Here is a 112,093-nt window from a genome sequence, read left to right on the forward strand (position 1 = left end):
CCGCAGCACCCGTACACGCGCATGCTGCTCGACGCGATCCCGCAGATGAAGCACACGGGGCGCGCGCGCACGCCGGTGCAGGGCGAGGTGCCGAATCCGCTCAATCCGCCCGCGGGCTGCGCCTTCCATCCGCGCTGCCCGCACGCGAATGCGCGTTGCTCGGCCGAGCGGCCGAAGCTACAAAGCATCCGCGGCGTGCAGGTGGCCTGCCATGCAGTGGAAGAGGGCCGTGCCTGAACGGCCCTCGCTCTCAGGGCATGTCGGCGAGCCGCCGGATCGCCTCGACCGCGCCGGGGTTCTCGAGCGCCGAAAGGTCGCCCGGTGGCTGTCCCGCGAGCACGCGGCGGATCACCCGCCGCATCGCCTTGCCGTTGCGCGTGCGCGGCAGATCGTCGACGCAATGCACGACCGCGGGCCGGAAGGGCTTGCCGAGGGCGGCTTCGATCGCGGCGGCCGCGCGCGCCGCCAGGTCGCCGCCGTCGGGCAGCCGATCCCCCGTCGCGTGCGGTACCAGCACCAGCACCAGCTTCTGTCCCTTCACCGGATCGGGCAGGCCGACCGCGGCGGCGTCCTTCAGCGGGAGCGCGGCCAGCAGCACGGCCTCGACCTCGGCCGGCCCGAGGCGCTTGCCCGCGATCTTGAGCGTGTCGTCCGAGCGGCCGAGCACGAAGAAATGGCCCTCGCCATCCTCGTAGACCAGGTCGCCATGCACCCAGCGGCCAGGCACCGCCTGCCAGTAGGCCTCGAGGTAGCGTGCATCGTCGCGCCAGAAGCCCTGCGTCATGCCCACGAAGGGCTGCGCGATGGTCAGTTCGCCGGGCACGCCGACCACCCGCGCGCCCGTGTCGTCGGCGGCGAAGGCCTGCACGCCCGGCGAGGCGCTGTTGAAGCCCGAGGCCTTGATCGGCCGCACCGGCACATTGGCGAGGATGGCGCCCGACGCCTCGGTCCCGCCCGTGTAGTTGATGAGCGGCAGCGCGCCGCGACCGAAGCGGCGGAAGAACCATTCGAAATGCTCGGGATCGAGCACCTCGCCGGCCGCCATCAGCATGCGCAGGCTGCGCAGGTCGCCCCGCGTGGCCGCGTCCGCATACGCCGCCAGGCTGCGGATCAAGGTGGGCGAGGCGCCGAAATGCGTCACGCCATGCCGCTCGATCATCGACGCGAAGCGCGACCAGTCGGGGAAGTCGGGCGCCCCGTCGTAGCACAGCAGCGTGGCGCCGGCGATCAGCGCGCCGATGACCGTGATCGGCCCGACGATCCAGCCCATGTCCGAAGGCCAGCACCAGGTGTCGCCGGCCCGCAGCTCGAAATGGAAGGCGCTGTCGTGCGCGATCTTGAGCGGGAAGCCGCCATGCACATGCACCGTGCCCTTGGGCGCGCCCGTGGTGCCCGAGGTGAACACGATCATGAAGGGATCGTTGGGATCCATCGAGACGAAGTCCGCGATCGGCTCGGCGCCGGCGACCTCATCCCATGGGCGGCGCTCGCAGGCGCCTTCGATGGCATCGCGGTCGCCGAGCACCACCACCTGCGCGAGCAGGGGCAGGCGCCCCAGCGCCTCGTTGACGGCCGCGGCCGCCGACACCCGGCGGCCGCGCCGCATGAAAGCCTCGGCCGCGATCAGCATGCGCGCCTGCGCGAGCTCGAGCCGCGAGACGATGGCCTCGGTGCCGAAGCCGGTGAACAGCGGCACGCACACGGCCCCGAGCGCGGCGATGGCGAGAAAGGCGATGGCTGCTTCCGCACCCATCGGCAGCATCAGCCCGATGCGGTCGCCGGGCGCGATACCCATCGCGCGCAAGCCGCCGGCGAAGCGGCGCACGCGCAGCGCGAGTTCCGCGTGGCTGATCCTTTCGACACGACCGTCCTCGGCCTCCGCGATCAGCGCGGGCTGCGTCGCGCGCTCGGGATCGCAGGACCAGCGCAATGCGCTGCGCACCCAGTTCAGGCGGCCGCCGTCGAACCAGCGCGGATGCGCGGCATCGGGTGCGTCGGTGCGAAAGCGTTGCCAGGGCGCATCCCAGACGATGTCGAGCTGCGCCAGCACGTTGCGCCAGTAGCCCGCCGGATCGTCGACCGAGGCCCGGTGCAGTTCGTCATAACCCGCCAGGCCCATGCGATGGGCGAGCGCGGTCAGTGGCGCCGAGGCGATGCGTTCGGCATCGGGCCGCCAGAGCGTGAGATCGGGGAATTCCATGCGCCGTCCTCCGTTCCTTCCGGCTCAGCCGCCGCGCCGGCGCGCGGCACGGAAATCCGGCGCGCGTTTCGCGAGAAAGGCGTCCACGCCTTCGCGCGATTCCGCGGTGCCGTAGTAGAGCGCCAGCGCCTCGAAGCCCAGCGCACCGATGGCGCGGATGTTCTCGGAGTCCGCATTGAACGAGCGCTTCGCGATCGCGATGGCGGTCGGGCTCTTCGCGAGGATCTCGGCACACCAGCGCGCCACCTCCGCATCGAGTTCGTCGGGCGGAACGACGCGGTTGACCAGGCCCATCGCCAGCGCCTCGTCGGCGCCGTAGCGGCGGCACAGAAACCACATCTCGCGCGCCCGCTTCTCGCCGGCCACGCGCGCGAGCAGCGCGGTGCCGAAGCCCGGATCGACCGAGCCCACCTTCGGTCCGACTTGGCCGAAGACCGCGTCGGTGCTCGCGATGGCGAGGTCGCACACCGTGACCAGCACGTTTCCGCCGCCGATCGCATAGCCCTGCACGCGCGCGATCACCGGCTTGGGGATGTCGCGGATCAGGCTCTGCAGCTCGTCCATCGGCAGGCCGATGGTGCCGCGCCCGCCGTAGCCGCCTTGCCCCTCGCCATGATCGGACTGGTCGCCGCCCGTGCAGAAGGCCTTGTCGCCGGCACCGGCGAGCACGACCGCGCCGATGTCGCGGTTCCAGCCGGCGCGGCCGATCGCGTGCAGCAGCTCTTCCACCGTGCGGCCGCGCAGCGCGTTGTAGCGCGCGGGGCGATCGATGGTGACGCGCGCGACGCCGTCCTTCTCTTCATAGCGGATGTCCTCGTAGTCGAAGGCGTCGTTCACAGCGCGGCCTCCACCACCGACAGCGCGGCATCGAAGGCATCCAGGCCCTGCGACAGTTCGTCGCGCGTGATCACGAACGGCGGCGACATCATCGCCACGTTGTACCGTCCATAGGCATGGACACCGCGCTTCATCAGCTCGCCGTAGAACAGCTTCATCGGCGCCGAGCCCTCGGGATGGTGCCATTCCACAAGCGGCTCGCGCGTCTCGCGGTCCTTCACCAGCTCGAGGCCGAAATGCGCGCCGAGCCCGCGCACGTCGCCCACCACCGGGTGCCTGCGCTGCAGTTCGCCGAGCCCCTCGCGCAGCCAGCCCTCGATCTCGAGGGCACGCTCGAACAATCCCTCCTCGAGATAGACCCGCAGCGCGGCGACGCCGCCCGCGACGGCAAGCACATGGCCCGCATGCGTGTGGCCCACGTCGAACAGCTCGGTGTCGAAGTGGCTCGCCACGCCTTCGCGCACCAGCACCCCGCCCAGCGGCGTGTACGAGGAGCTGGCGCCCTTGGCGAAGGACATAAGGTCGGGCAGCACGCCGAGCCGCGTCGCGGCGAAGGCGGCGCCGGTGCGGCCGAAGCCGGTCATCACCTCGTCGTACACCAGCAGGATGCCGTGGCGGTCGCACAGCGCGCGCACGCCCCGCAGATAGCCCTCGGGATAGATCACCATGCCGCTCGATCCCGTCATCGGCTCGAGCACGATGGCCGCGACGTTGTGCGCGCCCTCGTGCGACAGCACCTGCTCCAGATGCTGCAGCGCGCGCCGCGATTCCTCGGCCGGCTCGCGCGTGTGGAACGGACTGCGGTAGGGATAGGGAGTGAAGAACTTCACCATGCCCGGCAGGTTCGGCAGCGGGTCGCGCCATCGGTCCACGCCCGTCAGCGCGCTGCCGCCGATGGTGCTGCCGTGGTAGGAGCGGTAGGCGGTCAGCACCTTGGGCCGCCGCGTGACGAGGCGCGCGATCTTCACCGCATCGTCGTTGGCCTCGCCGCCGCCGCTCGCGAAGTGCACGCGCAGCCCCTCGCTCCAGGGCGAGATGCGGTTCAGCAACTCGGCGTATTCGGCGCGCACGTCGTTGAAGTAGCTCGAGGCCACCCAGCACAGCCGTTCGGCCTGCTGCTGTATCGCGCGCACCACCTTCGGATGCCCGTGGCCCAGCGGCACCGCCACGTAGCCGCTGGTCATGTCGAGATAGGCCTTGCCGTTCGTGTCGTGGAAATGGCAGCCCTTGGCATGCGTGATCACGGGCGGGTTGAGCCCGCCCTGTACCGACCACGACACCAGCACCTGCCGGTAGGCGGCGGGCAGGCTCGCGTTGGCCTGGCCATGGATCTGAAGGTCCATCGTCTGTCCTCTGTGTTGTTGCGTGAAGAAAAGTTGAAGCGGATCGCTGCGATGAAGCATAGGAATGCGGGTCCACGCGGACAAACCAAAGCTTTGGGGCCTCAGCCGCAAAGCAATTCGCGCTCGCCATGTCCCACCGAGCGCCCTTCCCCTCCCCTGAACCTGGAGCGATAGCCATGGCGCGCCAGCTTCCCCCCATGCTGTCGGTGCGCGTGTTCGAGGCCGCCGCGCGCCATGGCAGCTTCGCCAAGGCCGCGTCGGAACTCTTCGTCTCGGCCGGCGCGGTGGCCCACCAGGTGCGGCAGCTCGAGGACTGGCTCGGCCTGCCGCTGTTCCTGCGCACGCCGCGCTCGGTCGAGCTCACCGACGCCGGGCAGGCCTATCTGCGCGGCGTCGCGCCGCTGCTCGAGGAACTCGAACGCGTCTCGATGCGCTGGCGCCAGCATGCGGAGGGCGCCAGCGAGGTGACGGTCAGTGCCATGCCCTCGTTCGTGACGCGCTGGCTGATGCCGCGGCTCGGCGAGTTCCGCGCCGCGCATCCCGCGGTCGAGGTGCGCGTGCTCGCCGCGGTGGCACCGGTGGACTTCGCGCGCGATCGCGTCGACGTGGCGATCCGGCTCGGCACCGGCCCCTACCCCGGCATGGAGGCACAGCCGCTGCTGCGCGAGGCCTTCCATCCCGTCGCGAGCCCGCGCTGGCTGGAGCGGCACGGCATGCCCGCGTCGCCGCGCGATCTGTTGGGCAACGTGCTGCTGCACGACGAGTTCGAACCGCGCATTCCCGAGCAGATCAGCTGGGAGGCGTGGTTCGCGGCCCAGGGCGTGGCACCCGGCGCATCGCTGCGGCCGGCGCCCGCGTTGCGCTTCTCGCACAGCTATCTCGCGCTCGATGCCGCGGCCGCGGGGCAGGGCGTGGCGCTCGCTTCCGACGTGCTGGCGCGCGATGCGCTGCAGCGCGGCGAACTGGCACGGGTCTGGCCCGACGATCTGCCCGGCCCGTACCGCTACCACCTGCTGTGCCAGCGCGGCGCGCGGGACCGGCCCGCGGTCGCGGCGTTCACGCACTGGCTTCGCTCGGCGGCCGATGCTTTCTGAAGACAGCACGCCGGCGTTTACGTAGCATGTGCCGATGCAAGCTCCCCACGCCCCCTCGCTGAGCCCGTCCGCGCTGGCCTTCCTGCAACAGGCCGGCCTGCCCTACCGCCTGCACGCCCACGCCCCCGTCGTCTCCTTCGAGGACGCGCGCACGCTGCTGCCCTTCGACGCCAGCGCGATGGTCAAGTGCCTCGCGTTCCGCCTGCCCGACGGCCGCTACCTGCTGGCCGCGCTGCGCGGCCAGGACCGGGCCGACTACAAGCGCATCGCCGTTGCCTTCGGCGTGCGCCGCGCCGACCTGCGGCTCGCGGCCGACGAGGAGCTCGCCACCGACCTGCAGATGGTGCCCGGCGGCGTGGCGCCGCTGCCGGTGGGCGGCGCGCGCGTGATCGTCGACGAGGCGGCGGCGCGCCTGGTCACGCTCTACTGCGGCACCGGCCGCAACGATTCCACGCTCGAGATCGAAACGGCCGCGCTGCTGCGCGCCACGGGCGCGGGCATCGCGCCGCTGGCCAAGCCCTGAGCTACAGCCCGTCGCTCACACCTTGTCAGCGCAGCCAGCTCGCCGGCACGGTGATGAGCTGCGGGAACAGCACGAACAGGAACATCAACCCGGTGAGCGACAGCAGGAAGGGCCACACGCCCTGGATCACCTGGTCGAGGCTCACGCGCGAGGTGCCGGCCACCACGTTGAGCACGGTGCCCACCGGCGGCGTGAGCAGGCCGATGGCGTTGTTCATGATGAACATCACGCCGAAGTAGACGGGGTCGATGCCGGCCTTGTGGATCACGGGCATCAGGATCGGCGTCATGATCAGCACGGTGGGCATCAGGTCGAGCGCGGTGCCCACGATGATCACCAGCACCATGATCACGAACATCAGCAGGATCTTGTTGTCGACGAAGGGCTCGAGCAGTTCGCTGACCTGCGCCGGGATGTTGGCGATGGTGATGAGCCAGGCCGACACCAGCGCCGAGGCCACGAGGAACAGCACGGTGCTCGAGGTCTTGGCGGCGCTGAGCACCAGCTCGGGCAGGCGCGGCATCTCGAGCTCGCGGTAGACGAAGCGGCCGACCACGAAGGCATAGACCACCGCCACCACGGCGGCCTCGGTGGGCGTGAACACGCCGAACTTCATGCCGCCGATGATCACCAGCGGCAGCACCAGCGCCCACACGCCATCGAGCAGCGCGCGGCCCAGGCTGCCCGCGCTGAAGCTGCGCACCGCGACGTTCTTCTCCTTCTTCGCGCACAGCCACCAGGTGGCGGTGAGCGTCAGCGCCATCATGATCCCGGGGAACAGGCCGGCGAGGAACAGCTTGGTGATCGAGATCTGCGCCACCACGCCGAACACCACGATGGCGATCGAGGGCGGGATCACCGGCGCGATGATGCCGCCGGCCGCGATCAGGCCGGCCGCGCGCGGCACGTCGTAGCCGGCCTTGCGCATCATCGGGATCAGCAGCGCCGCGACGGCGGCGGTGTCGGCCACGGCCGAGCCCGAGATGCTCGCGACCACGGTGGCCGCGATGATCGCCACGTAGCCCAGGCCGCCGCGCACATGGCCGACCAGCGCGCCGGCCACCTTGACGATGCGCGCCGACAGGCCGCCCGCGTTCATCAGCTCGCCCGCGAGCATGAAGAAAGGCACCGCCATCAGCGGATAGTTGTTGACGCCCTCGAGCATGTTCTGCGCGAGGATCTGGGTGTCGAAGTTGCCCAGGTGCACCATCAGCGCGACGCCGCAGACGAGCAGCGCGAAGGCGATGGGCATGCCGAAGGCCATGGCCCCGAGCAGCGAGGCGATGAAGACGAAGATGGTCATGGATGTCCCGTGTTCTTTTGGTTCGCGCTCATTCGCCCGCGCTGCCGGTGTCGTTGACCAGTTCCTCGCGCGCCATGCGGCCCGTGAAGAGCCGCCACAGCGAGCCGACCAGCATCAGCGCCATGCCCACGCTACTGACGAGCAGGCAGGCATAGACCAGGCCGATCGGCACGCCGGTGACGGGCGCGCGGTCGTCCATGCCGATCACCACCAGCTTCCAGCTGCCGTGCGCGAGCAGCAGGCAGCAGGCCAGCGCGCCGAGGTCGGCCACGCCGCGGCAGAAGCGCTGGCCGCGCTCGCCGAGCCGCGCGACGACGGTCGACATGCCCAGGTGCGCGTTGTCCTTCATCACCAGCAGCGCACCGATCAGCGTGAGCCACATGAAGACGAAGCGCGAGGCTTCCTCCGAGAACACGATGCCGGAGTTGAAGGCGTAGCGCAGCACGACGTTGCCGAACACGAGCGCGACCATCACGGCCATCATCGCGATCATCAACACGTTGGCGCCGCGCTCGAAGAGGCGGGAAAGCATGGGGAGTCTCCTGTTGTAGTTGGTTCTTGCACCCGGCCGCCTCAGCGCCCCGGGCCGGCCGGTTCGATGCGATAGAAGCGCAGGGCGTTGCCGCGCCAGACCGCGTCGCGCGCCGCGTCGTCGAGACCGTCCAGTCCCTCGGCCACCGCGCGCACCACCTCGGCCATGGACGCGCGCAGGCCCGACACCGGCAGGTTGCTCGCGAACATGCAGCGCCCGGCGCCGAAGATCTCGACCGTCTCGCGCACCACGCGCACGTTGCTGTCGGCGCTCCAGGGCGCATCGGGCAGGCCGAATTCCGAGAGCTTGACCATCACCTCGGGCAGCGCCGCGAGCGCGCGCATGCCGCGCCGCCAGTGCGCGAGGCCGGCCTCGCTGCGGTCCCAGGGCAGGCCCGCATGCTCGAGCGCCACGCGCAGCCCCGGAAAGCGCGCGACGGCCTCGGCCGCTTCCTCCAGGTGCCAGTAGGGCACGCGCACGTCCCACAGCAGGCCGTTGTCGCGCAGCAGGCCCAGGCCCGCGCACCAGCGTTCGTCCTGCAGGGTGCCGGGCTCGCCGCGCACGCTGTGATCGGGGCCGCGCGAGATGCGCGGCTTGCAGCGCACGCCGCGCACCAGCGGCCATTCGGCCTGCGCGCGCATCTGCGCTTCGGCATCGCTCGCGAGGAATTCGACATTGGCCACCACCGCATTCGGAAAGCCGTGCGTCGCATGGACGGCATGCAGCCAGCGCGTCTCGGCCAGCGACTCGGCGCGCGAGCGCTCGGCCTCCACATGCACCGTGGCCACCACCACCGGCAGGCCCTCGGTGGCGGCACGGTAGTCGGCCACGCCGAAGTCGCGCCGCAACACCGCGTAGTCGCCGAGGAAGAAGGCCTCGGCGTCGTAGCCGTCCTGCAGCCAGGGGAAGTGCCCCTCGCCCAGGTGCCACAGGTGGTGGTGCGCATCGACGATGGCGGCGGGAAGCACGGCGCTCACGGCTGCGCGTCCATCGCCTTGAGCACCGCGTCGCCGTTCTTCTCGACGTACATCCTGCGCGTCTCCTCGCGCACCACCTGGCGGATGCTCGCGACGTCGGGCGTCTCGTTGATCTGCATGCCCTTGGCGCGCAGCTGGGCGATGGCGTCCTTCTCGCCGTCGTTGTTGAGCTTGCGCTGGAAGTTCGCGGCCGCCGCGGCCTCCTCGAGCATCGCCTTCTGGAACTCGGGCTTGAGCGCATCGAAGCGCGCCTTGTTCATGATCACCACCAGCGGCGTGTAGGCATGGCGCGTGAGCGAGAGGTACTTCTGCACCTCGTACATCTTCGACGACAGCATCAGCGTGGGCGGGTTCTCCTGCCCGTCGACCGCGCCCGACTCGAGCGCGCCGAACACCTCGGCGAAGGGCATCGGCTGCGGGTTCGCGCCCAGCAGCTGGAAGGCCTTGAGGTGCGAGGGATTGGGCGTGGTGCGGATCTTCAGGCCCTTGATGTCGGCCGCGCCGTTGATCGGCCGCTTGTTGTTGCCCAGGCTGCGAAAGCCGATCTCCCAGAAGGCCAGGCCCTTGATCTGGTGCGTGCCGAGTTCGTCGAGCAGCGAGCGGCCGACCGGGCCGTCGAGCGTGCGGTAGGCCTGCTGCGCATCGGCGAACTGGTAGGGCAGGTCGAGCGCATTGAGCTTGGGCGCGAGGCCGGTCACGAAGGGGTTGCCGGTGGCGCCGATGTCGATGGTGCCGCTGCGCACGCCGGTCACCAGCGTCACGTCGTTGCCGAGCTGGCTGTTGGCGAAGACCTGGATCTCCACCGCGCCGCCGGTGCGCTCCTTCACGCGCTTCGCGAACTCGAGCGCGGCCTTGTGCTGCGAATCGCTCTCGGGCACGGTGTGGCTGAAGCGCAGCTTGACCGGCGCCTGCGCCGCGGCGCCGCCGGCGCCGAGGCCGAGCAGCGCGGCCAGCAGCGCGCCGGCCAGGGACCTGAAATTCCTGTGCATGGTTGTCGTCTCCTGTCGTTGAAATTCGGGGAAGGCGCGCGCCTTCCAGGGGCCGCCGCTCAGACCGTGACCTTGGCTTCCTTGACCACCTTGGCCCACTTGTCCTTCTCGGTGCCGATGAACTCGGCGAACTTCGCGGCGCTGCCGCCGCCGTCCTCGGCGCCGTAGCTCGCGAGCTTCTCCGCCACGTCGGGCAGGGCGAGCACGCGGTTGAAGTCCTCGTTCATGCGCTGCACCATCGCGGCGTTCATCTGCGCCGGCCCGACCAGGCCGTACCAGGTGCTGGCGTCGAAGCCCGGGTAGCCGAGCTCTGCCACGGTGGGCACCTCGGGATGCGCCTTCGAGCGCCGCGGCCGCGTCTGCGCGATCGCCACCAGCTTGCCGCTGGCCACGTGCGGCGTGGCCGAGGTCATGGTCTCGAAGCTGTAGTCGATCTGGCCGCCGATCAGGTCGGTGAGCATCGGGCCCGAGCCGCGGTAGGGCACGTGCAGCGCATCGACGCCCGCGCGCAGCTTGAAGAGTTCGATCGCCAGGTGCTGCGAGGCGCCCGCGCCCGAGGAGCCGAAGGTCACGGTGCCCGGCTTGTCGCGGCACAGCGCCACCAGGTCCTTGACCGTACGCGCCGGCTTCGAGGGGTTGCAGATCAGCAGGTTCGGCGTGACGCCCACCAGCACCAGCGGCGTGAAGTCGCGCTCCACCACGTAGCCCAGCGTGGGATAGAGCGCGGGCGCGATCGCATGGTTGCTGATGTTGGTCATCAAGAGCGTGGTGCCGTTGTTCGGCTGCTTGGCGACGTACTCGGCGGCGATCACGCCGCCCGCGCCGGCCTTGTTCTCGACCGTGACCGGCACGCCCCACAGCGTGGCGAGCTTCTGCGCCATCACGCGCGCCATCACGTCGGTGCCGCCGCCGGGCGGAAAGCCGACGACGATGCGCACGGGCGTGGTGGGCAGCGGCGCGGTCTGCGCGCGCACGGTGGCGAAAGGCAGGGCCGCGCCGGCGGCCAGTGTCGATGCGATGAAGCGGCGGCGTTGCATGGCGTTGTCTCCTGGTGTTCTTTTCGAGGCTTACATCGACTCGGCCAGCAGGGCCTGGTAGTCGGCCACGCTGGCTTCTCGCGGATTGGTCTTGTGGCAGTGGTCCTTGAGCGCGCCTTCGATCACGCGCGGGAACAGGTCGGGCGAGACGTCGAGCGCGGCCAGGCCCGTCGGCAGGCCGAGGCGCGCGCTCATGGCCGCGACGGCCGGCGCCACCTCGTCGCCGCCGCCCAGCCCCATGGCCTGCGCCATGCGCGCGAGGCGCTCGTCCTTGCGCATCGACTCGGCCTGCGCGTTGAAGCGGATCACGGCCGGCAGCAGGATCGCATTGAGCGTGCCGTGGTGCAGGCGCGGCGCGATGCCGCCGAGCGAATGGCTGAGGCTGTGCACGCAGCCCAGTCCCTTCTGGAACGCGAGCGCGCCCTGCATCGAGGCGCTCATCATGTTCAGGCGCGCCTCGCGGTCGCCGGGCGTGGCGGTGGCGCGTTCGATGTTGCGCCAGGCTCGGCGCAGGCCGTCGAGCGCGATGCCGTCGGCCGGCGGATTGAAGGCCGGCGCCATGAAGGTCTCCATGCAATGCGCGATCGCGTCCATGCCGGTGGCGGCGGTCAGCATCGGCGGCAGGCCCAGCGTGAGTTCGGGATCGCACAGCGCGACGCGCGGCACCAGGTGCGGCGAGAGCACGCCGACCTTGCGGCCGTCGTCGAGGATCAGCACCGCGCCGCGGCCGACCTCGCTGCCGGTGCCGGCCGTGGTGGGCACGGCGATCACCGGCGCGGTGGCCGCGGTGATGCGCGCCACGCCACCCTCGATGGCCGCGAAGGACTTCAGCGGCCCCTCGTGCGTGGCGCACACGGCCACGCCCTTGGCGAGGTCGATCGGCGAGCCGCCGCCGACCGCGACGATGCCGTCGCAGCGGTGCTCGGCATAGAGCGCCACGGCCGCGCGCATCGCGCGCTCGGTGGGGTTGGAGGGCGTGCCGTCGAACACGACGAATTCGCGGCCCGCGCCGAGCTGCGCGGTCACGCGCTCGAGCACGCCCGCGGCACGCACACCGGCGTCGGTCACGACCAGCGGGCGGCGGATACCGAGGCGGTCGCACTCCTGCGCCAGCAGCTGCACGGCGCCGAAATCGATCTGGATCTGGGTGATGTAGTTGATGAGCGCCATGCGCGGGTTCCTTGTCTCGGCGGTGGTCCGGGTGCCGGTGTCTCGCTTGAGCGAGCACCGGTCGTCGTGGGCCGCGAGTCTAGGAACGGGTGCCGGGGGCGGCAACGTGGATTTACTTGAAGTCCGGGCGAGAAAAATTCACAAGCCGCGGGCCCTGCCGGGCGCGAGTTTTTCTTGAAGACCACCCCAGTTTTTTTCGTTTGGCCGCGCGCGGGCCGCTCCCTAGACTTCGGCCCGTTCGCAACCCGCCCCCTACGAAAGAGACAAGCCGACATGACCTCGCTCATCCTGGTCGAGCGCGACGACCGCATCGCGACCGTGACCCTCAACAAGCCCGACAAGATGAATGCCATGGACCAGGTCATGTGGCAGGGCCTGGCCGATGCCTTCGCCGAGCTCTCGGCCGACGACGAGCTGCGCTGCGTGGTGCTGCGCGGCGCCGGCGGCAAGGCCTTCTCGGCCGGCGCCGACATCGAGGAGTTCCAGCGCAGCCGCGCCAATGCGGCGCAGGCCGCCGCCTATGCCGAGGTCACGCACCGCGCGATGCATGCGATCGCCACCAGCAAGCACCCCACGCTCGCGGTGATCGAGGGCGCCTGCGTGGGCGGCGGGCTCGAGATCGCCACCGTCTGCGACATGCGCATCTGCGGCAGCTCGAGCCGCTTCGGCGTGCCGGTCAACAAGCTCGGCCTGGTGATGTCGTACGGCGAGCTCGGCGGCCTGGTCGACCTGGTCGGCGGCGCGACCGCGCTCGAGATCGTGCTCGAGGGCCGCGTGTTCGATGCCAAGGAGGCCTTCGAGAAGCGCCTGGTGAACCGCGTGGTCGACGACGCCGCGGTGCTCGAGCAGGGCTACGCGACCGCGCGGCGCATCGCCAACGGCGCGCCGCTGGTGGCGCGCTGGCACAAGAAGTTCGTGCGCCGGCTCGCGCAGCCCGCACCGCTGTCGGCGGAGGAGAACGCCGAGGCCTACGCCTGCTTCGACACCGAGGACTTCCGCATCGGCTTCCAGGCCTTCCTGGCCAAGAGCAAGCCGGTCTTCACGGGCCGCTGAGCCCGCCACCCTCCTTTCAGATCCGGAGCCCCCGCGTGACCCTTCCCCTTTCCCGCATCAAGGTCCTCGACGTCAGCCAGATCATGGCCGGCCCTTTCTGCTGCATGCTGCTCGGCGACATGGGCGCGGACGTCATCAAGGTCGAGACGCCCGGCATCGGCGACCAGACCCGCCGCTCGATGGGCTTCAGGCTCAAGGGCGCCGACAGCGGCGGCTTCCTCGCGCTCAACCGCAACAAGCGCAGCATCGAGATCGATCTCAAGAACCCGGCCGGCCTCGAGGCCTTCTACGCGCTCGTGAAGGACGCCGACGTGCTGGTCGAGAACAACCGCCCCGGCGTGGCCGCGCGGCTGAAGATCGACTACGAGACCCTGCGCCAACTCAACCCGCGGCTGGTGTACGCGAGCATCTCGGGCTTCGGCCAGACCGGTCCCTGGGCCAAGCGCCCGGGCCTGGACCTGATCGCGCAGGCCATGACCGGCGTGATGAGCGTGATGGGCCACCCGGGCGAGCCGCCGGTGAAGTCTGCGATCCCGCTGGCCGACCTGGGCGCGGGCCTGTTCGCGGCCTACGGCATCCTCAGCGCGGTGATCGGCCGCGGCCTCACGGGCGAGGGCCAGTTCGTCGATGCCTCGCTGTTCGAGACCGCGCTGGGCCTGTCGGTGTGGGAGTCGGCCGAGTACTGGGGCACGGGCCAGGTGCCCACGCCGATCGGCAGCGCCAACCGCATGAGCGCGCCCTACCAGGCGGTGCGCGCCTCCGACCGCCCCTTCGTCATCGGCGCGGCCAACCCCAAGCTCTGGACCGCGCTGTGCGGCGTGATCGGGCGCGAGGACCTGGTGCGCGACGCGCGCTTCACCGACAACGTGCTGCGCATCCGCAACCGCGTGGTGCTCATCGAGGAGCTGGAGCGCGAGTTCGCGCGCCGCACCGCCACCGAATGGGTCGATGCGCTGCTGGCCGCGGGCGTGCCGGCCGCGCCGATCTACGACTACGCCGAGGCCCTCGCGAGCGAACAGGCGGTGGCGCGCAACATGGTGCTGAAGATCCAGCATCCGGTGGAGGGCGAGACACGCGCCCTGGGCTTTCCGGTCAAACTCGGCGGCACGCCGCAGCAGGTGCGGCATCCGGCGCCGCTGCTGGGCCAGCACACCGAGCAGGTGCTCGGCGAGATCGGAATGACGGCCGAGGACATCGCCGCGCTGCGAAGCAACGGCGCGTTCGGCGCGGCGCATGCCGCGGCCGACGCGACAGCGGACTGAGACACGCAAGAAACACAACGAGACGGAGACAAGACCATGCAGGAAAGCACCATCGACCTCTCGCGCCGCCGCTGGCTCGGCGCCATCCCCGCGCTCTCGGGTGCGCTGCTGCTCGCACCCGGCTTCGCACGGGCGCAGGCCGGCCCCTATCCACACAAGCCGATCGAACTGGTCGTGCCCTGGCAGGCCGGTGGCGGCGCCGACGTGGTGGGCCGGGCCTTCGGCGCGGCGGTCGCCAAGTACCTGCCGCAGCCGGTGGTCGTCATCAACAAGCCCGGCGCGAGCGGCGTGCTCGGGCTGGGCGACGTGGTCAATGCCAAGCCCGACGGCTACCGCATCGTGCTGTCGTCGACCGAACTGACCTTTCTCAATCACTTGGGCCTGGCCAAGTTCTCGTACAAGGACCTGCGCCCGATCGCTCGGCTCAATGCCGACCCGGCCGCGGTGGTGGTGCGCGCCGACGCGCCCTACGCCACGCTCGAGCAGTTCCTCGACGCCGCGCGCAAGGGCGACGCGAACATCCGCGTGGGCAATGCGGGCCATGGCTCGACCTGGCACATGGCGGCCGCCGCGCTGGCCGAGAAGACCGGCGCGAAGTTCAACCACATTCCCTATGCCGGCGGCGCGCCCGCGGTGCTGGCGCTGCTCGGCGGCCACATCGACGCGGTGACCGTGAGCACGGCCGAGGTGTCGAGCTACGTGGCCGCGGGCAAGCTCAAGGCGCTGGCCGTGATGGCCGACCGGCGCGTGGCCGACGGCTTCGAGAAGATCCCGACGCTCAAGGAACGCAACATCGACCTGTCGATCGGCATCTGGCGCGGCCTGTCGGCGCCGCGCGGCACGCCCGACGACGTGATCGCGGTGCTCAAGGGCGCGGTCGCGAAGGCCGTGAAGGAACCCGCCTGGCTCGAGGCGCTGACCAAGCTGCACTTCAGCACCGACACCTATGCCGACGATGCCGCGCTCGAGGCGGTGATGGCCAGGGAGAGCGAGTTCTTCAAGGCGCTCGCGGGCAAGATCAACCTCTCGAGCTGAGGTACGGCGCACGGCCGAGAATCGCGTGATGGCTTTCGAATTCAGCGAACCCTTCGTCGACGCGCACCAGCATTTCTGGAAGCTCGATGCGCATCCCTATCCCTGGCTGCAGGGCGAGACGGTGCCGAACTTCCGCTACGGCGACTACTCGGCGCTGAAGCGCAACTACCTGCCGGCCGATCTCGCGCGCGACACGCGCGGCTTCGTGCCGGCGCGCACGGTGCACATCGAGGCCGAGTGGGAACGCACCGATCCGGTGGCCGAGACCCGCTGGCTCACCGGGCTCGCAGCCACCGAGGGCCGGCCCTCGGCGATCGTCGCGCATGCGACGCTCGATCGCGGCGACGTGGCCGAGGTGCTCGCGGCGCAGGCCGCGTTCGCGCTGGTGCGCGGCATCCGCCACAAGCCGGTGACGGCCGCGTCGGCCGCCGAGGCCGCACGCGGCGTGGCGGGCTCGATGGACGATCCGCGCTGGCGCGCGGGCTATGCGCTGCTCGAGAGGCACGGACTCTCGTTCGACCTGCAGGCGCCCTGGTGGAACCTCGACCAGGCCACGCAGCTCGCGCGCGACTTTCCGCGCACGCCGCTGATCCTCAACCACAGCGGCCTGCCCGCGGACCGCGGCGCCGAGGGCCTCGCGGGCTGGCGCCGCGCGCTCGAGCGGCTGGCCGATGCGCCCAACACCGCGATCAAGATCTCGGGCCTGGGCCAACGCGGCCTGCCGTGGACCGAGGCAGCCAACGTGCCGCTGATCCGCGATGCGATCGCGATCTTCGGCGCGTCGCGCTGCATGTTCGCGAGCAACTTCCCGGTCGACAGCCTCGTGGCCAGCTACGAGACCCTTCTGCGCGGCTTCCTCGCGGCCATCGCCGGGCACTCCGACACGGAACGCCGGCAGCTGCTGCACGACAACGCCGTGCGGCTCTACAGGCTCTGAGCCGCCGCCTCGTCCTTCGCGCGCTCTTCGTGCACCCATGACACGAAGGCCGCGATGCGCGCATCGGCGGCGCGGTCCTGCGGATAGACCATGAAGTAGGAGAACTCCACCGGCAGCGTGACGTCGAAGGGCCGCACCAGCAGGCCGTCGGCCAGGTCCTTCATCACCCAGTTCTTCTTCACCAGCGCCACGCCGAGCCCGTCGACCGCGGCGGCGATCACCAAGTGGCTGGGCCAGAACGAGGGGCCGCGCGTCACGTCCACGTCGCTCACGCCCGCATGCTCGAGCCACATGCCCCAGTCGGGATTGCTCACGTCGCTGTAGGTGCTGTTGTCGTGCAGCAGCACGTGGTGCTTGAGGTCGGCCGGCGTGCGCAGCGGATGCTCGCCCTGCATCAGCGCCGGGCTGCAGACCGGGAACACCTCGACCGGCAGGCACAGCTCGGAGTGCAGGCCCGGGTAGATGCCGCGGCCGTAGCGCACCGCCATGTCGAAGTCCTCGCGCGTGAAGTCGACCATGTGCTTGGAGGTCGAGATCTCGAGGTCGATGTCGGGGTAGGCCTGCATGAAGCGGCGCATGCGCGGGATCAGCCACTTGACCGCGAAGGTCGGCGGCAGGTTGATCTTGAGCGAGGGCGTGCCCTGCGACTGGCGCAGCTGCTGCGTCGCGTACATCACCTGCTTGAAGGCTTCCTGGATGCCCGGCAGGTAGGCCTTGCCGGCGGCGGTGAGCGCGAGCGACTTGGTATCGCGCACGAACAGCGCGATGCCGAGGTTCTCTTCGAGCGTCTTGATCTGGTGGCTCACGGCCGAGGGCGTGACGAAGAGCTCGTCGGCCGCGCGCGTGAAGCTCAGGTGCCGCGCCGCGACCTCGAAGGCACGCAGCGGATTGAGCGGGGGAATGGGGCGCGACATGGTGGACGGATTCCTTCGGGAGCGGGCACGGGACGGGGGCGCGGGGCCTTCAATATTTTCTACGCAATGCTTCGAGAAAAACTCGTTTGCCGCGCCGCGCCGCGATTCCTAGACTGCCCTTCACGCCGACGCACAGCCAGTCGGGACAACGTCAATTGACGCTCAACGCTTTCGGACCAACCCCCATGAACCCAGAACTGCGCCCAGGCGCCCTCGCCCGCCGCGAACTCGTGATCGACCGCCTGCGCACCGTCGACTTCCTCGGCGAGGACCTGCGCATCTATGCCACGCCCGAGCTGGTGCGCGACGTCGAGCAGACCTGCCTCGACTTCCTGCTCGACCACGTGGGCGCGGGCGAATCCTCGGTCGGCACCGCGATCGCGCTCAAGCACGTGGGCGCCACGCTGCTGGGCCAGCCGGTGCGCATCGAGGCGCGCGTGCGCGCGGTCGACGGCCGTGGCGTGGACTTCGAGTTCACGGTGCACGAAGGCGACAAGGAGGTCGCGAGCGGCACGCACAGCCGCTTCGTCGTCGACGTCGCGCGGCTGCGCGCCAAGGTGCACGCGGCCGTCGCCCAGAGCGCGAACGCCTCGTGAGTTCCTGATCTTCCGCGGGCCCCGGCCCGCGGCTCCCCGTGCCGGACGGCGGCGCGCCAGCACCACGGTGCGGGCGTGCGGCCGTTCCTCACCCGCGCGGCGAAAGCCGAACCCGCAACCTGGTTGCATCTTCAAAAAGAAACGAGACAGACCGATGTTCAAGACCCTCGCCTCCGCCCTCTTCGCACTGGCCACCGCCTGTGCCTCGCTCGCCTTCAGCGCCTCGGCCGGCGCGCAGGACCTGACCGGCAAGGTCACGCGCACGCCCACCGGCTACCTGATGGTGCTGCGCAACGGCGACGACGTGCTCGCGCACCTCGAGCGCCTCGCCGTGGTCGAGCAGATACCGAGCGCCAGCATCGTGGGCATCGGCTTCATGCGCGAGGCCACCTTCGGCTTCTACGACTTCGCGAAGAAGGTCTTCAACCCGAAGACCTTCAAGGACGTGGAGCTCGCCAACCTCACGGGCTCCATCGCCTGGAAGGAAGGTAAGCCCTCGATCCATGCCCACGGCATCGTGACCGACGGCAGCTTCATCGGCGCGGGCGGCCACCTGCTGGGACTGACCGTGGGCACGGGCTCGTGCGAGATCACGGTGATCCTGCATCCGCAGCGGCTCGAGCGCTTCGTCGATCCTGCGATCGGGGCGAATGTGCTGGGGTTGCATCCGGGCGCGAAATAAACGCGAAACAGGCGCGGAGGCCCCGTTCTCCTCGACCTGGCATTCGGTCTCGGTGCGCAAACCCTGGCGGGTCGAAGTGGCGACTGCATTACATACGTGATACAATTTCAGCCATGAAATCATGCACCTTGCCTGCCGTTCGCGTGGAGCCGGAACTGCGTGCTGAGCTCGAAGCGGTCCTGGGCGCGGAGGAAACCATCAGCACCTTCGTGGCCGATGCGGTGCGCCGCGCCGTCGACTTCCGCCGTGTCCAGACGGAGTTCTACGCGCGTGGGGAGGCCGCTTGGCAAGAATATCTACGAACTGGTGTTTCGCACCCTGCGGCCGAAGTGTTCGATCGCATGCAGGCACGCATTGACGCGCGACGTCGCGAGCTACAAAGCCCCAACACGTGAGCGAGTTGTTTGGGGTCGAGATGACCCCGCAGGCCGAGGATGACCTCGAGCGCTTGTTTGAATTCCTCGTCGCCAGGTCGGAGACCTTGGAGGAACTGGACCATGCGCAGCGTGTACTGGACCAGCTTCGCGCCAGTATCGAGACGCGACTGGCCGAGAATCCTTGGGCTTATCGGAAGGCGGGGGACGGCAGGCGTACAACGCGCCGGGAGTTGGTCGTCGGCCTGGGATCCGCAGGCTATGTGGCCCTCTACGAAATCCTTCCCGGGCAGCAAATCAAGGTGTTGGCCGTTCGTCATCAGCGCGAAGAGGACTACCACTGAGACGATGCGGCTGCAGGTCCGCGGCTCGGGCTTGCGGACGGAGTCACCACTCGGGTGAAGTGAGACGAGCGTCGATGACCCGCCGAGTGGGCGGGAAGCCTCATCAAGCCGGGCTGTTCGCGCCGACCGCGTGCTCGGTCACCGCATCGGTGTCGAAACGCGGCGCCTGCCCGGACGCGCCGCCCTCGGCCTGAAGCGCCAGATCGAAGGCATGAACCCGGTGGTTCGGTGCCCGGTTGATCATCAGCCGCATGACATCGGCGCGCGCGTAGTGCCCCGCGGGATCGGCGGCCGCCTTGGCCACCGCGATCTCGCCCAGGTCGATCTCGGCGCAGATGACGCCCTCCCAGGTGTCCGGCATGCGTTCGGACAGCGGGTTGCCATGCGGCCCGTAGATGACGGAGTGACCTCCCCCGACCGTGAACAGCGCATGCTTGGCCGGCGTATCGCAGATCTGCGACACCATCGACGCCGAGGTCACGGCCGATGGGGCCAGCACGAAGCAGCCACCCTCGAGCGCATAGGTCTGCGTCGCCGCGAGGCTGACCTCCGCGCCCAGCGCGTAGGCGTTCTCCTTGTAGAGGCTGAAGCCGGGCCAGGCGGCGATGTGCAGCTGCTCGTTCTGGCTGTACATCGCAAACTTCGTGAGTGGCTGCAGATGCTCCCAGCAGGAGAGCGCGCCGATGCGGCCCAGCGGCGTGTCGCTCACCACGAGGTCGCTGCCATCGCCTTCGCCGAAGACGGTTCGCTCCATGTGCGTCGGCTTGAGCTTGCGCCGGCGCGAAACGGTCTCGCCCTGGTCGTCGATGATCCAGTTGCCGACGTACAGGCTCGCGCCCAGCCGCTCGACGACACCGAGCGACACGAAGATGCCGCACTGCTTCGCGGCCGCGGCGATGCGCCGCGCGCCCTCGCTGTCGTAGCTGAAGGCGTTCTCGAAGAAGCGCCGCACCCATCCCTTGCCGAAGCCCCAGGCCGGCGCGTCGAGCCAGACCCACCAGGGATAGCCCGGGATCCAGTCCTCCGGAAAGGCCACGATGGCGGCGCGCTTGCCGGCCGCCTCCTCGATGTAGCGCACGGTGAGATCGATGGCGGCGTCGTGGTCGCAGAAACCCGGCGCGGCCTGCACCACGGCCGCGAGGAACTTGGGAGGGAAAAGGGGCGACGGCGCGCCGGTGGATGCATTCATGGACGAAGCGCTCCTCGAAGGATGAGTGAATGAGGGGATGGGTGGGAGAAGGCTCAGGCGCGCGCGGAGGCACCGACGCTCGCTGGCGGCGGCACCGGCTCGGCCACGGCCTCGCGGGTCAGCCCGAACAGGCCGTCGATGCGCTGGCGCTCGGCCGCGCCGTGGGGCCGCAGCCATGCGAAACCGGCGTAGATGGCCAGGTTCACGGCCAGCGCGATCACGCCCGAGGTCAGGCCCCAGGCGGCTTCGAGCTGCCGGGCGAAGAAGCTCTCGAGCACGATGACGAGCACGAAGCCCACGACCATGCCCGCGATCGCCCCTTCCTTGGTGCCGCGCTTCCAGAAGATGCCCAGGAACTGCGGCACCGCGAGCTGGATGACACCCTGGTAGGCCAGCACCGCGAGCGTGAACAGCGCCGGCAGCTTGAGGCAGGCGACCCAGGCGGCCAGGGCCGTGAGAACCACCATGCCGATCTTCGACACCGTGACCAGCTGCCGCTGGCTCAGCGTGGCGTAGTTCCCGACCAGGTCGTTGGCGATCTGCGCGCCCGTCGCCTGGATGCTGCCGTCGGTGTGGCCGATCGATGCGGCCAGCAACACCACGCCGGCCAGCCCGAGCAGCAGCAGGCCACCCGCTTCCTGGCTCACGATGAACCACACGTCCTCGGGATGGCTGGCCACGGAGGGTAGCTGCGAGGCGAGCATGCCGAAGATCAGCAAGGGGATGCAGAACACCAGCGACGCGGGCATCGCGATGGCCGCCGATTTCTTCAGCGCGGCCACGCCGTCGGCGGTGAACAGGCGCACGAAGATGAACGGCAGGCACCAGCCGCCGATGGTGCTGGTGAACAGCAGGCTGAACAGGTAGAGCGGCCCTTCCTTCGAACCGAAGGAGGGCAGCGAGAACATCGCGGGATCGAGCGACTGCAGTCGCACGCCCTTGCTGGTCCACAGCCACACGACCAGACCGCACAGCATGAGGCTGCCGAAGATGTAGGCCACGATGCCCTGGTACATGTCCGAGATGATCACGCCGCGCATGCCCATGCGCACGGTCCAGATCTGCCGGATCGCGACCACCACCACGCCGAGGATCACCGCCTCCGAGAAGGGCAGCGCACCAAGCGACATGAAGTGGAAGAGGCCGCCCATCGCCTGCATCGCGAGCACCAGCCAGGGGAAGCCCGACACGATGCCGATCAGCGCCGCGATGGTGCGGATGTGCCTGGAGTCGTAGCGCAGGGCGAACAGGTCGGGCTGCGTGCGCAGGTCGAAGCGCTGGCCCCAGGTCCACACGCGCTGCGACATGGCGTACATCAGCACCACCGTCATGAGGCTGTAGGCCAGCACGTAGAACGAGATCACGCCGGCACTGACGGCCAGGCCCGCGAAGGCGGTGAACATCGCGCCCGGATACCAGGTGTTGAGGAAGGACATCGCCTGGTAGTTGGCCCCGAACGAGCGGCCGCCCACGGCGTAGTCGGTAAAGGACCGGTCCTTGCGGTAGCTGCGGTGCAGCACGTAGATGATGACCAGGAAGAAGGCCAGCTGGAGGCCAAATGTCAGCACCATGGCTTCACCCCCTTCCCGCTTCGCCGTATTCGGCGACATAGGCGGCCACCACGCTGGCCGCGACCGACACGCTGAGCGCGAGGAAATAGAACAGGGTCGGCGGCAGGCCGAGGATCGGCGCCCGGTGATCGTTGACGAGCCAGTGCACGGGCGGCAGCAGGAGCAGCAGCGCATTGAGCAGGAACCACCACCGGATCGAGGCCGGTAGCCGTGGAAGTGTCGCAAGGGGCATGGGAGGCTTTCGGGAATGCCGCGGGCTGCGGAAGGGAAAAAGGGCCGTACGAGGTCTGCGAGGCGGATCCTTCGCATCGCGACGGACTCTAGGAGCGCTGTCCTTCGGCGTGCACCGTTCAAATGAACGGGGTACGGTTTGCGGGGGCCGGGCAAGCCGCATTGGCAAGGCGGGGGCGCAAGGCTAGGATGGCCCGCCACACCATGCGATGGCATATGGCTTGCTTGTTGGAACGCCCCCAGTTGGAACTCCCATGCTGAACAACCTTCAGGAGTGCGGCAATCTGATCCTTCGGATCAACGAGGCGGCCTACGAGACGCGGGAGGAGGACTTCCAGGCGCGCGTGTTGAGCGACATCGATCGCGTGATCGGCTTCGACCGCGCGTGGTGGGGGATCATGTCGCCCGTCGCCGCAGGCGGCTTTCGCCTGCTGAGCTCCTACCGGGCCAACCTGCCCGCGTCCTACGTCGAGACCTGGGACACCTGCACGCCCGACGACCGCCTGGCCAGCAGCGTCAGCGACGCGCCCACCCACACCGTCCGCTTCGACACCCACCAGCTCCACAGCACGCCGGGCCTGTACGAGATCAACGCGGGGGTCGGCAACCGGCATGCGCTGTGCACCGCGATCAAGCTCGCGGAACGTCCCGGCGACTTCCTGTTCGTCTCGCTGTTCCGCGGCGGCCGCAGCCCCGCGTTCGACGCCTCAGAGGCCTGGGCCAAGCAGTTCCTCATGCCGCATGTCTTCATGGGCTGGCGGCACAACCTCGGGCGCAATCAGGAGCGCGCCGATGCGCAGCCGACCGGCGGACTGCTGGCGTCGGCCTTCGTCGACCTCCAGTGGGGCGTGATCGAGAAGTCGGCGAGCTTCCAGGACTGCATGACCCGGATCTGGCCCGCATGGGTGCCGCCAGCGCTGCCGCCGGCGCTCGTTTCGGCCTTGCGGCGCGACGGCGCGCGCAGCGTCTTCGCGGACCTGGTCTTCTCGATCGAGGCCGCGGGAGCACTGCAGCGGCTTTCGATCCGCAGGCTGCGCGCCATCGATCGCCTCACGCCGCGCGAATCGGACGTAGCGCGCGCGTTCTCCTCGGGCCAGTCGTACAAGGAGGTCGCCCGCGCGCTACAGCTGTCGCCGGCCACCGTCAGGCACTACCTGCGCGAGATCTACATCAAGCTCGGGCTGACCGACAAGGCGGAGCTGGCCAGCCTGTTGAACGCGCCTTGAACGGCCGCGGTCGACCGAAGCTCAGCCTGAACGATCGGGTCGATCCAGCGCGGCATCCCAGATGCCCATGGCTTCAACCACGGATTCCTCGATGACCGCGAGCCGGACACGGTCGCGGGCCAGGACGGAGAGACCCAGGAAGAAACTGTCGAACGCGGCGGCCATCGAAGCCGGGTTCGTTGACTTGCGCAATTCCCCGCTCTTGATGGCCCGCTCGACGCAGGCACGGAACCCGGCGCGGGTGCGACTGCGCACATCTCGAAGCATTGCGGTGATGGTTTCGCTGCCCGACGAGCAGGCGCCCATCACGCCCAGCGCGACCATGCAACCCTTGGGGTGCCCGCCCTCCCACTGCATCTTTGCCGAACGTTTCAATGCTAGGAACACCGCTTCTCGCGGCTCCAGCGAAGGATCGTGGAGGCTTCTGGTCAAGTGGCCATAGATCTCCATGTATCGATCCAGCGCCTCCTTGTACAAGGCTTCCTTGGACTCGAAGGCCGCGTAGAAGCTGGGCGCGGAGATTCCACTGCCCATCGCCGCCTTCAGTTGCGACAGCGAGGTCGATTCGAAACCATGCTCCCAGAACAGGTGCATGGCCGAGGTAAGGGCCGCATCGCGGTCGAATGCGCGTGGTCGGCCTCGCTGAGCCATGAAGATCTCCGCTGGTTCAAAATTACATACTAGTCGATACACAATAGATCGACAAGCAAAGACCTGCTGTCCCGGCTGGCAAATCGACGTGTCGAACCGTGTCGTTGACAGTCTTCGGGCGTCGCCATATATTTATACCGATCGATATTTAAATCGATGCGATCGAAGAGTGCACTTGGACACCAGGCGCCCGCGCATGGAGCGGGCTCCACGCCCCTGGTAGCTCAAGTCGCGCTATTTTTTTACCCATTTCTGTACCACTTGGTACATTTTTTTGGTGCGCTCGCAGAGCGTCCGCACCGCTCACTCACGGAGAACCCCACATGTCAAAAGAACTCGAAGCTCGCCTCGACGCCATCGAAAGCCGCTTCGCCATCGATGCCCTGATCGCCAACTACGCAGAAGCATTCGACACGATGAATGAAGCGCTGCTGGCAACCCTCTGGCACCCCGACTCGCGGCTGCTCCTTGGCGCCAATGGAAACGCGGAAGGACTCGATGCGATCCTGGCGCAAGCACGCGTCAACATGAAACGCATGCCGCACATGCATCACTGGATGGCGAATTCGATCATCACGCTCGACGGCGACAACGGTCATGGCCTGGTCGCGGCGGATTGCCTCTTCTACGACGTCGAAAAGGGACCGCTGCAAGTGAGCGGCCAGTACAAGGACATCTATCAGCGAAGAGACGGGCGCTGGGCCTTCCAGCAACGCATCTTCGAGATGCATTTCGCCACGCCTTTGCAGAACTGGACCCCCATCATGGGCACGGAACGCTTCGGTCGTCCCCTCTGAACACAACCGCCGCAACCGAAATCATGCAAGAACCAACTTCAGATTCGCGTCGGTGGCTCGCATTCGCGGTGTTGCTGGTGGGAGCGTTTCTGCCTCCGCTCGACTTCTTCATCGTCAATGTCGCGCTGCCGTCCATTCAGGGCGACCTCGGTACGAGTGCTGCTGAATTGCAACTGGTGATCTCCGGATATGCAGCGGCTTACGCGGTCTTCCTCATCACCGGTGGGCGGCTTGGCGACCTCTTCGGCCGACGGCGAATGTTCCTGCTGGGCATCAGCGGCTTCGGACTCACGTCCTTGCTGTGCGGCCTCGCAACCTCGCCTTCGATGCTGATCGTCGGACGCATACTCCAAGGTCTCAGCGCAGCCGCCATGGCCCCCCAAGGGCTGGCCTCCGTTCATGCCCTGTTTCCCGTGCGGGAGCGCTCGCGCGCCCTGGGTCTCTATGGCGCCACCGTAGGGCTGGCAGCAGTGATCGCGCAAGCACTGGGCGGCGCATTGCTCTCCGCAGACATCTTTCACCTTCAGTGGCGAATCATCTTCCTGATCAATCTGCCCGTGGTGGCTGCGGTCCTGATCGGAGGATTGCCCTTGCTGCCGGACGTCCGCGGCGATAGCCCTGCGCCCGTCGACTGGGGCGGTGTTCTGCTCTGCGCGCTCACGCTGAGCTTGCTGATCGTGCCCCTGGTTGAGGGGCGCGAAAGGGGATGGCCATGGTGGGCATGCGCCATGCTCATCGCAACGCCCATCGCTGCATTCAGCTTCTGGCGGTATGAAAAGGCATTCTCTCGACGAGGCGGCGTCCCGCTCGTCAGCATCGACCTGGTCCGCATGCCTGGATTGATGAGCGGCCTGGCCGGGGTCCTCTTCTTCTACGTCGTCTCTGCCTTCTTTCTGGTGTTCTCCGTCTACCTCCAGTCGGCACTGGGTCTGGATCCCCTGGCAACGGGACTGGTGTTCCTGCCGTTCGGCGTCGGCTTCTTCATCGGTCCTTTGACGACACCGTTTGCCGTCCGTCTCTTCGGCAAGTGGGTTCCCGCCATCGGCATGCTGCTCGAGGTGGCCGGATGCCTGTACCTCGCGGCGCTGGTTGCTGGCGCCCCCGCACGAATGCCGGCCCAGCTTCCGCTCATCGTTGCGGTGGGACTTCTGGGTTTCGGGCAGGGCTGGGCGTTGCCCACGCTCGTGCGCTCGGTCATCGATCGTGCCCCGGTGAGCGGCTCCGGAATGATTGCCGGCATCACGAACTCGGCCTTGCAGATCAGCGCCGCCCTCGGCGTCGCAGTCATCGGCGGCGTCTTCTTCACTGTCGCGGGCACTTCGCCCAGCGCGAGCTCCATGGCCAAAGCACTGGTTGCCGCCATGCTTTGCATTGGCGCGAGTCTGACCCTTGCGGCCATCTTGTCCGTTGTCGCTTCGAGGTCGGGAATCGGTGTCGCTCCCCGGCCTGCCCCCAACTAGCCGGCGTCGGGTGCTCTATCTCGCAGGTGACCCGCAGACATCCGGCATCGCCGCACGGGTCCCGAGGAACGCGCGCCGGCCGAATGAATCAGCGGCCGCCTCGGCGACCAAAGGTCATGGTCTCGAACACGCCGTCCCTTCGGACCCAGGCATGGAGAAGCGCAGCAGCGAAGTGCAGCAAGAACAATGCGAACAAGCAGAACGCGAGGAAGCGATGGGCGCTCCACAGGATGCTGTGCAACTCGGCGCTGGGCGGGACGATGGAGGGCAGCCGCATCCCGGCCAAGGTCACGGGATAGTCCGCCGCCGACAACATGGACCATCCCAGCAAAGGCATCGCGATCATCAGCGCATAGAACGCGACATGCGACAACCTTGCCGCAAGCTTCATGGGCTCGCTCATGCTGGCAGGCAACGAAGGTGCCCCGCTGCGCCAGCGCACGATGAGACGCAGCAGCGCCAGGACAAGTATCGCAATGCCGAGCTGCTTGTGGATGCCTACCAGCACCAGGTAAGCGCGATCGATCGTGGACATCATGCCGACCCCGATGAACAACATCGCAAGGATGCCGATCGCCATGACCCAATGGAGCACGCGCTGCAGCTTCGAGAATTTCACGCGTTGATGGCTCATGGCTTGCCTTCGGCTTGAACGCGAGGGTAGTGGTTCGACTCCGAGGTGCGACGGTCATAGGACACCGCATAGGCCGCCGAGCGCGCTGCAGGGAACGGATCGTCGGAGGTCTGCATTCCCTCTGGCAGGACCGTGGGATCGAAGTTGATGTCGCGGCATGGTCCGTTGGCTTCGGCTTCGATCCGGGTCACCACGAGCGTGCCCGCGTCTATCTGCCGGCGGTCCTCTGGCCAAACCTTGGTGGGATCGGCAGTGGAATCGCCCGGATTGGCGAGCGTCAGTACCAGCCTCCACTTCTGCGGGGCGTCCGCGACCCGTTGAGTGATTTCCTTGAAGAGAAAATCGGGATCGCGCTTCTTCAAATCCTCCGACGGCACCGGAACCATGGCGGCGGTCGGAATGAATGACCAGCGAACGGTCTGGCTCTGACCCTGTGCATTGGTCAGTACGAAACTGTTGAGGCTGTTGAAGCGATCCTCCGCGTAGGATTCGGCATAGGGCGCACTGCCCGCCCATGCGCCGAATTCGCGAAGCGAAGGGTGGCTGGCTGCGAATTGCTTGACTGCACCGGGGTCATCCTTGTTCGCACTGGCGCGCTGGAGTTCATAGAACTCCTGCGGGGTCGCGATCGGAAAGAATGGTGCATTGATCATCGCGGTGCGCCACTCCTGCTGGTCTGACGCCTGTATTCGAAGGCTCAACCCACGTACACGACCAGTGCCATCCGCCATGGTCGGAATGGAGCCCGCGAGGTTGAAGCGACCCATGACCGAGTAGCTCCCGGCCTTGAAGATGGACGCTCGTGAAACCGCGACCGCCGCGCCGTTCGCCTCGAAATTTCCAGCGAAGCAAATGCCTTTCGCATGATTGCGCCGGTAGCCCTGGACCGGTCCGCTTGGCGGCGCGAGCGAATCCACGATCTTCTCGGGAGTCAGGCGCGCAGGTGTGAACCACCCGGCTGCGTAGGCGAAGGCACAGGCAACGGCCCCGACTGAAAGAGCGATCGCGGCGAGTCGGACCACGGTGGGTCGCCCGTTGGCAGCTTGATCTTCTCGGTTCTTCATCCGCTTACGCTCCCGTGCACCTGCCGGAGGCAGTGGGTGTGTCTAGAACTGTTCATCTCATGCCCTTTCAACGGGTTGGCAAGCAACCAGGCAACACGCTGGCCTGTCCGATTCGTCAGGCCTTAGTTCGAGAAGAAAAGGCTCCTGGTTACGCCGCCTTCAACGGATTCCAGGCGCTGGCCGGCCTTGCAGAAATTTCGGACCGCGCCGCACATGCCTACGCGGCCGATGCCGCTGCCACAGGCGGTCTTGTGCTCGACCCCCTCATTGGCGGCAAGAGGTACTGGCGCGGCGGCGATCGAGCCCGATGCGCTAACGCGCCAGGCCGTTAGTTGATTTTCAAGCTTCGACGACGGCATCAACGTGGCGGAGGATGTAATTCTTTAGAATAAGAACTATTCTTATTTGTCACGCCTTCGTGCTCCCATGCCCGCCCCCCTGCCAGCCCCCGCGCTGATCGACAGCATCTACCGCGAGCACCATGGCTGGCTGCTCGGCTGGTTCCTGCGCCGACTGAGCGGCAGCTCCCAGGCCGCGGACCTGGCACATGACACCTTCGTACGGCTCATCACCTCGCGCGAGCTGGCACAGGTGCGCGAGCCACGCGCATTCCTGCGCACGCTCGCCCACGGCGTGATCGTCAACCACTGGCGCCGCGCCGACGTGGAGCGCGCCTGGGCGGAAGCGGTCGCCGCACAGCCCGAGCTCCTCGCCCCCTCGCCCGAGGAGCGAATGATCGCGGTGGAAATGCTGTGCCGGATCGACGCCATGCTGAACACGCTGAGCGACAAGGCGCGCAAGGCCTTCCTGCTGTCGCAGATCGACGGTCGGACCTACGCGGAGATCGCGCTTGAACTCGGCGTGTCGGATCGGATGGTCAAAAAATACATGGCCCAGGCGATGTTGCAGTGCCTTCTTCTTGCGCAGGAGCCATGACGGCGGTGTCGGCGCACCCGGAACAGCCCCGAGCGACGTTCGAAGATCTGCAGCAGGCGGCGACCTGGTTTGCCCTGCTGCAGTCCGAGTCGGCCACCGCGGGCGATCGGCTGCGCTGGGAAGCGTGGCTGCGCAAGGATGGCGGTGCGCGTGCCGCGTGGCAACAGGTCGAGGCCGTGTCCCGCGACTTCTCGTCCGTGCGCCATCTCCCTGCGCGCCAGATCCTCGAAGACACGCGGGCCACGGCCACGCGCCGCCGGCGCAGCGCGCTGCGCGTGCTGGCCTTGCTGCCCATTGCCGGCGTGGCCGGCTGGCTCCTCGAACGCGAAGTGCCCTGGCGCGGATGGGTGGCAACGTACCGCACGCAGACCGGCGAACGCCGTGAAATCGTGCTGGAGGACGGCAGCCGGCTCTGGCTCAATACCGCTTCGGCGGTCGATGTCGACTTCACGCCAACCCATCGGCGCATCCTCCTGCATGCCGGCGAAGTGCTGGTGTCCACAGGACACGACCCGGCCTGGGAGGATCGACCGCTCGTGGTCGAGGTCGCCCAGGGACGGCTCACGGCGCTGGGCACGCGCTTCACCGTGCAGGGCGACGGCAACGCTGCCGACTCGGCACTCGTCACGGTCTTCGAAGGCGCGGTGCGCGTCCAGCCTGCCCGGGGCGGGCCGTCGCTGACGCTGCTCGCGAATGAGCAGACCCGGCTGTTCATCGACCGCGTCGATGCACCGGCGGCCGCGGACGCGGGCAGCGACAGCTGGACGCGCGGCCAGCTTGTCGCCAACGACATGCGTCTGGGCGACTTCATCGATGCGCTGGCCCGCCACCGGCGCGGCCACCTCGCCTGCGCACCGGCCGTTCGCGACCTGCGGATCGTGGGCAGCTATCCGCTGGCGGATACCGACCGGATCCTCGCGGCGCTCCAGGCCACCCTCCCGGTACGGGTGAACCGCGTGCTGCCATGGTGGGTGACCATCGAGCCTGCGCAGGGCCCCGACAACCGCCACTGAAAAAAGATTCGCGGCGCAGGTTCCCCTTTTGCGACCGTCGCGTGGCAAGGAAGGTACCAACCCTTCCATTTGCTCAAAGCCTCCATGCGCGACCTCTCGATTCCTTCCCTCCATGGCCTGCGCCCCGCACGAGCGCCCCGCTCGCGCCTGCGTCGCACCACCCTCGCCGCGCGTGCGCTGGGCACGGCGCTCACCATCCTGCCTGCCGCCGTCGTCCTGCATGCCAACCCGGCGCTCGCCCAGTCGCCCGCGGAGCAGAGCGCGCGCGACTACGCCCTCGCGCCCGGTCCGCTGGCCGGCGTTCTCACGCAGCTCGCCAGCCAGTCGGGCATCCTGCTGTCGGTCGATGCATCCCTCACTGCCGGGCTCGACAGCCCCGGCCTGCGCGGACGCTTCACCCTGCAGGAGGCGCTCGCCACGGCCCTCCAGGGCAGCGGCCTGCGGGCGACTCGCACGGGCGACAACATCTACTCCCTGCAGCGCGATGCGTCGCGCCCCGCCAGCCCGTCGGCAGCGGGTCAGCCATCGGCCGGGTCGCTGCCGGCGATCGTCGTGGAACCCCAGGCGAGCCGGGAGACCGGCACCGGCCCGGTGTCCGGCTTCATCGCGCGGCGCAGCGTCTCGGGCACCAAGACCGACACGCCCCTGATGGAGACGCCGCAGTCCGTGTCCGTCGTGACGCGCGACCAGATGGACGCGCAGGGCGCGACCACGCTGGTCGAGAGCCTTCGCTACACGCCGGGCATCGTGGCCCAATACGGCAACACCGACCTGCGCCTGGACTGGCTCACCTTGCGGGGCTTCACGCCGCCCGCGCGCTACCTCGACAACCTGCGCCTGCCTTTCGGCGCACGCGGCTACTCGCAGCCGCGCATCGAGCCGTGGGGACTGGAACGCGTCGAAGTCGTCAAGGGCCCGTCGTCGGTGCTCTATGGCCAGGCGACGCCCGGTGGGCTGGTGAACATGGTCAGCAAGCGCCCGACGCTCGAACCGGTGCGCGAGGTCGAGCTGCAGTTCGGCAGCCACGACCGGCGCCAGGCGGCGCTCGATCTCGGCGGTGCCCTCGATGCCGATGGCGTCTGGAGCTACCGGCTGGTCGCGCTGCACCGGGAGGCCAACACGTCCTACGACCACGTCTCCGAACGCAAGACCTACTTCGCTCCGTCGCTGACCTTCCGCCCTTCCAGCGCAACGCGTCTCACGGTGCTCGGCCAATGGCAGTCGCTCGACTCCCCCGGCGGCGGCGGCGCGCCGGCACTGCCCGCCGCGGGCACCCTCGACACCAGCCGCTACGCTGCCCTGCCCACGCGCACCTTCGTCGGCGAGCCAGGCTACGACCGCTTCAGCAACCGGCAGCGCTTCGTGGGCTATGAATTCGAACACCGCTTCAACGACACCTTCACGGTGCGCCAGAACCTGCGTTACGGCAAGGTCGACGCGTACACCCAACGCATTCAGGCCGTCTGCCTGGCGGCCTGCAACCCGTCCTCGCTGCTGCGCTACGCATGGGCCTTTCCCGAGGAGGCCAGCCTGCTGACCGCCGACACGCAGCTGCAGGCGGACTTCGCCACCGGCACGTTGCGGCACACGCTGCTCGCCGGCGTGGACTTCTCCAATGAGAAATCCGCGTTCGACGAGACCAACCTGCGCATCATCACGCGGCCCTTCAATGCCTACCTCCCGGTCTTCGGCACCGATTCCGGCGCCGTGCCCGGCGTCGCGACCCATATCGACCAGAAGCGCCGCCAGACCGGCTTCTACCTGCAGGACCAGATCCACCTGGACCGCTGGAGCGTCGTGCTGGCCGGCCGCTACGACAAGGCCGACACCGACACCCGCACGCTGACGACCGCGACGGCGCGCATGGCACGCGTCGACCAGCACGACGACAAGTTCACCGGGCGCGCCGCGCTCATGTACAACTTCGACAGTGGCTTCGCGCCCTACCTGAGCTACAGCACCTCGTTCCAGCCGGCCGCCGGCACCGACCGGCAGGGCAACCCCTTCGAGCCCACCACGGGCCGGCAGATCGAGGCCGGTCTGAAGTACCAACCGGCCGGATCCAAGGCCATGGTGACCGCAGCCGTCTATGAGCTGACGCAACGCAATGTGTTGACGCCGGATCCACTGAGCCGATCGTTCAGCGAGCAGACCGGCGAGGTGCGTGTGCGCGGCCTCGAGCTGGAAGCCAAGGCACCGCTGGCGCGCGGCCTGGATGTGATCGCCTCCTATGCCTACACCGACAGCCGGGTCACGCGCGCAAACGCCAACGCGTCGGGCGCCAGCACCCTGGGCAAGCGCTTCCCCTATGTGCCCGAGCACCAGGCGGCACTGTGGCTGGACTACGCCTTTCCCTTGGAGATTGCGCCCGGACTGTCGCTCGGCGCGGGCGTGCGCCGCATCAGCACCACCTACGGCGATGCCGCGAACCAGTTCCGCGTGCCCGGTGTGACCCTCATGGATGCAGCCCTGCGCTGGGACCTCGGGCGCTGGCGCCCGGCACTCAAGGGCCTGCGCCTGGCGCTGAACGTGTCCAACCTGGCGGACAAGACCTATGTGGCGACCTGCCTGTCGTCGACGGGCTGCTACTACGGCGAGCGTCGCAGTGTCTATGTGACCGCTGGGTACAGCTGGTAGCGCGGCCATCGAGTGTCAAGTGTCTCCGCGCATCAGCGCCAGCCGTTTTCACCCGTCCCATGACCCCGGTTTTGCCTGTGAAGCGCCCGCCGGCGACAGCCGGCCGTAAGTCGACAGGTAGCGCCACCCGACGATGGCCGCGGCCAGCCCCGACAGCGCCGCCACACCCATCGCCCAACGCGCCCCGAACGTGTCGGCCACCCAACCGACCAGGGGCGCACCCATCGGCGTGCAACCGAGCACGATGGCCAGCAGGATCGCCAGCACGCGCCCTCGCATGGCGGGCTCGGTCGACAGCTGCACCCAACTGTTGACCGTGGTGGTGAAGGTTTGCGCGGCCACACCCACCACGATCAGCGCCATGCCGAAGAGCCAGTAGCCGGGCATCAGCGCGGCCAGCGCGCAGCCCGCGCCGAAAACGGACGCACCCACCACGAGCACGCCCATGCGCGGCTTGTCGCGCCGCGCGGCAAGCAGCGCGCCCGCGACGGAGCCGATCGCCATGATCGAAGACAGCAGGCCGTACTGGTGGGCGCCCGCATGAAAGACGGTGACCGACATCGTGGAGATGAAGATCGGGAAGTTCAGGCCGAAGGTGCCGATCAGAAAGAGCATGAACAGCACGGCCTTCAGGTCGGGGCGGCGCCAAACGTAGCGAAAGCCCTCGAGAAAACTGCCGCGGGTGCGCACTGCGCGCTGGCGCAGGTAAAGCTCATGCACGCGCAGCATCTTCATCGCGCCGATGACGGCCACGTAGGAGGCCGCGTTGATCACGAAGACCCAGCCCGTACCGACCGCGGCGATCAGCGTGCCTGCGACCGCCGGGCCGATCATGCGCGCGGCATTGAATGACGTGGAGTTGAGCGCCACCGCATTCTGCAGGTCGATCTCGGTGACCAGTTCCGACACGAAAGTCTGACGCGCCGGCGCATCGAAGGCAGCCACGCACCCCAGCAGCAGCGCGAACACGTACACGTGCCACAGCTGCACGAGGCCGGTGAGTGTCAGCAGACCCAGCCCGAGCGCCAACGTGCCCATGGTGGCCTGCGTGACCATGAGCAGCTTGCGCCGGTCGAGATGGTCGGCCGCCCAGCCGGTGAGCGGCAGCAGCAACAACTGCGGGCCGAACTGCAGCGCCATCACGATACCGACCGCCGTGGCGTTGTGGCGCGTGAGCTGCGTGAGCACGATCCAGTCCTGCGCGGTGCGCTGCATCCAGGTGCCCACGTTGGACACCGCCGCGCCGCCGGCCCACACGCGGTAGTTGTAGCCCCTGAGCGAACGGAATGTGCTGCTGCTCACCGAGCGAGCAGGTCGATGATTTCCTGCGTGGTGCCGGTCTCACCCAGGCGCGGAAAGATGCGGGCGATGCTGTTGGCGTGCGCGTCGGCGTTCATGTCGGTCATGGCGTCGATGCCGAGCGTGACGTTGAATCCGAGCTCATAGGCTTGGCGTGCGGTCGACTCCACGCCGATGCTGGTGGCGATGCCGACGATCACGACCTGCGTGACGCCCAGCGCCTTCAGGTGCGATTCGAGTCCCGTGTTCGTGAAGGCACCCCACGTGTGCTTGGTGACCAGGTGGTCCTGGGGCTGGCGGTCGAGTTCGGCGGCCAACTCGGTCCAGTCGGCGGGCAGTTCACCGCCGGGGCGCTGCTGCTGAGTGCGGCCCTTGGCACCGCCTGCCACGTTGACGAGCACCACCGGCAGGGCACGTTGGCGGAAGGCAGACGCCAGGGCACTGGCGCGCTGCAAGATCTCGCCGGTGGCATGCGCGACGGGCAGCGCGAGGATGCCCTTTTGCAGGTCGATGACGATGAGGGCGGTTCGAGGATCGAGGGTGGTGACGGGCATGGTGGGTTCGCTTTCAATCTTCGGCGAGACGTTTGAGGAGTTCGATGGACGCCGCGAGCGTTTCCTGCTCACGCGGGGCGAGCCTGGTCTGGATGACCTGGAACAGCCAGTCCTCGCGCGCGGCGCGGGCGTCCTTGATCCATTTGCGAAAGACCGGCGTGACCGACCAGATGGTCTGGCGCCCATCGGCCGGATCGGGCGCGCCGCTGACGAGTCCCGCCCCTTGCAGCGCGGCCACGGTCGCGCCCATGGATTGAGGGCGCACGCCCACCGTACGCGCGAGGGTCGTGACCGTGGCCGGACCTTCGCGCTCGAGATGCAGAAGCACAGTCTTCTGGGAACCCGTGAGATCGCCGGCATGCGACTGCTCGCGCAGTCGCCGGTTGAGCTTGGCCATCAGCATGCGCAGTTCCGCGGCCAGCGCGTGCGCCCGTAGATCGTGAGGGGCGCTCGCTGACTTGTTCATGGCGCAATGCTATTCGACGCAAAGGAAAACTACAAAGGTTTCCTTCATAGTTTTCTTAGCCGTGAATGACTGGATTGCGTCCTACTGCAGACCGACGAGGCCACTGCTGCGCATGAAAATACGCTAACGCGGTGTATGTGTATCGACCTCTCGGTCAGCGTTCATCCCATGGACACGAACGAGGCTCAACGGACCCGCATCGGGTCTACAGGCACACGTGCCCTCTACTCCTACAGGCCGATGATCGAAAGCGACTCGGCCATCTCGAACGCCGTCCCGCAGCTCAGGCCGCCAGACAGCCTAGCGAATCCGTGCGGCCGATGTGATCTTCCATGAACGACGCGCGACCTAACGCCGCGTCCGCCGCCCCCTCACATCCCCGTCACACCACGCTCGAGCGCGAAGGCCAGCAGCGCCTTCTCGTTCGGCTCCTGCGGCCAGGTGTCCTGCGCGAGCCACTTGTGGAACGAGCTCGCGGCGATGCGGCTCGCGGGACCCTCGCGGCGCCAGGCGCGCGCGATCGGCGCCGCGAGCAGGTCGAGCCGGTCGGCCTCGAAGCGCGCACGCACCTGCGCCTGATCGGCCTCGGGCATCTCGGCATAGAGGGCGCGCGCCTGCACCATGCGCGCGTTCTCCCACAGCTCGAGGATGCGGCGCATGCGCTCGCCTTCGGACAGCGCCGGCGCCGCCGCGGGCTGCGCGGGCGTGGCCGGTGCCGGCGCACCCGGGGCGGCGGCTGCGCCGGCCGTGGGCGGCAGCGCCTTCAGGCCGGCATAGCCCTTCTTGAGCGCATCCTTGAAATAGGCCGCGGGCGACTTGAGCTCGGGCATCGCGGCATTGCGCAGCCGTTGCTCGACATGGTCGAGCGTGGCGCGGATCTGGCCTTCGTCGGTGATGGCGTAGAGGTCCTGCGCCTCTTCCTGCTTGATGCCCAGCGCGATGAGGCGGCCGACCAGCTCGAGGTCGAACACGTTGCGGTCGGCCGAGGAGATGTCGCCGAGCCGTTGCTGCACCTTGGGCACGACGCGGAACTGGATCTCCTCGATCTTGCGGCCACGCTTGTGCTCGATGAGCTCGATGCTGAAGTCCTCGCACAGCGCGTCGATCTCGGCCAGGGCCTTGCTGATCACGTCGCGCTTGAGGAAGCGGTAGTCGACCTCCTTGATGTCGCTGCGGCCGGTGAGCACGGCGGCCCACCACAGCACGTCCTCGCGCATCGACAGCCGGCCCGGCGAGGTCAGGTAGCGCGCGCCGATCTCGTAGAGCACGGCGGCCGAGTAGCTGCGCATCTGGCCGCTGATCTCGAGCAGCACGCGCGTGTACTGGTGCGGCTTGACCAGCCGCTCCTTGATCTCGTCGGGATAGCGCCAGGTGACCATGCACGGACGGCCCCGGCCCTGCTCCTCGATGGTGACGGTGCCCAGCAGCTGGGTCGACACCCAGCGCCGCAGCGCGGGACCGCTGGTCGACCACTCGATGGTGGTGGCCTGCATGTCGCGCAGGTGGGCCTTGAGCAGCTCGGTGTTGTTCGAGTTGAAGCGGGCGTCGCCGATCAGCTCGCTGAGCGGGAGCTGGTAGACGGGTTCGTCGACCCCCTGGCGCTGCGAGTGGTAGAGCAGCGCGTTGTAGATCCGGCGCGAGAGCAAGGTGAGCCGGCCCCGCTTGGGCCGGATGGCGATGGCCTCGTTGGCCTTGGCCACGCTCTGCTCGTCCGCCGGGGGTGGCGGGCGAGGAAGTGTGCGTGGAAGGTCGTCGTCGGCCATGGTTGCGTAAGCGGGAGGGTTCACATGATGCTTGGCTAATGTGAATTCGTCAAATCACAAACCCGGGTGCCTTGGTGAGTTTAAAGATAAACACTTGGGAGATTGAAGAGTTGGCGGTCCGATTTCTCTTTTCACGACAAGGACTTGCGAGGCTTTCTGTGAGTGTTTATGGGAGTTGATGTGAGGACCGTTGGGATTTGATGTGAGATCCGTTGGGGTACCGACCCCTGGAATGTGAGCAGGAATGGGGTCCAATGTGAGTGGACAAGGGGAACGGGGCGGTGCGGGCCCCGGATTGCGGCGATGACCGCCTCCGCAGCGCCAGTTTGGGGCCTCCGGGCTGCCTGGCGCCCGCCGATGGACCCGGATCGCGCCCGCTTTTTGACAACTCCGCGACGGGTTCCCCAACCGACCTCACAATACAGAGGCGGGAAATGCCCTTGTACTCGGTGGAAGTTGTTCATTCGACAGATTCTCGTAGAATTGCAGAATTCTGTCGAATAAGGTGTCTCCCCGATGTCCGTCAATGCACCGCCGATCCCTGGAAACCAGGTTTCCACCGAGGCTCCGCTTCCTCCCCGCCAGGTCATCAACATGTCCAAGATTGCCGCCCTGGCAACGCGGGCCGGTTCGATGGTCGAGCAGATCCGCAGCATGCTGCTGGCCCCCGAGGCCCGCAAGGTGCCGCCCATTTTTTCCACGGCCCAACTCGCCGCCCTGTGCGGCGTCGACAAGGCGCATGTCGCCTACCGCATCACCAAGGAAGACCTGCCGGCCGGCCGGCTCACACCTTCGGGCGGCAAGCGCAACTTCGGCCTCGACGAACTGCGTCGCTGGACCCGCACCTACCGCGCCGACAAGATGCGTCCCGCCGGCCGCAAGGCGGTGACCATCGCGGTCGGCAACTTCAAGGGCGGCGTGGCCAAGACCACCACCGCGATGATCCTGGCCCAGGGCCTGAGCCTGCGCGGCCACCGCGTGCTCGCGATCGACACCGATCCGCAGGGCTCGCTGACCACGCTGCACGGCCTGCTGCCCGAAGCCGAGGTGACCGAGGACATGACCATCGGCCCGCTGTGCGACGGCACCGAGCGCGACATCCGCTACGCGATCCGCTCGACCTACTGGGACGGCATCGACCTCGTGGCCGCCGCGCCCTTCCTGTTCTCGGCCGAGTTCGCGCTGCCGGCGCGGCAGATGCAGGAGCCGGGCGCCAAGTTCTGGGACGTGCTCAACGAAGGCCTCGAGAGCGTGCGCGACCTCTACGATGTGATCGTGATCGACACGCCGCCGTCACTGTCCTATGTGACGATCAATGCCCTGTGGGCGGCCAACGGCATCGTCGTGCCCGTCCCGCCCTCGGGCCTGGACTTCGCTTCGTCGGCGCAGTTCTGGTCGCTGCTGGCCGACCTCGGCGGCAACCTCGACGGCCAGAGCAAGGACCGCGAAGGCAAGGCCTTCGACTTCCTGCACGTGCTGCTGAGCCGCGTCGACGCGGCCGACCCGGCCATGCCCGCGGTGCGGCAGTGGATCCAGGCGACCTATGGCGAGTACACCTTGCCGGTCGAGATTCCGAAGACCAGCGTCACCAGCAACAAGGCGGCCGAGTTCGCGACCGTCTACGACGTGCAGCGCTACGAAGGCGCCGCCAAGACCTACAAGCGCGCGGTCGATGCGTACGACGCCTTCGTCGAACTGGTCGAGCAATCGGTGGTGGGCGCCTGGGGTGCGCAGGGGCGCCCGCGTTGATGAGGAGTTCGTCGGATCCGGTGCGTGGAAACCTGGTTTCCACGCCCATGTCGAAAAGGCTCGCAGCGCGGCCCGAGGAAGCGTTCGGCCCGGGCCGGAAGGGCCGGGCGATCGCGAGGCCGCCGCGCGCCAGGTTTGAAAGACGGGGTGGCGTGGAAACCAGGTTTCCAGCAGCCGCCCCCGCTACGCGTCCTGTCGATGCATGGACCTCCGGCCCCTGGCCGCCGTCCCCATCGCCCTCTCTATATATGCAGACCCCAGGGGCCCTCCCCGGGAACACCGCGCCGACGACCTCGGCGCTTTCGGCTTTTGCCGCGCCGGCGATCCGGTCCGTCGGCACGATGCGCGCTCCGGTGTCGAAACCCTTCGCACACCCGCGCCGTGGAAACCAGGTTTCCAGCCACCCGCCCATTCCACCGGCACTCGTCCGGCCCGTCCGTGGAAACCGGGTTTCCAGATTCAAGGAGACATGACCATGTCCAGCACACGCAAGCGTCTCGAGGCGCTCACTGCCAACCTCTCGCTGCCGCAGGATCTGCCACCGGCCGCTCCACCGACCACCGCGCTGCCCGAAGCCGCCGCACCCGAGGTGCCGCCCTTCATGCCGCCCGCCGCCGTGGAAACCAGGTTTCCACCGGTGGGCAAGAGCTCGCTCGCTCCCCGCACCGGCCCCGGCCAGATGATGGCTTTCCGCGGCCAGATCCAGCAGGTCGAAGGCGAGATGGCCGCGCTGCGCGAAAAGCTCAGCCAGTACGAAGGCTCGCTGCCCACGCGCAAGCTCGATCCCCAGACCATCCGCCCGAGCCGCTGGGCCAACCGCCACGAGACCGCGTTCTCGAACGCCGAGTTCGCCGGCCTCAAGGCCGACATCGAACATGCGGGCGGCAACGTGCAGCCGATCCTGGTGCGGCCGCTCAAGGACGAGGAAGGGCAGTACGAACTGGTGTTCGGCCATCGCCGGCACCGCGCCTGCCTGGAACTCGGCATTCCGGTGCTGGCCTCGATCTGGCAGGAAGAACTCGGCGACGCCGCCCTGTTCGCCGCCATGGACCGCGAGAACCGCGAACGCGCGGATCTCTCGTCCTACGAGCAGGGCATGATGTACCAGCGCGCGCTCGACGAGCAGCTGTTCCCCACGCAGCGCCAACTGGCCGAAGCGCTCGGCGTCAGCCACACCTGGGTGCGCAAGGCGCTGCAGGTCGCGGCGCTGCCCTCGCTGATCGTCGAATGCTTCCGCACGCCGCTCGAGGTCGGCTTCCGCCACGCCGAGCAGATCCATGCCGCGATGGACAAGGATCGCCGTGCCGTGCTCAAGCGGGCCGAGAAACTCCGGGGCCACGACCTCTCGGCCTCGATGGTGGTGGCGCGGCTGCTCGATGCCCGCCCGAGCATGGAGCGCGCGGAGCGGCTCGAGCTGCAGGCCAACGGCACGCGGCTCGGCACCCTCGCGCGCTCCAAGCTCGGCGAGGTCACGATCACGCTGACCTCCCAGGCATCGGCCGACGGCGACGTGGAAGCGATCCAGAAAGCCGTGGGCGACGCGCTGCTCAAGCTCCGGAATACCGGCGCATAAGTGCCAGCCAAAGCTCAATGTGAGTAGATTTGGGATTTCCGAAGCGCCTGCGTCCAGCGCTTCGGAGACCCTCCAAGCCATCGATCTAGGGGATGACGATGGCGGTATCGGTCTTCACGCGGTCCAGCGCCACCAGCGACCGGAAGCTCTTCACCTGCTCGTTCTCCGCGAAAAGCCGCCGCGTCAGCCCTTCGTAGCTGCGCATGTTGGCCGCCACGATGATCAGCACGCAGCTCACGCCACCGGTCACGTAGTAGCACTGCTGCACCTCGGGCGTCTCGCGGAAGATGGCCTTGGCGCGGTCCACCGTCGCCGCCCGCTCGTCGACCAGCTGCACCTCGACGATCGAGGTGATGGTGGCGCCCAGCGCATCGGCATCGAGCACCGCCACGTTGCGCTGGATCACGCCGGCGGCCTCGAGCGCGGCGATGCGGCGCTGGACGGCCGGCGCGGACAGGCTCACTTCCTCCGCGATCACGCGCTGCGGCGTCTTGTTGTCGCGCTGCAGGATCTGCAGGATGGCGCGGTCCTGGCGGTCGAGGACGTATCCCGATTCGGTGAGTCTGGTGGGCATCTCGAGCGAATGTTGCGTGAAGAGGCTGAAAATGCAGCCGATTCTTCATCATGGCAAGCATAAAGTGCATCCATGATGACATTTTTCTCCTCCGGCGTCACCGACCCCCAGGCCCGCCGCAAGGCCTTGGGCGTGGCCTGCGGCGCCGGGGCCGGCGCCCTCTGGGGCCTGGTGTTCCTGGCGCCCGCGCTGGTGCGGGACTTCAGCCCACTGATGCTGACCATCGGCCGCTACCTCTTCTTCGGCCTGATCGCGGCCTTCCTGCTGGTGCCGCGGTGGCGCGCGCTGGCGCCGCGGCTCGGGCGCGGGCACTGGCGCAGCCTGGCCTGGCTGGCCTTCACGGGCAACGTGCTCTATTACCTGCTGCTGTCCAGCGCGGTCCAGAACGGCGGCATCGCCATGACCTCGCTGGTGATCGGCTTCCTGCCCGTCGCGGTCACGGTGATCGGCAGCCGCGACCACGGCGCCGTGCCCCTGCGCGCGCTGCTGCCCTCCATCCTGCTGAGCGTGGCCGGCGCTGGCTGCATCGGCTGGCAGGCCTTCGCCGCGCCCGCCAGCGGCGGCCTGGGCGCCTCCGTGCTGGGCTTCGCCTGCGCGGTCGGCGCCCTGGCGTCCTGGACCGCATTCGCCGTGCGCAACGCCCGCTGCCTGCAGCGCCTCGAGGGCGTTTCCGGGCAGGACTGGAACCTGCTGACCGGCATCGTCACCGGCGCCCAGAGCCTGCTGCTGGTGCCGGTGGCGCTGCTGCTCGAATCCGCCCACCACGACCTGGGCGCATGGGCCCGGTTCGGGGCCGTTTCGGCCGGCCTGGCGCTCGTGGCATCGATCGCCGGCAATGCGCTGTGGAACCGGATGAGCCGTCTGCTGCCGCTCACGCTGGTGGGCCAGATGATCCTTTTCGAGACCCTGTTCGCGCTGGTCTACGGCCTGGCCTGGGAGCGCAGGGCGCCCACGCCGCTCGAGCTGCTGGCCCTCGGCTTCGTGGTCCTGAGCGTGGCGTCGTGCCTGGCGGCGCACCGTCCGGCGACGGCCGCCAGCCATTGAAACGAGGGTTCCGCCGCCAGCGTCCCGCTTCCGGACAGATTCAAAACCGACGCCAAGTGCTTGAAAACAAAAGAGAAAAATCCGTCGATGGGCTTGACATCGGCATTTGACATCGCAAAATTGCGTGGATGATTATTGAGGCCTTCGCACTCCGCTCGATGCACCCGACCGCCGCATGAAAGCCCACCGCCAACGCCTGCAGCGCGCCCACTTCGCCTTCATGCGCGCGCTGATCCAGGGCCTCGATGCCCGCGCGAGCTGGGACCGCTATCTGCGGCTCGAGGGCGAGTCGGCCGACATGCGCAACGTGCGGCGCACCATCGGCTGGATGCGCGACGCCTTCGCGGCGGCCGCCCGGCGCGAGCGCCGGCCCGGCACGGCGCGGCTGATCCTGCTCGACCCCGAGCGCTTCGCCAGCGCGCCCAAGCTGCCGACGCTCGAGGACTTCGCGCACGCGCAGGGGCTGGAAGACTTCTCCCACGCCGAGCAGATCGAGGCCTACGAGGCCGCCTACCCCGGGGCGGGCGCGGGCGGCGGGGCCGGGCAGGGCGGTGCCGGCTCGCGGCGCGCGCGCGTGGTGGCGCGCCAGCTCGAGGCGCTGCAGTGGCTCGAGGGCCTCACGGCCGAGGATCCCCGGCCCGACGATCCGGTCGCCGCCTGGCTCAACCCCGCGCTGGCCGCGCGCCTCGAGCGCGCCCACCTCGGCACCCTGCGCGAACTGGTCGAGCGCGTGAACCACAGCGGCGCGCGCTGGTGGACCCGCGTGCCGGGCATCGGCGCCCACAAGGCGGCGCGCGTCATCGAATGGCTGCAGGTCAACGAGCAGGCGCTGGGCCTGCGCATCGGTCACCATGCGCTGCGCCGGCGTTCGCAGCTCGCGCCCGAGGTGCTGCATGCCGTGGTGGCGCCTGCCACCGAGCTGCGGCCGCTCGAGAAGCTGGTGCTGCCGCCCGCGCTCGACGGCAGCCTGGGCCTGTTCCGTTCGCCGGTGCCGGGCAGCGGCGCGCGCAACGATCCCGAAGCCATTGCCGAATGGCTGGCCGGCCGCGGCGCGCCCCGCGATGCGCGCGTGTCCGCGGCGCCGCCGACGCTCAGCGCCACGCAGCGCGCCTACCGCAAGGAGGCCGAGCGGCTGCTGCTGTGGGCCGTGCTCGAACGCGGCAAGCCGCTGTCCTCGCTCACGCCCGACGATGCCGCGGCCTATGGCGACTTTTTGTGCGCGCCGCCCGCCGCGTGGTGCGGCCCGCGCCATCACCAGCGCTGGTCGCCGCAGTGGCGTCCCTTCGAGGGCGCGCTGTCGCCCGCGGCGCGGCGCCAGGCGCTGGTCGTCCTGCGCGGGCTGTTCGGTCATCTGGTGCGATGCAACTACCTTGTGTGCAATCCTTTTGCACCCCATGAGTTGCCGATGCCTACTGCGGCGCAGGTCCCCGCGGCATCTGCGCCATGGGCGCACCTCGACATGCAGTTCGACCTGCGTGCCGACGACGAAGCCGCGCGCCGGCTGCGTCGCGCGCTGCAATGGATCCGCGCCACCGGCCTGCGGCTCGGCGAGGTGGTGGCGCTGCGCTGCGGCGACCTTGTGCCGCCGTCAGTAGACGAAGCGGCGCGCACGGCCCACCCCTGGCAGCTCCAGGTGAAAGGCGCGCGCGGCGCGACCCGCCAGGTGCCGCTCGCGGCCGAGCACGTGCGCGAGCTCGAGGAAGAACTCGCGCGCCATGGCTTCGAGCCGCGCGTCGATGCGCATGCCAACCGCGGCATCGCCGTGCTCGCGCGCTTCGTCGCGCATCCGTTGCAGCCCGGCGCCTGGTCGGCCTCGGGCCTGCACAAGGCCATGAAGCGCTTCCTGCACCAGGCCGCGCACGGCCTCGACGAAACACAGGCCGCGCAGCTTCGCCAGCTGACCACGCATCACCTGCGCCGTGCGGCGCGCGAGAGCTTGCCCGCGTCCCAGGCCTGACTACTTGGCAGGTCATCGACAGTACCGTTGCCGCGTCGCATGATGGCCGACGTCGGCCGGCCCGTTGGGCTCCGACGCCCCTCCCGGATTCGAAAGCCCTTCCCATGCCCACAGCAGAGACCCTCGAGAAATTCATCGCGCGCGTGGAGTCCAACTTCCACGCCGAAGCCCTCGCCGAGTTCTACACCGAGGACTCGTCCATGCAGGAGAACCAGTCGCCGCCGCGCGTGGGTCTGGCCCCCAACATCGCGCGCGAGCGCGCCACGCTGGCCCGCGCCTCCGCAGTCCGTTCGCAGTGCGTGCGGCCGGCCTTCGTGCAGGGCGACCATGTCGCGATCCGTTGGATCTTCGAGTTCGACTGGCTCGACGGCAGCAGCAGCCGCATCGAGGAGATCGCCTGGCAGCGCTGGTCGGGCGAGCGCATCGCGTCGGAACAGTTCTTCTACGACCCCGCGCAGATGGCGCCGAAGAAGCCCGCGCCATGAGCGAGCCCAAGCAGCTGGCCCATGCGCGCGCGGTGCTGCAGGCCCAGCCCTTCAGCGTGCTGCTGGGCACCGAGATCCTGGCCTTCGGCCCCGGGCTCACCGAACTGCGCCTCGCGCTGCGGCCCGAGCTCCGCCAGCAGCACGGCTTCGCCCATGGCGGCGTGCTCAGCTACCTGGCCGACAACGCGCTGACCTTCGCGGGCGGCAGCGCGCTGTCCGATGCGGTCGTCACCGCCGAGTACAAGATCAACTACCTGCGCCCCGCGCAGGGCGACACGCTGCTCGCGCGCGCCCGCGTGCTGCACGGCGGCAAGCGCCAGGCCGTCTGTGCCTGCGAGATCTTCGCGATCGACGCCGAAGGCGGCGAGAAGCTGGTGGCCGTCGCGCAAGGCACGATCTCCGCGATGGGCGAGCGGCCGACCGTGTGAGCATCGCGCTGATCCTGCGCCGCACGCGGCTCGAGCACGGCATCAGCCAGCTCGAGCTGGCAGGGCGCCTCGACGTCTCGCAGCGCCACATCAGCTTCCTCGAATCGGGTCGCGCGCTGCCGAGCCGCGGCCTGATCCTCGCGTGGATGGCCGAGCTGGGCGTGCCGGTGTCGGTGCGCAACGCAGCGTTGTTGCAGTGCGGCTTCGCGTTGCCGCAGCCCGACGAGGACACCCAGGGTGCCGAAGCCAATCTCGTGCGCGAGGCCGTTCGCCGCACGCTCGAGGCGCACCTGCCGCATCCGGGCCTGGCCTTCGATGCCGACTGGAAGACGGTGGAGCAGAACCGCGGCGCGCGCTGGCTGTCGTCGGTCGTGATGCCCGGGCTCTGGCGCACGGCCGGCGGTGGCGGCATGGGCCTGGACATCATCACGGCCATCGGCCATCCGCAGGGCCTGCTCTCGCGCGCCCGCGAACCCGAGGCCACGGCCGCCGCGCTGCTCACGCAACTGCGCGCCGAAACCTGGAGCCGGCCCGCGCTCGCCTCGCGCGTCGAATGGCTCGCGCGCGCGCTCGAGCGCCGCTACCCGGGCCGCATGCCCGAGCGCGGCCGCGCGGTCGGCGTGCCGTATTTCAGCTTCGTCTTCGACACCGAGTTCGGCGCGCTGTCCTTCGAGGTCATGCAGAGCGTGTTCGCGCTGCCGCAGGACGTGACGCCGGCCTCGCTGCGCGTCGAGATGTGGTTCCCGCGCGATCGCGCCACCTCCGAGGCGATGGCACGCCACGTGCCCTTGGCGCCCGCGCTTCAGGTGCCGTAGAGCACGAACGGCGCCCAGTAGGCGGGCTTGCGCAGGCGTTCGCCGTATTCGCCCTCGGCGAAGGCACGCTTGGTTTCCGCCAGCGCGCGTTCCACCGGTAGCCTGCGCTCGATGCGCGCGAAGAAGGCCTCCATGAAGCGCGCCGTGCTCTCGTCGCTGACCGGCCACAGCGTCATCACCGTGTTGACGTTGCCCGCCACGTACAGCGCATAGGGCAGTCCCATCACGCCGTCGCCCGCCACCACCTTGCCGATGCCGGTCTCGCAGGCCGACATCACGACCAGGTCGCTGCGCAAGGTGTAGCCCGGCCATTCCGCGGCCGTGACATAGCCGTCCACCGACGGCGGGTTGTCGACCTGGCCCAGCACCAGCGCGCTCAGCGCCGGCACGCTCGGGCTCAGGTAGCCGTGCACCGAGAACAGCAGATGCCGGTACTTCGCGAGCTCGCCGCCGCGGTCGAGCCGCTGCAGGTTCTGCTCGGTCGCGTCGGCGCCGCTGATCAGGTCGACCTGGCGATGCCGGAACACGCGCGCGATGCTCTCGAGTTCGCGCTGCGTGCCGGGCAGGTTCTCCCAGCTGTTCTCGCGCAGTTCCTCGACCGCCGCGCCGATGCCGTCCTCGCTCTCGGCCGAGGCCCGGGCCGACAGCAGCGCATCGTCACCGACGCTTGCGCCGCGTTTGGCCGAAGGCTGCGCCGTCCGTGCATTGCCCTCGTACACGGGATTGCCGATCGCCAGCATCGCCTTGCGCGGTGGCAGGCGGCCGTAGCTGGCCGAGCGGCGCTGCAGCAGTTCCATCATCGAGAGCGACTGCACATAGCCCACGCTGTGGCGCTGCGCGAGCAGCTCGCCATCGACGGGCAGCGTCTCGAACGGCAGCATCGCGAGCGCGCCATCGGGCGAGACGATCAGCCGCCGCCGCGCGCCGATGCTCGCTTGCAGCGGCGCGATCAGCCGCTTCGACAGCCATTGCCCGATCGGCGCCGCATCGCTCACGCGTTGCGCGCCCTCCTGCGGCGGCTGTGCGGCCGGTGCCACGCGATAGCGCTCAGGCCCGAGCTGCCACACCGCCTGCCCCTCGCCGAGCGCATCGCCCACCAGCCGCCGGTAGGCATCGATGCTGTCGGCCAGGCCGGGCAGCGGTGCGAGCTCGACGGCCTGCAGCAGGCCGCTGCCGTCGACCACGAAGGCCATCACGCGGTCACCATCGAGCAGGTAGCTCACGAACACGCTGTCGGCCGGCAGCAGCCGCTTCGCGTCGGCCAGCGAGGCGATGTGCGGCTGCGACTGCTGCACGTATTTCGGATGCTGCGCGCGCAACCGCCGCTGCAGGTCGGCATAGGACAGCACCACGCGGTTGCGCTCGGCCTCCAGCGTCTGGCGGCGGTCGACCTGCGCACCGGTCTCGTCGAGGCTGCGGTCGATGCGTGCCAGCTCGGCCTCGTGCCGGTCGACCGCTTCCTGCTCCTTCGCTGGCAGCAGCCGGCCGCGGTTGGCCTGCTGCAGCGCCGTGCTCTCGATCAGCGTGCGCGCCTTCGACAGCTCCGCGATCTCGAAGGCCCGCGCGTTCTCGCCGTCGCGCACGCTGGCCAGCGCATGGTGGCGATAGCCTTCCACATAGCGTTCGAACAGCGCGCGCCGGCTCTTCACGCTCAGGCCGTGCTGCGCGCGCAGCGCTTCCACGTCGCGCTGGAACTGCGGCATCAGCGGCTTCACCGTGTCGAGCCGGTCGGCCGCCAGCGCGGCGCGCATGCGCTCGATCAGCGACAGCAGCGTTTCGGGATGCGCGTCGCCCAGCAGCGCGCGCCGGCCCTCGTGCGCGCGTTCGAACAGCGCGAGCGCCTCGTTCGCATCGCCGGCCGACAGCGCCGAGCGGCCCAGGCTGTGGACCGCGGCCAGCGTTAGCGGATGCTGCTCGCCCATCAGCGCGACGCGGAGGTCGAGCGCCTCGCGCGAGCGCTGTGCCGCTTCCGCGTGCCGCCCCTGCGCCTCGAGCACGCTCGCGTAGACGTTGAGTGCATAGAGCGTGTCGGGATGCCCCGCGCCGCGCGCGGCCGCGAGTTGCGTCCAGGCCATGCGCGCCTTGTCGTGCGCCGCGCCGAGCCGGCCCATGCGGCGCAGTTCGATGGCCTCGGCGCTCGCGGCCCGCGCGCTGCGCACATCGGTGTCGCCATGGGCCGCGGCCGTGAGCTCGTGCACGCGCTGCGCATAGGCCAGCGCCTCGCGGTGGCGATACAGCGCCGAGTAGGTGGCCGACAGGCTGGCCAGCGAACTCAGCGTGTCGGGTGCCTGCGCGCCCAGCACGCGGCGGCGCGCTTCGTAGACCTGCTCGTGCAGCTTCAGCGCCTCGGCGAAACGGCCGAGGTCGCTGAGGTTCACCGCCACCGCGTTGCGCATGCGCAGCGTCGTCGGATCGTCGGCGCCCCATTGCGACTGCGCGGCTGCGGCCAGTTCCTCGCCGATCGCCAGCGCCTCGCCGTAGCGACCCGATTCGCCGAGCGTGCCCGCGAGGTTGTGGCGCGCGACCAGCGTGTTGCGCGCGGCCGGGCCGGCCGACTTCAGCGTGAGGCGGTAGATCTCTTCCTGCAGCGCGAGCGCTTCGCGGCAGCGGCCGACCTTGCACAACTGCAGCGCGAGTGCGTTGCGCCCCGACAGCGCCGCATTGGCCTCGCGGCCCCAGAAGGCATCGCGCCAGGCCGCGCGCTGTTCGAGCCAGGCCAGCAGCGCGGCGTCGTCGGCGCGCGCATCGCTGTTGTCGGCGAGCCGGCCGAGGATCAGGTCCTTCGCGAGAAAGGCCTCCATCGACGGCGAGGCGGCCTGTTCGCGCGGCAACTGCTGCAGTGCGCGGCGAAGCCGTTCGTCGCTGTCGCGGAAGCGGCCGGTCTTCTCGAACTCGTCGGATTCGCGCACGAGGCCACCGACTTCCGAATAGGCCGCGCCCAGCGGCGGAAACGGCGGCGCGGCCGCACTGGCCAGCGGCAGCAGGAGCAATGAAAGAAGGAGGCGGTATAGCAGCGTGGGCAATGGCATCTTTCGCGCGGTGGATGCCCCGAAGCTAAGGGCGCCGGCGCCGCTGCACGACTACGAGCTTTCGTAGCGCGAGGCCCGCTGCGATGGCGCGAGACTTTGGTCTTCGGCAATGGCGAATGGCGAGGCAATCGATGTTCAGAGGAAAGTTCTCAACCCTGGTCTTCCTGCTCTGCGGCGCGGCGTACTGCCATGCCGCCTCCAGCCTCGAGCTGATCACCGATGCCGAAGCGAAGCTGCCTTCGGCCTATCTCGAGAACAAGCGCGCCGGTCTCACGCGCGGGCCCGGCATCGAGGTCGCGAGCCCGAGCACCGAGGCCGGCCGCGAGGCGGTCGCGCTGAAGATCGGCTTCAAGCCGCGCGGCGGCGTCGTGATCGATCCGAAGACGGTGAAGGTGCAGTACATGAAGGAACCGGTGGTGGATCTCACCGAGCGCGTGCGGCCCTACATCAGCGACACCGGCATCGCGATCGATGCCGCACGCGTGCCCGCGGGCGAACACCAGCTGCGCGTGCAGGTCGGCGATGCCGAGGGCCGCGTCAGCAGCAAGCTGATCCAGTTCAAGGCGCAGTAGGCCGCATGGGCGTTGCCGCAAGCTCGCCGGACGCGCCGCGCACGGTCGCCTGTCCCTACTGTGCCGAGCCCATCGCCGAGCAGGCGCTGGTGTGCCGGCATTGCGGGCGGGACCTGTTCTTCTTCGCGCCGTTGCGGCGCGAGCTCGAGGCATTGTCGCGGCGTGTCGCGGAACTCGAGAGTGCGCTGAGCGCATCGCGCAGTGCGGCGGTGACGCCGGTTGCCGCGCCTGTGGCAGCGCCGGTCGCGGCACCGGAAGCAGCCGAGCCAGCGATCCCGCCAACTCCTACGCAGCCCCAGCGCCCCGGCATCGGCTCGGTGCTGCTGTTCCTCGTGCTGCCCGTGCTGTGCCTGGTCGCGATGCATGCCGTCACCATCGTGCTGCTCGACCTCAACGAGCTGTACCTGCGCGTGGCCTCGGTGATCCTGCCGCTGGGCCTGGGCATGCTGTTCGTTGCGCTGTTCAGGGTGCGGCTGCCCTACCAGCTGCTGATGGCCGTGGCCATCGCCGTGCTGTCGGTGCTCGGCATGGCGGCGGTCATCGCCTATGCCGACGACGTGCCGCTGATGCCGCGGGGCGCGCGCGAATGGCGCGAGATCCTCTACTACGTGACGAGCATCGCGTTCAGCCACATCACCGGCATCTTCACCGGCCTGCTGGTGTTCCATCGCCGCAACCGCGGTATCGACCGGCTCTCGCACCGCCTCGCGAGCGCGCTCACCGACGGTTCGCCCGCGCCTGGCAAAGCGCAGCGGCTGCGCCAGTACACCGAGCGCATCCGCGACTTCATCACGCTGGTCACGCCGATCGTGACCGCCATCGTGTCGGTGGTCACGGGCGTCGTGACCTTGCTCAAGAAGTAGGGAAGCACCGGCCGACCATGGCCAATGTCCTGCAAGCGCTGTCGCCGAAGGATGGCGTGCCGCGCCGTGCGCGCTGGCGAGGCTGGGCCTTTCATCCGCAAAAGGAGGTCCTCATGGCAGCCAGCACCCGCAGCGCCGAGCACGCAGAGAACACCGAGCCGCTTCCGCGCGAGGAGCCCGAGGTCGGCAGCGAGGAGTCGGTGCCCACCGATGGCCGCGACACCGAGGGCGAGAAGCTGATGAAGGACGTGAAGAACCCCAAGCTCCACGAGCCGGGCCTGGCCGAGCACAAGACGCCCGAAAAGGCCGAGAAGGCCGAGGGCGGCAAGAAAGCCGCCTGATCCTCGGTCAGTCGAGCACCAGCTGCGTCTGCGTCACCAGCGCGCAGAGCCGCCCGTCGGCATTGGTGACCGAGGTCTGCCACACCATCGTCGTGCGGCCGCGGTGCAGCGCCACGCAGGTGCCGGTCACGGTCGTGCCCAGCTTCGCGCCCGCGATGAACTTGGTGCTGGAATCGGTGGTGGTCGTGCGTTTGCCCTCGGGCAGGTTCGCGATCGTGCCGACCGCGCCCAGCGTGTCGGCGAAGGCCATGTAGGCGCCGCCGTGCAGGATGCCGCCGGCGGTGCAGAGGTCGGCACGCACCTCCATCTCCGCGACCACGCGATCGGGTTCCAGCACGGTGAGGCGCACGCCCATCAGGCCGGGGAAGATCGGTTCCAGCAGTTGCTGGAGCGAGGCGATGTCGTGCATGCAGGTCTCCTTGCGGCGGCGGGCCGCCGATGGAGACCGATCCTAAGCACGCGGCGCCGCGCGCGCCATGCGGTTCACCCCGATCAGCCCATGACGTCGGCCAGCAGGTCCGGGCTCGGCACCAGCTCGCCGCGCTCGATGCGCCCGATGATCTCGTTCACGCGCCGGTGGTAGCGCACGTCCACCCCGACCTCCTCGCCGCGCCGCGCCACCAGGCCGTTGATGTACTCGGTCTCGGTGCGCCGGCCCTTCTGGATATCCTGGCCCATCGAGGGCCGCTGGCCGTCGCTGCGCGAGTTCGCCACCTCGAGGATCATGCGTGTGATCGCGTCGCGCGCCGCGGCGTCTTCCTCCGCGCGCGCCAGCAGGTCGAGGTCGAGCCCGCCCACCGGCTCGAGCGCCAGGCCCAGCGCGCGGCCCACGCGGATGCTCGAGCTGCCGAGCCGGATCGTGAGTTCGCGCGCCACCTCGTTCATGTCGCGCTGCTTGCCGCTCAGGCCCGTGAGCGCGCACACGCCGTTGCGCATCGCGTTGATCGTGAGCTTGGACCAGCGCTCGCCCCAGAGGTTGGTCGTGACCCGGCTGGTGTCGCCATGCGCGAGCAGCGCCGAGATCGCTTCGGCGCGCGGCGTCACGCGACCGTGCAGCTCGCCCACGCGCATGCCCCATTTCTTCTCGTCGCCCAGCGGCGAGTTGCGCACGATGCGGGCCGGCGCCACCAGCTCCGCCGCCAGCGCGCTCACCGAGCAGCCCAGCGTGCGTTCCCAGCCGGCGATGGCCGCGATGCTGTCCTCGTTGATGCCGTTCTGCAGCGACACCACGCAGCCCGTGGGCGCGAGCAGCGGCAGGATCAGCTGCGTGGCCCAGGTCGTGTCGTAGGACTTCACGGCGATGAAGGCGACGTCGAAGGCCGCCTCGCGCGCGAGCTGCGCCACCTCGCCCACATGCAGCGCGCGCACCTTCGCATGCACCGCGCCCGCGCCGTCCATGCCGTTCATTCCGCTCACGCTCAGGCCGTCGCGCCGCATGGCCTCGACGTGTTCGGGCCAGGCGTCCACCAGCGTGGTGTCGACCCCCGCCCTGGCCAGGTGCGCGCCCACATAGCCGCCCACGGCCCCCGCGCCCACGATGCATATCCGCGTCATTCGTTGCTCCTTCTTCGATCGGTTGAAAACGCGAAGCGCGCCGCCAGCCGCCCGAAGGGGAGGGCGCCGCGCCTCAGAGATTGAAGCCGCGCGCCTCCGTGCCCAGCTCGGCGGCCGCGCCCTCGAGCTCGCCGCGCAGTTGCGCCAGGTGCTGCTCGCCATAGAGCTCGGGCGTGCCGAGCAGGCACAGCGCCGCGAAGGCCTCGCCATCGGCACCACGCACCGGCGACGCGAAGGCATGGATGCCGGGCACCACGTCGCCGAGGTTCACGCCGAAGCCGTGCCGCTCGGAGCGTTCGCGCATGCGCTGCAGCGCCGCGAGCCGCCCGGAGCCGCAGCGCGCCACTTCCTGCGCCACGTTGTCGAGCAGCACCGCGCGCGCCTGCGCCGCGTCCAGCGTCTGCAGGATCGCGACCCCGCCCGCCGTGGTGAACAGCGGCCGGCGCGCACCCGGGTAGAGCACCGAGCCGGTCAGTGGAAGCTGGCCCTGGCGCACGCTGCACACATGCTCGTTGCCGCTGCGCAGCAGCAGCACCGCGATGCCGCGCATGCGGCGCGCGAAGGCCTCGAGCAGCGCCTCGGCGCGGCGCTGGAACAGCAGGTGGTCGGGCAGCGCCAGTCCCAGTTCGTGCATCAGCGGGCCTGGCAGGTAGTGACGGTCGGCCGCGCGCTGCGTTACCAGCCGTTCCTCGACCATGCAGGCCAGCATGCGGTGCACGGTCGCCTTGTCGAGTTCGCAGGCCACGGCCAGGTCGGACAGCCGCCAGCCGAACTGCGGCCGCGACGCGACCACGCGCATCAGCTTGATCGCGCGGCCCAGGCTGCGCGTGCCGGGACGTTCGGGGGCGGTGGTGGCGAATGCGTCCTGGATGATCGGCTGGTCGGTGTCCATCGTCGGTGCTTCCTCGGGCAGATGCGGGGGAGGCCCACCGGACAGGGGCGCGGCGGGCGCGAACCATGCATTCTGCGATGGAGCGATGCGCGCGATCAGCGAAGACACCGCGGCCCGCCCCTCAGTCGCCGCCGAAGCCATAGAGCCGCGCCGGGTTGTCCACGAGGATGCGATCGAAGGTCCGCGCGTCCGGCGACCACTGCCGCAACTGCGCGAGCACGCCGGCGTTGTCGACTTCGTGCGGCGCGCTGACCTCGGTGGCCGAGGCGGCAGCGCCCGGCTGTGGATGCGGCCAGTCGCTGCCCCACAGCATGCGTTCGGGGTTGCAGCCGATGAAGCGGCGCGCCAGCGCTTCCATGTCGGCATGGCCGGGCATCGTGCTGCAGCGGTAGGGGGCCGAGAGCTTGACGTAGGCCCGGCCCTCCTCGACGAGCGCGAGCACCGCGGCCAGCGCCGGCGTGTCGGGACCGTCCGCCGCCTGCGCGCCCGCGTAGTGATCGAGCACCACCGGCACCGGCAGCTCGCGGATCGCCGCGGCGCAATCGGCCAGCAGCGGCAGGCTCGCATAGACCTGCACATGCCAGCCCAGTGGCGCCACGCGTTCGGCCGTGCGCCGAAGCTGCGCGGTGGCGCGCTGGGCATCGCCCTCGCGATCGATCTCGAGGTTGACGCGCACGCCGCGCACGCCGGCCGCGTCCAGCGACTGCAATTGCGCGTTGGTGGTGGCGTCGTCGATCACCGCCACGCCGCGTGCCCGCGCCGGACCCAACTGCCGCAGCGCCTGCAGCGTCGCAGCGTTGTCGAGTCCGTAGACGCTGGGCTGCACGATCACCACGCGCACGATGCCGAGCGCGTGGTGCCATTGCGCCAGGGCCTCGATCGATGCCGGCGGCGGCGTGTAGCGGCGCGCGGGCAACAACGGAAACTCGCGCTCGTCGAGGAAGACGTGCGTGTGGCAGTCGCAGGCGCCGGGCGGAAGCTGCGGCGAAGGCCGCTGTGTCGAGGATATCGAGGGTGTCGTCATGCTGTGGTGACGATAGCCGTCCGGCCCGTGCCCCGGCCGCACAGCGGGCAGCGGATTTTCATGGGTTGAACTTTCGCGCGCCGCCACGAGCGCACGCCGCGGGGCTGCTCGATATTCTGCGCAGGGCCCGGGCAAGCCCGCCGCGGACATCGCAGAACAACGGAGACGACATGCCACCCTTCATTTCGCGCAAGACCTTCCTTCGACGGCTGGCCGGATCGCTCGCGCTGGCCCTCGGGCCCGCCGCGGCGCTGGCCCAGGTTTTTCCCGCCAAGCCCGTGACCCTCGTGGTCCCGTTCGTGGCGGGCAGCCCCACCGACATCGTCGCGCGCGCCTTCGCCAGCGAGTTCTCGCTCGCGCTCAACACGCCGGTGCTGGTGGACAACAAGCCCGGCGCCAACCAGACCATCGCCGGCAGCTACGTGTCGCGCGCGGCGCCCGACGGCTACACCCTGTTCTTCGCCAACCTCCCGGCCGTGGTCGCGCCTTCGCTGCGCGCCAGCCTGCCCTACCAGGGCGTGGGCGACTTCGCGCCGGTGTCCGACGTGCTGACCATCGGCTTCATGCTTGTGACCGCGCCCAACGTGCCGGCCACCACGCTCAAGGAGTTCGTCGCGTTGCTCAAGGCCGACCCGTCGAAGTACTCCTATGGCTCCTCGGGCATCTCGACGCCGATCCATCTGATGGCCGAGATGTTCAACAAGGAGCTCGGCGTCAAGACCCTGCACGTGCCCTACAAGGGCGCCAATCAGGTCCAGCTCGACCTCATGAGCGATCGCGTGACCTACGCCTTCCTGCCGACCGGCACCATGGACTACGTGCGCGCCGGCAAGCTCAAGGCCTTCGGCCTGGCCGCCAGCCAGCGCGACCCGGCCTACCCCGAGCTGCCCACCATGGAGGAGTCGGGCATGCCCGGCTTCAAGGCCACGGTGAACTTCGTGCTCGTCGGCCCGAAGAAGACGCCGGGCGACGTGCTCGCCAAGCTCAATGCCGCAGCCAACAAGGTCGTGGGCAGCGATGCCTTCTATGGCAAGGTCAAGCCCGTGGGCGGCGTCGAGCTGTCGCGGCCCGCGACCACGGCGCAGGTCGGCGCGCACATCGCGGCGGAGGAGGCACGCTGGAATGCGCTGATCAAGCGGGCCGACATCCAGCTCGAGTGAAGTCGCGCCGCAGTCTGCAGAGTGCGAGTCCGCCGCCGATAGTGAAGCTCGTGTCGGTCACGTAGCGGGCTTCGTCAGGTGATAGACGCTCGCGTACCGATCAAGGAGGTGCGGGCCGTCACGACGCGCGCTTAGCTGAAGACTTGGTCGACACTCATGCCGTTAGTGCCTTTTGAGAGGCTCATGTCGTTCATGGCGTGCTCCTTCTCAACGGCCCGCCGCCTCGACGGTTACGCGCGTGACCGCCTCGGGCTGCGAGGTCATCACCACGTGCGAGGCTCCCTTGACCATCACCGTCTTCTTCGCGTGCGCGCGCTCGGCCATGAAGGCCATCGCGGCCGGCAGAATGTTCTTGTCGCGGTCGCCGTAGACGGACCATGAGGGCACCGGCTTCCAGGCCGGCGCCTGCGCGGCTTCGTTGAGCGCGATTTCGCCAAGACACAGGGGCTGGTCGAGGCCAGCGCGCGCATACAGCGCAGCGTGGCGGAGCCGCTGCAGCGCGTCGATGCCGAAGGCCTGCTCGACAACCTCGTGCTCGGCTACTGCGACGCCGGCCGCGCCATCGCGCTCGACGGCCGCATCGGTCAGCCGGTGTTCACCTGCCCGCTCGCGCTGCGGCGCGTGCTGGCGAACCTGATCGACAACGCGTTGCGTTATGGCAGCGACGTACGGGTGTGCGCGCACGTCGATGCGCAACGGCTGGTGCTGGCGGTGGTGGACTCGGGGCCGGGGATCAAGCCAGCGTAGATCGATGCGGTGTGCGCGCCTTGGGTGCGGGGGCGACAGGGAGAGGAGGACAAGCCTGGGTCTGGGCTTGGGCTGGCGATTGCGCGGAGGTTGGCGCGATCGATGCAGGGGGAGTTGTTGTTGAGGAATCGGCGGAGTGGGGGCTGGAGGCGCGGTTGACGTTGCTGTTGGTGGTGGCGTGACGCGGCGGCTCGCTGGCTCCAGCCAAGCAGGCGTTCGTCGCAGCGGTTGCCTTGCGAACAAGGTCTATTCGCTGGCGTCGGAGAGATACACCCGACAAGGAGACCGTATCAAGCGTAGGCGTCGCCAGTGAGAACCATTGCGGACACGTCCGGAGCGGAAGAACGCAAAGCGGCAATCGATACGCTGTAGCGCTTCGGCTCCGCATACGGAATTGCAACTCCATAGTTGCCATTCACGATGTCCAGCTTCATTTCATAGCATGCCAAAGCCGCGCCCAAAGTGATCAGCTTGCTCGCAAGCGGAGTAACCACAAGCCGGCATCCACCGATCACACTCAAGCTTCGCTGATAGCGTTTCATTGCGCCCAAAAGTTGTCGATAGGCCTCAAATGGGTTGCTCTCATGCGCATAGAGAACATTGGTCAGGGGTGTCTTGCTCACGTCAAACAATGGCACCTTGTATTCGATCAGCAGCCGATCACCACGGCGTGGATCACGGGACGGATGCGGAAGCACCGGGCAGATCTCCGCAGAGTCTGGAATTTGGTCGTACATCACCTTCTGGAGCTGAGACACCCTGTTTTCGCCGAGAACCGGAAACCATACGAGGGGCCAATCGCGAGTGCTTTCCGTTTGCAACGCACTTGCAAATCCAGGAATTAAGACCAGCTCGTTGCTAGGATCTTCAGACTGAATCATGCTGTCGAGTCCAGCATCCTCGCCTACAAGGATCTGCAGATTGATCTTCGACGCGGCCAAGGGCACTGGTGCATTGCGATTGGGCACTAGCCTATCCAGCAACGCGAGCATGAGCGACAAGTACGCTATTCGGGGAAGCGAACTTACGTCGAGAACGATGTCTGTCTGATCGGAGACTGCACGAAGCACCTCTTCAGTTCCAAGCCTGAGCGCATTGCTCGCGCTCAGGTCATCTTCTCCCTCGGCCGTTGACTCAATCATGACCGTCCGCGTTGCCCCGATTACAGCGAACCGTCTCTCCAGCGCCAGCGCGTTTGCTTCGGTCACCTCGACGAGTTCCTCGCTCAACTGGTAGCCGCGGAATCCAACAAGCAGCAACTCCGCCTTTTCGACGGAGCAACCCGAAGCGGTAACGCTGCCGACGAAGCGGTCCATCACGGACTGCGCTCGTAGGTCAAATCCTCGCCCCCCGACGTATAGCAATCGAATGTCGCTGTCATCACGCCGACGCTGTTGGAACATCTGATCCCACATATCCTGCACCTCGGCCCCACGCCGAAATACATAGCGGTTCCATAGCGTCATCGCGGCACCTCCACCGAGCGGCGTTTGGTCGGCGCCGAGGGGCCGTCCATCCAACTAATCAATGTCTCGGCAGACACATCCTGCCAACCGCCGTATTGAAGAGGAAGGTCGTGGTATGCACAGAGCGACCTGTTCAGATAGAACACCGTACCCTCCTCTCTGGACGCGCTTGCCGCGCTACCACGTGTCGTCAACAGATTCTCTGCAACGCACTCCCAGAGCACGCGGGCAAGAAGCGCATGTGGTTCTGAGGACTTTGTCTGCTCCGGTCGCAACCTACTCAGTTCGTAGCGACTGAGCCGGATGCCAGTCACACCCGGCGCATAGGAGGCCGACATTTGAAATGTCTTATCCCGGCAGTACTGGCCGATGGCATCCAGCAACCTCTGGGCCCTGGTTCCTTCCGTATGACTCTTCGGTATGAAATCGCGCTTGCGCTTGGCGGTTTCTTTGATTCGACGCTCTTGTTCCGCTGGGGACAAGCGCAGGTCTGGCTGCCTCCGAAGAACCTGTTTGGCAATCATGCCCTCATACAAGCTTGCAGCGACAGCCAGGAGTTCTTCGACATTGGTGGTTGCCAAGGCACAGAGTCGATCAATTCCATAGTAATAGGGCAATTTCAGGTCGTCGTGGCAAAGTATCTCCGCAGCACCAAGCACTTTGCTGTCGCGTTCGTCGAGGTCTTCCGCCGGGAGCGGCGCGAGTTCGAGCGTGAGTTGTCGCCGGCCTTCGGACCGGGCGATCAGGATGCGCGTTACGTACAGCTGCATCAGGCTCTCAAAACCAATCGTTTTCTGCCCTTCGTCTGCGTGCGCCAACCAATCGGCATAACGAATGTTTTCCCGGTGGCGTTCCATCTCCGCAGCAAAAAGTGCGATCGCCTTTCCGAATACCTCTGAAAGGTCCTCTGGCGTCAGCTGATCTTCAAGGTATTGCGAGAATGCGCCTGCGGGGATTTCGCGCTGGACGTCCAATCGGCGGTCCAAAATGCTTTGGGCGAAGGTCGCAAACTGGTGCTGACCACTCTTGCCGGTCCACATGTCCTCGATGGGGTAATGGCGAAGGTCTCGGCCCTCGCGAGCGCCCTGAGACAACAAGGCATCACCCAAGGCGATGCTGCGCTCGGCCAGCCACACCGGAATCGCTGGTCGAAGCTCGACAAGCTCCTCCAACATCAACTCGCGCTGCTTTTTCCGAAGCTTTTGGAGGTCATCGATCATCAGCAATCGACGCGGCGCCACCAGTTTTCCCCCGCGCAGAAATTTGACCGATTGCAGCCAAAGTACGCTTTCAAACCGGACATGTAGTGGAAGATCGGCCGAAGCATCGCCTGCGAGCGAGTCAAGCTTGGCATACACGGCTCGTTCCCGCTCTTCCGCCCATCGAACCAAATCGACGGCCGAATCCGCCGTGGGAATTGACTTGAGATCACGTGCCAAGTCGTCGTACTCTAGACGTACGTCAGTGAGTTGATCGGTCGATGCATAAGCAATTAGTGAAGCAAGACTTCGCAGAGTTCGAAGAACCACTCGACAGTCAAAAAGCGCCCGAAACAATCCTGCTTGCGCCATCGACGCGCCGGGAGGGAGGTCGGCATAACCCGAAGCACAAGACAGCAGCACTCCAAGTAACTGAGGCCCCTCAGTTTCATGCATGACCTGGCGCCCTAGCAACCGTTGGTACGACTCGTCTTGCCCAGCTCGGGCATTCCAGAAAGCTCGCAACGCCGCCGGCGTGAAAGCCCGCAGCAGAGTAGTTTTGCCTCCTCCCGGTGGACTGGTGAACAGATGTACCGCCCCGTTAAAGGCATCCTCATGAAGGCGTTCGAATATCTTCGGCGAGAAAAGACGAACAAACTCCTGGTCGGAGGTCCGCTCCGACATTCGCTCCAAGAATGGATTTGCGCGGTAGGCCACTCAAAAATCCTTGTGGCGGCTTACGCGAGGAAAGAGTCCATGGAAGCGGTGCGTCTCAGAACCCCAAAGCATGTAGACCGAATTATTTGGCGTGTTGTGTGAGAGGACCACCGGCAACGCACAGCCGGCAAAACCCATTTGCGCCGTGCTAGTGCCGCCGACCTCGATGTGCTCGTCGAAGGCGTCCGGGTCGTAGTATTTTGGATTTGTCAGTATGGCATGCAGTTCAGCTGGGACATTTTGCGTGAGGCCAACGCCCGGCTCAATAATCCAAAGCACTCGTACTTGAAGTGGCTTGTAGTGGTTCTCGGAGGTGAAGCGCTCAGACCAGTACTCGATATGGTCGATTGCTTGGCGGGTTGCGACATACAGAAGAAGGAAGACTTCGTAGTGGGATGTGTCGATGAGGTCGCCTTGGTGAAGACGCTCATAGATCTTCTTGATCTTTCCCTTGAACTTGTTACTGCGACTATCAAAGCGAATATAGGTATTGCCACTTCCGGAGAAGTCGTCCATCAACCACACTAGCGTAAATTTCGCTGATTGCTTGGCACCGTCAGAGGCCGGCTTAGCTCGGAGGGTATCAATCAAAGCATTAGCTTGGGCCTTGTCGCCGGAGTCATACGCTCGCCAAATATCCTCAGTCTCAGGAAGTGGCGTTGAAGGTGACTTCTTCAAAGCCTTTGCTAACGCCTGCAACATATCCTCTGCCTTGGCCTGGCCTAGTTCGTATGCCTGCCAGATTTGCTCGTTGCTGATTTCCCCATTGCTCGCACGTCGGAGTTCGTTGGTGCGGGCGCCGTCGCTAAGTCCCAAATACAAAGACTTCAGCTTCAATTCCTTAAACCGATCATCTCTGCAGATCTCGCCTACGCGGTAGGTAGGGATGGCTTTTTCCTCGGCCACAAGACGAATTCGCTCTTGGACGATGACATCCGGGTACGCGTGCTGCACCAAGTGCGAGAGTTCGTGGTCCGACACGTATACCAACCGCTCGAGCACGAACCCGAGCGCAGCAGAACGGTCGGGCATATCGAACTGATTCAGCCATAGAGCTAGGCTCTCGACGAATCGTCTCCCGGGGCCGAACCTTTGGTAGCCATCGTATTTGTAGTCAGCGAGCAAACGAAGCACAGGAACATTGTTCAAGACTACGTCTTGGTCCTGCCACCCCATGACTTTGGCAAGCAAGTACTGTGCGTTCTCGTCCTTCATTGCTCCTCCGTTTGCCTATTAGGTGCCTAGCGCGAAGCGGAATGAACCACCAAGCGGATCGATCTTTGCATGATCGAGATACCAAAGGGTGGCATCTACGTCTCGCTTGTGGTGCGGTGCCAGCTTCCAGCCTCGATCGAGTCTTCGGGAAGGCTGGTCGACGCTCAGCGAGAATCGATGCTCAAGCAAGGAGGCATCGTTGCCAGGCCAGGCGCCTTGGTCTCCCATCGTCACGATCTCGTACGGATCGATGCCACGTGCTTGGATCATGTTGGCAACGAGGTGCGACTTATTGACGTTGGCGGCTAACACATCGACCGAGTGTTTGCTTCGCACGACAGTAGAAGTATCAAGGCCAGCCTGCCGAAGTGAATCGGCGATCACAAACCACATGTTCTCAGCGTTGGCCCCCTCCTTGAACCGAACACTGATCTGGTGTGGGTAAGTCTCCCGAACGCGCTCAATTGGCACGCCCAAGCTTTCAAGACGTCCCAGAATGCGCCGCACGTGGCTGAGAAACTCGTTGGTAACGATCGCCTTGTCGATCTCTTCGTCGAGTAGGCCGATCCAGCCACCGTTGTATAGGCCCAGGTGTACCTTCGACCAGACTTCACTCGGCAGTACATCTCGCAAATGCTGTTGAATCGAATCTCCACGACCGGACGCAACACCAACAACGATGCCAGCGTTGAGTAGGCGAATCACCCGCTCCACAATCGGTGCCGAGGGTGGCAAGTCCTTGCGTTGAGAACTACAAAGGGTACCGTCATAGTCAAAGACGATCGCACGGAATGGCTGCAGAGCAAGCGCCGACTCGAAACTCGCGAGCGCTCGGCTCATCGCGCCGTTAGATCCAATCGATGGCCACCGAGCACCCAGCACTTCGAACTTCGATTGCTCGCCGCGTCTCCCTGTGTCCTCTGGGCCAGGGATGAAAGACGGTAGGTCAACGTAGTAAAGGTCACGGCCGAATGAAGGCACCAGCGGCTTCGCTGGATCCTTGCCTGTCTCCGCGGCGATAAGTGACACAAGCCGCATCTGAGCCACAAGCCCTGCCAGCAAGTCTTGTGGGCGTCCTCCTCCAAGCGGCATGGTGCAGACGGGCACATCAGATGGCAATAGTTCTTGCATCCGGGCCCAGAGCCGCTCTACGCCAGGTTCAACAAGGGCAAGAATGGCGCAGTCCTGGGCGCGCTCGGCGAGCCAGAGATGTCGCCCATGAGCAAACGAACGGATATCCGCTAATTGGCTGTACAGAAGCGCCGACTCAGAAAGCTTGGACTCCAAGTCTGCTGCAACTGGCCTGAGCAACGGGGAGAAGACGACAATGAGGCCCTTGCGAGGAACGGCCTGGCGCACAAAATCTTGCGCGCCGGTTAGCCATTCTTGAACTGACTGACCGCCGATGCGCAACCCATCGAGTGATTTCGGGAACTGAACTGCCTCCGAGTGCAGCGCGCCGTACGCTCGAGCAATCAAGACGGCGTCAAGCAGGAGGCTGTTAGTTGCAAGATAGCCATCTTTTTTGGCGAGCTCGAAGACATGAGGGGTAACTTCGGGAAGCTCTTTGACATGCTCCATCAGCGGACTCGACCGTCGGTTGGTCACAACGTGGACTGTTCGAGAACTGTGGCGTCTTGCGCGCTCGAGCACTTCAATGATGTCCGGATTCTTACCCTCGGCGGAGATCATGAACACCGGACTTGAAGCAGCCAGCGTGGGATTACAAATGATCTCCAGCGGCGTTGACGGTCGCGATACACGCCCCGTGTATAACTCATGCAAATTGCAGAGGAGAGAAGCTACGGTGAAAGAGCCACCAGACCCCACGCCGATGATGCTCGACTCCGCCGCGCTGGCAATTGCAAGCTTCAGCAGTTCGATGTCCGCAGACATCGCAGCAAAGAAGGTATTTCCCAGCTCTGCAAGCTCACCGTCATAGTAGGTATCGGACATAGGAACCTGTTTGCCTACACCACGGTCGCCTTGCGCGGCGAACGGCCCACCGGCTTATCGCTGCTCATACTCTTTTCCGATGCCACGCGAGGGGCTCGTTTAGCCTTCGGCGCCGGCTTTGCGTACTCCGAGCGTAACTCCATCAGCATGACGCCGAGCATGTTCTGCCCCTTTCCATCTACCTCGCCCCACAGCCTGTTCACGGCGTTGTTGACCGTGCCCGCCTCAACCAGTCGCGAATCGCCGGTCGAAATCAGCAAGGCCTTCAAGTCGGCATGTTGCTCGAACTTGGCACGGAGCACAGCACGCATGCGATCAAACTTTATCTCTGCCCAGTTCGGCACCACGTCCCAGACATAGAGGCCATGTGCAGCCATGGCCGCCAAGGACGGTGTTGGGGCGCTGAGGATCCAGTCACGCACGGCAGGCTTGATCGCCTTGCCTGCTTGGTATGCGTGCTCGGAGGTCGCGTAGGTGAGTCCTTCAAACTCAATTGATCGCGGAAAGAGGTTGCTGAACGCTCCGTAGGGTTTCTCGTTGGCGCGATAGAAGCAAATCTCGGCCTCTTGCGCCAAGTTTCCGGTGGTGGGGTGGGGCTTTGCTGCCGCAGGTTGTGAGACGACACGTGCCTTGCTGGTCGCAGCTTTCTTGGCCGTAAGGGTTGGCTTCTTGATCAATGTTTATCCTTGGCGTTTCGTGCGGGGGATAGCCCGACCGCCTCACAGTGATTGAGGATGAGCACTTCAATCAGACTGGTTATGCTGCGATGCTCCCGAATCGCCGCCGCCTCGGCTGCAGCCTTGATCCGCGGATCGAGCCTCAGCGACATCGTGGCGGTTTTCACTTTAGGGCGTTGACTGGCCATCAGAGTAGGGCGTTAGCCCAGGGTTACGCACTCATCAAATGTACTGCGTTTTGCAGTGCGCCTGAATGCAGTTTGCGAAGGCTCTTGGCCTATCAGCGCCCCCTAGGTTCGCTGTTCTCAGCAAGCGACTCTCCACCACGCTGCGGTTGAGAAGAGTGTCCGCTCGCAGTTGTTAATACCAGTTCAAGCGCCGGTGGTGAAGAGCCGTCGTTGCTGCAGAACGAAAGTTGACCTTCACCGTTTCAAGCTCCTCCGAGACGAGGTGATAGCTTCTCCAAGGGCAACGTCGCAGTCATCGCCCGCTTGAAGCAATCCTGCAGGACTCGTACCCAAGGGCCCTGCATCTCGAAATCAGCGCCACGCCTCGAACGCCGGCCTTACCTCCCCACTAAGCGCCCCCTTGGCTGCTCTCAAGCCGCAAAAGTGCTCCCGCTATCCGTCTCATTCCAATAAACAAGCGAGCTTGTGATAAGCCCGCGCCGACCAACTCCTTGGCACCTGATAGATCTCGCCCGGAAACACCGTCACGGCCACGGGCAGCGAGATATCCACGGCATTGAAGTTGTTCGAGTGGTCCTCCCAATAGATCTGCGCCACCGGGGCCGCACTGTTGGTGAACCAGTACAGCGAGATGTCGTCGGGCATCTCGTCGCGCGGGGGCACGCGCTCGGGCACGCCGCCCGAATAGGTCCAGGTCGCGAACTTGTCGTAGATCCAGGCGGCCTGGCCCACGGGTAAGTCGGCGAGGGCGTAGCCCAGGGTCTGCGGGCGCGCGACCATCATGGCGGAGTAGCCCGAGCTGTTCTTGTAGAAGTCGTCGAGCTTGTCGAAACGCAATCTCCGAAGAGGCAGCGACCATGGAGAGCCGTCCGGGTAACTGCGAGTTCGAGGAGATTCGCACCATTGGTGCTCGGCGCGCGTGGTCTGGGGAACTGAGTACCTTCTTGCCCGCGTCGCGCCGGTGCCCCCGTCGATCGGTACCAGCACGCCACCACCTCTTCGATCCCCGTGCTCCGCGCATTACAGAAGCTGCATTTATTGGCGCTTACCGCAACTTCATGCCAAACGGCACCGCACCCCGCCCACTTCTTCCCTAGAGTGGATGCCCCTCTCACTCGCGACCCCACCTAGGGAAGCAGAAAGGCACAACACCCCAATCCACCGAGACGTTCAAAGACTGCTTGCCTCGCGGCAGGTCGTCGTTGCAAAAGCAGCGATGCAGATGCGAGGTATCAAAAGGCGACGGCCAAGGTGTTACTAGCACCCCAGCCGTCTAACCAAGTTCGTGCAAGACCCTCGAAAGGAACGCACAAAAATGGCTACCAAGACTATAGCCCGGCGTCGCACGCCGGTATCTCCCGGAGAAAACGCCCAAGGCCCGGCGGATCTCCTCGAAAACACCCTATCCCAACTCGAAGCGCTTCTGTGGGCTTCTCACGGAAGAGACATCGATTGGTGCAGCGGTGAAGGGCCTCGCCAACTGGACAACCTGCTCTGGCTCGCGTCTGACCTCGCTCGCCAAGCCGGGGAGCTGTTTCAACTGAGCGAGATGCCGCGACGTGGAGCGCTTGAGACTGGCGGGTAAGGGCCGGTCTGCGGGCCGCGGTTTCGCGGCCCGCTTTCGCAGGTCCTGACCCCCTCAGCGCAACCCCCTGAACGATGAAGCCGTGGCCAGTGGCTCATCACGCGCAAGGCTTGGGTATCTGAACGCCTGAAGCCAGTACCGCGTCGGCATACGACGACAGCATCCGGATCGTCTCCCGCATGTCGCTCTCAGTGGCATCCGGATGGATCGCGCAAATTCGCAGCACGGTTCGATTGCGCAAGCGCGTCGTCAAGACCGTCGCAAAGCCCTCCTGAAGCGCCCGCGATGAAATCTCGCTGTTCAGCGCATCGAGCGCCTCCGGGCTCATGGCCGCATCCGTCATGCGGAAGGTGACGATGCCCAACTGCGCGGGCGACACGATGTCCCAGCGAGGATCCTTCTCGAGCTCGTCCTGAGCCCAGGCCGCCAACCGGCAACCATGCGCAATCGCCTCGCCCATGGCGTCCGACCCCAGCACCTGCAAGGTGAGCCACAGCTTCAGTGCGCGTGCCGGTCTCGTGAGTTCGACGCCGAGGTCCCAGAAATTGATCTGGTCGGCGTCGGTGTCGGCATGCGCATCGAGCAGGTATTCGGGTCGCGTATGGAAGACCTGCGAGAGGTGCTTGCGCTGACGCACGAAGACCATCCCGCAGCCGTACGTCTGGAACAGCCACTTGTGCGCATCCCAGCTCAGGCTGTCGGCCTCGCCGATGCCGTCGAGCAAACCCCGATGCGATGGCGACAGCGCGGCGGATGCGCCGTACGCGCCATCCACGTGCATCCACATGTCGTGCGCATCGCACAGTGCGCGAATCCGTCGCAGTGGATCGATGCTGCCGGTGTTCGTCGTGCCCGCGCTCGCAACCACGGCGAAAGGCCTGAGCCCATCGGAGATGTCCTGCTCGATGGCGGCTGCCAGGGCCGTCATGTCCATGCGGAACGTGGCGTCGGTGGGCATGCGGCGAATCTGATGCGGCAGAAGCCCGAGGATCTTCAGACCCTTGGCAACGGATGAATGCGTTTGCTCCGAGACGTAGGCAACGCCTTGCAGGCGCTGCGCCGGCTCGAGCTTGAAATCGCGTGCCATCGCAAGCGCCGTCAGGTTGGCCATGGAGCCCCCCGACACGAACAGGCCGCCAGCCGAAGGCGGGAACCCGACCTGCGCCGCCAGCCATTGAATGAGCGCCGCTTCGATGACGCTGGCCCCCGAACTCTGCAGCCAGCTGCCGGCGTGGACGTTGTGCACGGCGGTCAAGTAGTCGCCCAGGGCCGACAGCGGCGAAGACGGTCCCGGAATGAATGCCAGGAACCGGGGATGGTCCATGCGCGCACGCCAGGGGTAGATCTCCTCCAGCATCTGGTCGATCACCTCTTCCAGCGGCCGCGCCCCTGCGGGCACGCCGATCGCGCGAAGCGACTCGGCGCTGGCGTGATCGATCACGTCCACCGGACGTTGCTCGCGGGATGAGTGGCCGATCGGGCTCGTGCGAGACAGGACCCGTGCCCATGCGTCCGGTGGCACCGCCCCGAGCAGGCGGCTGGGTGGGGCTCCATCTGATGCTGAGAGAGAAAGGGCGAGGTCCGAAAGTGCAGGCATGTTGTTCACCGAATGATGTTCTGTCTTTGGCTTATTCTCCCGAACATCATTCAGCCGCCCTAGCGCTTTCAGGACCATGGCAAAAAATACGAACCAGCTTCAACCGGAGAGCAAGGCACCCGCCCGCCTGGATGCTGTCGACCGAAGACTGTTAGGGCTTCTCGCGAACGACAGCACGCTCAGCTATGCCGCGCTGGGTGAACTGCTTCATCTGTCGGCGCCCGCGGTGCACGAGCGGGTGAAGCGGCTCAAACGCGACGGGGTGATCGTCGCGACCGTGGCGCGGCTGGATGGCGCGAAGCTGGGGCGGCCGCTGCTGTGCTTCGTGCAGGTGATCACCAGCACTGTGAAGCGTGCCCGCCAGATCGCGGCGCTGGAATCGCTTCCCGACATTGAGGAGATCCACATCGTCACCGGCGACAGCGGCCTCCTGTTGAAGGTGCGCACGCGCGATGCGCAGGCCCTGGAAGTGCTGCTGGCGCGCATCCACGAGGTCGAGGGCGTGGAAGGAACGCGCACGCAGATGGCGCTGCGCACGCTGGTCGAACGCGGGCCCAGTCCGGACGCGGCGGATTGAACGCGATGGCGTTCGTCGCCGATGTCGGCCCGCTCACTGGAGCCGCACGGCCTCCACCGTCGTCGCCAGCTCCTGCAGCCGCCGCAGGCAGTCGCCCTCGGGATAGTCGAGCACCTTCCAGCGCGGCACGGCCAGCGGCAGCCGCTCGATCAGGTGGCCCGCATGCTCGGCGAAATGCGGCCACGCGACGATGGTCGGCGTTTCGCCCGCGACCTCGCAGAGAAAGACCAGGTCGGCTTCGGGCAGCCAGGTGTCGACGCCCTTGGGCAGCACGGCATAGCTGATCACGGCACCGTCGGAGTCGCGCTGCAGCAGGCTGTGCTTGGCGACGAAGACGTCGACGCCCGCCGCCACGTGGGCCTTGTCGAGCACCTCCTGCTGGTCGTTGTAGTCGACCGCTTTTTCCTCGCGCAGCAGCGCCGTGAGCTGCGCGCCGGCCTGCCCGGGCGGCGTCCACAGCGACCACGCCTTGTCGCGCAGCCTGAACATCTCGGCGCTCAGCGGGCGCGACTGTTCGCGCAGCACCCGGCGCGCGGTGGCGATCATGTTCTCGAGCGCGTCCGCATCGCCCGCACCGCAGACCAGTAGGCAGGTGCGGTTCGGCGCCATTGCCACCGGATCGCCGTCGAGCGGCAGCTGCCAGGCCAGCTCGTGCAGGAAGATGCGGCCGGCGTCGTAGTAGTCGCCGTAGTTCGACACGTAGAGCCCGGGCGCGAGCTGGCCGAAGGCCGGGGCGGCCTTGTGGCGCAGGTTGTCGACCGCGATCTCGAAGGCCTGCTCGAAGCCGATGCCCCAGCGCTTGAGGTCGTCGGGGCTCACCTGCGCGATCGCATGGTCGCTGTCGATGGCGACGGCCGCGCCGAGCGTCGGCGAGAACGGGGTCCACACCATGGTGTCCTCGAGCTTCTTCGAGAAGTCGCCATGCGAGATCCGCGCGAGGTCCACGCCGGCGAGGCGCCGCAGGATCGGCAGCAGCCGCGGCCGCGCTTCGTCGAAATCGGCGGGCCGGTCGCTGCCGATGCCCGCCACCCCCAGCGCGAAGCGCGCGATCTGCTCGCGGCGCTCCGCCGGCCGGGCCTGGCAGTAGTCGGTGTAGAGGTTGTGCAGGTAGATCGTGCCGCCGTCGGCGCGGCGGATCAGGAACTGCTCGGGATCGAGGACCAGCTTCTCTTCGGGGAGAAGGCGTTGCAGCTCCTGCAGGAGCAATCGGGCGACCTGTTCGGTGCCGGGCTTCCGGTCGAAAAGGCGGCGGATGAATGACAGCATGTTCCCCTCCTGCGAACCAGTATAGGCAGCGCCCGTGTCACGCCGGCACATCCTTCCGGGCGAGGGCCGATGCAACGAAGAATGTATGATTCATATATGTTTCGTATATACCGTGACTGAACACCCACGGCATCCGGCATCCACATCAAGTCCCCCGAAGAGATCGAGAAGGCGCGCCAGGCCGGCCGCCTCGCGGCCGAAGTGCTCGCCATGATCGAGCCGCACGTGGTGCCGGGCGTGAGCACCGAAACGCTCGACCGCATCTGCCACGACTACATCGTGAACGTGCAGGGCCTCGTCCCGGCCAACGTGGGCTACCAGGGGTATCCGAAGACCATCCTCACCTCGGTCAACCAGGTGGTCTGCCACGGCATTCCCTCGCCCGACAAGATCCTGAAGAAGGGCGACATCGTCAACATCGACGTGGCCGTGATCAAGGACGGATGGTTCGGCGACACCAGCCGCATGTACTTCGTCGGCGCGCCGAGCGTGCTTGCTCGCCGGCTGGTGGAAACCACCTACGAGGCGATGCGCGCCGGCATCCTCGCCGTCAGGCCCGGCGCGACGCTGGGCGACGTCGGCCATGCGATCCAGTCGGTGGCGCAGCGCGAGCACTTCGGCGTGGTGCGCGAGTTCTGCGGCCATGGCATCGGGCAGGTCTACCACGAGGACCTGCAGGTGCTGCACTACGGATGCCGCGGCGAGGGCCTGCGGCTCGTGCCGGGCATGGTGTTCACCATCGAGCCGATGCTCAACGCGGGCGGGCGCGAGATCCGGCACCTGCCGGATGGGTGGACGGTGGTGACGAAGGATCGGTCGCTGTCGGCTCAGTGGGAACACATGGTGGCCGTGACGCCCGAGGGCCATGAGGTGCTTACGCGCTGGCCCGACGGGACCGGGAGCTACCCGCCGGTCTGAGGCGCCTGTCGAGGCGACCCGCATCCGTAGACATCGATGGCGGCCCGGATGCGCGAATCTCCTACTTCCGCCGCGCCCGATGGCTCCCAGTCTGTGCGTCTGTCTCTCAAGGAAACGACGCACATGGCAACCAGCAGCATCCTCGGCGGCGAGCACGCCCCGACCGCCCCCAAGGGCACCGACGCCGACGCCCTCGGCCCCAGCGATTCCAGCGACAGCGGCAGCGATGCCGCGGGCGACGACCGCGCCGTCATCGACGGCGGCGAGGAGCCGGCGACCAACGCGGACATCCTGCCTGACCGCGTGGGCGTCTTCCCGGACGCCGCGACGGAAGTCGCCGACGCCGTCGACGACCCCGAAGCGCTGAGCGCCGAGGAACTTGCCGACGAGAACGACGGCGAGGACGACGACGAAGAGACCGCCTGATGCCCGGCGTTCCCGATGCAGCGGTGCGCCTGAAGCACACGCTGCGCCACCGGTTCGGCCATGCCCGCCTGCGCGCGGGCCAGGCCGAGGTCATCGAGCGCGTGATGGCGGGCCGGTCGACACTGGCCGTGATGCCCACCGGCGCCGGCAAGTCGCTGTGCTACCAGCTGCCTGCCCTGCTGCTCGAGGGCCGCACGCTGGTGGTGTCGCCGCTCATCGCGCTGATGAAGGACCAATGCGACAAGCTGCGGGCGCTGGGTATCGCCGCCGTACAGGTCAACAGCGCACTGGGCGCCGAAGAGCTGGAGCGGGCCGAACAGGCGATCGACGACGGCAGCGCGCGCATCGTGCTGGTCACGCCCGAGCGGCTGTCAGACCTCGCGTTCGTGCGGCGCCTGTCGGCGCACCGCGTAGCGCTGGTGGCGGTCGACGAGGCGCACTGCATCTCGCAATGGGGTCACGACTTCCGGCCCGCCTTCCTCGAGATCGGCCCGGCCGTTCGCGCACTGGGCGGCCCGCCCGTGCTCGCTCTCACGGCCACCGCGGGCGAGGAGGTGGCGGCGGACGTCATGAAGAACCTGGGCATTCCGCGCGCCGGCCTCGTCGATACCGGCGCCTACCGCGCCAACCTGCAGTTCGCGGTCGAGCAGATGACGCAGGAGCCGGATCGCCAGCGCCGCATCGTCGAACTGGTGCGCGAGGAGGCCGGCAGCGGCATCGTCTACGCCGCCACGGTGAAGGCCGCGCAGGAGGCTTTCGATGCCCTGAAGGCGGCCGATCAATCGGTCGCGCTCTACCACGGCAAGCTCGGCGCGCGCGAACGCGCCGAGGCGCAGGAAGCGTTCATGGCGGGCAATGCGCGCGTGATGGTCGCGACCAATGCCTTCGGCATGGGCATCGACAAGCCCGACATCCGCTTCGTCGTGCATTGCCAGATGCCGTCGAGCCTGCATGCCTACTACCAGGAGGCCGGCCGCGCGGGGCGCGACGGCGAGCGCGCGCGCTGCGTGCTGCTGTTCCATGCCAAGGACCGGTCGGTGCAGCAGTTCTTTCTCGCGGGCCGCTATCCGCAGCTCGAGGACCTCGATGCCGTGTACCGGCAACTGCTCGCGGAGCCGCCCGCGCCCGAGGGCTGGACCGCCGCGAACCTGCTCGACGCGCTGGAGCGTCCGCGCACGCGCATGCAGGCGGCGATCGCCTTGCTGCGGCAGCAGAAGCTGCTGTCCATCGACCGGCGCGGGCGCATCTCGCTGCGCCAGGCGATGGCCGAGCGTGCCGACTTCGGCGCGATGCTCGATGGCTACAAGGCGCGGCGCGAGCAGGACCGCGAGACCCTCGAACGCATGCTGGCCTATGCGCAGTCGGGCCAGTGCCGCTGGCAGCTGCTGCTCGACGACCTCGATCCCTCGGCCACGGCTAAGCGCTGCGGCACCTGCGACAACTGCCGGCGCATCGCGGCCCACGAGGCCGCGATGGCGCAGCCCATCGTGGTGAGCGAGCAGACCGCGAAGTCCGCGACGCGTGAGCGCGTGCCTTTCGCCGAGAGCGATCCGGTGAAGGTCAAGCGCTTCGGCGCCGGCGTCGTCGTGTCGTCGACCGACGGGATGGTGACGGTGGCTTTCGAGGATGGCAGTCGGCGCTGCTTTCATCCCGACTACGTGAGCCGCCGGCGCGCGTCGCGCAAGAGGGCTGCCGGACTCGCGGCGGCTGGCCCCGCTAGCTTCGTGGTGCCTGCGCCGGCCTGATCCGCCGCGTACGGCGCATCGCCAGCGCCATGAACAGCGCGCCGCTGGCGAACACGGCCAGCGGCGATGCCAGCCCGCGCGGTGCGCGACGAACATCCTTGGGCGGCATGCGCCCGCTCGGGCCCTGGCTGTCCGTGCCCACTTCCGCCTGCCGCGCGGCTTCCTCCGTGGCCGCCTGCGCCTTGCCCGCGGCCACCGACCCGTGGGCATTGGCATAGACCTTGGTGAACTCCGCGCCCAGCAGGAAGATCTGCGCCGCGTAGTAGACCCAGGCCAGCAACACCACGAGCGAGCCCGCGGCCGCGAAGGATTCGTTGACGCCGCTCTTGCCGAGGTACAGGCCGATCAGCACCTTGCCGATCTCGAACAGCACGGCCGTCACGCCGGCACCGATCCACACGTCGCGCCAGGCAATGGGCGCGCTCGGCATGAACTTGAAGATCATTGCGAACAGCACGGTGAGGATCGCGAGCGAGACGAGGATGTTGAGGCCCTGCAGCAGCGCCTCCCATCCCGGCAGCAGCGCGGCGCTCCAGCTTCCCAGGGCGGCCAGCGCCGCGCTCACCACGAGCGAGACCATGAGCAGGAACGCGAGGCCGAGGATCAGTCCGAACGACAGCACGCGCGCACGCAGGATGCCCCACACGCCCTGCGGCTTCACGCGCTCGGGCACATGCCAGATGCGGTCGAGCGCGCTCTGCAGTTCGGCGAAGACCGTGGTGGCGCCGACGACCAGCACGACGATGCTGATCGCGCCGGCCACCAGCCCGCGCGAGGGTTCGCTGGCGCTGCGGATCAGCCCCTGTACCGCGAGCGCGCCTTCCGCGCCGATCAGGCCCGAGAGCTGCGCCGCGATCTGCCCCTGCACGGCTTCGGCGCCGAACAGCGCGCCAGCCACCGTGATCACGATCACCAGCAATGGCGCCAGCGAGAACATCGTGTAGTACGAGATCGCCGCGCCCATGCTCGGCGCGAAATCGTCGATCCATGCCATCACGGCGTCCTTGCACAGGCTGAGAAGACCGGGCGAGCGGGCGGTGCGGGTCGAGGAAGAGGCCATGGCCGATACCGTGCCCGCGCCCTCGCGCGCCGGCCGTAGGAAACCGGCGGCTCATGGCGTGGGTCGCGCGGGGTGCGCGTTGGCTGACAGGGGAGGGCGCGGATGCCCCACCCGGGCCGATGCGGCATGGCGGTTCATTGAAGTCTTCTCTTCACCACTTCACGAAAGTCTTCTCCATGAACCGAATCACCCGAATCCTTTGCGCAAGCAGTTTCGCGTTGGCCGTCGTGCCCGCCCTGGCCCAGTCCGGTGGCAGCGGCGGAGGAGGCGGCGGGCCGGGCCTGAACAGCTCGGACAGCGTCGCGACGCAACCGAAGAATGGCGGCACCTCGGCCGCCACCCAGCCTTCCGCGACCAGCCAGGGCAATTCGATGTCCGGTGGCAACCTGAACCCGCAGGGCAAGGCGTCGAACCAGAAGGCGCGCCCCGGCACGAACTCGTCGATGGGTTCGAAGGCGGGCGAGAACCCCAACACGCAAACCACGGGACAGGGCCGGACGACCAGCCCTCAGTAAGCCGGCGCGCGGGTCACTCCGGCTCGATGCCGGCGGCCTTGATGACCTCGCTCCACCGGCGCGACTCGGCGGCCTGGAATCTCGCGAGCTCCTCGGGCTCCGTCGTCCACGCGGAGGCGCCCGAGGCCCGCAGGAAGCTTTGGGTCCTGGGCTCGCCGACCGCCGCTGCCAACGCCTCGCGCAGTTTCGACACCACGGGCGCGGGCGTGGTGGCCGGTACGTAGGCGGCGAACCAGTAGCCGAGGTCGTAGCCCTTGATGCCCGACTCGTCGAAGGTGGGCACGCCGGCAAGCGCCGGCACCCGCCTGGCGGACGAGACGGCGATCGCGCGCAGGCGCCCGCCCTCGATCTGCGGAATGCCGGTCACGGTGTCGACGATCATCAGGTCGAGCTGCCCGCCGATGAGGTCGGTCATGGCACTGGGGTTGCTGCGATAGGGCACGTAGAGCAGGTCCGTGCCGCTCATCTGCTTGAACATCTCGCCGGCGATGCGGCTCGACGAGTTGCCGGCGCCGAACGAGAGCTTGCCCGGTGCCGCGCGCGCGGCGGCGATCACGTCGGCGAGGCTCTTCAGCCGCGAATCCGGTCGCACCACCAGCACCATGCCGCCGCGGCCCAGGCCCGTCACCGGCTTGAAGTCCTTCACGGGGTCGTAGGGAAGCTTCTTGAACAGGTGCGGGTTCGCGACCTGCGTGGTGTTGGTCGTGATCAGCACCGTGTAGCCGTCGCCCGCGGCCCGGGCCACCTCCTGGCTCGCGATGAGCCCGCTCGCGCCGCCCTTGTTCTCGACGACGACCGGCTGCTTGAGGCGTTCCGCGACGGTGGCGCCGACCGCCCGCGCGAGCTGGTCGGTGGCGCTGCCCGCGCCGAATGGAACGACGAGGACGATCGGCTTGCTCGGATAGGGGGCGGCTTGCGCCCACACGGCGTGCATCGCCATCGTCGCGGCCGCGAGGACGCAGGCCGCACGGACGAGGCGGAAAAGCTGGCTGGCGGTGTTCTTCATCTGCTTGTCTCCTGTCTTGCTCGTTCTCGATGGCTACCGGGCGCCGCGCTCGTTCGCGAGGAAGCCGCGCACCGCGTTCTTGTGCTCGTCGCCGCACAGCAGGATGGCCTGCATCGAGGCCGCCTGCTCGAGCGCACCGGACAGCGTCGATTGGCTGGCATCGCGAACGAGTCGCTTGGCCATGCGCATGCCATGCGGCGGGTTCGTCGCGATGCGCTCGGCGAGCTTGCGTGCTTCCTCCTGGAGCTGGCCCGCGCCGAACACCTGGGAAACGACGCCCAGGCGCAGGGCGGTCTGGGCGTCGATGAACTCGCTCGTCAGCGTGAGCTCCATGGCTTTCGACAGGCCGACGAGGCGCGTCAGGAACCAGGCGCCGCCGATGCCCGACACCAGCCCGAGGCGCAGGAAGCTCTCGGAGAAGCGCGCGTCCTCGCTGCACAGGCGCACATCGCACATGAGCGACAGGTCGAAGCCCGCGCCGATCGCGAGGCCGTTGACCGCGGCAATGACCGGCACCTCGATGCCGTGGACCGCATGCGTGATGCGATGCAGGCGCTTGAGCAGCCGTTCGCGCACCTGCGTCGTGCTGCCCGCCATCAGGTCGGTGCCGTCGCGCATGTCGTTGACGTTGCCGCCGGTGCAGAAGTTCTTGCCGCTGGCGCACAGGACCACGCAGCGGACCTCCTCGTGCGCATTGACGCGCTCGAGCGCATCGGCGAGCGCCGAGGTCATCGCGAGGTTCAGCGCGTTGCCGGTGGCGGCGGACTGCATGGTGATCGTGAGAACGGGGCCGTCGATGCGCGATGCGACGAGGTCGGAAGGGGAGGAGGTCATGCGGTGAGGCTTCGGGAGGGAGGGGTGGTGATGGCGCCACAGCGAAGCAGCGCGTCGATTTCTTGCTGGGGGATGCCGTAGGCCGCGAGAACGGCCGCCGAGTGCTGCCCCACGAGCGGCGGCGGTGTGGCGCGTGCGCCCTCACTGCCTGCGTTTCCGATCGCGAATCCGGGCATGCGCACCGCGCCGGCGATCGGATGCTCGATCACGGTTTCGACGCCGCTGCTGCGGTACTGGAGCGAGGACGTGACCTCCGCATAGCCGGCGATCGGCGCGCAGAGGATGTCCACCGCTTCGAGCGTCGAAAGCCAGGCCTCGGTCGGGCGCTGCTGGAACGCCGCGGCCAATTGCTGGAACAGCGCGTCGCGATGCCTGACCCGCGACACGTTGTCCGCGAACAGCGGATCCTTCTCGAGCGCGGGCTGGCCGATGGCATGGCAAAGCGCGCTCCAGCGCTCGGGCTGGTAGGCCGCGACCATGATCCAGCCATCGGCGGTCGGAAAGGCTTCGTTCGGTGCCGCATACGGTGCGGCGCTTCCGCTCTTGCCGGGCTCGATGCCGCTGGCGAGATAGGACGCAAGTCCCACCTGCTGGAGCATCAGCGTGGCGTTGTAGAGGCTGACGTCGATGTGCTGGCCCTCGCGTCCCTGCCGCACCGGAACGAGCGCACCGAGGATCGCGATGGTCGCCAGGTAGCCGGTCGCCATGTCGGCGATGGGGCTCGGGACTTTCGAGGGTGGCGACCCCGCCGGACCGAGGGTGCTCATCAAGCCCGCGACCGCCTGGATGATCCCGTCCACGCCGGCCTTGCCACTCGAAGGGCCGTGCTGGCCGTAGGCCGAGATCGAGCAATAGACCAACGAGGGATTTGCGTCGCGCACGCTGTCGAAGTCGAGGCCGAAGCGCTTCATCACGCCGGGCCTGAAGCTCTCGACGACCACGTCCGCGGAGGCCATCAGGTGCCGCACGAGGTCGCGGCCCTGCGGTGTCTTGAGGTCGACCGCGAGGCCCTGCTTGTTGCGGTTCACGCTGAGCGAGATCACGCTCTCGCCGTGGATCCAGGGCGGGCCGATGCGCCGCCCCATCTCTCCGTCGGGCGACTCGATCTTGACGACCTCGGCGCCGAGATCGCCGAGCAGCATGCCGCACAACGGACCCGCGACGACGTGCGAGAAGTCGAGCACGCGCAGCCCGGCCAAACTGGTTCCCAACATCTGTTCTTGCCTCTTGTTCTCGAAGCCGGCGGTATGCCGGCGCCCACCGTCAGGGGGTGGTTTCAACGAGGCTCGAGAATAGAAATCGGCTGCCGCGCGGGCAAACGACATTTGCTGCCGAGGCTTTGACTTTTTGTTAAAGCGCCGAGGGCGTCGCGGTGCTCGACGCGGCGACCGCGTCCGCCAGCCAGCGCCGGAATGCGGCCAGCTCGACCGACTCCTCGCGTTCGCGGGGCGAGGCGAAGTAGTAGGTGTGGTCGCCGCGATCGAGCGCGAGCCCGAACGGCATCACCAGCCTTCCCTCGGCGAGGTCCTTCTCGACCAGCGCCTTCTGCGCCATGGCCACGCCATGCCCCTCGACCGCCGCCTGGTAGGACAGCAGCGAGGTCTCGTACTTCATGCCCTGGTAGGCGTTGACGCCGGACGCGCCGGCCGCGCGCAGCCACAGCGCCCAGTCGTCGATGCGCGCGAGCGAGTGCAGCAGCGTTTCGGAGGCCAGCGCGCGCGGCTCTCGCGGAACGGCGGCGCCCGCGCGCGGTGCCATCACCGGCACGAGTTCGTTCGGCACCAGCTTCTGCACGATCAGCCGCGGCCAGTGGCCGTCGCCGAGTTCGATGCCGGCGTCGATGTCCTCCCGGCTGAAGTCCAGCGGCGCCGCCGATGCGGTCAGCTGGACGTCGATGCCCGGATGCAGCTGATGGAAGCCCGCGAGCCGCGGAATCAGCCAGCGCACCGCGAAGGTGGCTGGCGAGCGGATCCGCAGCACGCGCCGCCGGTAGCCGCCGCCCATCGCGGCATTGGTGGTCTCGCGCAAGGCCATGAAGAGGGGCGTGATCTCCGCCAGATATTTCGCGCCCGCGGGCGTGAGAGACAGGCCGCCATGCTCGCGCCGGAACAGCTGGAAGTTCAGGAACTCCTCGAGCACGCGGATCTGCCGGCTGACGGCCGCCGGCGTCACGAACAGTTCCTCGGCCGCCTTCGAGATGCTCAGGAGGCGCCCCGCGGCCTCGAACATCTTCAGAGGGTTGAGTGGTGGAAGCGGCGTCATGGTTTTCAGTGCGCGGCCACGTACAGCGCATGCGGCGAGGGATCGGGCCGCGCGAACGCCTCGCGCATGCGCGCGGCCTCCTCGGCCGGGCCGCGGCCGAACATGCGCTTGAACTCGCGGCTGAACTGCGAGGGGCTTTCGTAGCCCACCTGCGCGCTGGCATGCGCGGCCGTGACCTGGTGCCGGGCCATGATCAGCCGGGCCTGGTGCAGGCGCGTGGTCTTCAGGTACTGGATCGGCGACGTCGACGTGACGGCCTTGAAGTGCGCATGGAACGAGGTGGGGCTCATGCCCGCTTCGTCGGCGAGACCGTCGATGTCGAGCTTCTGGTCGAAGCGCGCATGGATGGTGCGGATGGCCTTCGCGATCTTGCCGAAGTGGCCCTGGCGCGTGAGCGAGGCCCGGATGGCGCTGCCCTGCTCGCCGGTGAGAACGCGGAAGTAGATCTCGCGAACCAGGTCGGGGCCGAGGATGGGCGCCTCGAGCGGCGAGTTCATCGCCTCGAGGAAGCGCAGCACGGCGCGGGCCAGGCGATCGTCCATCGGGGTCGACATTAGGCCCTTGGGCGCCGCGCCTTCGGCCAACCCGTGCTCGTCGAGCTTCATCATCAGTTCCGCCGCGACCTGGAAGTCGAGGCGGAAGTAGATCGCCAGCAGCGGCTCTTGCGCCGAGGCGTCCGTGTCCATCGAGAAGGGAACGGGCACCGACACGGCCAGGTAGTGCTGCGCGTCGTAGAGATAGACCTCGTCGCCGAGAAAGCCGCGCTTGCGGCCCTGCAGCACGATGACGATGCCGGGCTCGTAGAGCACCGGTGCGCGGGCCAGCGGCCGGTCGGACCGGAGGATCCGGACATCGGGCAGCACGGTCAGGTTGTAGCCTTCGACCGGCGCCAGGGGCTGCACCAGATCGACCATCTGCTGCTGCACATGGGAGACCTTGGGCGGTGCGTTGCGTGGACGAGCATCGTTCATGGGAGCCGCGAATCTGCCACAGCCGGGCCGCCGGGTCCACGGCTTCGTAGTTTTAGGCAAGCCATGTGTGCGACTCGGCATATCGCGACCGTGCTGCGATTTCTACGATCGGTGCCTGATCTTCAAGGAGCCGACCATGACCCAGACCTCATCCAAAACCTTCCTCATCACGGGCGTCAATTCGGGATTCGGAAAAGCCTTCGCGGCAGCCGCCCTCGCGCAGGGACACACGGTGCTCGGCACCGTCAGGAGCGAAGGCAACAAGGAAGCCTTCGAGCGCAGCGCGCCCGGCCGATCGCATGCCGTGGTGCTCGACGTCACCGATTTCGACGCGATCGAGCGCTCCGTTCCCCAACTGCTCGCCCAGCACGGGCCCATCGACGTGCTGGTCAACAACGCGGGCTACGGGCACGAGGGCACGCTCGAGGAGTCCAGCCTGGCCGAGATGCAACGCCAGTTCGACGTGAACGTCTTCGGCGCGGTCGCGATGATCAAGGCCGTGCTGCCCTCGATGCGCACGCGCCGCCGCGGCCACATCGTCAACATCACCTCGATGGGCGGCTTCATCACCATGCCTGGCATCGCCTACTACTGCGGCAGCAAGTTCGCACTCGAGGGCATCTCCGAGGTGCTCGGCAAGGAAGTCGCGGGCTTCGGCGTCCGTGTCACCGCGGTCGCGCCGGGCTCCTTCCGCACCGACTGGGCCGGGCGCTCGATGGTGCGATCGCAGCGCAGCATCGCGGACTACGACGCGCTCTTCGATCCCATCCGCGAGGCCAGGCAGGCCAAGAGCGGGGCGCAGACCGGCGACCCCGCGAAGGCGGCGCAGGCGTTGCTCGCGCTGGTCGAGGCGCCGAATCCGCCGGCGCACCTGCTGCTGGGCACCGACGCGCTGGGGCTCGTCCGTGCCAAGCTCGCGGCGATGTCCGGGGAGATCGATGCCTGGGAAGCGGTGACGCGCTCGACCGATCACGCCTGAGGTTCGCGCAGCAGCGCATGCAGCGCCGCGGCCATGTGGGCCTGCATGGAAGCCGCGGCACCGGCCACGTCGCCTTCGCAGATGCGGGCCACGAGTTCGGCGTGGCCGTCCTGCACCTGCTGCAGGCTCTTGCGGGTCTTGCGCCGTTCCATGCCCTGGCGCGACAGCGATTCGAGCGACGCGCGGATCGAGCCGATCATCTGCCACAGCAAGGGGTTGCCGCTGGCGCGCGCGATCTCGACGTGCAGTTCGGTGTCGAGCGCCGCATAGGTGGCCGGGTCGCGCAGGCAGCCCTGCATGCGCGTCACCAGCGCCGTCATGCGCTCGATCTGGGCCGGCTGCCGGCGCGCGGCCGCGAGCGCCGCGGACTGGCCTTCCAGCGCCGCGCGCACGGCCATCAGGTCTTCGGTGGAGTTGTCGAGCACCTGCAGGGCGCGCGCGAAGTAGATCGACATCGCGGTGGCGTCGAGGTCGCGCCGGATGATCGGGCTCTTGCCGTTGGCGATGTCGACCACCCCCATGCCCTTGAGCGTGCGCAGCGCCTCGCGCACCACGGGCCGGCTCACGCCGAGGGTCTCGGCCAGCCGGCCTTCGCCGGGCAGCGCGGCGCCGGGTGCCAGCCGCGAGCGCTCGATGTAGCCCAGCAGGCTCTGCACGGCCTGCTCCGAGAGCGGCACGCGCTCGAGCTTGTCCAGGACGAAGGGGTGGGCGGTCATCGGCTACCTATCATATAGGGTGAGAGCTTGCGAGCCCGTCCCGCGCCCCGTTCAATCGGGCCATTGATCGACTGGCTGACCGAACGAAGAGACAAGCATGTGGAAAGACGATGACGAGCTGTTCCAGCTCATGAAGACCAAGCTGTTCCCCGCCGTCGTGGGCGACATCCTCGACACCATGGGGCTGCTGCGGCAGTTCCTGCCGCCGGCCATCCGGCCGGTGGAGCGCTCGATGGTGATCGCGGGCCGCGCGATGCCGGTGCTCGAGACCAACTGCTTCGCGCGTACCGAGCCCGAGGGCAAGACGCCGCTGAGCCGCCAGCCCTTCGGGCTGCTGTTCCAGGCGCTCGACGACCTGAAGCCCCACGAGGTCTATGTCGCGACCGGCTGCGCGCCGCAGTTCGCGCTCTGGGGCGGGCTCATGACGACGCGCGCCCAGCATCTGAAGGCGGCGGGCGCGGTGCTCGACGGCTATTCGCGCGACACCAACGAGGTGCTGGAGCTGGGCCTGCCGGTCTTCTCGCTCGGCGGCTATTCGCAGGACCAGGGCCCGCGCGGCAAGGTCGTCGACTACCGCGTGCCGGTGGAGATCCAGGGCGTGCGCATTCGCCCGGGCGACATCGTGTTCGGCGACCAGGACGGCGTGCTGATCGTGCCGAAGGAGGCCGAGGTCGAGGCCTTGCGCCGCGCGCTCGAGAAGGCCAGCACCGAGAACGCGGTGCGCACCGCCATCCGCAACGGGATGAGCACGGTCGAAGCCTTCGAGACCTTCGGCGTGATGTGACGGGCTCGCTTCGCCCCTCCCTCGTTCCCCGCCGACCCATTCACAAGGAGACTCACATGTTCGATTCGATGTCGCGCCGGCAACTGCTGGCGGTCGCGGCCGGCGCCGCCATGGCCGGCCTGTCCGGTGCCGCCGTGGCGCAAAGCGCCGCGGAAATCCAGAAGAAGGGCCAGCTCACGATCGGGCTGCTCGTGGACTTCCCGCCCTACGGCACCACCAATGCGCAGAACCAGCCCGACGGCTACGACGCCGATGTCGCGCGACTGCTGGCCAAGGACCTCGGCGTCAAGCTCAACCTCGTGCCCGTCACCGGCCCCAACCGCATCCCGTTCCTGCTGACCAACAAGGTCGACCTGCTCGTGGCCTCGCTCGCGATCACGCCCGAGCGCGCCAAGCAGGTCGATTTCTCGGCGCCTTACGCGACCGCCACCGTGATCCTGTACGGCGCGAAGAAGGTCGACATCAAGAGCGCGGCCGACCTCAAGGGGCGGCGCATCGGCGTGGCGCGCGCGAGCGTGCAGGACGTGGCGCTGACCGCCATGGCGCCCGAGGGCACCGAGATCCGCCGCTTCGACGACGATGCCTCGGGCATGCAGGCGCTGATCTCGGGCCAGGTCGATGCGATCGGCTGCTCCACCACCGTCGCCGCGCAGATCGCCAAGCGCGTGCCGCCCGATACCTACGAGAAGAAGTTCACCGTGCGCGAGCAGGTCATGGCCATCGCCATGCGGCCCGGCCAGGCCGAGCTGAAGAAGACGCTCGACGAGTTCGTCGCGCGTAACCGCGCCAATGGCGAGCTCAACAAGCTGTACCAGAAGTGGCTGGGGACGGACTTTCCGGTGATTGCGGCGTCCTGAGATCGTCGGGCCGCCGTCGACCCGACGGGCGCGGCGCGCGCCGGTTTTGCGGTAGGGTCGAGGCATGAACCCAGCGTCGACCGCGCCCATCCTCGTCGTCAAGAACTTGAGCTTCGCCTACCCCCGTCGGCCTGCACTCCTGTCCGCCTGGAGCGCCAGCATCGGCGCCGGGCTGACCCAGCTCTACGGTGGCGACGGGAGCGGAAAGTCGACGGTCCTCCGGTTGCTTGCGGGGAAGCTTCGCGGCGAAGGCCAGCTGGACCTCGCGGGAGCGCGCCTGGACCAGGACCCCGACACCTATGGCCGGAACGTGTTCTTCGTCGACCCGGAGACCGACGCCTTCAATGACATCTCGGCGACGCAGTGCACCGCGTCGCTGAGTGCCGGCGATCCAGGCTTCGATGAAGCGAAGTGGCGTGCCCTCGTGGAAGGCTTTTCCCTGACGCCGCACCTCGAGAAGCCGATGTACATGCTCTCCACCGGGTCGAAGCGGAAGGTCTGGCTGGCGGCTGCACTCGCGTCGGGACGCGCACTCACCTTGCTCGACGAACCCACCGCGGCGCTCGATGCCAACTCGATTCGCTTCCTGTGGCGCACCCTCTCCGAGAGCGCTGGCCGGGACGAGCGCGCGATCGTGATTGCAAGCGCCGAACGAATCGATGCCGTGCCGCTGTCGGCTTCGATCGAGCTGCCGTCATCGTGAGGCGATGCTCGGTGGTCGGTGCCGATCGAACACCGATCACGCGGTTGGCAACCCCACCTTTGGGGGATACGGCAAAGAACATCGTGCCCCGGGCTTTTGCGAAAATCCGCGCATGCTTCTTTCTCCACCGAGCGGTACGGACCGCGTACAGGGCCTCGCGGCGCGGCTTGGCTGCACAGTGGCCGAACACTGCGAGCCCTATGGAAAATCCAAACCCGCCGTGTTGGGCAGCCTCTCCGGGCTCGCGTTGACGCTCAAGGAATTCGGTGGGCGCTGGGACAGGGTCGAACGGGTCTACGTGTTCGCCAACTGGCCGATGCTCGAGGCGGCGCTCGAGTACTGCGTCAGGCACAAGGACGAAGCACGCGTGCCGGTGTGAACGGCACGCGCCATTGCCGCGCGGGAATATCGATTCCGATCAGGGTCCTGCCGCGGAAGGCCTCGGCGGAGGCGATCAGGAACTCGCGCGCCACCGCGGCGCGACGAGCACGCATCAGTTCTTCGGCGGATCGTTCTCGCGTTCGAAATGGCGCAGCGGCATGGCGGCGATGAAGGCCGCGATCGCCGCATCCGCGTCGGCGGCGTCCGCGAGGACCAGCCCCGCGTCGGCCGAACCGTCGGGCAGCGCCAGCGGGATCTGAGCCTCGGCCAGCAGGGCTTCCGAGGCACCGAAGGCCAGGATCGTCTTGCAGTGCCAGTACTGCGCGCGCAGGAACTCGAGCGTGTGGGCATCGGCGTCCAGGGCTTCCACCGCCGCGGCACCATCGGGCAGGACGAGCGCATCGAACAGGAAGCCCGGCGAGTTCTCCATCGTGGCGTCCGCTTCGAAGCGCTCGCCCGCGGCGCCGCTGTAGGTCCCGAGTCTTGCGGCAACGAGGCGCGGCACGGCACCAGCCTCGACCAGCGCGCTGATCAGCTTCGCGAGCGACGTTCCTTCCACGCCATGCGCGATCAGGATCGCCACCTTGCGCGTGCGGATGCCGCCATCGCCCGGCCGCGCCAGCAGGGACAGCGGCGGCGAGACTTCGACCTCGGGCCGAGCCGGGTTCTCGAGCGCCCTGGGCAGTGGCGCGGGCAATGCCATGCCCAGGTCCTGCGCGAGCCGCGCCGCCAGTTCGGGCGATGCATTCGCGAGGCTGGCGACCACGCGTTCGCGGATCGCGGGCACCGTCACCTTCGACAACTCGAAGCGGAAGGCGTTGCCGATGTGGGCCTTCTCGACCTCCGACTGGCTCTCGAAGAAGAGCCGGGCCTGGGTGTAGTGGTCGGCGAACTTCTCGGGCTTGATGCGCACCTTGTCCGCGCTCTCCTTCGCATCCAGGCGCCTGGCGACACTGGTGAAGCCCTGCGCGGCGCCGGCCTGGAACGGGCAGCCGCCCGCCAGCGAGTTCGGCTCGTAGGCGACACGGCCGCGGTGGATGGCCTGCCGGTGCATGCCGTCGCGCTGGTTGTTGTGCACCTGAGCGATCGGCGCGTTGATCGGCAGCTCGTGGAAGTTCGGTCCGCCCAGACGGCTGATCTGCGTGTCCACGTAGGAGTGGATCCGGCCTGCCAGCAGGGGGTCGTTGGTGAAGTCCAGCCCGGGCACGATGTGCGCGGTGCAGAAGGCCACCTGCTCCGTCTCGGCGAAGAAGTTGTCGGGGTTGCGGTTGAGCACCATGCGCCCGACGATCTGCACCGGCACCAGCTCCTCGGGAATCAGCTTGGTGGCGTCGAGGATGTCGAAGCTGAACTGCTCGGCCTGTTCCTCGGTGAAGATCTGCAGGCCCAGTTCCCACTCCGGGTACTCGCCGGCTTCGATCGCCTCCCACAGATCGCGGCGATGGAAGTCCGGGTCGGCGCCCGAGATCTTCACCGCCTCCTCCCACACCAGCGAGTGGGTGCCGAGCTTGGGCTGCCAGTGGAACTTGACGAGGAAGGACTCGCCCGCGTCGTTGACGAGGCGGAAGGTATGGACCCCGAAGCCCTGCATCATCCGGTAGCTGCGCGGGATCGCGCGGTCCGACATCTGCCACATCAGCATGTGGGTCGACTCGGGCATCAGCGAGACGAAGTCCCAGAAGGTGTCGTGCGCGCTCGCGGCCTGCGGCATCTGGTGATGCGGCTCGGGCTTCACGGCATGGACGAGGTCGGGGAACTTGATCGCGTCCTGGATGAAGAATACCGGCATGTTGTTGCCGACCAGGTCCCAGTTGCCCTCGTCGGTGTAGAACTTGACGGCAAAGCCGCGCACGTCGCGCGCCGTGTCCTTGGAGCCGCGTTCGCCCGCCACGGTCGAGAAGCGCACGAACACCGGCGTGATCTTTCCGGCCTCCTTGAACGGTGCGGCCTTGGTGTACTTCGTCAGCGGCTCGTAGGCTTCGAAGAAGCCGTGCGCGCCCGAGCCACGCGCATGCACGATGCGCTCGGGAATGCGCTCGTGGTCGAAGTGCGTGAGCTTCTCGCGCAAGATGAAGTCCTCGAGCAGCGCCGGACCGCGCGCACCGGCCTTCAGTGAGTTCTGGTTGTCGGCGATCGGCACGCCCTGGTTGGTGGTGAGCGCCTGGCCCGAAGAGTCCACTCGCACGCGGTCCAGTGAATCGATGGTCGCGTTCACGCCCTCGGGCGCCGCACTGCCAGTCTTGGCCGAGGCATTGGCCTCCGAGAGCGTGCTGCCGGTGGGCAAGCGCGATGCAGGTGTGGCGGTCGCGCCAACGGGCGTGGACTGTGCATTCGGCAGGCCATGCTCGAGCGCCTTGTTCGGATTGGCGGGCATCGCGGCGGCAAGCGCCTGTGCATCGATCATCTTCTGCGCGGGAAGGTCGCCCTTCCCCGCGGCCGCGGCCGCGGGCGCCGGTGCAGCGGGACCGCTGTCCGTGTTGCGTGCCGCCGCGCGCGCCGCATCGAGGTTGGCAACGGAAGGGGTGGCTTTTTTCTTGGACATGGGTCCTCGCTTGGGTTCGGTCGTGGTGGAGCGCGAACTCTGAGGACGGGCGATGCGCTCATTCGTAGGACAAAGGCCCCTTCCACGCCTGTTTGCACCGCACAGCCGATACAGGCTCAAACTTGATCCAGGTTAATGCGCCGTGCCGCGATGCGGGGCACCATCCATGACAAGGAATCTTCCATGCTGACCGAGAACGTATTTCGCAACCGTGCTGCGGAAATCTCCAACGCCGAACGCAGCCTGCTGGAAGGCGCGATCTCCCATACGCAGACCTACACGGCCGGCAGCCTGGTCGTTCGCCAGGGCGTGCCGGTCGACATCAGCACGCTGCTGGTGAAGGGACTCATGACACGCCATGTCGATGCCCCGGATGGCCGGCGCCACCCGGTGGCGCTGCATGTGCCCGGCGACTTCGTCGACCTGCATGCCTACGCCTTGAAGGAACTCGACCATGATGTCGCCGCGTTGACGGACATCACCGTCGCGGTCTTTCGCCATGCTTCGCTGGAAGCCATCCAGGCATCGGAGCCCGGTCTTGCCCGGCGGCTGTGGTTTCTCACGCTGCTGGACGCGGCGATGCACCGGCAGTGGATCTATCGCCTGTCGAGCCTCAACGCGCTGCAGCGCGTGTCGCACTTCCTGTGCGAGACCCATGCCCGCCTGCTGGCGATCGGCGCGTCCGAAGGCCACGCCTTCTCGCTGCCCATGACGCAGGCCGATATCGGCGAGGTCTGCAGCCTCACGAATGTCCATGTGAATCGCGTGTTGCGCGAGCTGCGCGAATCCGGTCTGTGCAATGTCCGCGGGGCCAACGTGCAGATCCTGGACCTGAAGGGCCTGGTCGACAGAGCGCGGTTCGATCCTCGGTATCTGTACCTCAATCCTCGGACCGCGGCACGCGCGGTCGGCCTCGCCGGGAATCCCCATGACTGATCGCCGCGCCATTCCCGGACCGCGTGAAGACGCCGGCCACGCCACCGCCGAGGATGGCGTGGTGATCCTGGACGGCCCCGATGGGGTGGCGGTGACGATGACGGCGGATGCCGCCGCCTTGACGGCGGAGCGTCTTCACGCGGCCGCGCTGCAGGCGCGCGAGCAGATGGCCGCCGCGAAGCCTGGCGCCGAAGGTCAGCCGCGTGCGTAGAAAGGCATTGAACGAGCGCGAGCTGCGCGTGCTGGCCAGCATGAAGCTGCTTTCATACTTTGGGCAGCAGCAGCTGCCCGCCGAATGCACGTCGAGGGACGACATCGAGCGGCTGCTCGGCCTGAATGCCGCCAGCCTCGTGAAGGCGAGCTTCGACGCGCCGGTGCGGGAGCGTTCGGGCGATGTCTACATCCCGCGCGCGATCGTGTCGGAAGTGACCGCGGAAGGGCATTCCGCAATCGCGCGCGCTCGACGGCAGCAGCCGGAGCATTTCGACGACATGCCGGCACGGCCGCCGCGTGCGAGGCGCGCTTCGAAGGTCGCGAACGAGGGACCGGGAAGAGGCGGGGAACCGTCGCCGAGCGAGCGAAGTGATCCGGACGCGCCGGCCGCGATACCGCGCTGAGCTACCAGTTGCGCAGCGAGGCTTCCGGCATGCGCGCGAAGGAGCGCCTGGTCGCGCCGATCTCCCGCGGCCCTTCGCGCACATCGCCCGCCAGGTCCATCAGCGCGGCCATGCCGTCGGTCAACGCATGGTTCCAGTGCCTGCAAGGCCGCTGGCTCGCGAGCAGTTCGCGCCAGGTCAAGGGGTCGTCGCCTTGCTCCAGGAGCACCCAGAAGTAGCGGCCGGGGCCGGGTTCGATCACGTGGACGGAAATGCGCCGCAGCTGGTTCGCCGGCGTGTCGTCGGGTGTCGGTGGGCTGTCGTGTTCTGTGCCGTGGGCGGCATCGGCCATGCGTGTCTCTCGGGTCGTTGGGATGGAGCCGCAACACTTCGGCCTTTCATGGTCACGCGACGTAGGCGCTCCCCGCTTCGTGCCGCAAGGAAGTTGCGTGCTTGCTGCCGATCGGTGCGCACAGGCATGCCGTGGCGCCGACCCAGGGCGTGACCCACCGCATCCAGCCGGAAGGCGTGCCGATCAGCCCAGCAAGGCTGCGCGCACCGCGTCGAAGCTCGCGCGGTCGGTGGTGCAGATCAGCCCGCCGCTCCGGTGCGCGGGACGGTAAGCCGAGCCGTCGTGATGCGCCGCGTAGCCGCCCGCTTCGCGATGCAGCAGCCAGCCCGCGGCATGGTCCCATGGCATGAGCTTGTTGTAGAACAGGGCGTCGATGTCGCCCGCGGCCGCGAGCCGGTACTCGTGCGCGGCGCAGCGGAACCAGTTGGTCATGCCCAGGCGCGACAACCGCGCGTTGACTTCGCTGCGAAGCGGCTCGGGCAGGAAGTTCGTGCCGACGATGGCTTCCATTTTGTCGACGGGCACGGCCGGCGCGACCTGCAGCCGGTGTTTCGCGCCCGAGGCCGATTCGATCCACGCGCCCTCGCCACGGATCGCGAAGGCCGTGTCGGCGCGCACCGGGTCATGGATCGCCGCGGCGACCACCTCGCCCCGAACCGTCACGGACGCCATCGTGCCGAACAGCGGCAGGCCGCTCGCGAAGTTCTTGGTGCCATCGAGTGGGTCGACGATGAACGCGAGCTCCGCGTTGTCGATGGCGTCGAGCAGCGCGGGGTCGCGCGTGCAGGCCTCCTCGCCGATCAGCACGGCCTCGGGATGGCGCGCGCGCAAGGCAGCGAGCACCGCGGCCTCGCAGGCTTCGTCGGCATCGGTCACGATGTCGAAGGACGAGGTCTTGCGCCGGCGGTCGACGGTGTGGAGCGTCTGGAAGCGCGGCATGATTTCCTCGCGCGCGGCGGTCGCGAGCAGCGATCCCAGGAATGCGAGGTCGTCGGAAGTGAAAGGAGAGAGCGGCATATGGCGTGGCCAAGGTGCAATCTGAAGCGGCGGAAGTCGGCTCGATCGGGCAGCTTGCGGGTGAGCAAGCAACTTCGCCCGCCGCTACTCGGAAGAGCAACCCTGACTCGGTAAAAGTTCACCGCTGATGTAGTTGTGCTCCGAAGTAATCGTGGAAAGGTCGGTCATGTGCCGCAGCTCCACGCAAGTTCCGATCAGCATCTGCCCTTCGCCCGTCGCGCGAATCACTTTTCCGTCGCTTGTGCGGATGGTGTAGAGGTGTGAGCGTGTCGCCTTTGGTGTATCGACCGGCAAAGGCAGGATGCCTGAGTAGCCGGTAGCTGTCCTCCGCGCCTGGAATCCGGCAGCCGTGGGCGTTTGCACCTCCAGAATCCGGCCCTTTGCGACATGACGCGTGTCTGGCTCCTGTGTAGCACAACCGGTCATCAACGAAATCAGCAGTGCCGAGAAAAGAACGTTCTTAGCGCTCGTCATGGAGGTGATGAAAAATCTAAGAGGGAGCGGCTGGAACATTGCATCACTCGCTTTCGCTCGTCTGCTTGAGCTCTATCTGTGCGATCTCGCGCTCGACCATGTCGAGCGATCGTGCAAACCTGTTTTTCTCATACATTCCGCCGTCGAGCATCTCGATGGTGTACCTGAAGAATTGCGCGGTGCCAGGTTGAACCACGACATCGACCGCAACAGGGCGTTTGCTGGAATCGATCCCGCCGTTCTTCAGCTCCACAACATGATGTCCAGGTGCGAGTTCCCGCCGTATGTAGCCGCCATTTCGAAGATTCGCGACCTCCTTGCCGTCGATGACCAGGATCGGCGCCGATGCGCCGGCAACGAAATTGGAAAGTCGGTAGACATAGATCGCCCCCGTGGAACTAGGTGGTGACTTGATCTCGGAGAACTTGGCGCCCGTTGCTCCACAGCCAGCGAGCAAACTCGAAATGAGCAACAGCGTGAAGTGCGGGAGTGCTTTCATGATGGATGTCGAATCGTTGCGGGTTCAGATTTGCCCCGATGTCCACGATCGTGCTGTCCTGGCCAATGCCTTCATCGGGGGGCGTGCGTTCGGAGTCTAAGTCTATGAGAACGGACGGCACTGCGTTCAGCCTCGCTTGAGCACCGGCAACACTTCTTGCGCGAACAGCCGCATCCCGCGCAGCGCCACCGTGCGGTCGAGCACCCCGTTGCCATTGAAGACGCAGCGCAGTTGCCGAATGCCGGTGCGTGCGGTGAGGGCCTGTATCTGTTCCAGGCAGGAAGCCGGGTCGCCGACGATCGCCTGCGTGCGCAGCACCTCGGCAGGATCGCGCATCGGCAAGGTGCCCGGGGCCTGCCCGCGCAGGATCGCGAAATGCTCGCGCCGGCGGTGGAGCAGAGGCAGCAGCGCGTCGAACTGCTGCCGTGCCTCGGCCAGGGTCGCGCCGATGCAGACATAGCGCGAGAGCGAGGAGCGCGCGAGGAAGGGAGCACGTCGCCGCGCCACCGCTTCACCGTCGAGCGAAGCGAACGCAGCTTGCACATGTGCGAGCTGCGCCTGCTCCGGCGGCTCCAGGCTCAGCAGCAGCGGCAGATCCTCGCTGACGGCGAATCGCATCGTCTCCTCGGTCGAACCCGCGATGTACAGCGGCGGCGCCGAGGTCGTGAGGTGGCGGATCTGCTGCGCCTCGAAGCGCCAGGGGCCGTCGTTCGATGACACGCTCTCGCCGCGCAAGGCCGCGATCACCAGCCGGCAGCCCTGCGCGAAGCGCTCGCGCGTCTGCTGCGGATCGATCTCGAGCGCGCGCAGGGTCGATGCATCGGTGCCGCGCCCGAGGCCCGCGTCGAAGCGGCCATCGCCCTGCAGCGCCAGCTGCGCGATCTCCTCGGCCAGCAGCAGCGGATGGTGCAGCGGCACCACGAGCGCGGAGACACCGATGCGCAGGCGCTCGGTGCGTGCGAGCAGCGCGGCCGCCAGCAGCAGCGGCGAGGGATAGGGGCCGCCCTCGGCCAGCAGGCGGAATTCGTGGAACCACGCGCCGTCGAAGCCCAGCTGCTCGGCCTCCTCGAAGAACGCGAAGAACTCGCGCGACGGGCCGAGCGTGGCCTCGCGCGACCAGCCGGCCAGGTCGATGCGCAGCGCGGGTGCGGTCATGGCGCGGCGGCGGCCGTGAAGAAGCGCAGGCCGCCGCTCGAGAAGGCGGCGATGCCGGGGCCGTAGGCCTGCGCCAGGCGTTCGTCGCTCAGCACCTCGGCGGGCGATCCGGTCGCCACCAGCCGGCCCTGGCCGAGCAGCGCGAGCTGGTCGCACCAGGTGCTGGCGACATGCAGGTCGTGCAGCACCACGAGCACGGCGCGCGTGCGGGCGCTGTCGCGCAGCAGGGCCATCAGGCGGTGGTGGTGCGGAATGTCGAGGTGGGCCGCGGGCTCGTCGGCCACCAGCAGGCGCGGGTCGTGCGCGAGCGCGCGCGCCACGCCGACGCGGGCGCGCTCGCCGCCCGACAGCGAGGCATGGCGGCGGTCGATCAGCGCGTCTAGCTCGAAGCGCGCGACCAGCGCGGGATCGGGCGCGCGGCCCGGGCGCTGCAGCTGCAGCATCTCGCGCACGGTCAGGTCCCAATGGCTCTCGCCGTGCTGCGCGACATAGCCGATGTGGCGCGCGAGCTCGGCCGGCTTCCATTGGTCGAGCGCGCGCCCGAGCAGCGCGATGCGGCCCTCGCGGGGTCGCACCAGCCCAAGCGCGGCACGCAGCAGCGTGGTCTTGCCCGAGCCGTTGGGGCCGACGATGCCGAACAGGCCGCGCTCGGGGATCGCGAGGTCGATGCCGTCGAGCAGGGTGCGACCCGAGGCCTGCACCCGCAGGCCGCCGAGGCGCAGGGCATCGGCCGTCATCCGCGCCTCCACAGCAGCAGCGCGAGGAAGAAGGGGCCGCCGATCAGTGCGGTCAGCAGGCCCGCGGGGATCTCGCTCGGAGCCATGGCCGAGCGCGCCAGCGCATCCACCAGCACCATGAGGCCGCCGCCCGCGATGGCGCAGGGAACGGTGAGCCGCGCATGCAGCGGGCCGATCCACCAGCGCATCAGGTGCGGCACGATCAGGCCCACGAAGCCGATCAGGCCGCCCCAGCTCACGGCCAGCGCGGTCGCGAGCGAGGCCACGAGCACGGCACGGGCCGAGAAGGAGGCGGCGCGCACGCCCATCGCATGGGCCGTGTCCTCGCCCAGGCCGAGCGCGTCGAGGCCGCGGCCCAGCGCGCGCACCAGCAGCACCAGCACCAGCAGCACGGGCGCGAGCACGGCAATCTCGGCGCTCGTGGGCGTCTGCACGCCACCGAGCTGCCACGAGATGATGGCGCGCAGGTTGGTCGACTCGTCGCCGAACACGATCACGATGAGGCTGCGCAGCGCCGCGAGGATCGCGGCCAGACCGACGCCCGCGAGCAGCAGGCGGTTGCTCTGCCAGCCACCGCCGAGCCTGCCGGCCAGCAGCACCAGCCAGCTCGCGCCCCAGGCGCCCGCGAAGGCCAGCACCGGCAGGCTCAGCGCGCTGGGCACCAGCGCCGGCAGCAGCAGCGAGACCGCGGCACCCACGGCCGCGCCGCTGGCGCTGCCGAGCAGATACGGTTCGGCCAGCGGATTGCGAAACACGCCCTGGAACACCAGGCCCGCCAGCGACAGGCAGGCGCCGACGAAGAAGGCCCCGGCCACGCGCGGCGCGCGCCACACGCGCACCAGTTCGGCCTGCAAGGTGTCGGTGCCCCACCATTGCGTGGGCCAGACCGTGGCGGCGCCCACGCTCAGCGCGAGCACCACGGCCGCGGCCAGCAGCAGGAGCAGCACGAGCCACACCGTGGCCATCGATGCACGTCGGCCGTCGGTGGCGTGCCTCATGCGAAGCGCTCCGGATGCAGCGCGCGCGCGTACTGCTCGACGGCCTCGATCTGGCGCGGACCGGGAATCAGCTTGTGGCCGCGCTCGAGCACGACCACGCGCTTCGTGCGCACGGCGCGCAGCGTGTGCCAGCCGGGGCGCTGGCCGATCAGCGCCGGATCGCGCGGCACCTGCTGCAGCGAGACGATCACGTCGGGGTCGCGCGCGAAGATCGCTTCGGCGCTGACCTGGGCCGCGCCCTGGAGGTCGGCGAACACGTTGCGTCCGCCGGCCCAGCCGAGCGCGTCGTTGGCATAGTGGCCCGTGCCCACGGTCTGGAAGGCACCGCGCGCGGCGGCCGCCGTCTCGAAATAGACGCTGCGGCGCGGCGCGCCCGCGAGCCGGCGTTCGATCGCGGCCAGCCGCGCCTGCATGTCCTCGCGCACCCGGCGGGCCTGTTCGTCGGCACCCGTCGCGCGCCCGAGCAGGTCGATGTTGCGGAACACCGAGGGCAGGTCGGGATGCGCGAGCACCACGCAGGGCAGCTTCGCGCGGTCGAAGGCATCGACCAGCGACAGCGCCGAGTGGTGCGAGGGCGTGACCACGAGCAGGTCGGGCCGGAAAGCGGCGACCGCCTCGGCCGAGTAGCCGAGCGCGCCGCCGATGCTGGGCTTGGCGCGCGCGTCCTCGGGCCAGCGCACGCGCCCGCCGATGGCCACCACGCGGTCGGCCAGGCCCAGGGCCCAGGCCAGCTCGACGTTGCTCGGGAACACCACGACGATGCGCCGCGGTGCGCGCGGCACGACGACGCGCCGGCCCAGCGCATCGACGAGCTCGCGTGGGAAGCCGCCCGATGGCGCCTCCTCGGCGCCCGCGGGCAGAACGGCCGTCATGCACACCATGCCGAGGATCGCGTCGCGCCGGTTCACGCTCAGAAGGTGTAGCGCGCGCGGGCGAACACCGTCCTCGGTGCGCCGGCGTTGCCGGCTTCCTGCGCCGACAGGTCGTCGGCGATGTAGTACTTGTTCGTTAGGTTGTTCACCCCGGCCTGCAGTGTGAGCGAAGGATTGACGCGATAGGCCACGGCGACGTTGAGCAGCAGGTAGCCGGGCAGCTTCTGCGGATTGACCGCATTGTCGCGGAGGTAGCGGCTGCCCACGTAGCTCGCGGTGCCGGTCACGGCCCAGGCGCCGTGCGCATAGGTCAGGCCCGCGCCCGCGATGTTGTGGGCCGACATGCGCACGCGGTAGCCGCCGAAGTTGGTGCTGCGCGCGCCGCTGTCGGTGTAGGTCTGGAAGTCCTTGAGCCGCGCGTCCTGCCAGGTGTAGTGCAGGTAGCCGTTCCAGCGCGGCGAGAGCTGGAACTGCAACTGGGTTTCGATGCCCTTGGTGCGCGAGGTCGCGTTGCTGAAGACGAAGGAGTCGGGGCCGTTGCGGTAGGAGCGCTGGCCGTCGATCTTCTCGGCCTCGAACAGGCTGAGCTGGTAGCTCCAGCGGTCGTCCGCGGCGCGGCCCTTCAGGCCCACTTCCTTGCTGCGCGTGATCTCGGGCCGCAGGATGTCGGGCACCACCACGCCGCCGCGCGTGTTGAGCGCCACGGCCTGCGGCCGGAAGCCTTCGCTCCAGTTCGCGAACACGGCGTGCGAGGAGGTATCGCCCTGCAGGAACAGCCAGTCCACGCCGGCGCGCGGGCTGGTGTGGCTGCCTTCCTGCGCCGAGATCACCTGCGTGCCCGTGCGGCCGAGCGTCTGCTCGAAGCGGTCGTGGCGCACGCCCAGCGTGAAGCCGACCGGGCCGTACTCGAAGCGGTCCTGCAGGTAGACGCTGCGCACCTCCTGGTCGAAGCGCGAGGAGGTGATGCTGCCGCGCACGCCGCGCGGATCGTTGCGCACGTTGCTCACGGGGATGCCGTAGAACGGTCCGCGGTAGGTGGGCGCGTTGCTGAAGCTCGGCGAATCGAGGCCCTGCCAGCCGCGCTCGAGGTTGAAGCCGGCCTGGAACTCGTTGCTCCAGCCCTTGCCCGCCATCAGGTGCGTGGCCGCGAGCTCGTGGTAGACGCCGCGGTCGGCGGTGTAGCTCTCGGAGTAGCCCTTGCTCACGGCCGCGGGCGGCGGAACGATGGTGATGCCGCCCGCGAAGAAGCGGTTGTAGCGCGCGAAGCTGCTCAGGTGGTTGATCGACCAGCCGGCGCCGAGCTCGAAGCGGTTCTTCCACGAGAAGGACTGGTAGTCGCCCGTGACGTAGGAGTCGGGAATGCCGTAGTTGTCGCGCGACGTGATGCCGAAGATCGGCTTGCCGTTGACCAGCGGCACGATCGAGCCGCGGTCGCCGCGCACGCGCGTGTCGTAGAGCTGGAAGCCGGTGGTCCAGTTGCGCGTGACGGCGAAGTCGCCGCCGACCAGCAGGGCCGACTGCGCGCGGCCGGCATCGCGCTGGAAGCCGTTGTAGTCGCTGTTGGCCACGCCGATGTAGAGGTTGCCGCGCTCGAAGTCCCAGCGGTAGCGCAGGCTGCCGTCGAGGCGGCCGTAGCTGCCGATGGTGGCCGTGAGGCTGCCGCCCGCGCGCTCGGGCTTCATGAAGAACTGCGCCACGCCGCCGATCGCGTTCTTGCCGTAGAGCGCCGAGGCCGGGCCCTTGATGAACTCGAGCCGGTCGACCAGGTCGGGCGCGATCAGCGTGATGTCGGCATTGCCCTGCAGCAGGCGCAGCGGCACGCCGTCCATCAGCACCAGCACGTCCTGCGTGTCGCGCAGGCCGCGGGTCTCGAAGCGCGAGTAGTAGTTGCCCTGCGTGCCGTACTGCAGGCCCGGCACGCTGCGCAGCGTGTCCTCGAGCGTGACGGCGCCCACCGCGTCGAGCTGCGCGCGTTCGACCGAATAGGTGGCGAAGGGCAGCCGCAGCGTGTCGGCTTCCTGGCGCGTGGCGGTGGAGATGGTCTTGCGGTCGCTGACGGTGGTGGGCGGCAGCGAACCGGCGCCCTCGGCGTCCTGCGCCGAAGCGACCGAGGCGAGCAGCATGACGCCGGATCCGATGAGGGCTTGGTGGGGTCTGACGCGACCGCGCCTGGAGATGTTGCGCACGTGGGCTTCCTTCGGGCCCGCGCTCCCGCGGGCCATGAGAACAAACCGGGCGCCGATGGATGCTGCAAGCGACCGGGTCCGCGCCCACGCGTGACCGGCCCGGCTTGCCTGCACTCCCGCAGCGACCGAACGAGGCGAAGGCCGGTATCCGGGCTTGCGGAGCGCAGCGAGGCATCGAGCGATGCTTCGCTGCCGCGATCCTCGCCTTCCCATGCCGAGGCACAGTGGCCGCCGGTGCCCGCGAAGGCATCGACTGTGAGGACCGCGAATCCGCCGACCGTTGCGGGGGCAGCGCAGGAATGGGGCCCTGTGGGGCTCGTCACCTGCTTCCCGTTTAACGCCGGTCGAGGGACCGGCGCACCTTCGCGCACGCCGGCTTGGGTGATGCTTTCGTTTGCATCGGCCGGCGGGGCGGATTATAGGAGCGGGTCTTGCGCCGCCTGGCGCGAAAAGCTCAGGGCGTGGGCGTGTGTGGCAGCCGCACCGTGAACACCACGTAGCCGTCGTCGTGCGCATAGCCGATGCTGCCGCGGTGCGAGCGCACGATGGCCTGCGCGATGTGCAGCCCCAGGCCCAGTCCGCCCTTGTTGCGCTCGTTGGGCACGCTGCGCTGCTTGAAGGCGCTGAACAGGTCGGGCACCAGCGCGGCATCGATCGGCGGCGCGCGGTTGGCCACGCTGAACACCACGTGCGCGTCGACCTGCTCGAGCCGGACGCGCACCGCCTCGCCGGGCAGGCCGTGGTGGCGCGCATTGCTCACGAGGTTGCCGATCAACTGCGCCATGCGGTCGGGGTCGGCCAGCACGGGCAGCGTCTTGGGCGCCTCCAGTTCGAGCTGCGAACCGGGGTAGGCGGTGCGCGACTCGTCGACCGCGTCTTCCAGCAGCCGCGCCAGGTCGATCTGCGCCGGCACCATCTGCAGGCCCATGCCGCTTTGCAGGCGCGAGGCATCGAGCACCTGGCCGATCAGCCGCGCCATGCGGCTGCTCGAGGTCTGGATGCGCTGGCCCAGCCGCGCGCCGGCGTTGCTGCCGTCGGGCAGGCTGCGTTCGAGCAGCTTGGCCGCCATCGTGATCGACTGCAGCGGGTCGCGCAGGTCGTGGCCGAGCACGGCCAGCAGCTCGGTGCGGGCCTTGTAGGTGTCGGCCAACCGCGCCGCGCTGGCGCGGATCAGCTCGTCGCGCAGCTGGCGCGCGAAGTCGAGGTCGTTGGCGCCCCAGGGCACGCTGGTGTCGCGCACCGTCTGCTTCCAGACGTCGAAGGAGCCGCGCGGCGTGAGCCGCGGCCCGAGCGGGCCGCTCACGTAATGCTTCTCGGGCTTGCCGCCCCAGCTGATGGTCTCGATCTGTTCCTTGCGCGCGAGCACCAGCCAGCCGTTGTCGATCGCATCGAAGCGCAGCGCGAGAAAGCCGCACCACACGCCGCCCAGCGAACGCAGGTTCTCGGGCAGTTGCTCGCGCTCGTGCAGCGCCACGATCTCGTCGCCGTTCTTCGACGCGGTGAGCCACTGCATCAGCGCCGCCGCGGCCTCGCGCGGCATGTCGCCTTCCACGTGCAGCCGCGACTGCTCGGCGATGACCGCCGCCTGCGCGTCGAAGGCATCGGCCAGCGGACGCGCCAGGCCGATCAGCGCGCTGAAGGTGTCCTCGGCATGCAGCACGGCCTCGATCAGCGAGCCGCGCAGCTGCGCCGCGCTCGAGGCCCGGCCCGCCTGTTCGCGCGCCAGCAGGCTCTGCACGTTCGAGGCCAGCACCTGCGCGAGCACGTCGCAGGCCATGCGGATCGCGTAGGGCACCTGGTGAGCGCTGCGATGGTGGCAGGCCAGCATGCCCCAGAGCTGGCCGTTGATGACGATCGAGATGCTCATCGACGCGCCCACGCCCATGTTGCGCAGGTACTCGATGTGGATCGGCGACACGCTGCGCAGCGTGCAGTGGCTCATGTCGAGCGGCGGCAGCTGCGGATCGGCCACGTCGAGCCCGACCGGCGCGGACTGCACGTCCGCGATCAGGCGCAGGGTGTTGATCACGTAGAGCCGGCGCGCCTGCGCCGGGATGTCGCTGGCCGGATAGCGGCGGCCCACGAAGGGCTCGAGCGCCTCGTGGCGGCGCTCGGCCACCACCTCGCCGCTGTCGTCGTGGCGGAAGCGGTAGGCCATCACGCGGTCGAAGCCCGTGAGCTGCCGCACCGCCTCCACCGAGAGGTTGAGCAGGCCGTCGATCGAGCCCTGGCGCTTGAGCCGGTCCATCGCGCGGTGCGCCTTGAGCGCGAAGTCCGACACCGCGTCCGCCGTGGCGTCGCGGGCTTCGAACTCGGCCACCAGCTCGTAGCCGACGCGGTGCAGGATCAGGTCGAAGCGGCGCTCGCCGAGCGTCACCTCGAGGTTGATCGGCGAGCCCTCGCCGGTATCGACCGCGACGCCGTTGGCCTCGTGCAGCGCCTCGTGCACCAGCGCGTCGCCCATGAAATGGTCGGCCGACAGCCGTTCGCCCAGCGCGGGCGCCGTGTCGCCGAGCAGCGCGCGGGCATTGGCGCTGACGCGCGTCAGCGTGAGGGTCGAGGCATCGAACGCGAACAGCGCGCCATGGTGCTGCACCAGGCCCGGGATGTGGATGGGCTCGCTGTCGCAGTTGGCCAGCGTGACAGGCTGCGTGGTCGTGGGTAGGGGCGGCCGTTCCAAGTGGCGGGAGGCGCTTTGCGCGTTGAGGGAGACGAGGGCCACGCTCGGTGCGTGGGCGGATGGAGGGCCGGCATGGCATTTTGCCTGACGGCGCGGCGGCGCCAACCGGGCCTTCCCGGGCGAAAATGGCGCCGGGCCTCCCTCCGATGCCCGCACTCCCTGAAAGACAACCTGCATGCAATCTGCCGACGCGGCGACCTTCGACGAGGCCTACTACCGGCGCTACTACTTCGACAAGAAAACGAAGGTGGTCGACCCGCAGCACGCCGAGCGCCTCGCGGCCTTCGTCTGTTCGTACCTCAAGTACCTGCGCGTGCCCGTGCGGCGCGTGCTCGACATGGGCTGCGGCATCGGCCACTGGCGCGATGCCATCGCGTTGCATTTTCCGAAGGCCAGCTACCACGGCGTGGAGTTCAGCGAATACCTGTGCGAGCGCTACGGCTGGGAACGGGGCTCGGTGGTCGACTACCGGGCCAGGGAGCGCTTCGACCTCGTGATCTGCCAGGGTGTGCTGGCCTACCTCGAACCCTCCGATCTGAAGAGCGCGCTGCGCAACCTCGGATCGCTCAGCGCGGGCGCGCTCTACCTCGAGGCCGTCACGCAGGAGGACTTCGAGCAGGACGTGGTCGACGAGGACCTCAGCGATCCGCGGCTGTTCCGCCATCGCGCGCAGGTGTATCGGCGCGGGCTGACGCGCAGCTTCAAGGAAATGGGAGGCGGCGTGTGGCTGAGCCGCCAGGCGGAGGTGCCGACCTTCGCGCTGGAGTGCGCCGACGCCTGACCGTTGGCGCGCCGGCTCACGGCTCGGCAAAGAACTGGCTCGGCGTCTGCCCGAAGTGCTTGCGGAACATGGTGGCAAAGGCGCCGGGACTGTCGTAGCCCAGGCGCAGCGCGATGTCGATGATCTTCTCGCCATCGGCCAGCAGCTCCAGCGCGCGCAGCAGCCGGGCCTGCTGGCGCCATTGGCCGAAGGTCATGCCGGTCTCCTTCGTGAACAGGCGCTGGATGGTCTTCACGTCGAGCGACAGCCGCCCGGCCCAGTCGGCCAGGGTGGAGGCATCGTCCAGGCGCTGTTGCAGCCGTTCGCAGATGCGCAGCAGCCGCGGGTCGGCGGGCATCTGCAGGTGCAGCGGCAGCACGGGCAGGCTACGCAGCTCGTCGAGGATGAAGCGCATCAGCCGGCCGTCGCGGGTGCCGGGCGCATAGGGCTGCTTCACCTCCATCGCCGCGCGGATCAGTTCGCGCAGCAGCGGCGGAATGCCCACGGCCTGCGTCGCGGTCAGGGTCTTCGGTGCCACCTCGGGCTTCACCAGCAGGCTGCGCATGTGGACCTCGCCGACGCAGCGGATCTCGTGCGCCATGCCCGCGGCCATCCAGATGGCGCGCGTGGGCGGCACCACCCAGCGGCCGGCCTCGGCCTGCACCACCATCACGCCGCGCAGGGCATAGATCAGCTGGTGCTTGGTGTGCTGGTGCGACCGGATGTGCCAGCCGGCGGGGTAGTCGGTGCCGCGGCCCGCGATCGGCGAGGACTCGCCCTCGATCTCGCGCAGCACCTCGGGCAATGACTTGGGACGGCGCGGGAGGTTCATGTCCTTTTTGCGAAAGGTGTTGGTCGGTTGGCGCAAGACAGGCGAGGCGCATCCTCCCATAATTCCGGGGCGCCGGCGGCCCGTTCCTCCCGACCTCGCGCCCCTCGTGCCGGCCGGTCCCGTCTCCCCAGTGTGAAAGTCCCCATGCCGCCTTCCGCGACCGCCTCTCTCGAATCCCAGGCCACGCCCGCGAGCGTCGCCGCCGCCAGTCCCGCGAAGGCCAAGCCCGCCTTCGGCATCCTGGGCGCCATCAGCAGCGCGCACATGGTCAACGACATGATGCAGTCGCTGATCCTCGCGATGTACCCGATCCTCAAGGGCGCGTTCTCGCTGAGCTTCGCGCAGATCGGCCTGATCACGCTGACCTACCAGCTGACGGCCTCGCTGCTGCAGCCGCTGATCGGCCTGTTCACCGACCGGCGTCCGCAGCCCTACTCGCTGCCCATCGGCATGACGGCCACCCTGATCGGCCTGCTGCTGCTGGCCTTCGCGCCCAGCTTCGGCATCGTGCTGCTGGCCGCGGCCTTCGTGGGGCTCGGCTCGTCGATCTTCCATCCGGAGTCCTCGCGCATCGCGCGGCTCGCCTCGGGCGGCCAGCACGGGCTCGCGCAGTCGGTGTTCCAGGTCGGCGGCAACCTCGGCACGGCCATCGGGCCGCTGCTCGCGGCCGCGGTCATCGTGCCCTTCGGCCAGCACAGCGTGGCCTGGTTCGGCCTGGCCGCGCTGCTGGGCATCGGCCTGCTGCTGCAGGTGAGCCGCTGGTATGCCTTCCATCACGTCACGGCCGGCGTGCGCAAGAAGGGCGCGGTCGAGTCGCCCTATCCGCGCCGCGTGGTGCTGGGCGCCATCACGGTGCTGCTGGTGCTGATCTTCTCGAAGTACTTCTACGTCGCGGGCATCAGCAGCTTCTACACCTTCTACCTGATGGACCGCTTCGGCCTCACGGTGCAGAGCGCGCAGCTGCACCTGTTCTTCTTCCTGTTCGCCTCGGCCGTGGGCACGGTGCTCGGCGGGCCGGTCGGCGACCGCATCGGCCGCAAGCCGGTGATCTGGGTGTCGATCCTGGGCGTGGCGCCGTTCGCGCTGCTGCTGCCGCACGCGGACCTGTTCTGGACCACCACGCTGACCATCGTCATCGGGCTGGTGCTGTCCTCGGCCTTCTCGGCCATCCTCGTCTACGCGCAGGAGCTGATGCCGGGCAAGGTCGGCATGGTCTCGGGGCTGTTCTTCGGCTTCGCCTTCGGCATGGGCGGCCTGGGCGCCGCGGTGCTGGGCCTGCTGGCCGACCACACCAGCATCGCCTTCGTCTACCAGGCGATCGCCTACCTGCCGCTGCTCGGCGTGGTCGCGGCGCTGTTGCCCGGAAAATCGCGCAAGTCATAGCTCCCCTTTGCCCGCTGCATGCCCTCCACCCGAATCTTTCGCGGCGCCGATGCGCTGATCGCATGCCTGCGCGCGGCCCGCGTCGCGCGCATCTTCACGCTCTCGGGCAACCACGTCATGCCGGTGTTCGACGCGGCCTTCGGCTCGGGCATCGAACTCGTGCACGTGCGCCACGAGGCCAGCACCGTGCACATGGCCGATGCCTGGTCGCGGGTGTCGGGCGAGGTCGGCATCGCGCTCGTCACCGGCGGTCCCGGCCACGCGAATGCCGTGGCCGCGCTGTACACCGCGCAGATGGCCGAGGCGCCGGTGGTGCTGCTGTCGGGCCATGCGCCCAACGACCAGCTGGGCCAGGGCGCGTTCCAGGAAATGCGCCAGGCCGACATGGCCGAGCCGGTCTGCAAGGCCTCTTGGCGCTGCGCCAGTGCCGATGCGGTGGCGGGCGATGTCGCCAAGGCCATCCGTATCGCGAAGTCGGGGCGGCCCGGCCCGGTGCACCTGAGCCTGCCGAGCGATGTGCTCGAGGGCGCGGCCACCGTGCCCGCTTTCGGCCCGGAAGCCTTCGCGCCCGAGCCGCGGTTGCTGGACCCGGCGCTCGCGACCGAGCTGGCCCGGCTGCTCGCCGAGGCCGAGCGCCCGCTGATCCTCGCGGGCCCGTCCTGCCTCACGCGCGATGGGCGCGCGCTGATCGCCGCGCTGGAGCAGGCCACGGGCGTGCCGGTCGCCGGCATGGAGAGCCCCCGCGGCATCGGCGATGCGAGCCTCGGCGCCTTCGCGCAGCTGCTGGCGCGCGCGGACTGCGTGCTGCTGCTGGGCAAGCGGCTGGACTTCACGCTGAAGTTCGGCACTGCGTTGGCCGCCGATGCGCAGGTCCACCAGATCGATCCCGATGCGGATGAACTCGCGCGCAGTCGCCGTGCCCTCGGCGAGCGCCTGCGCACCGAAGCGCAGGCCGATGCCTGGCCGGCGATGCGGGCGCTGACAGCGGCCGCGGCTGGCGCTAGGGATCCGTCGTGGCTGCGGGAAGCGCATGCATGGCTGGCCTATCGCCCCGCCGCATGGGACGACGCGCGCGCCTCACTGCCGCGGCGCCTGCATCCAGTGCAGATGCTGCGGCCGCTGCAGGCCCTGCTCGACAGCCATCCCGAGTCGGTGCTGGTCTGCGATGGCGGCGAGATCGGCCAGTGGGCCATGGCCTGCCTCAGCGCGCCGCACCGCGTCAACAACGGCGTGGCGGGCGCGATCGGCGCCGGACTCGCCTATGCGCTCGGCGCGCGCTGCGCGCAGCCCGGGGCGCCGGTGATTGCCGTCATGGGCGACGGCACCGTGGGCTTCCACATCGCCGAGTTCGACACCGCTATCCGGCACCGCCTGCCCTTCGTGGCGGTGGTGGGCAACGACGCGCGCTGGAACGCCGAATACCAGATCCAGCTGCGTGACTACGGGCCCGAGCGGCTGATCGGCTGCGAGCTGCAGCCCACGCGCTACGACGCGGTGGCGCAGGCCTTCGGCGCGCACGGCGAACTCGTCACCGAGGCCGATGCATTGCCCGACGCGGCACGGCGCGCGATCGCGAGCGGCAAGCCCGCCTGCCTCAACGTGATGATCGAGGGATTGCCCGCGCCGCAGATCCGGCGCGAGCCTTGAGACGTCGCGGGCCACGGGCGCCCGAAGTCATTCGATTGGCGCCGCAGGGATAGTGCGGTCCATTCCAGCGCGATCAAGAATTTCACGGCCTCTGGAAGAAGGCGTGGTCCCCGCTCCGGCTCAGGCGTGGGGTCTTGTGAATTCGAACCGATCACGTTGGAGACACATCTTGACCAAGACAGAGAATCTCGTGCGGCCGATCCGGTCGCTGCTCGTGGCGCTGGCCTGCGGCGCACTCGCCTCGTGGGCCCAGGCGGCCACCGACATTGCCAACACCCTCGTGCGCACCTGCTCGAACCAGCTCGATGGCTCGCAGTACGGCGACGCCGTGCTCAACGACTTTCGCGGCAGCCGCTTTCCCTCGCCGAAGACCGGCGGCTTCAAGGTCACGTCCGTCCAGCAGGTCTGGCTCGCGCTGCCGGCCTACTGCCTGGTCAAGGGCACGATCCAGCCCACCTCGCCCGGCGGCGTCGACCCGGCCGTGAAGGACCCGAGCTACCGCGTGCGCGACATCAACTACCAGATCTACATCCCGGCGCAGTGGAACGGCAAGTTCGTGCAGCTCGGCGGCGGCGGCTTTGCCTGGAAGTCCGACGTGGTCGCCGCCGGCACGCAGACCAGCCAGCAGTTCGCGCTGCCGCTGCAGGGCGTGGCGCTGGCCAACTACGCCGTGGTGCTCAGCGACGCGGGCGCCGACGGCTCGAACGGCGCCTTCGACCCCGACTTCGTGCGTCCGGGCCGCAACCTCGCGGACGTCGCGAAGCAGGAGATGGTGAAGAACTTCGGGCAGGACTCGATCAAGAAATCGCTCGACGTCGGCCTGTACCTGCTCAAGAAGCTCACCGGCACGGCGCCCACCGACACCTACTTCGTCGGCATCTCCACCGGCGGCCGGCAGGCGCTCAAGGCCATCGCCAGCTGGCCCGATGCCTACGACGGCATCGTCGCGGGCGCGCCGCCGGTCGACGAGACCAACCTGCTGAAGACCCTGCAGGTGCCCGACACCGTCAACGACTGGACGACCAACTGGGCCAGCGCCTCCGCCATGCTCACCAGCCTGTTCGGCCAGGACGTGTCGCCCCAGACCATGAGCGACGGCCTGGGCGCGACCTCGCGCTACCTGGCGGACGTCGCGATCGAATCGGGCGCCGACTACGACGGCTATCACCGGCTGCTCGACCAGCTGGCCCCGGTGTGGAACGTGCGGCCCGCCGAGCTCGTGCCCTTCCTGCGCATGTCGGCGCGGCAGAAGAGGGACGGCGGCAAGGGCAAGAAGATCGTGATCTACCAGGGCACCTCCGACTTCCTCGTGCCCTGCACGCAGGCCGGCGAATTCGTCAGGCAGCTGAACGGCCTGCCCGCAGGCGGCCAGGTCGCGGCCGCCGACATCCGCAACACCGTGCGCGCCTATTTCGTCGAGGACTACAGCCACGGCTTCTACAACACGAATGCCGTGCTCAAGCGGCTCGGCCTCACGCCCCTGCAGCTGAACTGGAACGCGCTGGCCGATCTCGACCGCTGGGTGCACGACGACCAGGCGCGGGGTGGCGCGCCTTCGCTGGCGCGCAATGCCTCGGGGGAGATTCCTACGGCGCAGGCCTTGAGTGCTTGGAGGTGCGTCGCGGCGCCCTGAGAAGTGTCATCGGCTGGGGCCTGGCGCGCGGAGATCAGCGGCGCCGGATGTTCCCGAATTTCGTCGAGTATCAGAAAAGAACGAAAAAGCGGAACATGCGTCGGCACGTCATGTGCCAGTGGTCAAAGTTGCTGCAATGGACCGGCTCGCAGCTCAACGGCTTGAGGAATATTTTTGACCACCGCGCGCGCAGCGTTGTTCAAAGTCAATGCACGGAAAGTCAGCTTTCGCAAGATGTTGCTGGCTCATCGCTCTCCGCGCAATCCCTTTGCCACGGCCACTTTCGAGGATCGCAGTGCGAGCGATTGATAGTGCAGTTGTGATGGCAAAGGTTATTGCAATGGCAGAGTTCATCACTGCAGAAGCAGCTGGGCCAACCCCTGCCCAACTGCTGCTGCCGCTGCTTCCTCGTAAGCGCGCGGCCATGTCATCGAAACCGGAAGCATGCGCGCGCGGTTAGACTTTCGCTGTCGGCCAGAAGCGGTCGTATGGGCTTATCTTAGACTCCCAGGAGAGAGAATTATCACGATGACGGTGATTCCGAGTTTGTATCCCGTGCCGAAGCAGGAAAAGGAACTGTGGTGCTGGGCAGCCGTGTCAAATTACGTCGCAGACACGCTCGGATCTGGGCCGGGACAATGTGGCGTCGCTAAGCTTTGTATTCCCACTGCCTGTAGTGGAGTGTGTGCCGAGCCGGACTGTGATACCGAGCACTTCCTCGAGAGCGCCTTGCAGGCAGTCGGTCATTTCGGACACGGAATCGTTGGTCCTTTGACAAGCGCCCAAGTCCTAAAGGAAATCGATGCAGGTCGCCCAGTTGGAGTTCGAATCGAATGGTCCGGCCAAGGTGTTGGACATTTTCTCGCCATCTTTGGCTACATTGTCATGGGTGCTTCGCCCTCGTACTATGTATACGATCCCGCGCACGGCTCGCTCGACGTTGTCTCGCCATATTCACTGACGCACAGCTATCAGGCAACGGGCAAGTGGACGCACAGCTACTTCACCGCGTAACCTAGATGCCGATCGCTTGGCCAAGACCCGTGCCTCTCTCTGCGGCGCTAGTTCAGCGGCTTGACCCTGCACTTAAGCTGCTTGGCGTGGACAGCGCTAAACTGACAGCCATGATCGTGCCGTCGCTTGCCATGGGCGCTTCCGGCAACATCCAATATGTAGGGCGACACTTTCTCCTGCTAGACCGGCGTACGGCGGTAGCTCTGGCACGCAACGCGTACGGGCGCTGGTTTCCTGAAGTTCAAGGACCTCCATTTGCGGAAAAGGTCGCAGCCCAAATCGATTGGTTGCGAGAGCAAGACGACGCGTCGTTTCCGTATGCATGTGCTCCAAGCTATGTCAGTGCTCCGATAATCAATGCGTTTTGCATTGGTTTATACGTTGGTAAAGCCAATCATGTTGTACGCATCGTGCGCCAAGATAGCGCAGGCGTGATGAGAACCGAGCCGACAGACAACTTGGTCGGCGATGTGGTCCGCAGTGTGCGCGAGCGACAGGCGCGAATTGTCTCGCGGAATCGCGGTCGCGACTTTCCCTCCAACTGACGCGCAGCGGGGCTGGTGCCCATGCTGCTTAGACAGGTTGAGACCAGAAGCACGTACCACTTCCACTAGCATCAGGCGGATTCTGCGATCTACGCCATGTGCGCACCGAAGAGAATTGCCGATGAAGGTCGAAAGGAAGACATGTCCGCTTCGGGCCCTCACCAGCCATTCATGGATCTAGATTGGCGGCCGCGAACCAGTCACTCGTCCGCTACGGGGGTAGCACGAGCAGGTGCACGCATCCAGACGCTCGAAAGCGGTCACACCACTCGAACATCACCATCGGCCTGCTACCGACGAAACATCCGGGCTAGCTGAACTCGGGCGGAAGAGGCGGCAGCGGCAACCGCCCGGTCGCGGTCAAACTGAGGCGGCCGGAGGATGGCTAAAAGGTTGTTACAGTCTGCAAAAATACCCTGGCCGCTGCCTTGGACGGTTATGGGCTGATGCCCGTGCAGAACGCGCGGAGATATCCGTGCCTTGCACGTCGCCCCAATAGCCGAAAAGAAGGGAGAGACGAGATGCTCAAGAGACGAGAGGACTTCGTCGCATGACGACAGCGGCGAGCCGTTGGGAATGGCTGGATTTCGATGAGGATGAATCGCGGCAGATTCGCGACTTCCTGAGCCAGCAAGCAGAAGGCGAGGGGGTCGATCCGCTGCGCATTGGTGCCAGCGTGCGAGATCGCATGGCGGACACCCTGTTTCCGGGAACATCCACTCAGTACACGCGCCTTCGTTATGTCATCCTGGCACCGGCCCTGCTGAGCAAGCGGGGCGTGACGCTTGAAGGGCTTGAGGGAAGCCAAGCGGCGTTGAACACGGCGATCGACCTTGCGAACCGCAGCGAGAAGGGCGTCATTGGGCGGCGAAAGCGCGAGCGTGACTTCGTACGTCTGTACTGGACAGCTATCGGGGAGTGGAAGCTCCTCACGTCAGTGGGCGGGGACCGGCGCGACGTGACAGTGGAGAACGGGTGGGAAGCCTTCCGTTTCTCGGGGCGGGCTGACGAGGATGGCAGCCCGCTTTCGGAGGCGCGCGTTCGCTGGGACCCCAAGGTCGTGAAGCTTGCCGGCGATTTTTGGAAGCGAAAGGATTCCAAGAGTCCCAACATTCAATGCACCAAAGCGGAGGTCGACTACTTGCTGGATCGATGGCTTGCGCTGGCCAAGGAGCCAGCGCTTGCAGCGCTGGCGTCTCAGGTGAAGGCCGGCCGAGTTGTTTCGAAGGCCGCATATCCCTGGGACGTTGCCATGACTGACCACGCTCGCGCCAGAGACGACCTGCAGCGCGCCAAGGCCATCAGCATGGTGTGCTGGACCGCGCAATTGGCCTACAACTGCGCACTTGTCGGCCGGGCTCGAAAGCTCGAGGCAGACTCCGCAGAAGCGGCATGGCAGAAGAAGGCCGGGCAGCTGGACGCGATGCAGGAGAAGCTGGACAAGCTGCTGGGCGACTGGCAAAAGGCTGTTGTCGCGGAGCTTTCCGACTTGGGTCCGTGGACGAAGGAGGAAACGTGGGAGCCTCTGGGCGACCGAAGCGCGCGGCGGTTTCTTGCTGCCTGCGCGCAGCGACTCGTGGACGGCAAGAGGGACCTGACGTCCCGGAACTGGGCCGATTCGGTCAGGAAGAGGGAGAACAGCGTAAATCCGGCGCCGAAGCTGGCCCATGCAACTCACCTGGCGACCTGGTCTGGAACGCCGGAGATGGCCAACCGATGGGACTTCCGTTGGAAGGCCTGCGTCAAGGCCTTCATGTTCGACGCGGAGAACCCGCATGGCTAGCCGCACGGGCCCACTCGATCCATATGCGCGGTCGACGTTGCGCCGCGCGCTATTGCCGCCGCCCGGCTATCGGTTTGAGCAGGCCTTGGCAACCGCCTACAGCCTCGATGCGGAAACCCTCATCACCATGCCTCTTTTCGCTGCCGGACTTGACGCGAAGGGGGTAGCCACGCCGGTCGGCATCGCTAGGGTCTTCGAACTCGGCGAGCGAATGACCCTGCTTGTCCAAGGCGACCGGATCTCGATTCCAGACCGCTTAGCGTCGTCGCGCGAGCTGCTCAAGCTTGTTGGCGGCGCTGTCGTTCCGTGTTCCGTGAGGGGAGGCTCCTTCCATCCAAAGTTGCTTGTCGCGGAGTTCACGGCGCGTGACGACCCATCTCGCCAGTTGTGCCGGGTTGTCGTCACCACGCGCAACCTGACCACTGACAACTCTTGGGATTCGATCGTCGTGCTTGATGAGATGGCGGGCGGAGTTGCCATCGCGGGCTTGGCGGAGGCCGTTGGCGGCTTGGCGAGGTACATCAACGACAGCAGCCATCCAGCCGTCGAGAACTGCAAGCGGATCGCAAAGAAGCTTGAGACGGTGAAGTTTCAGCCATTGCGTGGCATCGATCGTCTTGATGTCCGGCTCTTCGAACCCGGCAGCCCCAACGCTTCCAATGTGAAGGCGATGCTCACGGGCGACAACTTGCTGGTCATCTCGCCGTTCGTCAGTCCGGGACTACTGGACGAGCTTGCAGGACAGGCGGGCGCCGCGACCACGGAGCGATGGCTTGTCACTCGACCGGTCGACATTCCGCTTTCGGCCTTTGAAAGCTACCAGGTGTTCCAGCTTACTGAGGGAGCGACCCCGTCGCACGCTTTCGCGGGTGAGGGGCGCGAGCCAGATGTTCCGCAAGCGCAGGAGACGGGCGGTGCACGTGGTCGGCTGGTTGGCCTGCACGCGAAGATCTACATGTCGACTTCGAAGAAGAAAGGCACGAGCATTGTGGTCACCAGTGCCAATGCGACCACAGCCGGTTGGACGCGCAACGTCGAAGTCGCCGTGACAGGTCTTGCCCGGGCCAAGGCATTCTCTGTGCCAACCCTCATGGAACGGCCGGCCGACCCGAAGCCGGCGGAGGACGAAGAGCCCGCATTCCGTGACCTGCTTGATCCCTTAACCCTGGAGGCGATCGAAGCAGGGCCGCGAGATCCTGATTGGATGCAGGAAGCGCAACGTTGCCTGGCTGGTGCAACCTGTGTCGGGACGATTACCAAGGGTCCGCCGAGGATGCTGCAGGTCGTCGCCAAGTATCCGCCTGACCGCGGGTCGTGGCCTGCTGATGCAGCAGTGTCGATGCGCCCTTTCGGTCAAGCGACTGACGGCTGCCCGATGGTGGTTCACCGGAGCGAACTTGTCGCCTCCATAGCCGTCGAGGCGGGGGCCGAACTTGTCCCCTTTGTGGTCCTGACAATCCGCACCGCCATAGACCAACCTCTGGAGGTGATGCTCGCCATGAAACTGGAGGGCGATATCGACTGGTGCCGCGAGCATGCGCGAGCCAGCTTGTCACGCGCAGCCAAGCCGCGGCTGTACGAGGAACTGCTGTGGCACTTCGGCGTGAGAGGCGGGTTACGCAAGTCCGCCGCGAAGACTCCGTCCGCGAACGCTACGAAGGCAAAGGCCAGCGACGACGCCATCCTTCCCATCCTTGAGAAAGTGCTGCTGCGCGTTCATGGTGCCGATGCGAAAAACGAGATCCAGATGATCGACAGCTTGCTTTCCGGAGTCGAGAACGACCCCGAATTCGAGAGCCTGGCTGGGATGTGGAACCTCATCAAGGCATCGCTGTGACGCCCGCAGGCCGCGCCCTTCTTGACCCAAACCTGCTCGAGTTCCAACGTCGGACCATCGACTACGCGCATCAGCGTATGTTTGTTGAAGGGCAACGGCGCTTCCTCGTCGCAGACGAGGTTGGGTTGGGCAAGACAAAAGTGGCGCAGGGCGTCATCGCGCTCGCGACGGCCGGGAAGCCGCGAAACGTCCTCTACCTCGCATCGAGCAGCCATATCGTCGGCCAGAACCTTCGCAAGCTGGCGACTGGGGCGGTCGTGCCTGCGGCCCAGGGTTCGTTGAGCCTGCTGGCAATGCGTGTGCACGGTCATGTCGTGCAAGGCGAGCTGATCGGCCTGACGCCGATCAAAGACTTGCGGGGTGACCATTTCGGGTCAGCCCATGAGCGGGCGCTGCTGTATCGCTTGCTGTGGCGCAAGCATCGGGCGCTGATGGCGCAGCCGCCAGTGAGGAAGATGTTCCAGGGGCGAGCCAAGGACGTCACTTTCGATGGGCACTTCAAAACGGCCATACCGCCTTCCCTGCATGACGATTTCGAGAGGCACCTCCCCGAGAACATCGTTCAGGCGCTCTCGGACCGAACATACCGTGAGAAGCACAGGCGGCTGATCGTCGGTGGCCTGCGCGCGGCTTTGGCGAGATGCGCGTTGGAGAAGCTTGATCCGGCGATCGTCGTCGTAGACGAGATCCAGCGGTTTTCCTCAGACCTGATGGCCGGCATGCCGACGCCTCAGGTTGCCTACATGCTGGAGCGTCCACTGCTCGTTCTTTCCGCAACGCCGTATCAGGCGGATGCTCCAAGCGGAGAGCCTGAGCCGCACAAGGGCTTCATGGACCTTGTAGGGTTCCTCAATCACGGCATATCTGGAAGAGCGGCGCGTGTCAGAACCGCTCTGAAGGAGATGGAACAGTCCTTGCAGGATGAAAAGGTCAGCAGGGAGCGCGTGGCCGCTGCGGCTGGAAAGCTGGAAAAGCTGCTGCGCTTGTTCATGGCCAGGACTGAGCGACCTCATGACGCGCACGTGGAACGGGTCGTCGTCAACGCGGCTCTTGACAAGAACGACCTCGCGGCGCTCCGGCAAGCGATCGCCTTGCTGAAGGCGGCCAGTCCTGCTAGCAAGGATCGGCGACATCGGTTCGCTGAGTTTGTCGAGCTGTGGAAGTCCACGCCGTACCTGCTCAGCGCCCTCGGCGACAAGTACGCAGCGGGTCGCGATATTCGCGAGCTGTTGAAAAAGGGGCCTAGGCGGCTGCGGACGCCGTCGGCCCTGACGGTCGGGCAACTGGAGCGCAACAGCTCGCTCGGCGACATTGGGCATCCTCGGCTGCGCGCCCTGATCGGGGCAATGGGCCGTGATGCGCAGGACCACCGCTTGTGGCTTGCGCCGACCGTCCCCTACATCTGTGATCCAGATCGAATTCCAGGCGTTGGTCCGTCCAAGACCTTAGTGTTCACCTCATGGTCGGCAGCTCCGCCAGCCATTGCGACCGCCTTGAACCTGCATGCCGAACTGCGTCCCAGCGGGAAGAAGAAGGACTTGAAGTTCTCGCGAATCAGTAAGCGCACTGGAGTGGAAGAGACTGTGCGATCCACCTACGTCCTGGCCGCCCCGCTTTGGCGATTCGCCGGTCACAGCGATCCGTTCGTGGCCATGCGCGGGGCGGGCCATCCGCTGGATCCGGGAGAAATGGTCGCGCGCGTGCGCCAACAACTACTGGACGCGAAGTTGCTGAAGGTGTCGTCTTCCGCGAAAGGCGCCAAGGCCGTGGAGACGGCCGTGGCCTTGAATGCCGGGGCAAACTATCCGGCGCCTGCCGGCTGGGCGCGATCGAACCTGGAGTCTGCTAGCGACCTCATGGCAGCGGTAAGCCGCCAGGATTCAGCCAGCGTGACCACCGGCGTTGCAAATGATCTGGCGATGATGGCTGCTGCTGCTCCGGGGACCTGCGCCTACCGGGCATTGCGGCGCGCCGTCCCTGGCCTGGGCCGTAAATCTGCGCGCGGCGCGTGGCTGTCTGCAGCCCTCAGCATTGGAAGCAGCATCGTTCGCCTATTCCAGCGGCCAGCCGCCGTGGCCATCGTCGAGGCCTCCTCTGGTCGGTCCAAGGTGGACTATTGGCAGAAGGTACTGCGGTTCTGCTTGGCGAACGACCTGCAGAGCGTGCTCGACGAGTACCTCTTTCTTCTTGCTCGCGACAGTTCCGAAAAGAACCCGAGCAAGCTGGCTAGGTCGCTCGCGGAAAGCGTGGAGGTCGCCCTGAGCACAGCTGGAGGCCTTCACGTTGTCCGGCCCAAGCCGCCGTCGAAGCAGCATCTAGCTGCGAGGTCGTCGTACGGGGTGGCGATGTTCGCGCGGTCCTTAGGTGAACAAGACAGCTTTCCCGATGAGGACGCACAGCCGACCAGGACAAAGTTTGGCACGGGCCCGCATGGCAGCCCCTTGCTGACTGCCTTCAACTCGCCGTTTCCGCCCTTCGTGCTGACCACGACCTCCACCGGACAGGAGGGGCTGGACATGCATCGGTACTGCCGGCGGCTCGCTCACTGGAATCTTCCTGTGTCTCCGCTGGCACTGGAGCAGCGTGAAGGACGGATCGACCGATACCTGAGCCTTGGCGTGCGAACGAACATCGCGAAGCTGGAACTTCCGGGCTGGAAAGGGGGCTCGAAAGTGCGGCTTGGGCGCGAAGGCCCCTGGCATCTGCTGTTGAGCGAAGCAGGGCGGCGGAAGGACGCCCATAGGAGCATGCTCGCGCCATTTTGGCACTTTGGCGCTGGACACCCGATTAAAGCGCTCGCCATCAACGTGCCGTTCTCGCGCGAAGAGACCACATGGGAACGGCTTCAGGAAGAGGCGAGCTGGTACCGGTTGGTTTTGGGCCAGCCTGATCCGCGCCGGCTCCTAGAGCGACTGGCCAATGGTGATGTTGAAAATCAGCGCCAGATCGCTGGTCTTCGGTTGGACTTGGCGCCTAGGCCGAAGAGATGAGGACACCCACCTGCGCAAAATGCGGGGCGAGCTTCTGCTCCCTGCATTGAGCCGTCCGAGACTGAATCGCCACGAAGCTGACGCTCGCCAATGCCCGAACATGGCCGGTTCCGGTCATTGGTCGCATTTTGCCGTGCCCGGCACCAATGATGCGGCAGCAGTTCGTCAGCCGGTGGCAGGTATGCGAGTGGATGCACGCCAGCACGCTGCGCAGGTATGCCCACGGGTCCCGGCCGTTAAGCTTGGCAGCCCGCACCAGGCTCATCATCGCTGCCGCGCGCCGCGAGCGACTTGCTGTCCACGAACAGCCAGTTCTTCGTGCCGAGTTTCAAGGGCTTGATCTATCGGGCGATCAGGTTATCGTCGATGAATACCGCGCCGTCCTCCGGGTGCAGGACTTCCCTGGGCCGGCTGACACGACAAGGCTTGAAAATAGATCCGCCCTGGACCGTCTTGACAGCTGCATGTCCACACCCTCAGCGCGCGTCATCAAACGCCGCATCAATCTCCTCGACGTTCATCGCC

At 67.5% G+C, this 112,093-nt stretch carries 106 protein-coding genes, 2 pseudogenes and 1 riboswitch (1 of these 109 cut by a window edge); of the genes and pseudogenes, 51 read left to right on the forward strand and 57 right to left on the reverse strand.

All coding sequences use genetic code 11. The features are described from left to right. A partial coding sequence (locus BM109_RS33215; protein ID WP_371269087.1) for an oligopeptide/dipeptide ABC transporter ATP-binding protein occupies positions 1–237 on the forward strand: 237 nt, incomplete at its 5' end. A 13-nt stretch (positions 238–250) separates the two neighbouring features. Here BM109_RS33215 and BM109_RS33220 read toward each other — a convergent pair. The 3 genes from BM109_RS33220 to BM109_RS33230 are packed head-to-tail and all read right to left on the reverse strand — an operon-like array spanning position 251 to position 4,380. Then, on the reverse strand, positions 251–2,200 hold the full coding sequence (locus tag BM109_RS33220; protein WP_093352709.1) for an AMP-binding protein: 1,950 nt from the start codon (positions 2,198–2,200) through the stop codon (positions 251–253). A gap of 24 nt (positions 2,201–2,224) precedes the next feature. Continuing rightward, a complete protein-coding gene (locus BM109_RS33225; RefSeq protein WP_093352711.1) occupies positions 2,225–3,037 on the reverse strand; it encodes an enoyl-CoA hydratase-related protein in 813 nt (270 codons plus the stop codon). After that, positions 3,034–4,380: an aminotransferase class III-fold pyridoxal phosphate-dependent enzyme gene (locus BM109_RS33230; protein WP_093352714.1), complete on the reverse strand. Its 1,347-nt coding sequence runs from the start codon at positions 4,378–4,380 to the stop codon at positions 3,034–3,036. Before BM109_RS33230 ends, BM109_RS33225 begins: the two co-directional genes overlap by 4 nt. A 176-nt stretch (positions 4,381–4,556) precedes the next feature. Between BM109_RS33230 and gcvA (BM109_RS33235) the strand changes: the two genes are divergently transcribed. Next, on the forward strand, positions 4,557–5,474 hold the full coding sequence (gene gcvA / locus BM109_RS33235; RefSeq protein ID WP_093352716.1) for a transcriptional regulator GcvA: 918 nt from the start codon (positions 4,557–4,559) through the stop codon (positions 5,472–5,474). Positions 5,475–5,508: 34 nt separating this feature from the next. Beyond that, positions 5,509–5,997, forward strand: coding sequence for a YbaK/EbsC family protein (locus BM109_RS33240; protein ID WP_093352720.1), 489 nt, complete (start codon positions 5,509–5,511; stop codon positions 5,995–5,997). A gap of 25 nt (positions 5,998–6,022) precedes the next feature. On the opposite strand, the gene BM109_RS33245 is transcribed toward BM109_RS33240, so the two are convergent. From BM109_RS33245 to BM109_RS33270, 6 genes are read right to left on the reverse strand one after another with little or no spacing between them, the layout of a single operon-like run. Continuing rightward, positions 6,023–7,300 carry a TRAP transporter large permease subunit gene (locus tag BM109_RS33245; RefSeq protein WP_093352723.1) on the reverse strand — a complete coding sequence of 426 codons (1,278 nt, stop codon included), beginning with the start codon at positions 7,298–7,300 and terminating at the stop codon, positions 6,023–6,025. Between the two features lie 28 nt (positions 7,301–7,328). After that, a complete protein-coding gene (locus BM109_RS33250) occupies positions 7,329–7,832 on the reverse strand; it encodes a TRAP transporter small permease (RefSeq protein ID WP_093352725.1) in 504 nt (167 codons plus the stop codon). Between the two features lie 41 nt (positions 7,833–7,873). Beyond that, the gene (locus BM109_RS33255; protein ID WP_093352728.1) at positions 7,874–8,809 is read right to left on the reverse strand and encodes an amidohydrolase family protein; all 936 of its coding nucleotides are present in this window, start codon (positions 8,807–8,809) and stop codon (positions 7,874–7,876) included. Further along, the gene (locus tag BM109_RS33260) at positions 8,806–9,798 is read right to left on the reverse strand and encodes a TRAP transporter substrate-binding protein (protein ID WP_093352731.1); all 993 of its coding nucleotides are present in this window, start codon (positions 9,796–9,798) and stop codon (positions 8,806–8,808) included. The genes BM109_RS33255 and BM109_RS33260 overlap by 4 nt, the downstream gene beginning before the upstream one ends. Before the next feature lie 59 nt (positions 9,799–9,857). Continuing rightward, a complete protein-coding gene (locus BM109_RS33265; protein WP_093352733.1) occupies positions 9,858–10,835 on the reverse strand; it encodes a Bug family tripartite tricarboxylate transporter substrate binding protein in 978 nt (325 codons plus the stop codon). A gap of 30 nt (positions 10,836–10,865) precedes the next feature. Next, positions 10,866–12,005, reverse strand: a complete 1,140-nt coding sequence (locus BM109_RS33270; RefSeq protein WP_093352735.1) for an iron-containing alcohol dehydrogenase — start codon at positions 12,003–12,005, stop codon at positions 10,866–10,868. Positions 12,006–12,278: 273 nt separating this feature from the next. On the opposite strand from BM109_RS33270, the gene BM109_RS33275 reads away from it, so the two are divergent. From BM109_RS33275 to BM109_RS33290, 4 genes are read left to right on the forward strand one after another with little or no spacing between them, the layout of a single operon-like run. After that, on the forward strand, positions 12,279–13,058 hold the full coding sequence (locus BM109_RS33275; protein ID WP_093352737.1) for an enoyl-CoA hydratase/isomerase family protein: 780 nt from the start codon (positions 12,279–12,281) through the stop codon (positions 13,056–13,058). A gap of 35 nt (positions 13,059–13,093) precedes the next feature. Then, positions 13,094–14,320 carry a CaiB/BaiF CoA transferase family protein gene (locus BM109_RS33280; RefSeq protein WP_093352740.1) on the forward strand — a complete coding sequence of 409 codons (1,227 nt, stop codon included), beginning with the start codon at positions 13,094–13,096 and terminating at the stop codon, positions 14,318–14,320. A 36-nt stretch (positions 14,321–14,356) separates the two neighbouring features. Next, positions 14,357–15,355, forward strand: coding sequence for a Bug family tripartite tricarboxylate transporter substrate binding protein (locus BM109_RS33285; RefSeq protein ID WP_093352742.1), 999 nt, complete (start codon positions 14,357–14,359; stop codon positions 15,353–15,355). Between the two features lie 28 nt (positions 15,356–15,383). Then, complete coding sequence (locus BM109_RS33290) at positions 15,384–16,292, forward strand: amidohydrolase family protein (RefSeq protein ID WP_093352745.1); 909 nt, start codon at positions 15,384–15,386, stop codon at positions 16,290–16,292. Here the strand turns inward: BM109_RS33290 and BM109_RS33295 are convergent. After that, the gene (locus BM109_RS33295; RefSeq protein ID WP_093352749.1) at positions 16,280–17,206 is read right to left on the reverse strand and encodes a transcriptional regulator GcvA; all 927 of its coding nucleotides are present in this window, start codon (positions 17,204–17,206) and stop codon (positions 16,280–16,282) included. The genes BM109_RS33290 and BM109_RS33295 overlap by 13 nt on opposite strands. Positions 17,207–17,391: 185 nt before the next feature. Between BM109_RS33295 and BM109_RS33300 the strand changes: the two genes are divergently transcribed. From BM109_RS33300 to BM109_RS33310, 4 genes are all read left to right on the forward strand, one after another. Then, positions 17,392–17,802, forward strand: coding sequence for a thioesterase family protein (locus BM109_RS33300; protein ID WP_093352753.1), 411 nt, complete (start codon positions 17,392–17,394; stop codon positions 17,800–17,802). Between the two features lie 154 nt (positions 17,803–17,956). After that, the gene (locus BM109_RS33305; protein ID WP_093352756.1) at positions 17,957–18,484 is read left to right on the forward strand and encodes a PPC domain-containing DNA-binding protein; all 528 of its coding nucleotides are present in this window, start codon (positions 17,957–17,959) and stop codon (positions 18,482–18,484) included. 113 nt (positions 18,485–18,597) lie between these two features. Next, positions 18,598–18,879: a YlcI/YnfO family protein gene (locus BM109_RS41380; RefSeq protein ID WP_177239527.1), complete on the forward strand. Its 282-nt coding sequence runs from the start codon at positions 18,598–18,600 to the stop codon at positions 18,877–18,879. Further along, the gene (locus tag BM109_RS33310) at positions 18,876–19,202 is read left to right on the forward strand and encodes a type II toxin-antitoxin system RelE/ParE family toxin (protein ID WP_093352758.1); all 327 of its coding nucleotides are present in this window, start codon (positions 18,876–18,878) and stop codon (positions 19,200–19,202) included. The genes BM109_RS41380 and BM109_RS33310 overlap by 4 nt, the downstream gene beginning before the upstream one ends. Before the next feature lie 103 nt (positions 19,203–19,305). On the opposite strand, the gene BM109_RS33315 is transcribed toward BM109_RS33310, so the two are convergent. Genes BM109_RS33315 through BM109_RS33325 form a run of 3 tightly spaced genes read right to left on the reverse strand, consistent with a single transcriptional unit; the run spans position 19,306 to position 22,194 of the window. Continuing rightward, entirely contained in the window at positions 19,306–20,391 is a 1,086-nt protein-coding gene (locus tag BM109_RS33315) for a carbon-nitrogen hydrolase family protein (RefSeq protein WP_093352761.1), read from the reverse strand. Positions 20,392–20,444: 53 nt separating this feature from the next. Continuing rightward, on the reverse strand, positions 20,445–21,962 hold the full coding sequence (locus BM109_RS33320) for a sodium:solute symporter family protein (RefSeq protein WP_093352763.1): 1,518 nt from the start codon (positions 21,960–21,962) through the stop codon (positions 20,445–20,447). Between the two features lie 4 nt (positions 21,963–21,966). After that, positions 21,967–22,194 carry a hypothetical protein gene (locus BM109_RS33325; protein WP_093352766.1) on the reverse strand — a complete coding sequence of 76 codons (228 nt, stop codon included), beginning with the start codon at positions 22,192–22,194 and terminating at the stop codon, positions 21,967–21,969. Between the two features lie 253 nt (positions 22,195–22,447). Here BM109_RS33325 and BM109_RS33330 point away from each other — a divergent pair, with 253 nt between their 5' ends. Beyond that, positions 22,448–23,419, forward strand: a complete 972-nt coding sequence (locus BM109_RS33330) for a helix-turn-helix transcriptional regulator (RefSeq protein WP_177239528.1) — start codon at positions 22,448–22,450, stop codon at positions 23,417–23,419. 21 nt (positions 23,420–23,440) lie between these two features. Here BM109_RS33330 and BM109_RS33335 read toward each other — a convergent pair whose 3' ends face one another. Further along, positions 23,441–24,013 (reverse strand): TetR/AcrR family transcriptional regulator, encoded by a 573-nt coding sequence (locus BM109_RS33335; RefSeq protein ID WP_256222933.1) that lies wholly within the window; start codon positions 24,011–24,013, stop codon positions 23,441–23,443. Positions 24,014–24,393: 380 nt separating this feature from the next. On the opposite strand from BM109_RS33335, the gene BM109_RS33340 reads away from it, so the two are divergent. Both BM109_RS33340 and BM109_RS33345 read left to right on the forward strand, forming a co-directional pair. After that, the gene (locus BM109_RS33340; RefSeq protein WP_093352772.1) at positions 24,394–24,867 is read left to right on the forward strand and encodes a nuclear transport factor 2 family protein; all 474 of its coding nucleotides are present in this window, start codon (positions 24,394–24,396) and stop codon (positions 24,865–24,867) included. Positions 24,868–24,890: 23 nt separating this feature from the next. After that, a complete protein-coding gene (locus BM109_RS33345; RefSeq protein ID WP_093352775.1) occupies positions 24,891–26,327 on the forward strand; it encodes an MFS transporter in 1,437 nt (478 codons plus the stop codon). Positions 26,328–26,415: 88 nt separating this feature from the next. Here the strand turns inward: BM109_RS33345 and BM109_RS33350 are convergent, their stop codons facing one another. Both BM109_RS33350 and BM109_RS33355 read right to left on the reverse strand, forming a co-directional pair. Beyond that, complete coding sequence (locus BM109_RS33350) at positions 26,416–26,961, reverse strand: cytochrome b (protein ID WP_093352778.1); 546 nt, start codon at positions 26,959–26,961, stop codon at positions 26,416–26,418. Further along, positions 26,958–28,025: a catalase family peroxidase gene (locus BM109_RS33355; protein ID WP_093352781.1), complete on the reverse strand. Its 1,068-nt coding sequence runs from the start codon at positions 28,023–28,025 to the stop codon at positions 26,958–26,960. The genes BM109_RS33350 and BM109_RS33355 overlap by 4 nt, the downstream gene beginning before the upstream one ends. Before the next feature lie 426 nt (positions 28,026–28,451). Here BM109_RS33355 and BM109_RS33360 point away from each other — a divergent pair, with 426 nt between their 5' ends. The 3 genes from BM109_RS33360 to BM109_RS33370 all read left to right on the forward strand — a co-directional run bounded on the left by BM109_RS33360 (position 28,452) and on the right by BM109_RS33370 (position 32,611). Further along, positions 28,452–28,961 carry a sigma-70 family RNA polymerase sigma factor gene (locus BM109_RS33360; protein WP_093352784.1) on the forward strand — a complete coding sequence of 170 codons (510 nt, stop codon included), beginning with the start codon at positions 28,452–28,454 and terminating at the stop codon, positions 28,959–28,961. After that, positions 28,958–29,974 carry a FecR domain-containing protein gene (locus BM109_RS33365; RefSeq protein WP_093352786.1) on the forward strand — a complete coding sequence of 339 codons (1,017 nt, stop codon included), beginning with the start codon at positions 28,958–28,960 and terminating at the stop codon, positions 29,972–29,974. The genes BM109_RS33360 and BM109_RS33365 overlap by 4 nt, the downstream gene beginning before the upstream one ends. Before the next feature lie 84 nt (positions 29,975–30,058). Continuing rightward, the gene (locus tag BM109_RS33370; RefSeq protein WP_093352789.1) at positions 30,059–32,611 is read left to right on the forward strand and encodes a TonB-dependent siderophore receptor; all 2,553 of its coding nucleotides are present in this window, start codon (positions 30,059–30,061) and stop codon (positions 32,609–32,611) included. 48 nt (positions 32,612–32,659) lie between these two features. On the opposite strand, the gene BM109_RS33375 is transcribed toward BM109_RS33370, so the two are convergent. The 4 genes from BM109_RS33375 to BM109_RS33390 all read right to left on the reverse strand — a co-directional run bounded on the left by BM109_RS33375 (position 32,660) and on the right by BM109_RS33390 (position 36,630). Then, positions 32,660–33,913 carry an MFS transporter gene (locus BM109_RS33375; protein WP_093352791.1) on the reverse strand — a complete coding sequence of 418 codons (1,254 nt, stop codon included), beginning with the start codon at positions 33,911–33,913 and terminating at the stop codon, positions 32,660–32,662. Then, positions 33,910–34,464, reverse strand: coding sequence for an isochorismatase family protein (locus BM109_RS33380; RefSeq protein WP_093352794.1), 555 nt, complete (start codon positions 34,462–34,464; stop codon positions 33,910–33,912). Before BM109_RS33380 ends, BM109_RS33375 begins: the two co-directional genes overlap by 4 nt. 13 nt (positions 34,465–34,477) lie before the next feature. After that, entirely contained in the window at positions 34,478–34,930 is a 453-nt protein-coding gene (locus BM109_RS33385) for a MarR family winged helix-turn-helix transcriptional regulator (protein WP_093352797.1), read from the reverse strand. A 371-nt stretch (positions 34,931–35,301) separates the two neighbouring features. Beyond that, positions 35,302–36,630, reverse strand: coding sequence for a replication initiation protein (locus BM109_RS33390; protein WP_256222934.1), 1,329 nt, complete (start codon positions 36,628–36,630; stop codon positions 35,302–35,304). A gap of 657 nt (positions 36,631–37,287) precedes the next feature. Here BM109_RS33390 and BM109_RS33395 point away from each other — a divergent pair. Further along, positions 37,288–38,442, forward strand: coding sequence for an AAA family ATPase (locus BM109_RS33395; protein ID WP_256222935.1), 1,155 nt, complete (start codon positions 37,288–37,290; stop codon positions 38,440–38,442). Positions 38,443–38,917: 475 nt separating this feature from the next. Continuing rightward, complete coding sequence (locus BM109_RS33400; protein ID WP_093353216.1) at positions 38,918–40,015, forward strand: ParB/RepB/Spo0J family partition protein; 1,098 nt, start codon at positions 38,918–38,920, stop codon at positions 40,013–40,015. Positions 40,016–40,100: 85 nt separating this feature from the next. Here the strand turns inward: BM109_RS33400 and BM109_RS33405 are convergent, their stop codons facing one another. Beyond that, positions 40,101–40,589 carry an Lrp/AsnC family transcriptional regulator gene (locus tag BM109_RS33405; RefSeq protein ID WP_093352805.1) on the reverse strand — a complete coding sequence of 163 codons (489 nt, stop codon included), beginning with the start codon at positions 40,587–40,589 and terminating at the stop codon, positions 40,101–40,103. Between the two features lie 72 nt (positions 40,590–40,661). Between BM109_RS33405 and BM109_RS33410 the strand changes: the two genes are divergently transcribed. The 5 genes from BM109_RS33410 (at position 40,662) to BM109_RS33430 (ending at position 45,318) form a co-directional block, all read left to right on the forward strand. Continuing rightward, the gene (locus BM109_RS33410) at positions 40,662–41,633 is read left to right on the forward strand and encodes a DMT family transporter (RefSeq protein ID WP_256222936.1); all 972 of its coding nucleotides are present in this window, start codon (positions 40,662–40,664) and stop codon (positions 41,631–41,633) included. 175 nt (positions 41,634–41,808) lie between these two features. After that, positions 41,809–43,590 (forward strand): phage integrase family protein, encoded by a 1,782-nt coding sequence (locus BM109_RS33415; RefSeq protein ID WP_093352808.1) that lies wholly within the window; start codon positions 41,809–41,811, stop codon positions 43,588–43,590. Positions 43,591–43,694: 104 nt separating this feature from the next. After that, positions 43,695–44,075 carry a nuclear transport factor 2 family protein gene (locus tag BM109_RS33420; protein ID WP_093352810.1) on the forward strand — a complete coding sequence of 127 codons (381 nt, stop codon included), beginning with the start codon at positions 43,695–43,697 and terminating at the stop codon, positions 44,073–44,075. Beyond that, entirely contained in the window at positions 44,072–44,503 is a 432-nt protein-coding gene (locus tag BM109_RS33425) for a PaaI family thioesterase (RefSeq protein ID WP_093352813.1), read from the forward strand. The genes BM109_RS33420 and BM109_RS33425 overlap by 4 nt, the downstream gene beginning before the upstream one ends. Then, entirely contained in the window at positions 44,500–45,318 is an 819-nt protein-coding gene (locus BM109_RS33430; protein ID WP_177239529.1) for an MmyB family transcriptional regulator, read from the forward strand. Before BM109_RS33425 ends, BM109_RS33430 begins: the two co-directional genes overlap by 4 nt. Here BM109_RS33430 and BM109_RS33435 read toward each other — a convergent pair. Next, positions 45,306–48,341 carry a CHAT domain-containing tetratricopeptide repeat protein gene (locus BM109_RS33435; protein WP_143129307.1) on the reverse strand — a complete coding sequence of 1,012 codons (3,036 nt, stop codon included), beginning with the start codon at positions 48,339–48,341 and terminating at the stop codon, positions 45,306–45,308. The genes BM109_RS33430 and BM109_RS33435 overlap by 13 nt on opposite strands. 137 nt (positions 48,342–48,478) lie before the next feature. Between BM109_RS33435 and BM109_RS33440 the strand changes: the two genes are divergently transcribed. The 3 genes from BM109_RS33440 (at position 48,479) to BM109_RS33450 (ending at position 50,123) form a co-directional block, all read left to right on the forward strand. Beyond that, positions 48,479–48,919, forward strand: a complete 441-nt coding sequence (locus BM109_RS33440) for a hypothetical protein (protein ID WP_093352818.1) — start codon at positions 48,479–48,481, stop codon at positions 48,917–48,919. Positions 48,920–48,924: 5 nt separating this feature from the next. Continuing rightward, positions 48,925–49,782 carry a zinc ribbon domain-containing protein gene (locus tag BM109_RS40965; RefSeq protein ID WP_143129308.1) on the forward strand — a complete coding sequence of 286 codons (858 nt, stop codon included), beginning with the start codon at positions 48,925–48,927 and terminating at the stop codon, positions 49,780–49,782. 113 nt (positions 49,783–49,895) lie between these two features. Then, entirely contained in the window at positions 49,896–50,123 is a 228-nt protein-coding gene (locus BM109_RS33450) for a hypothetical protein (RefSeq protein WP_093353225.1), read from the forward strand. Positions 50,124–50,130: 7 nt separating this feature from the next. Here the strand turns inward: BM109_RS33450 and BM109_RS33455 are convergent, their stop codons facing one another. The 4 genes from BM109_RS33455 to BM109_RS33470 form a co-directional block, all read right to left on the reverse strand. Next, positions 50,131–50,532, reverse strand: coding sequence for a PaaI family thioesterase (locus BM109_RS33455; RefSeq protein WP_093352823.1), 402 nt, complete (start codon positions 50,530–50,532; stop codon positions 50,131–50,133). An 83-nt stretch (positions 50,533–50,615) separates the two neighbouring features. Further along, positions 50,616–51,677: a ketopantoate reductase family protein gene (locus tag BM109_RS33460; protein WP_177239530.1), complete on the reverse strand. Its 1,062-nt coding sequence runs from the start codon at positions 51,675–51,677 to the stop codon at positions 50,616–50,618. A gap of 73 nt (positions 51,678–51,750) precedes the next feature. Next, complete coding sequence (locus BM109_RS33465; protein WP_093352827.1) at positions 51,751–52,569, reverse strand: IclR family transcriptional regulator; 819 nt, start codon at positions 52,567–52,569, stop codon at positions 51,751–51,753. A gap of 121 nt (positions 52,570–52,690) precedes the next feature. Beyond that, positions 52,691–53,593 carry an amidohydrolase family protein gene (locus tag BM109_RS33470; RefSeq protein ID WP_177239531.1) on the reverse strand — a complete coding sequence of 301 codons (903 nt, stop codon included), beginning with the start codon at positions 53,591–53,593 and terminating at the stop codon, positions 52,691–52,693. A gap of 170 nt (positions 53,594–53,763) precedes the next feature. On the opposite strand from BM109_RS33470, the gene BM109_RS33475 reads away from it, so the two are divergent. Next, positions 53,764–54,753, forward strand: a complete 990-nt coding sequence (locus BM109_RS33475; protein WP_177239532.1) for a Bug family tripartite tricarboxylate transporter substrate binding protein — start codon at positions 53,764–53,766, stop codon at positions 54,751–54,753. Between the two features lie 207 nt (positions 54,754–54,960). On the opposite strand, the gene BM109_RS33480 is transcribed toward BM109_RS33475, so the two are convergent. Beyond that, a complete protein-coding gene (locus BM109_RS33480; RefSeq protein ID WP_177239526.1) occupies positions 54,961–55,140 on the reverse strand; it encodes an alpha/beta fold hydrolase in 180 nt (59 codons plus the stop codon). Positions 55,141–55,158: 18 nt separating this feature from the next. Here BM109_RS33480 and BM109_RS33485 point away from each other — a divergent pair. After that, positions 55,159–55,682, forward strand: a pseudogene (locus BM109_RS33485) (ATP-binding protein); the annotation flags it as partial. Positions 55,683–55,790: 108 nt separating this feature from the next. On the opposite strand, the gene BM109_RS33490 reads toward BM109_RS33485, so the two are convergent. From BM109_RS33490 to BM109_RS33530, 8 genes and pseudogenes are all read right to left on the reverse strand, one after another. Then, positions 55,791–56,966, reverse strand: a complete 1,176-nt coding sequence (locus tag BM109_RS33490) for a hypothetical protein (RefSeq protein WP_093352834.1) — start codon at positions 56,964–56,966, stop codon at positions 55,791–55,793. Then, positions 56,963–58,882: an ORC-CDC6 family AAA ATPase gene (locus BM109_RS33495; RefSeq protein WP_093352836.1), complete on the reverse strand. Its 1,920-nt coding sequence runs from the start codon at positions 58,880–58,882 to the stop codon at positions 56,963–56,965. The genes BM109_RS33490 and BM109_RS33495 overlap by 4 nt, the downstream gene beginning before the upstream one ends. Then, positions 58,883–60,097, reverse strand: a complete 1,215-nt coding sequence (locus BM109_RS33500; protein WP_093352839.1) for a phosphoribosyltransferase-like protein — start codon at positions 60,095–60,097, stop codon at positions 58,883–58,885. 18 nt (positions 60,098–60,115) lie between these two features. After that, on the reverse strand, positions 60,116–62,053 hold the full coding sequence (locus BM109_RS33505) for an HAD-IIB family hydrolase (RefSeq protein WP_093352841.1): 1,938 nt from the start codon (positions 62,051–62,053) through the stop codon (positions 60,116–60,118). A gap of 14 nt (positions 62,054–62,067) precedes the next feature. Further along, entirely contained in the window at positions 62,068–62,730 is a 663-nt protein-coding gene (locus BM109_RS33510) for an NADAR family protein (RefSeq protein ID WP_256222937.1), read from the reverse strand. Continuing rightward, a complete protein-coding gene (locus BM109_RS33515) occupies positions 62,727–62,918 on the reverse strand; it encodes a hypothetical protein (RefSeq protein WP_093352845.1) in 192 nt (63 codons plus the stop codon). The genes BM109_RS33510 and BM109_RS33515 overlap by 4 nt, the downstream gene beginning before the upstream one ends. A gap of 410 nt (positions 62,919–63,328) precedes the next feature. Further along, a pseudogene (locus BM109_RS33520) lies at positions 63,329–63,782 on the reverse strand (epoxide hydrolase); the annotation flags it as partial. Between the two features lie 818 nt (positions 63,783–64,600). Then, positions 64,601–65,950 carry a pyridoxal phosphate-dependent decarboxylase family protein gene (locus tag BM109_RS33530; protein ID WP_177239533.1) on the reverse strand — a complete coding sequence of 450 codons (1,350 nt, stop codon included), beginning with the start codon at positions 65,948–65,950 and terminating at the stop codon, positions 64,601–64,603. A 226-nt stretch (positions 65,951–66,176) separates the two neighbouring features. Here BM109_RS33530 and BM109_RS33535 point away from each other — a divergent pair, with 226 nt between their 5' ends. Further along, positions 66,177–66,677 carry an Lrp/AsnC family transcriptional regulator gene (locus BM109_RS33535; protein ID WP_093352853.1) on the forward strand — a complete coding sequence of 167 codons (501 nt, stop codon included), beginning with the start codon at positions 66,177–66,179 and terminating at the stop codon, positions 66,675–66,677. Positions 66,678–66,710: 33 nt separating this feature from the next. Here the strand turns inward: BM109_RS33535 and BM109_RS33540 are convergent, their stop codons facing one another. Then, complete coding sequence (locus BM109_RS33540; protein WP_093352855.1) at positions 66,711–67,943, reverse strand: DUF1444 domain-containing protein; 1,233 nt, start codon at positions 67,941–67,943, stop codon at positions 66,711–66,713. A gap of 138 nt (positions 67,944–68,081) precedes the next feature. Here BM109_RS33540 and map point away from each other — a divergent pair, with 138 nt between their 5' ends. The 3 genes from map (at position 68,082) to BM109_RS33555 (ending at position 71,032) form a co-directional block, all read left to right on the forward strand. Beyond that, complete coding sequence (gene map / locus BM109_RS33545; RefSeq protein ID WP_093352858.1) at positions 68,082–68,861, forward strand: type I methionyl aminopeptidase; 780 nt, start codon at positions 68,082–68,084, stop codon at positions 68,859–68,861. Positions 68,862–68,984: 123 nt separating this feature from the next. Next, on the forward strand, positions 68,985–69,287 hold the full coding sequence (locus BM109_RS33550; RefSeq protein WP_093352861.1) for a hypothetical protein: 303 nt from the start codon (positions 68,985–68,987) through the stop codon (positions 69,285–69,287). Further along, entirely contained in the window at positions 69,287–71,032 is a 1,746-nt protein-coding gene (locus BM109_RS33555; RefSeq protein WP_093352863.1) for a RecQ family ATP-dependent DNA helicase, read from the forward strand. Before BM109_RS33550 ends, BM109_RS33555 begins: the two co-directional genes overlap by 1 nt. Here the strand turns inward: BM109_RS33555 and BM109_RS33560 are convergent. Continuing rightward, positions 71,004–72,092, reverse strand: a complete 1,089-nt coding sequence (locus tag BM109_RS33560) for a YihY/virulence factor BrkB family protein (RefSeq protein WP_093352865.1) — start codon at positions 72,090–72,092, stop codon at positions 71,004–71,006. The two genes, BM109_RS33555 and BM109_RS33560, sit on opposite strands and share 29 nt — an antisense overlap. Before the next feature lie 176 nt (positions 72,093–72,268). On the opposite strand from BM109_RS33560, the gene BM109_RS40975 reads away from it, so the two are divergent. Next, positions 72,269–72,607, forward strand: coding sequence for a hypothetical protein (locus BM109_RS40975; protein WP_143129309.1), 339 nt, complete (start codon positions 72,269–72,271; stop codon positions 72,605–72,607). A gap of 13 nt (positions 72,608–72,620) precedes the next feature. Here the strand turns inward: BM109_RS40975 and BM109_RS33570 are convergent, their stop codons facing one another. Genes BM109_RS33570 through BM109_RS33590 form a run of 5 tightly spaced genes read right to left on the reverse strand, consistent with a single transcriptional unit; the run spans position 72,621 to position 77,680 of the window. Next, entirely contained in the window at positions 72,621–73,613 is a 993-nt protein-coding gene (locus tag BM109_RS33570; RefSeq protein ID WP_093352870.1) for a Bug family tripartite tricarboxylate transporter substrate binding protein, read from the reverse strand. Positions 73,614–73,646: 33 nt separating this feature from the next. After that, positions 73,647–74,447, reverse strand: a complete 801-nt coding sequence (locus BM109_RS33575) for an enoyl-CoA hydratase-related protein (protein ID WP_093352873.1) — start codon at positions 74,445–74,447, stop codon at positions 73,647–73,649. Then, a complete protein-coding gene (locus BM109_RS33580) occupies positions 74,444–75,772 on the reverse strand; it encodes a CaiB/BaiF CoA transferase family protein (RefSeq protein ID WP_371269113.1) in 1,329 nt (442 codons plus the stop codon). Before BM109_RS33580 ends, BM109_RS33575 begins: the two co-directional genes overlap by 4 nt. A 25-nt stretch (positions 75,773–75,797) precedes the next feature. Further along, positions 75,798–76,709, reverse strand: coding sequence for a transcriptional regulator GcvA (gcvA, locus tag BM109_RS33585; protein ID WP_093352878.1), 912 nt, complete (start codon positions 76,707–76,709; stop codon positions 75,798–75,800). A 5-nt stretch (positions 76,710–76,714) separates the two neighbouring features. Then, the gene (locus tag BM109_RS33590; protein WP_093352881.1) at positions 76,715–77,680 is read right to left on the reverse strand and encodes an AraC family transcriptional regulator; all 966 of its coding nucleotides are present in this window, start codon (positions 77,678–77,680) and stop codon (positions 76,715–76,717) included. A 136-nt stretch (positions 77,681–77,816) separates the two neighbouring features. Here BM109_RS33590 and BM109_RS33595 point away from each other — a divergent pair, with 136 nt between their 5' ends. Continuing rightward, positions 77,817–78,659, forward strand: coding sequence for an oxidoreductase (locus BM109_RS33595; RefSeq protein ID WP_093352884.1), 843 nt, complete (start codon positions 77,817–77,819; stop codon positions 78,657–78,659). Here the strand turns inward: BM109_RS33595 and BM109_RS33600 are convergent. Further along, positions 78,650–79,375, reverse strand: coding sequence for a FadR/GntR family transcriptional regulator (locus BM109_RS33600; RefSeq protein WP_093352886.1), 726 nt, complete (start codon positions 79,373–79,375; stop codon positions 78,650–78,652). The genes BM109_RS33595 and BM109_RS33600 overlap by 10 nt on opposite strands. 97 nt (positions 79,376–79,472) lie before the next feature. Between BM109_RS33600 and BM109_RS33605 the strand changes: the two genes are divergently transcribed. From BM109_RS33605 to BM109_RS41385, 4 genes are all read left to right on the forward strand, one after another. Further along, entirely contained in the window at positions 79,473–80,159 is a 687-nt protein-coding gene (locus BM109_RS33605; RefSeq protein ID WP_093352889.1) for an RraA family protein, read from the forward strand. 56 nt (positions 80,160–80,215) lie between these two features. Then, the gene (locus tag BM109_RS33610; protein ID WP_093352892.1) at positions 80,216–81,016 is read left to right on the forward strand and encodes a transporter substrate-binding domain-containing protein; all 801 of its coding nucleotides are present in this window, start codon (positions 80,216–80,218) and stop codon (positions 81,014–81,016) included. A 64-nt stretch (positions 81,017–81,080) separates the two neighbouring features. Continuing rightward, positions 81,081–81,719, forward strand: coding sequence for an ABC transporter ATP-binding protein (locus BM109_RS33615; protein ID WP_093352895.1), 639 nt, complete (start codon positions 81,081–81,083; stop codon positions 81,717–81,719). Positions 81,720–81,939: 220 nt separating this feature from the next. Continuing rightward, on the forward strand, positions 81,940–82,098 hold the full coding sequence (locus BM109_RS41385; RefSeq protein ID WP_177239534.1) for a hypothetical protein: 159 nt from the start codon (positions 81,940–81,942) through the stop codon (positions 82,096–82,098). A gap of 114 nt (positions 82,099–82,212) precedes the next feature. On the opposite strand, the gene BM109_RS33620 is transcribed toward BM109_RS41385, so the two are convergent. Beyond that, positions 82,213–84,642, reverse strand: coding sequence for a catalase (locus BM109_RS33620; protein ID WP_093352897.1), 2,430 nt, complete (start codon positions 84,640–84,642; stop codon positions 82,213–82,215). Between the two features lie 183 nt (positions 84,643–84,825). Here BM109_RS33620 and BM109_RS33625 point away from each other — a divergent pair, with 183 nt between their 5' ends. Genes BM109_RS33625 through BM109_RS33635 form a run of 3 tightly spaced genes read left to right on the forward strand, consistent with a single transcriptional unit; the run spans position 84,826 to position 86,195 of the window. Further along, positions 84,826–85,578 carry a Crp/Fnr family transcriptional regulator gene (locus BM109_RS33625; RefSeq protein ID WP_093353230.1) on the forward strand — a complete coding sequence of 251 codons (753 nt, stop codon included), beginning with the start codon at positions 84,826–84,828 and terminating at the stop codon, positions 85,576–85,578. Beyond that, positions 85,571–85,789: a hypothetical protein gene (locus tag BM109_RS33630; RefSeq protein ID WP_093352900.1), complete on the forward strand. Its 219-nt coding sequence runs from the start codon at positions 85,571–85,573 to the stop codon at positions 85,787–85,789. Before BM109_RS33625 ends, BM109_RS33630 begins: the two co-directional genes overlap by 8 nt. Positions 85,790–85,796: 7 nt before the next feature. Continuing rightward, positions 85,797–86,195 carry a hypothetical protein gene (locus BM109_RS33635; protein WP_093352903.1) on the forward strand — a complete coding sequence of 133 codons (399 nt, stop codon included), beginning with the start codon at positions 85,797–85,799 and terminating at the stop codon, positions 86,193–86,195. Position 86,196: 1 nt separating this feature from the next. Here the strand turns inward: BM109_RS33635 and BM109_RS41390 are convergent, their stop codons facing one another. From BM109_RS41390 to BM109_RS33680, 10 genes are all read right to left on the reverse strand, one after another. After that, the gene (locus tag BM109_RS41390; RefSeq protein WP_177239535.1) at positions 86,197–86,526 is read right to left on the reverse strand and encodes a hypothetical protein; all 330 of its coding nucleotides are present in this window, start codon (positions 86,524–86,526) and stop codon (positions 86,197–86,199) included. Between the two features lie 183 nt (positions 86,527–86,709). Then, the gene (locus BM109_RS33645) at positions 86,710–87,543 is read right to left on the reverse strand and encodes an inositol monophosphatase family protein (protein ID WP_093352905.1); all 834 of its coding nucleotides are present in this window, start codon (positions 87,541–87,543) and stop codon (positions 86,710–86,712) included. Between the two features lie 84 nt (positions 87,544–87,627). Beyond that, positions 87,628–88,056 (reverse strand): hypothetical protein, encoded by a 429-nt coding sequence (locus tag BM109_RS40980; RefSeq protein ID WP_143129310.1) that lies wholly within the window; start codon positions 88,054–88,056, stop codon positions 87,628–87,630. 4 nt (positions 88,057–88,060) lie between these two features. Then, on the reverse strand, positions 88,061–88,516 hold the full coding sequence (locus BM109_RS33650) for a DUF2846 domain-containing protein (RefSeq protein WP_093352907.1): 456 nt from the start codon (positions 88,514–88,516) through the stop codon (positions 88,061–88,063). A gap of 126 nt (positions 88,517–88,642) precedes the next feature. Continuing rightward, positions 88,643–89,671, reverse strand: a complete 1,029-nt coding sequence (locus tag BM109_RS33655) for an LLM class flavin-dependent oxidoreductase (RefSeq protein WP_256222938.1) — start codon at positions 89,669–89,671, stop codon at positions 88,643–88,645. Continuing rightward, on the reverse strand, positions 89,668–90,408 hold the full coding sequence (locus BM109_RS33660) for an ABC transporter ATP-binding protein (protein WP_093353235.1): 741 nt from the start codon (positions 90,406–90,408) through the stop codon (positions 89,668–89,670). Before BM109_RS33660 ends, BM109_RS33655 begins: the two co-directional genes overlap by 4 nt. Next, the gene (locus BM109_RS33665) at positions 90,405–91,406 is read right to left on the reverse strand and encodes a FecCD family ABC transporter permease (protein WP_256222939.1); all 1,002 of its coding nucleotides are present in this window, start codon (positions 91,404–91,406) and stop codon (positions 90,405–90,407) included. Before BM109_RS33665 ends, BM109_RS33660 begins: the two co-directional genes overlap by 4 nt. Then, positions 91,403–92,314 (reverse strand): ABC transporter substrate-binding protein, encoded by a 912-nt coding sequence (locus tag BM109_RS33670; protein WP_256222940.1) that lies wholly within the window; start codon positions 92,312–92,314, stop codon positions 91,403–91,405. The genes BM109_RS33665 and BM109_RS33670 overlap by 4 nt, the downstream gene beginning before the upstream one ends. Positions 92,315–92,316: 2 nt before the next feature. Beyond that, positions 92,317–94,401: a TonB-dependent receptor gene (locus tag BM109_RS33675; protein WP_093352912.1), complete on the reverse strand. Its 2,085-nt coding sequence runs from the start codon at positions 94,399–94,401 to the stop codon at positions 92,317–92,319. 184 nt (positions 94,402–94,585) lie between these two features. Next, positions 94,586–94,844: riboswitch (cobalamin riboswitch) on the reverse strand. Positions 94,845–94,918: 74 nt separating this feature from the next. Further along, complete coding sequence (locus tag BM109_RS33680; RefSeq protein ID WP_256222941.1) at positions 94,919–97,144, reverse strand: ATP-binding protein; 2,226 nt, start codon at positions 97,142–97,144, stop codon at positions 94,919–94,921. A gap of 175 nt (positions 97,145–97,319) precedes the next feature. Between BM109_RS33680 and BM109_RS33685 the strand changes: the two genes are divergently transcribed. Then, positions 97,320–97,925 (forward strand): class I SAM-dependent methyltransferase, encoded by a 606-nt coding sequence (locus tag BM109_RS33685; RefSeq protein ID WP_093352917.1) that lies wholly within the window; start codon positions 97,320–97,322, stop codon positions 97,923–97,925. A 16-nt stretch (positions 97,926–97,941) separates the two neighbouring features. Here BM109_RS33685 and BM109_RS33690 read toward each other — a convergent pair whose 3' ends face one another. Beyond that, positions 97,942–98,736, reverse strand: a complete 795-nt coding sequence (locus BM109_RS33690; protein WP_093352921.1) for an AraC family transcriptional regulator — start codon at positions 98,734–98,736, stop codon at positions 97,942–97,944. Between the two features lie 144 nt (positions 98,737–98,880). On the opposite strand from BM109_RS33690, the gene BM109_RS33695 reads away from it, so the two are divergent. The 8 genes from BM109_RS33695 to BM109_RS33725 all read left to right on the forward strand — a co-directional run bounded on the left by BM109_RS33695 (position 98,881) and on the right by BM109_RS33725 (position 111,568). Continuing rightward, a complete protein-coding gene (locus BM109_RS33695) occupies positions 98,881–100,119 on the forward strand; it encodes an MFS transporter (RefSeq protein WP_093352925.1) in 1,239 nt (412 codons plus the stop codon). Between the two features lie 18 nt (positions 100,120–100,137). Beyond that, positions 100,138–101,766: a thiamine pyrophosphate-binding protein gene (locus tag BM109_RS33700; RefSeq protein WP_093352927.1), complete on the forward strand. Its 1,629-nt coding sequence runs from the start codon at positions 100,138–100,140 to the stop codon at positions 101,764–101,766. Positions 101,767–101,935: 169 nt separating this feature from the next. Beyond that, complete coding sequence (locus BM109_RS33705) at positions 101,936–103,399, forward strand: tannase/feruloyl esterase family alpha/beta hydrolase (protein WP_143129311.1); 1,464 nt, start codon at positions 101,936–101,938, stop codon at positions 103,397–103,399. Positions 103,400–103,927: 528 nt separating this feature from the next. Further along, the gene (locus BM109_RS33710) at positions 103,928–104,413 is read left to right on the forward strand and encodes a cysteine peptidase family C39 domain-containing protein (protein WP_177239536.1); all 486 of its coding nucleotides are present in this window, start codon (positions 103,928–103,930) and stop codon (positions 104,411–104,413) included. Positions 104,414–104,523: 110 nt separating this feature from the next. Next, on the forward strand, positions 104,524–104,958 hold the full coding sequence (locus tag BM109_RS40985; protein ID WP_143129312.1) for a hypothetical protein: 435 nt from the start codon (positions 104,524–104,526) through the stop codon (positions 104,956–104,958). 550 nt (positions 104,959–105,508) lie between these two features. After that, positions 105,509–106,741, forward strand: a complete 1,233-nt coding sequence (locus tag BM109_RS33715) for a DUF6361 family protein (protein ID WP_093352935.1) — start codon at positions 105,509–105,511, stop codon at positions 106,739–106,741. Beyond that, the gene (locus BM109_RS33720) at positions 106,734–108,578 is read left to right on the forward strand and encodes a phospholipase D-like domain-containing protein (protein WP_143129313.1); all 1,845 of its coding nucleotides are present in this window, start codon (positions 106,734–106,736) and stop codon (positions 108,576–108,578) included. Before BM109_RS33715 ends, BM109_RS33720 begins: the two co-directional genes overlap by 8 nt. Next, a complete protein-coding gene (locus BM109_RS33725; protein WP_143129314.1) occupies positions 108,575–111,568 on the forward strand; it encodes a hypothetical protein in 2,994 nt (997 codons plus the stop codon). Before BM109_RS33720 ends, BM109_RS33725 begins: the two co-directional genes overlap by 4 nt. On the opposite strand, the gene BM109_RS40990 is transcribed toward BM109_RS33725, so the two are convergent. Continuing rightward, complete coding sequence (locus BM109_RS40990) at positions 111,552–111,836, reverse strand: transposase domain-containing protein (RefSeq protein WP_143129315.1); 285 nt, start codon at positions 111,834–111,836, stop codon at positions 111,552–111,554. The two genes, BM109_RS33725 and BM109_RS40990, sit on opposite strands and share 17 nt — an antisense overlap. 208 nt (positions 111,837–112,044) lie before the next feature. After that, positions 112,045–112,093, reverse strand: partial view of a 4-carboxy-4-hydroxy-2-oxoadipate aldolase/oxaloacetate decarboxylase gene (locus BM109_RS33730; RefSeq protein WP_143129316.1) — the 3' end only. The gene runs 662 nt beyond the window's last position; 49 of the gene's 711 nt are visible here — the last part of the coding sequence; its start codon lies beyond the right edge, outside the window — the gene reads right to left on this strand; it ends in the stop codon at positions 112,045–112,047.

Source organism: Variovorax sp. PDC80 (assembly GCF_900115375.1).
In the GTDB taxonomy this organism is placed as follows: domain Bacteria; phylum Pseudomonadota; class Gammaproteobacteria; order Burkholderiales; family Burkholderiaceae_C; genus Variovorax.

What these genes read in the sequence shown, in the direction of transcription:
- BM109_RS33470 (WP_177239531.1), bottom strand. Translation starts at nt 53,593, where the DNA reads ATGACGACACCCTCGATATCCTCGACACAGCGGCCTTCGCCGCAGCTT.
- BM109_RS33350 (WP_093352778.1), bottom strand. Translation starts at nt 26,961, where the DNA reads ATGAGCCATCAACGCGTGAAATTCTCGAAGCTGCAGCGCGTGCTCCAT.
- BM109_RS33675 (WP_093352912.1), bottom strand. Translation starts at nt 94,401, where the DNA reads ATGCTGCTCGCCTCGGTCGCTTCGGCGCAGGACGCCGAGGGCGCCGGT.
- BM109_RS33410 (WP_256222936.1), top strand. Translation starts at nt 40,662, where the DNA reads ATGATGACATTTTTCTCCTCCGGCGTCACCGACCCCCAGGCCCGCCGC.
- BM109_RS33240 (WP_093352720.1), top strand. Translation starts at nt 5,509, where the DNA reads ATGCAAGCTCCCCACGCCCCCTCGCTGAGCCCGTCCGCGCTGGCCTTC.
- BM109_RS33405 (WP_093352805.1), bottom strand. Translation starts at nt 40,589, where the DNA reads ATGCCCACCAGACTCACCGAATCGGGATACGTCCTCGACCGCCAGGAC.
- BM109_RS33460 (WP_177239530.1), bottom strand. Translation starts at nt 51,677, where the DNA reads ATGACGCGGATATGCATCGTGGGCGCGGGGGCCGTGGGCGGCTATGTG.
- BM109_RS33695 (WP_093352925.1), top strand. Translation starts at nt 98,881, where the DNA reads ATGCCGCCTTCCGCGACCGCCTCTCTCGAATCCCAGGCCACGCCCGCG.
- gcvA (WP_093352878.1), bottom strand. Translation starts at nt 76,709, where the DNA reads ATGACGCCGCTTCCACCACTCAACCCTCTGAAGATGTTCGAGGCCGCG.
- BM109_RS40980 (WP_143129310.1), bottom strand. Translation starts at nt 88,056, where the DNA reads ATGTTCCAGCCGCTCCCTCTTAGATTTTTCATCACCTCCATGACGAGC.
- BM109_RS33715 (WP_093352935.1), top strand. Translation starts at nt 105,509, where the DNA reads ATGACGACAGCGGCGAGCCGTTGGGAATGGCTGGATTTCGATGAGGAT.
- BM109_RS33325 (WP_093352766.1), bottom strand. Translation starts at nt 22,194, where the DNA reads ATGCCCCTTGCGACACTTCCACGGCTACCGGCCTCGATCCGGTGGTGG.
- BM109_RS33370 (WP_093352789.1), top strand. Translation starts at nt 30,059, where the DNA reads ATGCGCGACCTCTCGATTCCTTCCCTCCATGGCCTGCGCCCCGCACGA.
- BM109_RS33700 (WP_093352927.1), top strand. Translation starts at nt 100,138, where the DNA reads ATGCCCTCCACCCGAATCTTTCGCGGCGCCGATGCGCTGATCGCATGC.
- BM109_RS41380 (WP_177239527.1), top strand. Translation starts at nt 18,598, where the DNA reads ATGAAATCATGCACCTTGCCTGCCGTTCGCGTGGAGCCGGAACTGCGT.
- BM109_RS33600 (WP_093352886.1), bottom strand. Translation starts at nt 79,375, where the DNA reads ATGACCGCCCACCCCTTCGTCCTGGACAAGCTCGAGCGCGTGCCGCTC.
- BM109_RS33550 (WP_093352861.1), top strand. Translation starts at nt 68,985, where the DNA reads ATGGCAACCAGCAGCATCCTCGGCGGCGAGCACGCCCCGACCGCCCCC.
- BM109_RS33455 (WP_093352823.1), bottom strand. Translation starts at nt 50,532, where the DNA reads ATGCACGACATCGCCTCGCTCCAGCAACTGCTGGAACCGATCTTCCCC.
- BM109_RS33270 (WP_093352735.1), bottom strand. Translation starts at nt 12,005, where the DNA reads ATGGCGCTCATCAACTACATCACCCAGATCCAGATCGATTTCGGCGCC.
- BM109_RS33590 (WP_093352881.1), bottom strand. Translation starts at nt 77,680, where the DNA reads ATGAACGATGCTCGTCCACGCAACGCACCGCCCAAGGTCTCCCATGTG.
- BM109_RS33505 (WP_093352841.1), bottom strand. Translation starts at nt 62,053, where the DNA reads ATGTCCGATACCTACTATGACGGTGAGCTTGCAGAGCTGGGAAATACC.
- BM109_RS33360 (WP_093352784.1), top strand. Translation starts at nt 28,452, where the DNA reads ATGCCCGCCCCCCTGCCAGCCCCCGCGCTGATCGACAGCATCTACCGC.
- BM109_RS33420 (WP_093352810.1), top strand. Translation starts at nt 43,695, where the DNA reads ATGCCCACAGCAGAGACCCTCGAGAAATTCATCGCGCGCGTGGAGTCC.
- BM109_RS33345 (WP_093352775.1), top strand. Translation starts at nt 24,891, where the DNA reads ATGCAAGAACCAACTTCAGATTCGCGTCGGTGGCTCGCATTCGCGGTG.
- BM109_RS33540 (WP_093352855.1), bottom strand. Translation starts at nt 67,943, where the DNA reads ATGCTGTCATTCATCCGCCGCCTTTTCGACCGGAAGCCCGGCACCGAA.
- BM109_RS33415 (WP_093352808.1), top strand. Translation starts at nt 41,809, where the DNA reads ATGAAAGCCCACCGCCAACGCCTGCAGCGCGCCCACTTCGCCTTCATG.
- BM109_RS33685 (WP_093352917.1), top strand. Translation starts at nt 97,320, where the DNA reads ATGCAATCTGCCGACGCGGCGACCTTCGACGAGGCCTACTACCGGCGC.
- BM109_RS33230 (WP_093352714.1), bottom strand. Translation starts at nt 4,380, where the DNA reads ATGGACCTTCAGATCCATGGCCAGGCCAACGCGAGCCTGCCCGCCGCC.
- BM109_RS33300 (WP_093352753.1), top strand. Translation starts at nt 17,392, where the DNA reads ATGAACCCAGAACTGCGCCCAGGCGCCCTCGCCCGCCGCGAACTCGTG.
- BM109_RS33295 (WP_093352749.1), bottom strand. Translation starts at nt 17,206, where the DNA reads ATGTCGCGCCCCATTCCCCCGCTCAATCCGCTGCGTGCCTTCGAGGTC.
- BM109_RS40985 (WP_143129312.1), top strand. Translation starts at nt 104,524, where the DNA reads ATGATCGTGCCGTCGCTTGCCATGGGCGCTTCCGGCAACATCCAATAT.
- BM109_RS33575 (WP_093352873.1), bottom strand. Translation starts at nt 74,447, where the DNA reads ATGACCTCCTCCCCTTCCGACCTCGTCGCATCGCGCATCGACGGCCCC.
- BM109_RS33355 (WP_093352781.1), bottom strand. Translation starts at nt 28,025, where the DNA reads ATGAAGAACCGAGAAGATCAAGCTGCCAACGGGCGACCCACCGTGGTC.
- BM109_RS33265 (WP_093352733.1), bottom strand. Translation starts at nt 10,835, where the DNA reads ATGCAACGCCGCCGCTTCATCGCATCGACACTGGCCGCCGGCGCGGCC.
- BM109_RS33605 (WP_093352889.1), top strand. Translation starts at nt 79,473, where the DNA reads ATGTGGAAAGACGATGACGAGCTGTTCCAGCTCATGAAGACCAAGCTG.
- BM109_RS33615 (WP_093352895.1), top strand. Translation starts at nt 81,081, where the DNA reads ATGAACCCAGCGTCGACCGCGCCCATCCTCGTCGTCAAGAACTTGAGC.
- BM109_RS33595 (WP_093352884.1), top strand. Translation starts at nt 77,817, where the DNA reads ATGACCCAGACCTCATCCAAAACCTTCCTCATCACGGGCGTCAATTCG.
- BM109_RS33245 (WP_093352723.1), bottom strand. Translation starts at nt 7,300, where the DNA reads ATGACCATCTTCGTCTTCATCGCCTCGCTGCTCGGGGCCATGGCCTTC.
- BM109_RS33385 (WP_093352797.1), bottom strand. Translation starts at nt 34,930, where the DNA reads ATGAACAAGTCAGCGAGCGCCCCTCACGATCTACGGGCGCACGCGCTG.
- BM109_RS33440 (WP_093352818.1), top strand. Translation starts at nt 48,479, where the DNA reads ATGTTCAGAGGAAAGTTCTCAACCCTGGTCTTCCTGCTCTGCGGCGCG.
- BM109_RS33365 (WP_093352786.1), top strand. Translation starts at nt 28,958, where the DNA reads ATGACGGCGGTGTCGGCGCACCCGGAACAGCCCCGAGCGACGTTCGAA.
- BM109_RS33630 (WP_093352900.1), top strand. Translation starts at nt 85,571, where the DNA reads ATGACTGATCGCCGCGCCATTCCCGGACCGCGTGAAGACGCCGGCCAC.
- BM109_RS33580 (WP_371269113.1), bottom strand. Translation starts at nt 75,772, where the DNA reads ATGTCGTTTGCCCGCGCGGCAGCCGATTTCTATTCTCGAGCCTCGTTG.
- BM109_RS33655 (WP_256222938.1), bottom strand. Translation starts at nt 89,671, where the DNA reads ATGACCGCACCCGCGCTGCGCATCGACCTGGCCGGCTGGTCGCGCGAG.
- BM109_RS33450 (WP_093353225.1), top strand. Translation starts at nt 49,896, where the DNA reads ATGGCAGCCAGCACCCGCAGCGCCGAGCACGCAGAGAACACCGAGCCG.
- BM109_RS33400 (WP_093353216.1), top strand. Translation starts at nt 38,918, where the DNA reads ATGTCCAGCACACGCAAGCGTCTCGAGGCGCTCACTGCCAACCTCTCG.
- BM109_RS33720 (WP_143129313.1), top strand. Translation starts at nt 106,734, where the DNA reads ATGGCTAGCCGCACGGGCCCACTCGATCCATATGCGCGGTCGACGTTG.
- BM109_RS33335 (WP_256222933.1), bottom strand. Translation starts at nt 24,013, where the DNA reads ATGCACCTGTTCTGGGAGCATGGTTTCGAATCGACCTCGCTGTCGCAA.
- BM109_RS40990 (WP_143129315.1), bottom strand. Translation starts at nt 111,836, where the DNA reads ATGATGAGCCTGGTGCGGGCTGCCAAGCTTAACGGCCGGGACCCGTGG.
- BM109_RS33380 (WP_093352794.1), bottom strand. Translation starts at nt 34,464, where the DNA reads ATGCCCGTCACCACCCTCGATCCTCGAACCGCCCTCATCGTCATCGAC.
- BM109_RS41390 (WP_177239535.1), bottom strand. Translation starts at nt 86,526, where the DNA reads ATGGCCGATGCCGCCCACGGCACAGAACACGACAGCCCACCGACACCC.
- BM109_RS33475 (WP_177239532.1), top strand. Translation starts at nt 53,764, where the DNA reads ATGCCACCCTTCATTTCGCGCAAGACCTTCCTTCGACGGCTGGCCGGA.
- BM109_RS33275 (WP_093352737.1), top strand. Translation starts at nt 12,279, where the DNA reads ATGACCTCGCTCATCCTGGTCGAGCGCGACGACCGCATCGCGACCGTG.
- BM109_RS33330 (WP_177239528.1), top strand. Translation starts at nt 22,448, where the DNA reads ATGCTGAACAACCTTCAGGAGTGCGGCAATCTGATCCTTCGGATCAAC.
- BM109_RS33660 (WP_093353235.1), bottom strand. Translation starts at nt 90,408, where the DNA reads ATGACGGCCGATGCCCTGCGCCTCGGCGGCCTGCGGGTGCAGGCCTCG.
- BM109_RS33625 (WP_093353230.1), top strand. Translation starts at nt 84,826, where the DNA reads ATGCTGACCGAGAACGTATTTCGCAACCGTGCTGCGGAAATCTCCAAC.
- BM109_RS40975 (WP_143129309.1), top strand. Translation starts at nt 72,269, where the DNA reads ATGAACCGAATCACCCGAATCCTTTGCGCAAGCAGTTTCGCGTTGGCC.
- BM109_RS33285 (WP_093352742.1), top strand. Translation starts at nt 14,357, where the DNA reads ATGCAGGAAAGCACCATCGACCTCTCGCGCCGCCGCTGGCTCGGCGCC.
- BM109_RS33535 (WP_093352853.1), top strand. Translation starts at nt 66,177, where the DNA reads ATGGCAAAAAATACGAACCAGCTTCAACCGGAGAGCAAGGCACCCGCC.
- BM109_RS33570 (WP_093352870.1), bottom strand. Translation starts at nt 73,613, where the DNA reads ATGAAGAACACCGCCAGCCAGCTTTTCCGCCTCGTCCGTGCGGCCTGC.
- BM109_RS33515 (WP_093352845.1), bottom strand. Translation starts at nt 62,918, where the DNA reads ATGGCCAGTCAACGCCCTAAAGTGAAAACCGCCACGATGTCGCTGAGG.
- BM109_RS33250 (WP_093352725.1), bottom strand. Translation starts at nt 7,832, where the DNA reads ATGCTTTCCCGCCTCTTCGAGCGCGGCGCCAACGTGTTGATGATCGCG.
- BM109_RS33690 (WP_093352921.1), bottom strand. Translation starts at nt 98,736, where the DNA reads ATGAACCTCCCGCGCCGTCCCAAGTCATTGCCCGAGGTGCTGCGCGAG.
- BM109_RS33650 (WP_093352907.1), bottom strand. Translation starts at nt 88,516, where the DNA reads ATGAAAGCACTCCCGCACTTCACGCTGTTGCTCATTTCGAGTTTGCTC.
- BM109_RS40965 (WP_143129308.1), top strand. Translation starts at nt 48,925, where the DNA reads ATGGGCGTTGCCGCAAGCTCGCCGGACGCGCCGCGCACGGTCGCCTGT.
- BM109_RS33465 (WP_093352827.1), bottom strand. Translation starts at nt 52,569, where the DNA reads ATGGACACCGACCAGCCGATCATCCAGGACGCATTCGCCACCACCGCC.
- BM109_RS33620 (WP_093352897.1), bottom strand. Translation starts at nt 84,642, where the DNA reads ATGTCCAAGAAAAAAGCCACCCCTTCCGTTGCCAACCTCGATGCGGCG.
- gcvA (WP_093352716.1), top strand. Translation starts at nt 4,557, where the DNA reads ATGGCGCGCCAGCTTCCCCCCATGCTGTCGGTGCGCGTGTTCGAGGCC.
- BM109_RS33305 (WP_093352756.1), top strand. Translation starts at nt 17,957, where the DNA reads ATGTTCAAGACCCTCGCCTCCGCCCTCTTCGCACTGGCCACCGCCTGT.
- BM109_RS33645 (WP_093352905.1), bottom strand. Translation starts at nt 87,543, where the DNA reads ATGCCGCTCTCTCCTTTCACTTCCGACGACCTCGCATTCCTGGGATCG.
- BM109_RS33425 (WP_093352813.1), top strand. Translation starts at nt 44,072, where the DNA reads ATGAGCGAGCCCAAGCAGCTGGCCCATGCGCGCGCGGTGCTGCAGGCC.
- BM109_RS33220 (WP_093352709.1), bottom strand. Translation starts at nt 2,200, where the DNA reads ATGGAATTCCCCGATCTCACGCTCTGGCGGCCCGATGCCGAACGCATC.
- BM109_RS33320 (WP_093352763.1), bottom strand. Translation starts at nt 21,962, where the DNA reads ATGGTGCTGACATTTGGCCTCCAGCTGGCCTTCTTCCTGGTCATCATC.
- BM109_RS33395 (WP_256222935.1), top strand. Translation starts at nt 37,288, where the DNA reads ATGTCCAAGATTGCCGCCCTGGCAACGCGGGCCGGTTCGATGGTCGAG.
- BM109_RS33500 (WP_093352839.1), bottom strand. Translation starts at nt 60,097, where the DNA reads ATGAAGGACGAGAACGCACAGTACTTGCTTGCCAAAGTCATGGGGTGG.
- BM109_RS33710 (WP_177239536.1), top strand. Translation starts at nt 103,928, where the DNA reads ATGACGGTGATTCCGAGTTTGTATCCCGTGCCGAAGCAGGAAAAGGAA.
- BM109_RS33665 (WP_256222939.1), bottom strand. Translation starts at nt 91,406, where the DNA reads ATGAGGCACGCCACCGACGGCCGACGTGCATCGATGGCCACGGTGTGG.
- BM109_RS33610 (WP_093352892.1), top strand. Translation starts at nt 80,216, where the DNA reads ATGTTCGATTCGATGTCGCGCCGGCAACTGCTGGCGGTCGCGGCCGGC.
- BM109_RS33260 (WP_093352731.1), bottom strand. Translation starts at nt 9,798, where the DNA reads ATGCACAGGAATTTCAGGTCCCTGGCCGGCGCGCTGCTGGCCGCGCTG.
- BM109_RS33315 (WP_093352761.1), bottom strand. Translation starts at nt 20,391, where the DNA reads ATGAATGCATCCACCGGCGCGCCGTCGCCCCTTTTCCCTCCCAAGTTC.
- BM109_RS33560 (WP_093352865.1), bottom strand. Translation starts at nt 72,092, where the DNA reads ATGGCCTCTTCCTCGACCCGCACCGCCCGCTCGCCCGGTCTTCTCAGC.
- BM109_RS33290 (WP_093352745.1), top strand. Translation starts at nt 15,384, where the DNA reads ATGGCTTTCGAATTCAGCGAACCCTTCGTCGACGCGCACCAGCATTTC.
- BM109_RS33340 (WP_093352772.1), top strand. Translation starts at nt 24,394, where the DNA reads ATGTCAAAAGAACTCGAAGCTCGCCTCGACGCCATCGAAAGCCGCTTC.
- BM109_RS33490 (WP_093352834.1), bottom strand. Translation starts at nt 56,966, where the DNA reads ATGACGCTATGGAACCGCTATGTATTTCGGCGTGGGGCCGAGGTGCAG.
- BM109_RS33555 (WP_093352863.1), top strand. Translation starts at nt 69,287, where the DNA reads ATGCCCGGCGTTCCCGATGCAGCGGTGCGCCTGAAGCACACGCTGCGC.